The sequence below is a fragment of the Symplocastrum torsivum genome (assembly GCF_059505465.1).
Genome location: NZ_JCACKQ010000135.1, coordinates 57672 through 144623, shown reverse-complemented (window position 1 = coordinate 144623; position 86952 = coordinate 57672). Strand labels below are relative to the sequence as shown.

Below are 86952 nucleotides of genomic sequence, written 5' to 3'. Positions count from 1 at the left end.
GTGCATTTCTCTGTGATCTTAGCTTGTCCTCAAAGATCTCAAATGGGTTCTATAGAGGTGCAATACTCGTTTGATGGGGAACAGTACACGATGCTACGTCTTGGCTATCTCACCCCAGTTGAGACAGTAAGTGTGGGAGTAATGTGCGCTTGTCCAGAGGGAAATGGCTTCCCGATGACGTTTGAGGGATTCAAAATTCGCAGCTTGTGAGGAGCATCTATGAGTTACAGAATGGATCGTCGTGCTTATGCGGAAACCTTTGGTCCAACAGTAGGCGATCGCGTTCGTCTTGCGGATACAGAATTATTCATTGAAGTTGAACGCGATTACACCACGTATGGTGATGAGGTGAAGTTTGGTGGCGGGAAGGTAATTCGTGATGGTATGGGACAATCTCCCATCTCCAACGCTGATGGTGCAGTTGACATGGTGATTACCAACGCCTTAATCCTCGACTGGTGGGGCATCGTCAAAGCTGATATTGGGATACAAGACGGCAAAATTCGCAAAATTGGCAAAGCGGGAAATCCTTATATTCAGGACAACGTAGACATTATCATTGGACCTGGTACAGAAATTGTGGCTGGGGAAGGACATATTCTCACAGCAGGGGGGATCGATTGCCACATTCACTTTATCTGTCCCCAACAAATCGAAGTTGCGATCGCCTCTGGTATAACCACAATGATTGGTGGTGGAACAGGTCCCGCAACAGGAACAAATGCAACCACTTGCACACCTGGTCCTTGGAACATTTACCGGATGCTGCAAGCCGCTGAAGCCTTCCCAATCAATCTCGGCTTTTTAGGTAAAGGGAATAGTAGTCAGCCTCAAGCACTGGTAGAACAACTTGCGGCTGGGGCAATGGGCTTAAAGTTACACGAAGACTGGGGAACGACACCAGCAACGATTGATACCTGTTTGAGTGTTGCAGATAACTATGACGTTCAGGTAGCAATTCACACCGACACCCTGAACGAAGCCGGATTTGTGGAATCGACCATTGCTGCTTTCAAAAATCGCACGATCCACACCTACCACACCGAAGGGGCAGGTGGTGGACACGCCCCAGACATTATTAAAGTGTGCGCTGAAGCGAATGTGCTGCCTTCTTCCACTAACCCAACACGTCCCTACACTCTTAACACCCTGGAAGAACACCTAGATATGTTGATGGTGTGTCACCACTTGGATCGAGGGATTCCTGAAGATGTGGCGTTTGCGGAGTCCAGGATTCGGAGAGAAACGATTGCAGCAGAAGACATTCTGCACGATTTAGGTGCATTCAGTATGATTGCCTCGGACTCCCAAGCGATGGGACGAGTGGGAGAGGTGATTATTCGCACCTGGCAGACAGCCCACAAAATGAAAGTGCAGCGTGGTTTTCTCTCTTCTCCTGACTTAGGAGAAGGACAGGGAGTGCAGGCGGACAATTTCCGGGCAAAGCGCTACATTGCCAAGTACACGATTAATCCTGCGATCGCACATGGGATTGCTGAGTATGTTGGTTCTGTGGAAGAAGGCAAGCTAGCCGATTTGTGTCTTTGGAAACCTGCATTTTTTGGCGTGAAACCAGAGATGGTGATTAAAGGGGGTGCGATCGCCTGGGCGCAAATGGGTGATGCAAATGCTAGTATTCCCACACCCCAACCTGTTCATATGCGTCCGATGTTTGGCAGTTTTGGAAATGCGATCGCTGCAACATCCCTTACCTTTGTTTCCCAAGCTGCATTAGAAAACGAAATTCCCACTCAAATCGGCTTACAAAAACCTGCTATTGCTGTCTCAAACACTCGGCAACTCAGCAAGCGGGACATGAAGCTAAACGAAGCCCTACCCCACATGGAAGTAGACCCAGAAACCTACGAAGTCAGGGCTGACGGAGAATTATTAACCTGTGAACCCGCAACGGTTTTACCAATGGCACAGCGTTACTTTTTGTTTTAGTCATGTCAGAGGTTCAGATTCCCGACTTCTTAAAGAAGTCGGGAATCTCGCCTTCACGAATTATTTAGGACGGCTATATGTTAATAAATGTCTAAATTATCCGGATTTTAAAATAACCCAATCGGGTGAATCTCTTAAATAATATTTACCCAGTAAATCCAAACTTAACTAGAAATAAATTTAGCTGGAACAATTTTTTTTCCTATCTGTCGATTAAGTATCCGCATAGGTATTTACTAAGTAGAGAGGGTTTTCAATGTTTAACTTCCATTCATTTAAATCAGGAACTGCTGCGCTACTAGCACTAGCAATTAGTAGCAGTACTGTTGTCCCCCTCATCACATCAGCACCCGCTTTAGCTCAACGTCGTCCTGCCCAAAGGGAACAAATTAACATCGTTGTTCCTTCTGGTACGTCTATTCCTGTGCGATACGACAAAGACAAAGTTGTTGTCATGCCTGATGAAACAGTGCCTTTGACCTTAACCGTGGCAAGAGATGTCAAAGCAAGTGATGGCAAAGTTCTAATTCGCGAAGGTAGCGAAATCACAGGTGAGCTCAAACCTGTATCTGGAGGAACTCAGTTTGTTGCAAAGCAGCTAACTTTGTATCGTCCTCGCCTTGAAAGGCAGACAAGACCATTCACGATTAGTGGCACCTCTAATGTAGTGAGAAGAACAGAAGAAATTACTCAAGGAGCGAGTACAGGTTCAATTCTACAAGGTGCTGCAATTGGGGGTGCGGCGGCAGCAGCGATCGCAGCCCTTATTGGCGATCGCGCAATTGCGACTGAAGAAATTCTTGGTGGTGCTGGATTAGGTGCGATCGGTGGGTTCTTTTTGAACCGGAAAAAAGCGAATGTTCTTGTTGTCTATCCTGACCAGGACTTGGCTGTGAAATTATCGTCTCAATTTGCCTTCGTCTCATCATCTTATTAAAGAGAAAGATGAAGGTAGCTGGTAGGGGCAAAAACCTTACGCCCCTACCATTTTTACAATGGATTTATTGGCACTTACCTAACTGTTTAGGTAAATCGAACACCACTTTGAATTGGATGTTCGGAATACGCTGACGACACAACTGAAGATGCCCGTCCGCATCTGAGCGACTATGGTAGCGACCAATAATCACCCATTGCAGATTAGGCAGTAGACGAGCAACAGCCCAAGGCTTGAGGCAGTCTCTGTAAGTCATAATAAACTTGTCTCCTTTGTAATTTGGGAGCCAGAGCCAGCGCGGAAACTTGGTAGGTAGAGGCGCTGGCTTCTGACTTGCTATAAAAATAGCACATAAATTAACTTATTAACAAGTGCATTAACTTTCAGAGATTAACGGATTACTGTCAGAATGGACTAAAGTACCTTATCGTTAGTGAAACTGTGGCTGAAGACTCAATTAGGGTCTACCTATCAAAAGAAAAGAAAGTGCGCTTTAAGGCTGCCTGTGTCTTGCAAGACAGGGACATGAGCGATGTGGTTAATGAACTGATAGACCAGTGGCTAGAGCAAAATGAAACACCCCCACAGCAGCAAAAAAACAGGTGAGTAGGTAGTGAGGGCGTTTTGCCAGAAGAGAGCAAAGCTGAATGTGGAACCATCACTCGTTCTTTCCCTAGCTTGGGTGGTCGCCTAGTTAACCCATTGCCATCAGTACAAATTTTGTGGTTGAGGGTGATGGCGCTTTCTCTCCATAATGCGATCGCACCCTTACTTTGCCTTGGCAACTTGGTACTTGTGACTACATAAGCAAGTATTTAGGAAATTGGTATTACCTGTAGAGAAGTGACTTGTTAAGGAATTTCTACAGACGGCACAATGACTGAAAAAAACACCCTCTGGACATCTGCTTTCCAGAGGGCACCGGATGAAATTCGTATTTAAAGCTTACTGAGCAAGTGTGAATAATTTGTGAATAGAGCATTTGCTCATAATGCGATGCTCGTATCGGATATTTGCAAATCGCCCACAAACTAGAAGTCTGGCACTATACAAACTAAGTCCGCCTATACGGATTCAATTCAGCCTGTGGAGGCAGGCTTTGAATGCAATAGCTGCGATTTCCGTTTCTCCTGGTATTTTTGCAAAATTGAGATGCACCCTGATGTGATCGCTTTCTTAAAAAGCATTGCTTTAGTCGAGAGTTCAGAAGAATCTATTTTTTAGGCTCTCCCTTTACCTAAATTAATTCTCCTGTTCCTGAAAACGCAAAGTTTTCCGAAAATAAATTACTCACAGCTTAGCAAGCTTACTTATTAACTTTCTTAAGTATGATGAGCGCTCTCATCAGTCCTTTTTCTCTTTTTGTTGACGCTCTTTTACAGCCTGAGTCAACAGGTATGTTGCCAGACTACTCAATGAGCGACTTTCTTCTTCAGCCCATTTTTCTAAGGCTGTTTGAATTTCTTCTGGTAGATATGCCGTTACTCGCCCTTTTAGTTTCATCAGCTCTACAGTTTGATGATTTAAGATACTTCATTATATATCTGTTTAGAGCTGACTATCCATTACTTTTGTTAAACAGACTATTATATCACAATACAGGGTGTACAGTCTTATCCTCAAGCTGAATAAATGCACTCCTTATGAAGTCAAACCAAAACATCAATCAAACATTAACTTGCTCCACCTGTCTTGGCACCGCTTCAGGAGCATCTAGAATTGTGCGATCGCTTCAATTAGAAGAGATTAAATCTTCAATATTTTGCAGAAGTGTAGAACAAATCTCATCTAAAGGAAGGTCATTTTAATCCTGAGCAAATAAGTTTTCTATCTCAATCCGATCTCTTCGAGTCCTAACAACATCAGGACTTACGCAAAATCATTCATCAAACTCTAGATGTAGGGTGCGTCACGACGCACCCTACTAGTAAAGTTACTGCGTAAGTCCTAAAGGTAGAAACTTGCTAAAGCAACAGTTGGGGCTGTCCAACAATGCAAATCCATTGGACAGGTAGAAAATTGGCAGTGAGGAGATAAGGAAAATGTGGGAGACAAGGAGCATTTTTAGAAAGTTCCTCGATTTTCCATTCCCAATTCCCAATCCCCAATTCCCAATTCCCCCTTACAGATCCCGATGAGTGAAAGGTCTTGCATTCTCACCCACGTAGTTGGCAACAATGTGACCATTCCCTGCGACTTGGTACTTGTAAGTCACCAATCCTTCTAACCCCACTGGCCCACGAGGTGGCATTTTCTGCGTACTGATTCCTACTTCTGCCCCTAAACCATAACGGAAGCCATCAGCAAAGCGCGTGGAACAGTTGTGGAAGACACTAGCGGAATCGACTTGAGCAAGGAAGGTGTCAGCAACAGCTTGGTCTTCGGTGACAATTGCATCCGTATGCTGGGAACCGTAGGTATTAATGTGGTCAATAGCAGCGTCTAGGGAATCTACTACTTTGATTGAGAGAATTAAATCGCTGTATTCAGTAGACCAATCCTCCTCGGTTGCTGGGACAACGCTGTAACTAGTATTAAGAATGTTTTGGGTTGCCTCATCGCCTCGCAGTTCTACGTTGCGTTTATGCAAAGCGGCTGCGGCTAGAGGTAGGAACGTCGGTGCGATCGCAGAATTGACAAGTAGCGTTTCCATCGCACAGCAAGCGGCTGGATATTGAGTTTTTGCATCAACCGTGATGTCTACCGCCTTTTGCAAGTCAGCGACTTGATCGATATAGACATGACAAATGCCATCGGCATGACCTAGTACCGGAATGCGAGTATTCTCCTGCACAAACCGAACAAAGGAGTTGGAACCTCTCGGAATAATCAAATCAATGTACTCATCCAACTGCAACAGTGCGATCGTTTCCTCTCTCGTGGTTAACAGTTGGATAGCGGCTGGATCAACCGCCGTTGCTGATAAGGCTTGGTGAATGACCCTTACAAGGGTTTCACAAGAGCGAATCGCTTCCTTGCCGCCTTTGAGAATAACGCCGTTACCCGATTTGATGGCTAGTGTAGTGATTTGAATCAACGCATCGGGACGTGCTTCAAAGATGATGCCCAAAACGCCGACGGGACAAGTAACTTGCTTCAGAATTAAGCCTTCGTCCAGTTCGCGATGGATTGGCACGGCACCGACTGGATCACTCAGCTTACCAACATCTCTAACGCCATCAATCGCGGCTTTTAGCTTGGTTTCGTCTAATTTCAAGCGATTGTACAAGGGCTTAGGAATTCCATCGGTCTGTGCAGCGACGCAATCAGCCGCGTTTGCTGCCAGGATTTCAGGAGTTGCTGCTTCTAAGGCGATCGCGATCGCTTCGATTGCCTGATTCTTTGCTTCTGTTGGCAACACCGCCAGTTGTCGTGCCGCTTGACGACAAGCTTTGGCGATCGCACTCAAGGGTAGGGACGCAACTGGAGAAGCAGTCATGGATTTTGGGCAGGTACTGAAGACGTAATCTCCAATTTTAGCAAACGATGCCCAGATACAGTCTGCCTATCTCTAAAGTCTTCAATGATTGACGTTTCAAGCAACTTTTGCGAATTTTCTGCGATCACTGGTGTATCTAAGAGTCTTACTTGACCGAGTACCAATATTGCTTTTTAAGGGAGATGCCTTATGTCACTCCAAGCTGGATTAGAAGCCCTTAAACAAGGCAATCACCGAGAGGCAGTTCAACTCCTGAAAGAATTTTGCCAGTACTATACCCAGGAAGGTTCTAAAGATTATATTCAGGCTCAGATTGGGTTGGTCAGGGGATATCACCGATTGGGTGAAACAGAACAAGCGATCGCACTTTGCCAAAAGTTGGCGACGAACAGAAATTCCCAGGTAAGCCGTTGGGCAACTCAAGCTCTCCGGACTTTTACGAAGACCCAAACTCCCCCAATCCCCCAAATTACCCAAATCCCTCAAGCACTCGCAACAGTATCACCAACAGTTGATCAACCCAATCCCATACAAAAAGCGGGTCGTGCGGCTAAAGCGGGGGTCAAGTTAGCTCTAGCAGGTAAGGTCGGTAATCTGGCTTTGGCTTCTGGTGTCACCATCTCCTTGTTATTCGGCATGGTGTTGGCGTTGAGTTTAGGGGTTGTGTTTCTTCTTGATAGCGATAAGCCAACCTTGAGTTTTGCGATCGCAATTGGTTTTACCTTAGTTTTCAACATCGCTGCCTTTTTCCTCTCTCCCTTGCTCATGGACTTAACCCAAAAGTGGCTCTACCAAACGCGCTGGGTGAGTCTTGCCGAGGTTGAGCGTCATAGTCCTGAGGCAGCAAAGGTAATTCAGCGTGTCTGTCAAGCGAACAAACTGAAAACACCCCGACTGGGAATCATTGACGACAAAAATCCAACCGCTTTCACCTATGGTTCTCTCCCAAACAGCGCACGTCTGGTGGTTAGTGAGGGATTGTTTACCTATTTGGATGAGGAGGAAATTGCTACCGTCTATGCTCACGAACTCGGTCACATCGTGCATTGGGACTTTGCCGTGATGACCTTGGCATCGACGTTGGTACATATCACCTACCTGATTTACCTCTTTGCCAGACGCTTGGGACGTGGTAGTAACAGTAAACTCAAAGATGCGGCTGGGACGGCTGCGATCGCGGCTTATGTGTTTTACATCATTGGTACCTATTTGCTGCTGTACCTATCCCGGACACGGGAATACTTTGCTGACCACTTTGCCGCAGAGACAACTGGCAACCCTAACGCCCTCTCGCGGGCTTTGGTGAAAATTGCTTACGGCATTTTAGAAGAGAGCAAGCAAGCTTCAGAACCCAGCCGCTTAATCGAAGGCACTCGTGCCTTGGGTATCTATGACCACAAAGCCGCCGCGAGTACTGGCACTGCCTACCGCATTGTCCAAAAACCTCGACAGATGGGTCGAGTATTTTTGTGGGATTTGTTTAACCCTTGGGCAGGATTGATGGAATTAAATTCCACTCACCCTTTAACGGGTAAACGTATCCGCGCCCTCAGCAGTTATGCAGAACAACTGGGTTTGCCAACCGAGTTTGACATGGGTCAAGTTGTAGGTGAGAGCAGAAACCTCAGCAAAAAAAAGCTCTATCGCACCTTTGCCTTAGACCTCTTGCTCTTTTGTGCCATGCCAATCGGGTTGGTTATTGGCTTGCTGATAGGAGTTGCGGTTATGGGTAGCTTCTCAACTGCACCCTTCTCCTTCGCCTTCCTTGGCTTTGGATTAGGAACCCTCATCCGAACCTTTGTGATGTTCCCCAGCATCAAGCAAGCACCGGAATCAGATGTACTCAAGTTAATGTCCAATCCTTATGCCAGTCCGTTGCGTGGTCAACCCGTGAAACTTCAAGGTGAGTTAATTGGTCGTGGCGATGCTGGTTATCAGTTTGGGTCAGATCTGAAACTCCAAGACAGCACTGGCATGATTTATTTACGCTACGCTTCCCGCTTTGGTGCGATCGGGAATTTCCTATTCGGAATGAATCGTGTCAAGAATCTGCTTGGGGCACAGGTTAGCACGACTGGGTGGTTCAGACGCAGTGTTGTCGCTTGGGTTGACCTAACTCACCTAACTAGCGAAAGTGGTACCACGGTTAAGAGTTTTCACCGCCTCTGGGCTTTCATTTGGGGAGGAGTGGCAATTTTAGTTGGTTTGTTTTTACTAAACTTCGTTTAGGACTTTGAAGGGGCACAGTACGCTGTGTCCTTTCAGTAGCGATCTTAGTTAGGTTACCAAACTTTTGATTTGAAACGTATAAAGGTTTTCGTTATAGCTAGCGAGATAAACCCTTCTCTCTTTCAAGCATTTTGGAGGTGCATTTTGCTATAATTAAGAAGTGATAAGCGTTACTGAATAGCCGCTATTGGCACTTTTGATAAACCAAGCAAATCGCAAGTTTGCTTGTTGGCTTTGTTCACTATTCTTTGCTAAGACTAAATGATTCTCTCTACCTACAATAGCTCAGAAACTACAGTAAATGCAAGCCAATTGCCTGATACCTGTCAGGTCAATGAATCAGACTTATTTGCCAATTCCAAAACTGAGCAGCTAGTGTTTCAGCATCAACTCAATCATCAACTCATTGAGATTGAGCATTGTTGCCTTACTGAAAGGGCTGCTAGTCTTTTGGATGTCTCTTCTGAAACTCTCAACCGCACGAAGAGAGAGGGGAGAGACTTTTACGAAAGGGCAAATTGGATTGCCTATCCAATCCAAGACGTTGATGATACGCTTCAACAGCCAATCAGAAGAAAGCAAAACTTTTGGCGAGTTTTCTTTCGGGTTTTACCTAACGAGCAAAACTAGGGAGTCCTAAATAATTCGTGGAGTCAAGATTCCCGACTTCTCAAAGAAGTCGGGAATCTAAACCTCTTGCGATCACCTAAAAGCAAAAGAGTCTTTAGAGTTGGTAGAAGCATAATAATATTGTGTTCTACAAAATGGCTAAGTTGTGCTTAAAGGAAAGTTTAATCCTCCACTCAGCAGGTAGGTGTACATAATAAAAGAATGCTCGAACTTCACTGTCACACCACCTGCTCCGATGGCACCCTTACCCCAAGCGAACTTGTCCATGCGGCAGTTCAAGCGGGAGTATTGGCACTAGCGATTACCGACCACGATACGCTCTCTGGTTGGCAAGAAGCGATTACGACGGCTCAACCTCATAACCTGGAAATCGTCCCGGGTGTTGAATTGAGTACGGTACACAACGACCGTTCCCTACACATTTTGGGTTTTTACCCCAATGCCCAACAGCTAAGTGCCCCTTTATCGGAACGCTTGGAAGGACGTAAACGCCGTTCTCAGAAAATGATCGCCAAGTTGGAAGCACTAGGCTATCCAATCTCGCTACCGGAACTGGGAGAAGGAATGGCACCAGGGCGTCCTCATCTTGCTAAAGCACTTGTAGACGCGGGTCATGTCAAGTCGATGCGCGAAGCGTTTGACCGACTGTTGGGTGATGATAAACCCGCTTACGTGCATTACGAGAAATTCTCAATTTCTGAAGGCATTACGTTGTTACGCAACTGTGGTGCTGTGCCAGTTTGGGCCCATCCTTACTTGTTTAGAGGTGGTGAAGTTGAAGACGTGTTAAAGGAACTGGTTGATGCGGGGTTGATGGGAATTGAAGTTTACCATCCCAGCCACACGCCAAAAGAGAGAAAACATCTTGAGGCGCTGTGTTCTCAATACAGCTTACTGATGACAGGTGGCAGTGATTACCACGGACCCAGTCCTGATGGTAAAAGCCCCAGTAGTAGCACACTCAATATGATGCGTTTGTCATTAGCCTTACTTGACCCGCTTAAAGAGGCGGCGCACACTTTAAATTAATCATTGTTCTTGCCTATAGCAAGTTGCTTGATATGGGGAATGCATCAAGAAGTCCTGTCCTTGAGAACTTGCTTTCGGAGTTGTACGACAAGTACAAGTCACTCATGGATGGAAGATTGGCAAACTACATCCCGGAACTTGCGAAAGCCGACCCTAACTGGTTTGGTATTTGCGTAGTTACAGTGGATGGTCAAGTTTATGAAGTGGGTGATTACGAGCAATTATTCACAATTCAGTCAATTTCCAAAGCGTTTGTCTATGGACTCGCCCTTGAAGAACATGGGCGGGATTACGTCTTAACCAAAGTTGGGGTTGAGCCAACAGGAGATGCTTTTAACTCGATTATTCAGTTGGAAGAGTCCTCGAAGCGACCGTATAACCCGATGGTCAATGCAGGCGCGATCGCAACTACTAGTTTAATCAAAGGTTCAAGTCCAAGTGAGCGACTCAACTGTCTACTCAGTATGTTTGAGCGCTACGTCGGTCATAACCTGTTCATTGATATGCCTGTATTCTTGTCAGAGCGAACGACGGGGCATCGCAACCGAGCAATGGCACACTTGATGCTCAACTTTGGCATGATCGATGAAAAAATTGATGAAGCGCTCGACCTTTACTTCCAGCAATGTTCGGTGATGGTCAACTGCCGAGATTTGGCGACAATGGCAGCTACCCTTGCAAATTGTGGTATTAACCCCATCACTCAACAACGGGCTGTTGAAGCACGCTACATCCGAGATATTCTGACTGTGATGTACACCTGCGGGATGTATAACGTTGCCGGACAGTGGGCTTACAAAGTTGGCTTGCCGGCAAAGAGTGGCGTATCGGGTGGAATTATTGTCGTTGTTCCTCAGAAAATGGGTATAGCCGTTTTCTCGCCACTCCTTGACTCTCACGGTAGCAGTGTTAGGGGAATGAGAGTTTGTGAAGACCTCTCCGAACGAATTGGACTACACATGTTTGACTTACAGATGGATAACGCCCAGTTCCTTAACTCTTTGTATCATCAGACGTTGCCTGACACTACTCCTGAAACCGAAGACACATCCAAGATAAACTAAGTAGAACAACTCAGTTAAACACAACGTAATCTTACAAATCCATCCAACTAGTAGCCATTGAGAAAGTAAGAGAAGTATAGAATAGTCCCTACAGAAGATGTATGTTGAAGGTAGCTGTTGGTCACAGCAACGATCCGGATTCCCAGTCAGCAATCGATGAGGTTCTAGAGCAATGCATTCGCTCTTTAGCAGGAGTAACCCCACAGGCTGGTATCCTTTTTGCTGCGATCGACTTTGAGCATTCCTTAATTCTGAAACAAATTCATCAGGCTTTCCCTGGCATTGAGCTAATTGGTGGAACAACCGATGGAGAACTTTCTTCCGTTCTTGAGTTTCAGCAAGACTCCCTGACTTTAATAGTGTTCTGCTCAGAAGAAATTGAAATCAAAGCAGGAGTTGGACGCGAGGTTTCAAAAAACCCAGTTGAAGTAGTCAGGCAAGCCGTTGAGCAAGCACAAGGCAACAGCACGACCACACCTCAATTGTGTCTAACTGTTCCAGAAGGCTTTACAGCCAGTGGAGTCTCAATTTTGGATGGTTTGAAGCGAGTTCTTGGGCAGAATGTGCCTATCTTGGGTGGATTAGCCGCTGATCACTGGAGATTTCAAAAGACTTATCAATTCTTTCGCACAGAAGTTTTGAGTGATGCTGTGCCAATCCTGCTCTTTTCAGGAGCATTACTTTTCTCCCATAGCTTAGCCAGTGGTTGGCATCCCATCGGAAAAAAAAGCAGAGTCACTAAGGTCAATAAAAACATCATCTATGAAATTGATGACAAACCTGCGATAGAGTTCTATCGTCATTATTTTGGCGACCTTCCTCCTTCCGCTGAATATCCCCTAGCTGTCTTTGATCGAGAAGAGAAGCATTTTTTTCTAAGAGCTGCTAACGTTTTCGACGAGGAGTCAGGGAGCATCACCCTTTTTGCAGATATTCCTGAACAGGCAGTTGTTCAAATCGCAGAAGCAACTCGTGAAGATATCCTGGCTGCTTCCCAAACATCAATTAGAAATGCGATCGCAAGCTATCCAGGCAGTGAGCCAGAGGCGGCTCTATTTTTTTCCTGTGCCAGTCGCCGGAAAATTCTTGGTACACGAACCAAGGAAGAGTATGAGCTTGCGAAAAGCTGTCTTACCAAGGCTTTACCAATTTGTGGTTTCTATAGTAGTGGTGAGATTGCTCCCCTAGAGCAAAAAGGTCAGACTGAATTTCATAACAAAACTTTCGTGACGTTGCTTCTAGGGACGAAATGAGAGCTGATGGAACTTGCAGACTACGAAAAAAGACTCCAGGAACTCGAAAAAGCGAATCGAATTCTTCAAAAAAAACTAGAACGCTCTGAAGCCGATCGCGTTGACTTAGAGAAGACTAATGACAAAAACCAGGCTTTGCTCAAAAGTGTGATCCGTGAGTTGGAGGAATCAAAAACAACACTTGAGGAAAAAAGCTGGGATTTAGAGCAAGCCCTCAAAAATCTCCAAGCGATGCAAGCCAAACTGGTTGCCTCGGAAAAAATGTCGGCTTTGGGTGTTTTGGTGGCAGGTGTTGCTCATGAAATTAACAACCCCGTCAACTTTATTTATGGCAATCTGATTCACGCCCAGAAATATACCCACGACTTACTGGAATTGGTGCAACTGTATCAGCAGTATTACCCCAATCCCACTAGCGAAATCCAGGAGATGATCGAAGCAATTGAGCTTGATTTCTTGTGTGAAGATTTACCTAAACTCCTGAAGTCCATGAACGTAGGGACTGAGCGAATTCGTGAGATTGTCAAATCTCTACGCAACTTCTCTCGCCTGAATGAAGCTGAATTCAAGGTAGTAGATATCCACGAAGGTCTTGATAGTGCCTTAATGATTCTGCATAACCGATTGAAACCTAAAGCAGATCATCCCGGCATTGAGGTTATCAAAGAGTATGGACAACTACCCCCAGTTGAGTGCTGCCCTGGTCAGTTGAATCAGGTATTTATGAATCTCTTAACCAATGCTGTTGATGCATTAGATGAAGGGATTAGGGACTGGGAACTGGAGACTGGGCAAAAAGTTGAAGAGATGCAGGGAATGCAAGGGAAGAGTTTCTCCTCTATCTCTAATTCCCAATCCCAAGTTCCAATTATTCAGATTCGCACAGAGATTATTCAGGATAACTGGGTCACAATTCGGATTGGTGACAATGGGTTAGGGATGAGTGAGGACGTTCACTCGAAGCTTTTTGACCCCTTCTTCACCACCAAACCTGTAGGCAAAGGGACTGGGTTGGGTTTATCAATCAGTTACCAAATTGTGGTGGAAAAGCATGGTGGCAAAATGCAATGCTATTCAGCACCAGGGCAAGGTGCAGAGTTTGTGGTTCAGATTCCCCTACGGCAGTCAATTGGCGATCGCAATCCTTGCTAAACACAATTCAAGCGATGCTTTCGGTCTCACCTAAAATAGGTCAAGGCAAGATTGTCCTTTTCACGAAATGAAGGACAGTAGTATCTCTGCCTTATCCAAGTCTCAAGAACAGATTTGAAATATAGCAGTAGCCACTAAGGTTAGGACATCGGCGGAAGCCGAGTTCATTAACCGGAGGCTTTTTGACTGGAAGCTGACCGCTGAAAGCTGACTGCTGATTGCTATATGAGAGGCGATCACTTTCTTATGCAATAATTTCGTGACACTTGCAAAAGGGTGACCGAATGTCGGATATCTTCGTCATGATTCGTAACCAGGATAACAGTGCCCTGACTTCAATTGATGGTACTGCCTTTATTACGTTACTTCGACAAGATGGGCAAGTGCTGGCAGAAGAACTTGTTGAATTGATCTATGCGGATGCAGGCTTTGATGACCTTCGTACTGGTCAATACACTGTAGTTGTGAGGCATGAACAGGTTCAACCAATAGAAGCAACTTATGATGTAATCATCAATGCTGAGGATAAGGTAATCTTACTAACGTTTGTTTACCTGGAACCGGAACGAATCTTACTGCAAATTCAAGCTTCTGTAGAAAGCAGGTTGTAACTATGACAGTCAAGGTCATTCCATCACAGTCAATCAAGGCATACCGTTATCGGGTGTATTGCTTGGGGCAAGATCTCTGGAAGGAGAAAGACCCGACTAGTCGAGCAAATCTGGCTCTACAGTTAGCCGATGCCGCTACAACGCTGGCTAGGTTGGAAGCCCAAGAAGCGCAAAACATTTCACAACTGAGTTTGTAACAAGTTTTTCAACAAAAAGCGATCGCACTTTCATTCATGTAACCGCTTAAAGGCACAAAGCTGATCACAGACCAACTGGAGAACTTCTCACAATTCCTTCCTAGGGGGATGTATTTGTGTCCAGTTTTAGAGTTCATTTTGCCTTCAATTAGGGAACTATAAGGTCAACGGTATCTTTTGTCTAAACTCTAGGCACTTCAAAAAGCGTTGAGCAGGCATCAGTTAGCAAAGCGCTTTTAGGGTTGTCGCTCTTGAATGGGAGTATGTCTGGCTGTAGCCATAAAGGTTAGGACAGATTTAAGGGCTGAAACAACCACGTACTCGTGATAAACCTTCTGCCTTCTGCTATACCAGGATGATGACTAACAGCTTCAATATTAAGCTGATTCTATGTGGATTGTAAAAAGATAGTCTTATTAATAAAGTGACATTGACCAAACGAGATATTACTAAAAGTAAGGGATTTAAAGAAGCCCTGCAAATAAACAAGAGCAACTTTGTGAAATGACAGAACAGATTCAGGAAGCTTTCTGGTTGACATCAGCGGATTATCAACAGTTGCTCTACGTCAGTCCAGCTTTTGAGACAATTTGGGGTCGTCTGCGTGAGAGCTTGTACACCTATCCTGGTGGTCATCTAAACTTGATTGTGGATTCCATCCATCCAAGTGATCGAGAGCGAGTCGTTGCTGCTTTTGGCAATCTCCTTGAGGGGGAATACAGAGCGGAGTATCGGCTTGTGCGACCGGATGGCTCAATTCGCTGGGTGCGATCGCGTTCTTTTCCCGTTCAAAATCCATTTGGGGAAACGTGGGGGATTGCTGGACTCTCAGAAGACATTACTGAGCGCAAACAAAGTGAGGAGCGCTTCCGGACAATGTTTGAGTCTGCTCCGATTGGGATAGTACTTGTTGATTCAAACGGCAGGTTTCTTCAAACCAATCCGACTTTTCAGGAGCTATTCGGCTACACAGATACAGAACTCCAAAACCTATCTTGTATCGACTTGACGCATCCCGAACATCAGGTAGAGAACGCGAATTTGTTTCAGGAGCTATTTTTGGGCAAACGTACTCGCTTCAGCTTGGAAAAGCGCTGCTTCCGCAAAGACGGGTGTATTATCTGGGTCAATGTATCCGTTTCAGTTGTTTGTGATGCCAACGGCTTACCGCAGTATGCGATCGGCATGATCCAAGATATTAGCGATCGCAAACACGCAGAATTAGAACTTTTCCAAGCTCGTGATCAACTAGAACAACGAGTCGCTGAACGTACTGCCGAACTCGAACAAGCTAATATACGACTCCAGCAAGAGATTGCCGAGCGTTCTGCCGTACAGGAAGCCCTTAAAAGTCAACAAGAATTTCTCCGAGCTGTCCTTGATATTAATCCCAACCTCATTTTTGTCAAAAATCGGCAGGGAAAATATACACTTGCCAATCAAGCTTATGCTGATTTTTATGGTATAAGTCTTGAAAATGTGTTGGGCAAGACAGACGCTGAGGTGAATCCAAATCCAGAAGACGTAGAGCAGTGCGTAGCTCAAGATCGGGAAGTATTTACCACATTACAGCAGAAGTTTATCCCCGAACAATCTTGCTACACAGTAACTGGAGAAAGGCGTTGGTACCAAACAATCAAAAAGCCCTTATTTTCCAGTCATGGTCAAGTTAGTCAAATTCTTGGCATTGCCACTGACATTACTCGACGGAAGCAAGCCGAATTAGAACTACAGCAGGCAAAAGAGCAACTACGGGCAGTTTTGGATGCTGTGCCTGGGTATGTTTCTTGGATTAGTGCCCAAGGGCGATATCTTGGCGTTAACCGACAACTATCTGACAGCTTCAATTTATCTCCAGATGCCTTTGTCGGTAAAGAACTGGGCTTTCTAAAAAACAGTCCTGAATTCACTCAATTTATGACTCAGTTTCTCGCTAGTTCTGCTCAAACAGACCGCCAAGTTATTGAGGTACAAGTCAACGGCTCAACTCGAAGCTATCTGATTGCTGCTCAGAAGTACCAGCAAAGCACCATGGCTGTATTAGTGGGAATTGACATCACTGAACGCAAACAGGCAGAGGAAGCACTCAATGCTCAGAAGGAGTTTCTCCAAACTATTATTGATAGTAATCCGAATGCAATTTTTGTCATTAATACAGAGGGGAAGTATGTACTTGCCAATCAAGTCTATGCTGATTGCCACGGAACAACTGTTGAAGACGTAATCGGCAAGACGGCGGCGGATTTGCATCCCAATCAAGCCTCTGTAGAGGACTACATTGATCAAGACCAGGAAGTGATTGCTACGTTACGGCAAAAGTTCATGCCAGAAGAACTCCACACCTTAAGTGGGGAAGGACGCTGGTATCAAACTACTAAAAAGCCACTCTTTTCAAGTGATGGTCAAGTCTGTCAAATCTTGGGCGTTGCTACTGATATCACTGAACGCAAGCTAGCGCAGGAGGCACTCAAAGCCCAAAAAGAGTTTCTCCAAATAATTATTGATACCAATCCTAATAGAATTTTCGTTAAAGATCGGGAAGGTAAGTATATCCTTGCCAACAAAGCCTGTGCAGATTTTCATGGCATAGCCGTAGAAGATTTGTTAGGGCATACAGACGCTGAGGTGATGCTCGACCCAGCCGATGTAAAGCTGTTCGTTAAGGAAGACTTGGAAGTATTAACAACATTACAGACTAAATGTAGTCCAGAAGTGCCTTGCCACACGCCAACAGGGGCAGTGCGCTGGTGGAGTGTGATTAAAAAGCCACTGCTTTCAAAAGATGGTCAAGCCTTTCACGTTTTTGGTGTTTGCACTGATATCACAGAGCGTAAGCTTGCTGAGGAGCAAGTCCGGGAATCAGAAGCACAATTGCGCCTTGCCTTGGAGGCAGCGCGGATGGACAGTTGGAATTGGAATTTTCAAACTGGAAAAATCATTCGGTCAAATAATTTCCAGCAACTGTATGGCTTTACTCCCAATCCCTCTGGTGTTACCTACGAAGAATTTCTAGAACTTGTTCATCCAGAAGACCGCGATCACATCCGGCAAACCGACGAACGTGCGCTTGAGACAGGTGACGGCTATGATAGTGAATTCCGCATTATTCTACCTGATGGAAGCCTTCGTTGGGTTCAAAGCAAAGGTCAAGTTTTTTACGATGAGACGGGCAAGGCAGTACGGATGGCTGGGGTCAACTTAGATATTAGCGATCGCAAGTTTGCCGAAGAACAGCTACGCCAATCAGAAGAGCAACTGCGCCTTGCATTGGATGCTGCCAACATGGGCTTCTGGGATTGGAATCTTCAAACCGGAAAAGTTACCCGCTCAAGCAATCTGGAACGTCTGTATGGCTGGGTTCCTAATACGGCTGATGAGATTAAAGATCGGTTTTTTAAAACCCTTCACCCGGACGACTACAAGTTGCTCAAGGAAGCGGATCGACATGCCATTGAGACAGGTGAAGGTTACGACATCGAATTCCGTATCATCATGCCCGATGGGAGCATCCGTTGGCTTGCCAGCAAAGGCCAAGTTTTTTACGATGAATCTGGTTTACCAGTGCGGATGGCTGGAATCAATCTCGACATTAGCGATCGCAAGTTTGCCGAGGAGCAACTGCGCCAATCACAAGCCTTACTACACCTGGCATTAGATGCTGCCAACATGGGCTTTTGGGAGTGGAATCTTCAAACCGGAAAAGTCATTCGTTCACAAAGCCTTCAACGAATGTTGGGTTGGGTTCCCAACACAGCTGATGATACCAATGATGCCTTTCTCAAAATTCTTCACCCGGACGACCACGAGTTATTTAACAAAGCCGAACAACATGCCATTGAGACGGGAGAAGGTTACGACATAGAATTCCGCATTTTATTACCGGATGGGAGCATTCGTTGGCTAGAAGCTAAAGGGCGAGTCATTTACGACGAAACTGGTAATCCAGCCCGGATAGCTGGAATTGATGTAGATATTAGTGAGCGCAAACTTGCAGAGATAAAAATTAAAGAATCGCTACAGGAAAAAGAAGTCTTACTTCAGGAAATTCACCATCGAGTCAAAAATAATTTACAGGTAATCTCCAGCCTGCTTGATTTGCAATCTCAGCATATTCAAAATCAACCGATGTTGGAGATCTTCCGCGAAAGTCAAAGCCGTATTCGATCTATGGCACTTGTCCATGAGAAATTGTATCAATCTAAAGATTGTGCCAAAATTATTTTTGTTGATTATGTTGAAACCTTGACAAGCTACTTATTTCAAGTCTATGGAGTGAAGGCTGAAAATATTACTTTAAATCTAAATATAGACGATATATCCTTAAATATTGACACAGCAATACCTTGCGGATTAATTATTAATGAACTTATCTCAAACTCTCTTAAATATGCCTTTCCAAATCGCAAAGAAGGAGTCATTACTGTTATTTTTCAATCCAGCCTTAATGGTCAGAGAAAACTAATAGTAAAGGATAATGGAATCGGGCTATCCGCTAATTTCAACTTAGATCATGTGAAATCCTTAGGACTTAAATTAGTCAATGTTCTCACTAAACAACTTGAGGGAACAATTGCCGTGAACCGTAACGCCGGAACCGAATTTAGGATTAGCTTTTTAGAAATAAATCATTAGGAGATTTAAAGAAAAATGGGAAGAGCAAGAATTTTAATTGTTGAAGACGAAAGTATTGTAGCCCTTAATATTCAAAATCGGTTAGAAGGCATTGGGTATACAGTCGTGGCAAATCTTACCTCCGGAGAAGCCGCGATTCAATCGGTTGAAGAAACACACCCTGACTTAGTGCTGATGGATATTAAACTCAAGGGAAAAGTTGATGGTATTGAGGCAGCAGGACAAATCCGCAGTCGCTTCCACATTCCAGTTGTATATCTCACAGCTTACACGGATGAGGAAACTATCAATCGAGCGAAAGTCAGCCAATCATATGGTTATATTCTCAAGCCTTTTGAGGCAAGAGATTTATGCACAACTATTGAAGTCGCTCTCTACAATCACCAGATGGAGCAACAGCGTTATGAGAGAGAGAAGTGGCTAGCAACGACACTGAGAAGTATTGGTGATGCTGTGATTACCACCGACTCTCAAGGGCTAATCACCTTTATGAATCCGGTTGCCGAAGCGCTCACCTGTTGGAAACAAGAAGAGGTTTTAGGTAATGATTTAACCCAGGTTTTCCAAGCAATCAACGAAAGAACAAGAGAAACTATTAATAATCCAGTCACGTTAGCTCTCCAGAAGGGCGTTAGTGTAGACTTGGAAAACCACACTCTCCTGATTACAAAAGATGGTAGAGAAATCCCAATTGATGATAGTGCTGCACCGATTAAAAATGATGAAGGTAAAATTACTGGAGCTGTCTTAGTTTTCCATGATATTACTGAGCAACAGCAAGCTCATGCCACTCTACAACAAACCAATGAAGAACTAGGAAATCGAGTTGAGGAGAGTAATGCTCAATTGCGGCAGATAAATGAACAACTACGAGCAGAAATTGAGCGCCGTCAGCATTTAGAAAATGAACTAATCTTTGCTCTTGAGAAAGAACGAGAACTCAATGAATTAAAGTCACGAATTGTTGCTACCGTTTCACATGAATACCGTACCCCACTTACTACAATCCTGACCTCTACTGAGTTGCTTGAACACTATAGTTTAAAATGGACTGAGGAAAGAAAGAAGAAGCATTTCGAGCGAATTAAAATAGCTGTTCAATACTTAACAAAGCTAGTCAATGATGTGCTACTTGTTAACCAAGCTGAAGCTAGGACAATACAGTTCACTCCAGCACCAGTAGATGTAGAGTCCATTGTTCGTGAACTCGTTACAGAATTTCGGTCAAATACAGAGCATCAACACACAATTAATGTGGAGTACCAAGGCGCTGTTACTAACGTACTTCTAGACGAAAAACTTGTACGATCAATGCTAAGGAACTTGCTCTCCAATGCTATCAATTATTCTCCTGAGGGTAGCGAGATTCAGTTAGAGTTGATTTTTCAACACGATGAGCTGGTGTTTCGCATATCTGACCAAGGTATTGGTATTTCTCCTACTGACCAAGCTCATATATTTAATGCATTCTTTCGGGGTAATAATGTTGGTACGGCTCCGGGCGTTGGATTGGGATTAGTAATTATTAAAGAATGTGCGAACTTGCATAATGGTAGGGTTGTTGTAGATAGTGAATTAGGTCGAGGAACGACATTTACTATTAGCCTTCCCTTACATTCACAAGTCAACTCTAAAAGAGAGTAAATATTAGCTATCTTAGACACAAAATACTAATCAAAATTTTATTAGAAAATTCTAACTTTCATATATCTCCAAGGGTAAGCCGTCTGGGTCTTGGAAAAAGGTAAAACGCTTTCCTGTAATCTCGTCAGTTCTAATCTCTTCTACCTTCACATCTTTGGCTTGGAGATAGGCAACTGATTCAGCGATATCATCAACCTCAAAGGCTAAATGTCTTAGACCACAAGATTCGGGTCGGCTAACACGCTGGGGAGGGTTGGGAAAGGAAAAAAGCTCGATGCAATCACCGCTATTTAGTTGTAAATCTAATTTGTAAGAATTTCTGGATTCTCTAAAGGTTTCATTAATTACTGAAAACCCTAAAACATTTACATAAAAATGCTTCGATGTCTGATAATCAGAGCAAATAATAGCAACGTGATGAATTCTTTTTGTTTTCATAACTCAATAATCTACAATTAAGATGCACAACAGCTTATCAATACTCCTCCGTTCTGAACTTCTTTCAACCTCTAAATTTCTCTAGCCAAAACAGGAAGTTACTCGTACACCATAGTACCCTCAAGGGAATGGTACTAAATCATTAAGTGGGATGCCTACTCAAACTATTGAAATTCTCTCAGCCGAAGACCTACGCCGTACAATTACCCGTTTGGCTTCTCAAGTTATTGAAAAATCTGGAGAGTTGTCCAAACTTGTACTAGTGGGTATTTATACTAGAGGCGTTCCTTTAGCAAAGCTTTTGGGGCGTCAGATCGAAATACTAGAACAGGTACAGGTGCCTGTGGGGGCGCTAGATATTACGTTTTATCGGGATGACCTGGATCAGATTAGCGTTCGGACACCAGCGAAAAGTGAGATTCCTTTTGATCTTTCAGGCAAGACAATCGTGTTGGTGGATGATGTCATTTATAAAGGGCGCACGATTCGCGCTGCCCTGAATGCGGTAACGGAATATGGTAGACCGCAAGCGATTCGCTTATTGGTTCTAGTAGACCGAGGACATCGTGAGGTGCCGATTCGCCCAGACTTTACGGGCAAGCAGCTACCAACATCTGCCGAAGAACAGGTAAAAGTTTATCTCCAAGATGTAGATGGACGAGATGGTGTGGAGTTAATCAGAACCCTCTCTTGATGAGTGTTATGCGATCGCATATCTGCAAATCTAGAAAATAGGTATTAGGGGTTAGGTGGTAAGGGAGAGGGATTTTCATCGCAATGTTAGTTCGCTCTACTTGCATGGGTGGCTATCTTGAAAGTACGGACAAAGACCAGCAGGAAGTAACAGCGCTACTGGATGACATGGTTTTCTAAAGGAGCTTTCGCCATGATTCAAGCCATACCCAAGACTTTAACCTTTGATGAATTCATTGCCTGGTATCCAGATAACTCATCAACACGCTACGAACTGCACGACGGAGTAATTTTTGAGGTGCCTAAACCAACGGGCTCGCACTCGGAGGTAGCCGGGTTTACATCCGGCGAACTGTTCCTAGAAATTCGGCGCTCTCGACTGCCTTACTTCATTCCCAAGGAATGTGTCGTCAAACCTGCACGAGAGTCGAGTTATGAACCAGATGTCATCGTCCTAGATAAGATTGGCGTTACTGACAACGAACCTCACTGGGAAAGGGAATCCATTATCATGCTGGGAACTTCCGTTCGTTTGGTTATAGAAGTCGTTTCAACAAATTGGAGCGATGATTATGCCCTAAAACTAGAGGACTACGAAGCGATGGGCATTCCTGAGTATTGGATTGTAGACTATCTATGATTAGGCGGTAGGCGCTACATCGGCAACCCAAAACGACCTACGCTTAGTGTCTACCAATTAGTCAAGGGTGAATACCAACTTAAGCAGTTTACGGAAGGTTCGCGCATCGAATCCCCAATATTCCCAGAACTGAACTTGACGGCACAACAAATCTTTAACGCTGGGCAGTAACCCAATGTATTGCCTTGCGCCTTCAGCTTTTATGTAACCCTTCTGCCTTTTCGCCTTCTACCTTGTTCGCCTTCTGCCTTCGTCAACATTTTGAGATGGGGAAGTAGGGATATAGAGAGGTAGACAAGTGTTGAGTTTTGAGAGGTGAGGGCGAGTGAGGCACAATCTCGATGGGACAATCAAAATTGTCAATCAACCGGCATAGAGTAAAGTTTGAAGATATGAGAGAGACCCAGACCCGGAAAGCAGACCATATACGGATTTGTCTGGATGAAGATGTGCAATTTCATGGCGTAACCAATGGACTGGAGGGCTACCGCTTCACCCATTGTTGTCTGCCAGAACTAAACCGCAGTGAGATTGATATAAGAACGAAGTTTTTGGGGAAATGGCTGGGAGTCCCGTTGCTGATTTCTTCGATGACAGGTGGAACAGAACAGGCAAAAACGATTAATTTTCGTTTAGCTGAAGTTGCCCAACATTACAAGCTAGCAATGGGTGTCGGTTCCCAGCGAGTAGCGGTGGAGAATCCGCAGGTGGCTGATACATTTGCTGTGCGATCGCACGCCCCAGATATTCTCTTATTTGCCAATCTTGGCGCGGTTCAGCTGAACTACAGTTATGGGCTGGCTGAGTGTCTACGTGTGATAGACCTTTTAGAAGCTGACGCTTTAATTTTGCACCTCAATCCCTTGCAAGAGTGCATTCAACCGAAAGGGGATACTAACTTTAAGGGATTAATTGACAAAATCAATATTCTGTGCAACAAAATCCCTGTACCAGTGATTGTTAAAGAAGTGGGAAATGGCATCTCTGCTGCCATGGCACAGAAGCTACTCGATGCGGGTGTCACAGCGATTGATGTCGCAGGTGCGGGTGGAACCTCTTGGGCAAAGGTGGAAAGTGAACGAGCCTTAAATATCCAGCAGCGGCGGTTGGGATTGACATTTGCTAACTGGGGCTTGCCAACAGCGGAGTGTATTACGAGTATCCGAGCGATCGCACCAGAAATTCCCTTAATTGCATCTGGAGGACTGCGTGATGGCTTAGATGTTGCCAAAGCGATCGCACTGGGAGCGGACATTGCGGGTTTAGCCTTGCCCTTCCTTCAAGCCGCCGCCGAATCAACCGATGCCGTTGAGTCCCTAGTACAGCTATTGAGTGCAGAAATTACCACCGTTCTCTTCTGCACGGGTAATGCTAATCTATCTCAACTCAAACACTCGAACGCCTTGCAAAAGTTAGCATAAAGATATTGAAAATGAGTGATTAATAATTCAGAAGTATGGTAAAGGAATGCATGAATTACAAATTTTGAATCTATAATGCCTATCCAGCCCTCTCACATTGAGTTTAGGCTACGCTAACACTCGCTCACCTCCTCACCCTCTCATCCCCTCACACCAAATGCGTCAATTCCTTAAGCAAACCTTTGCCAGCATGGTTGGCAGCCTTGCAGGTCTCATTTTGTTCTTTAGTTTAGGAACTGGTGGACTGATCTTTTTATTAATCGCCGCTGCCTCTAGAGACACAGGCCCACAAGTTAAGGATAAGTCAGTGCTGGTTTTTGATCAGTCGCTAAGCATTACTGATACTGATCCAACCTCAAGCACCAGCGAGGCGATTGGAGAGGCGCTATCGGGCGATAGTACAACATCTATTACCCTACGCACAGTTCTGGATACCTTAGAAAAGGCGCGTAAAGACGAGCGAATTGTTGCCGTCTACTTGGATGGGAGTAAAACCTCAACAGGTAGCGGCACTGGCTTGGCAACACTCAAGGAAGTCCGTGAAGCCTTGGAACGTTTTCGCAAATCTGGGAAAAAAATAATTGCCTACGATGTCGATCTAGGAGAAAAGGAATACTATCTGAGTTCTGTGGCAGATACAGTTATTCTCAATCCGATGGGGGTTATGGAAATCAATGGCTTTAGCTCTCAGCCACTCTTCTACACCGGGGCACTACAAAAATACGGTGTTGGTGTTCAGGTGATTCGGGTAGGAAAGTATAAGTCAGCCGTTGAACCGTTCGTTCTCAAAAAATTAAGTCTGGAAAATCGACAGCAGACTCAAAGCTTGTTGAACGATCTTTGGAGTGAATTTATCACGACAGTTAGCAAGAGTCGTAAAACCACGCCTCAACAGTTACAAGCAATTGCTGATACTCAAGGGGAGTTGATGGCAACACAGGCACGTCAACGAGGTTTGGTGGATCAGGTTGCCTACCTTGACCAAGTTGTGGCTGACCTCAAGAAGCTAACTGGCAGTGACGAGGACGATAAATCGTTTGAGCAGATTAACTTGGCGACCTACAGCAACGTTGAAAGTAATGACTCCAAGAAGAGCAGCGACAATAAAGTGGCATTAGTGTATGCCGACGGTGAAATTGTTGATGGTCAAGGGGGTGCCCAGCAAGTCGGTGGTGATAGCTTTGCTCGACAGTTGCGCCAGTTGCGTTTGGATGAGGATGTCAAGGCAGTGGTGCTGCGGATTAATAGCCCTGGTGGTAGCGCTACAGCCTCTGAGGTGATTCAGCGGGAAGTCCGTCTCACTCGCGAGAAGAAGCCAGTGATTGTCTCAATGGGCGATTATGCGGCTTCTGGAGGCTATTGGATTGCCACAGGAGCCAATCATATTTTTGCAGAACCGAGTACGATTACGGGTTCCATCGGCGTGTTTGGACTACAGTTTAATGTTCAAAAGCTAGCAAACGACAACGGCATCACTTGGGATGTTGTGAAAACGGGTCGTTATGCGGATAGTTCTACGGTTTCTCGTCCCAAGACACCTCAAGAATTAGCGATCGCACAACGTTCAGTTAACCAAATTTACTACCAGTTCCTCAACAAAGTCGCTGAATCTCGAAAACTTCCGGCACAAAGAGTGGCACAAATTGCTCAGGGGCGGGTTTGGTCAGGTCAAGATGCTAAGCAACTGGGGTTAGTCGATGACCTGGGCGGGATCGAGGATGCGATCAACTATGCGGCTAAACAAGCCAAACTGGGAAATAACTGGGAACTGCAAGAGTATCCAGAAGTTCGCAGCTTAGAAGAACGGATTTTGAAGACATTTACCGATGAGGCAAGCACCCAAAAGGCAGAACAAGCGAATCCCTTGACTGCCGAGTTTATGAAGCTACAAGCCGATTTAGCACTTCTCAAAATGATGAATGACCCTAGAGGTGTCTATGCCCGTCTGCCGTTCAATTGGCGAATTGAATAAGCGAAGCCGCAAGGCGAAATTTTGGCTAATCTTAAAACAACGATAAAGTTGGGTAGAAATACGGTTACATTTTGCCCAGAGATAGGTAAAGTAGATGAGAAGACACAGCCATTATTAGCTTTTTTGCATCCATCCATGGGTAGAAAAAATAACCGCTTCTTAATTCTGATCGCAACCTGTAGTATCACTGGCGTCATTCTTGGCGGTACTACAAGCTGGGCATCGACTAATCAATGCTTGGAAGCCAATAATTTAACGAGTGAGTGCTTGACCCAAGACCCCATTCACAAAACAGTCCACGGAATGAGCGTTGGCTTGCTAGCAGGAGCGGGTGCAGCAGTTGGTGCTGCCTTTCAGTTGAAGCGTCAAGGGGATTAGGGGGATTCCAGGCTAGTACCGCTACACGGAATTGACAAAAATCTTGTGGGATGGGCATCTTGCCCGTCCCGACGGGAGCAAGTTAAATGTGGAATAGCTTATCCAGTTAAAAAAGGTTAAAAAGCTTACTGTGCAAGCAATATTCCTTCTGCCCTGGAGCCTCCTAGCTTCTGCCTTCTTGGACTAAGGACTGGGCGAAGTTCCCTAATCCCCAGCCCCCAATCCCTAATCCCCAATTCCTTCAACGTCTGCCACCATCAAGAGTGTCTTTAGGACAGAATCAGGATTAAGGCTCATGGAGTCGATTCCCTGTTCTACTAAGAATTTCGCAAACTCAGGATAGTCACTTGGGCCTTGACCACAGATACCGATTTTACGACCTTTTTCCTTTGCAGTTGCGATCGCCATTTTCACCATCCGCTTCACACCTTCATTGCGCTCATCAAAAATATGAGCCACTAAAGCCGAATCACGGTCTAAACCTAAAGTTAGTTGTGTCAAATCATTAGAGCCAATCGAGAACCCGTCAAACACTTCAGCGAATTCATCAGCCAGGATGACATTACTCGGTAACTCACACATCACATAGACTTGTAAGCCGTTGACACCCCGCTTTAAACCATTTTTAGCCATTTCAGCCAGCACTTGACGCCCCTCATCCGGAGTCCGACAGAAGGGAATCATCGGGATGATATTAGTCAAGCCCATCTCTTCCCGCACCCGCTTGAGTGCAAGACATTCCAAGGCAAAGGCATCACGGTACTCTTCATCGTAGTAACGCGATGCTCCACGCCAGCCCAGCATGGGATTTTCTTCCTTCGGCTCAAACTGCTTGCCGCCTAGGAGGTTGGCGTATTCATTGGTCTTGAAGTCGGACATCCGGACAATCACTGGCTTAGGATAAAAAGCAGCAGCAATCATGCCAACGCCACGAGCCAGTTTATCGACAAAGAACTGAGGCTTGTCTTCATAAAGCACTGTCAGCTTACCAATCTTCGCCTTAACCTGTTCATCCTCCAGTTGGTGATAGTGAATCAATGCCAATGGGTGTACCTGGATGTAATTGGCGATGATAAACTCCAATCGCGCTAATCCTACACCATCACAGGGAATCGCTGACAACCCGAAGGCTTGTACGGGGTTGCCTACATTCATCAAAATTTGGGTACGAGTGCGAGGTAGGTTGTCTAAGGGAATTTCTTTCACCTCAAAGGGTAGTAGCCCAGAGTAAACTTTTCCTTCTTCCCCATCAGCGCAGGAAATCGTCACTGCTTGACCTGTATTCAACACATCTGTCGCATCACCACAGCCGACAATTGCAGGAATCCCCATCTCCCGTGCAATAATCGCGGCATGGCAAGTGCGTCCACCTTGGTTAGTAATAATCGCACTTGCTTTTTTCATAATCGGTTCCCAATCTGGGTCAGTTCTGTTGGTGACTAATACTTCCCCAGGCTGGAACAAATTGATTTGACTAACATCCAGAATGACACGGGCTTTCCCTTGACCAATTGCAGCCCCAACTGCTCGACCTGTAACTAAGACATCACTATATTGTTTAATTTCGTAGCTACGCAGGACGTTCTTCGTCTTCTGAGACTGCACAGTTTCTGGACGCGCCTGCACAACAAATAGTTCTCCGGTTAGCCCGTCTTTTGCCCACTCAATATCCATCGGAGTATAAGTGTTACGGACAGCAGAATAATGCTCCTCAATCAGCACCGTCCAGCGAGCGAGTTGCAGGATTTCATCATCCGTTAAACAATATTTCTCCTGTTCAGACTGCTGAACAGGAACATTTTTTGTTAGCTTTGAACCACTAAGGTCGTAGACCATTCGCAGTTCTTTTGTGCCCAATGATTTTTTCAAAATTGGGCGATAGCCGTCTTTCAAGGTTGGTTTGAAAACAAAGTATTCGTCAGGATTAACTGACCCTTGGACAACGTTTTCTCCTAAACCATAGGCGGCTGTAATTAGTGCAGCATTCTTAAAGCCACTTTCGGTATCAATTGAGAACATGACTCCGGAGGAAGCTAAATCAGAACGCACCATCTTCTGAACGCCGACGGAAATTGCGATACTAAAGTGGTCGAAGCCTCTTGCTTGCCGATAGGAAATTGCGCGAGCAGTAAATAAGGAAGCGTAGCATTTCTGGCAGGATTCTAGAACACTCTTAATTCCGTGAATATTTAAATAAGTTTCCTGTTGACCTGCAAAGCTTGCATCTGGCAAGTCTTCTGCGGTTGCTGAAGAACGAACAGCACAGTCTGTATCTTCACTATAGCGAGAACACATCCTTTGATAAGCTTCTATAATTGCGGCTTGAAGTTCAGTGGGAAAGGGTGTGCTGAGGATTAATAAACGAGCTTGTTTACCGCGTTTTTGGAGATTGCTAACATTATCAACATCCAAATCAGCAAATAGTTCGCGTAGCTTTTCTTCTAAGCCTGCTGCCTTAATGAAGTAACGATAGGCATAAGCTGTAGTTGCAAACCCTGTGGGAACTTTTACGCCCTTGGATGTTAGTTCTTGGATCATTTCACCAAGGGAGGCATTCTTACCACCTACCAGGGAAATATCGGAAATTCCTACTTCTTCAAACCAGAGAACCAGAGATTCCTCTTTGGTGACTTGGGAAGATTGCACCTGAATTGCTAGTACCATGAGTATTTCCTCTTACTCTTAATTTCAGTCTAGCCTTGCAAAATTTTTGAGAGTAGGAAAATGACTTATTTCTTCACGCACCCCTATTTTTAGGAAATAAATGGAAACAAAGCGCTCAATCTAGCGGCGTTCTTTCGCCAGTTGATTCATGTTGATACAATTCCTGTGTTTTTTCTCCTAATAAGAAAGCCCAGCGGGTGACGGCTGGGCTTCTTTCGTATGCTTCTTTCACAGGAACTGTTATGCAATCCTCACACTTTAAATTACTCGTCTCCAGAAGGACGGAGGTTTCCCTCTCTTCTTAGACATTCTTCTTTTAAGATAACGCAAATAGTTTTTTGCGTCTGTAATGATTCATTGGTCAGTGTTGCTCTTAGTAGACTTGTCCGAAAATTAACCTGAAACCCTTGTTCCTAGGCTAGATTTTAATTTCCGGACAGGTCTAGTGCAAATCCGCTTCCCAAACAGCAACGTAGATGCGATCGCTTTTATTACGTTCAATTACACCTTTTAAGCGATTGGTTCCACCCGTCTCAAACCGATAGCGATTGGATTGGCGTTCATAAACAGATTCGAGTCCTTGCTCAATGTCTCCTGTGACATTGCCACTAAGCATCTGATCCAGCGTTCCTGATATTGTCTGAAGCTGAACCTCTGGAGAAAAAGATGCCTCTGTTTGGCGAAGACGCCTGGAATCACGGTCAAACAAATATCCCAAGCTGACCTGACCAGGCACATACTCCTCATAAAGTACGGCACGGGTATTCGGCCACACACCTTTGGAGTTTTTGGTTGGACTACCTAACTCTTCTATCACAGCCCTCGATTGCGTGCCTGGGGCAAAACCAGGAACGTTCTTGGGTGGAGTTGAATTTGAGTTGTTGTTCTCTGTTTCGGGTGGAGGAACAGGAATAACTTGTGTCGGGAAGGATGCAGTAGGTGTCTGTGTTGGTGAAGGTGCTTGCGCTGATGGTTCAGAGGAGGATTCAGGCGGAATTGGCGACGGTGTGTTTTCAGGTGGTGGCGGGGGCGGTGTTGGGGATGGAGGTTGCTGTGCGGTGGGTTGTTCGGTTGTTGGATCAGAGGATGATGAGACTGGACTGGAGTTATTTGGCGATCGCGTTAATCCTACAGCTAATGCGATCGCACCCGCCAGCACTGCCCCAGCAATGGCCGCACCAAAAATTACACGCTTTTGCCCCCTGTTTTGTTGTATGACCGGACTTGTCCCTACAGGCAGCGTTTGTTGAGGGGCAGGATTTGTGATTGGTGGGGTTGAACGTGGCGCTTGGGGTAAACCTCCTGGTGCAACGGCTACTGTTGCCATCTCTGACGCGGCACCGTCTGAGTGTAAGGCATTGAGCATTTCTCTTGCTGTGGAAAAGCGATCGCGTGGCGTGAATCGAATCGCTCGATCAATTACCGTTGCCAGGTTAGAGTGGAGATTTGGAGCTAACGGGCGCCACAACAACTCACCTGTGCGATCGTCCGTCTGTAACTCTTGAGGCAATTTGCCCGTGAGCAAATAAACTGCCGTTAACCCTAAACTATATAAATCACTCGCATAAGTTGGGCGTCCTGCGGCTTGCTCACCAGACATAAATCCAGGCGTTCCAATCACCATTGATTCAGCCGAGTTAGCCGGATTATTCACCACTGTATTCATCGCTTCTTTGACTGCGCCAAAATCAATCAGCACTGGCAATCCGTCACGTTTGCGAATAATAATGTTATCCGGCTTGATATCGCGGTGAACCATCCGGCGGCTGTGAACAAAATCCAGCACGGGCAATAAACTCGCTAGTATCGCCTTCACCTCATTCTCATTCAGCCTTCCTGCCTGTTCTACCTTCTTCGTTAGGGTGTCGCCTTCGATCCATTCCTGCACTAAGTAGAACTGACCCGCTTCTGAGAAATACGCAAATAAGCGAGGAATCTGAGGATGTCCTTCTCCGAGTTCCTCCAAAACTGCCGCTTCCCGCTGAAATCGCTCTTTTACTACCTCGTAAGTTTTGGGATCATGCGTCACTGGCTTAAGCTGTTTAATCACACACCTCCGTCCCGAAGGCATATGAGTATCTTCGGCAAGAAAGGTGTTGCCAAACCCACCAGCCCCCAGTGTCTGGAGTACCCGATAGCGATTATTTAGTATATTTAATGGCGTTGGTGTCATAAGAGATAAAAGAAACGCTTTTTCTATAAATAAAAAGGGTGTTGCTGAACACCCAGTTATTGCCTGAATTTTACTCGTGTTGAAGGACTCTCAAATCTCCTAAAGGAAATAGGCTTCTACTTTAAGTCAAGCAATCCATTCTCCTTAAGCTTTGGGTTGAAGCGAATTTCGGTTTGCACGCCACGAGATTTCAAGGCTTCTAAAATTTGGGCTTCAACTCGTCGTGAAACTTGTTTTAGCAGCTTGATTTGCATCAATTCATCGCTTTTTTCATAGCCTACCTGCTCTTCATCGGTCATCGATAGCTTGGCATCAATAGGCTGATTCCACGCCGCTTCATCTGAGCTATTCCCCGGTGGTATTACTCGATTTTCTGTAATCCACGCCTCTCTAATAGTTTCTAATTGAGTGCGGTTAGGTTTATCAATCGTTTGGGCTTTTACCCAGTAGCAGGATTTTGGCTGACGTACTAGGTGTTGTTTGAGACTAAGGTAAATGTCACGCGAGTAGTTGACAAGTTGTAGTGTTTTATCTTGGTCAAAAATGGCATATATCCCAATTTTTCCTTGCAGCTCTTCAGGTAAATTTCCTGTATCATCAATATAGGAAATATAGTCAAGTTCGTTGAGAGAAAGAATTTGTGTTTCAGAAGTCATTGGTAATAAAGACAAACTTTATATAACTTTTCGGTAAATCGCACAGAGGCGACTTGGATTAAAGATTTTGGCTTTAAACATAAAGTTAGGAGGCACGTTAATGATGACGTAGTCCTCAGATTCGTGATATTGCTCAAATTCAGCGGGCATTCCCTTTGGCGTTGTTGTTGTGTAGGGAACTGGCTGAAACAGCAAATCGGTAAATTCAACCTTTTCGCACTGGGCTTGCTCGGCAACTTGAGTCAAAAAGGTTTCATTACTCAACAAACTCAATACATTATCTCTAGCTTCTGGATCAAGGACAAAACTACTATCAAAGTTATTAACAATTTTTAATCGAGCCATTTTTAGGGTAAGTGCTTAACAATATTGGCAACTTCGGAGATTATACCTGAGGCACTTACCGAGTTAAACGTAGAACCTATAATTAGTAACAGTTTGTATCCTAAATCGGGTTGGTAAGTAGTGAGCTAGCAAGTTCATTTGGTGACTGCCCTAAATGCAAACCTTCGTAGGGGCACACAGCTAGCTATGCACCCCTATCCAAAATTTAAGGCAGTATCAATGTCGGCAGCAGCTATTTATTTAGTGCCATCTCGAATTGCATCCCGCTCTGCGTCGCAATTGCGATTGGTATTGTTGATGCTAGTTTCGGCAACACACTGCTCGTAGGTAATTTGTGCTGTATAACGCCTTGGTAATTGAGCTTGTTTTTCCAGTGCTTTTTTGAAAAATTCTATAGCTTCTGGTTTCTTACCCTGCTTTACCAAAATTTGCGCCTTCAGGTACGACAACTCTGGGTTGTTTGGTGTCAACGCGATCGCACGATCTACATATTCCATTGCCTTGGGATACTGTTTCAAATCCCGATAGCCAATCGCAATCCCACGATAAGCCAAGTACGAAGGAGAACCATGCTTTTCTAACCGCTCAATTGCCTCAGCCGGGTCAGAAAATGGTAAATTCACAGCTAGCATCAAATCCATGTAGCCTGTAAGCAAGTTTAGCTCTGGGTCATTAGGGTCAATTTTTTTTGCTTCATCCAGATACTGAAAGACTTTTTGCAACTTGCCCAATGCTCCCACAGGACCATCCTTGTGGAAATTGTAAGCCCCTTCTAAAAAATGACCTGCTGCTGTGTAAAGGTTACCGCGCAGGGGGTCAGTCCCAATCAATTTCTCGCCAGTTTGTAGCGTTTTGGTTGCGTAGCGATTCAAGGTTTCCCAATCTTGACTGGTATAAGCCAGAGAGGCAAGCATGGCATAAGCCAGCGGTTCATTCGATTCAGTGGATTCCGCTTGACTCAGGTAACGCTGAGCTTGTGAGTAGTTTCCGTCCTTAAAGATGGCGTTAAAAGCGGCTTCTGTGTTATCACCGATATCACGACCATCATTGGGGCGAAAGGGGTCTCCGGCAAATGTGGGTGTGACCCACAAACCGAGTACCACAACCGCTGCACCAGCAAGGGCTTTGATTGTCCTGTTTGGGTTGGGAAACCAAGTCGTCATCGTTATCCTCACTAAAAATGATGCTTAATTAAAGGGTGACGTTGTGGTTGATTCGAGGTTCCAATTGACAAGAGTTTGAAGAATTCACGTTAAGTTTGTCAAAATTGAGAAGACCTAAGCAAGCTATGTTGACAGCCATCGAGTGAAATTGACCTTGGTCTGACAAGCGTGTTAAGCAACCTTGACATCAATAATTCTAGCGATGAGTCTTACAGCATTCTCTAACTTGCCGTTGTCGCCCTTTAGCGCGTTTCGTAACCGCTCTCCTGAAGGTTTGCGGCACAAGCTCTCAGCCGTGAGAACTCTCTGTGAGCCTGAACAAGCAAGGGCAACGCACGATGTGCCGCTCTACGCTAAATCCGCTTTGATTCCCAAAAATCCTTTCTTGTACCAATCTTGATGCTGTATCTCAAAGACCTAACTTACCATCCTCCTGCTAGCCCGATCGCAATTTTAAAATCTCTCAATCTAGAACTCGCACCGCAACAACTAGGACTAGTGATTGGTCCTAGCGGCTCTGGCAAAAGCACGTTATTAGAAATTTTGGCAGGATTAGCGGAGCAAACTAAAGGTGCTGTCTATTGGCGAGATCAGGAACTGACACCGGAACACCTGCAACAGTTAGGAGGATTGGTATTTCAATTCCCAGAGCGACATTTCTGTGGCAGCACGATTTTGGAAGAATTGCGGATGGGTCATCCGGAGTTGGGTTCCGAGAAGGTTCATGAAGCCTTGAGCGAAGTTGGACTTGCTGATATCTCACTATCCACTGCCCCCCATGCTTTAAGTGGTGGTCAACAACGCCGTCTTGCTCTGGCCGTCCAGTTGATTCGGCAACCGAATATGCTGATGTTGGATGAACCCACGGCTGGCTTAGATTGGTCAATGCGACGACAGCTAGTTAATCTGCTGGCGAAGCTCAAAACTCACTGGACACTCTTTGTCGTTACCCACGATGCTGGTGATCTCTTAAAAATTGCTGACCGTTGCTGGATGCTGAACCACGGAGAATTGCAAGCTGTTGACCCAGCGACGCTTGCGGCTAAAGAAGTTGTTAGTTGTTAGTTGTTAGTAGGGCGACTTTAAAAAGCTGACGGCTGATTGCTGACAGCTTGTATCTAGTGCGTCTGGGCTAGTTCACAATTTCAGATATGGACTTGCCAATCATTTACCATCCCGATTATGTTGCACCTCTCCCAGAGGGGCATCGCTTTCCCATGCCTAAATTTGGGAAACTCTACGAAATGCTTCTAAGCGATCGCGTTGCTACTCCAGAGCAATTCCATACGCCTAATCCTCCCCCTCAAGACTGGATTGAGCTGGTTCACACCCCAGACTATATCCAAGCCTACTGTGAAGGCACCCTGGACTCCAAAGCCCAACGACGCATCGGTTTACCCTGGAGTCCTGCTCTTGTCAATCGCACCTGTACTGCTGTAGGTGGTACTGTCCTCACTGCCCAACTCGCGCTGAAACACGGCTTAGCCTGCAATACAGCAGGTGGTACCCATCATGCTTTTCCTAGTTATGGGTCGGGTTTTTGTGTCTTTAATGATTTAGCGATCGCATCGCGTGTCCTCCAACACCTAGGGCTTGCTCAGAAAATCTTGATTCTTGACCTCGATGTTCATCAAGGAGACGGTACGGCTTTTATCTTCCAAGATGACAACAGTGTTTTTACTTTCTCAATGCACTGCGAAGTCAACTTCCCTAGTACTAAACAAAAAAGTGACTTAGATGTTCCCCTACCAATGGGAATGGATGATGAGGCATACCTGCAAACCCTGGCAAAGTATCTCCCTGATTTACTCTCTGACTTCCAGCCTGATTTAGTATTCTACGATGCTGGCGTTGACCCTCACGTTGGCGATCGCTTAGGTAAGCTAGCCCTCACAGATACAGGCATTTACTGCCGTGAGATGCAGGTATTGAGTACTTGTGTCGCCGCAGGCTATCCTGTAGCGGCTGTAATTGGTGGCGGCTATGCAGACGACCTTGATGGCTTGGTCTATCGGCACTCCATACTGCACCGCGCTGCCAGTGAGGTCTATCGCCAATACCATCTTTAGTGCCAAACTATTGAAAGAAGAATTAATTCGTCTTCCTTGATACATTAAATATCGAGAAGGTCGCTCTACCAAGCTCTAGGAGACACCGTGCTGCTATCCAAAGGTTTTGAAATTGAAATGTACACTGGCACCCCTCAAGGGGATGTTGTCGGTCTCTCCGATCAGATTGTCGCGTCCCTAGATGGTTTTGTGCGCGAACCTGATAACCGCAATGTGGAATATACCACAGCCCCGTTGTATGGCTATGACCGCTTATTGTGTGCCTTAGTACGCCCTCGGCAGCAACTGCGAGAGTATTTAAAACGCCTGGGAGACTATACCCTGATTCCTGGTAGCACGTTGTCATTAGGTGGAAGCGATCGCTTCCAACGTTCTGACCCCAACAATCCTTACCACACTTACATCGAGCAAACCTACGGCACCAAAGTCGTCACCGCTAGCGTCCACATCAATGTTGGAATTAGTGACCCAGAAATGTTGATGCGGGCTTGCCGTTTGGTCAGAGTAGAAGCACCTCTCTACCTTGCCCTAAGTGCGTCTTCCCCATTTCTAGATGGACAGCCGACAGGCTATCACTCCACCCGTTGGGGACTCTTTCCCAAAACACCAACCAATGTTCCCTTGTTTGAAAGCCACACGCACTTTATCAAGTGGACTGAGGAGCAACTTGCTGCCGGGACTATGCGAAATGTCCGTCACCTCTGGTCATCAGTTCGACCAAATGGCAATCACCGACCTTACGACCTCAATCGAGTGGAATTGAGAATTTGTGATTTAGTCGTAGACCCGATCGCGCTGTTGTCGATTATGGCGCTGCTAGAAGCCCGTCTTACTCAACTGCTTGATGATCCAAGCATTGATCCCTTGGAGTCTAGCACCTTACCTGCCTCCCAACGTGCGGCTGACTTGGTTGCTCTCACGGATGCTAATGAGTCTGCTGTTGCTCAACTGAGCCTAGATGCTGAACTACGTCATTGGCAAGATGGACGGAAAATCTTGGCGCGGGATTGGATTGAGGAAATTTATCCGGAGGCTTGGGCGGCTGCCAAGAAACACGGCTTCAGTTGCTTCCTCTCTCCTGTCAAAAAAATTCTTCGGCAAGGTAACACGGCTCAGCAGTGGCTAAAACTCTACGAGGAAGACCTTAGCGGTCGGAGTGTGATCGTACAAGCGATACAAGCTATGGCAGAGCAAGAACGGGAATTAGAAGATAAGTTGTGCCAACAGTTAGCGGCTTAGTTTTTAGCACAGCACCGTAAGTTCACAAATCAAAATATCTAATCAATTTTTTCTGACACCCTCATATTAATAAAATCTATATATCACCTCTGTATTTAGGTAGATATTCACATCGGCGGAGTGGAAGCTCAGGGAAGAGGGGAAGGCTTAAAGGGGAAAGGAGCGATTTACTTCTTGTCCCTTCTCGTTTCCCTTGGCGCTGCTGCCATTGCTCTGGTACAACAGAATGCAACTGAGTATTAACTATCTTAAGTCTGTCATGTTGAGGGTTGTCCTAGTTCATCCACAAATTCCGCCAAATACCGGGAATATTGCCCGAACCTGCGCGGCAACGGGTACTGAGTTGCATTTGGTGGGACCGCTGGGCTTTGAAATTAGCGATCGCTACCTAAAGCGAGCGGGGTTGGATTATTGGCCCTTTGTTAACCTTCACTCCCATGACTCACTGGATACGTTTAAAGCAGTTCACCAGCAGCAGGGCGGACGCTGGATTGCTTTCAGCACTGCGGGAGCATCTAGTTATGTTAAGTTCCAGTTCCAAACAAATGACTGGTTATTATTTGGCAGTGAAACCACGGGTTTAGCACCGAATGTCATAGAAGCTTGTGATGCTAGTGTTTACATCCCCATGTCTCAGCCAGGGGTTCGTAGTCTAAATCTGTCTGTAAGTGTTGCGGCTGGCTTATTTGAAGCACGGCGTCAGCTTGGCTATTTGGAATAATCTGGGTTCAAGAATGTGAGGAGGCAAATACTATAACGGTTTCCTGGAGAGATGAGGGGCAGCGGGAGGTGTGTGAAACAAAAGACAGAGCAAGGAAAACAAGACAGCTGATAGCTAATCGCTGACGGCTTTGGAGCTATATATCTCCACGTCCTAAAGTCTTCTTTTGCAGACGATGAATAATCAGTGTTTAATTCCTTAGCGATCACTTTCTCCTCATTCATTTGATGGAGTCTCGATCATCACTTTCAAGTGTTGTTCCGTAACGTTTGATGTTGCTTTACCTGCTGTTGATTCAACCCAGTTCATCCAACAGGATTCCTCACCTACATGACTTAATACTGTATCTACCTATACATACTAAGTGTATTTACTCTCAGCGTAGTTTATTGCAACTAATTAACTTTCAACATTTTGCTTTACCGCTTTGGTGCATTTACCTCTATGTGCAGAATTTTATGACACCTAATTCGGCTATGTACAATACGAAAATTATCAGGTAGTTATAAGAAATTTCTATAAAAAAGTCGAGAGGTTGCTGGGAGCTGATTGATAGATTTTTATCATCCCAACTCGGCAAGAGAAAATTGGGCGAAATAGGCTCCCCACAAGGAAAATCAGGATTTCAATAGTTTTCTGAGATTCGGACTAGCGGGCACTACGGGGGTTATATTGGTAAGCTTCTACGGTTGTTGTCTGGCATGGAAGTAGCGTAAAGTTCCGTCTGTGTTCACTTCTATTGCTAAACTAATCGGTTGCAGGATGTTTTGGATGGATTACGATTTGGCAAAGCGGTTGAGTTTTGTTTTGATCTCTAGTTGTCTTCCGGAGAAAAGCCTGCTCAGTCAGTATGTTCTATGCAGTAAGCCTTGGCAACAGCCGTGCCAATATCTACGGTGTCTCTTGTCAAAATATCTTTTTCCTGAGGTGCTTATAGATTGCTTCTTTAAGGGTGAATCGAGCGGTTGCGGTCAAGTACAGAATTTTATTGGTTCATGTCAACTTGATTTATTTCAAAAAGCAACTTGTCTAAATCAAAAAAGCAGGGTACTCTTGCCTAAGTATGCTTGTTGTCTGTGATTCAAATCACAACTTGAGGTGAGTTACCTCATTGACTGTAAAAAAAATCAGGAACTGTTAAGCGCTCGTCACACACCAGGAGGTCGTTTTTGAAACGAACATTTACGCAGAAGGTTAAACAAGTTCCTTCGTGTGCAGCAGACTCCTTTGATGCATTATTAAAGTTCTATTTAGGGAAGCAGACGGTTGGTGGAGCAATTCCAACCGATGCCAACCGTAGAACTCGCACATCTGCTGCCATGATCGGATTGGCAATTTCTATGAGTGCGACTGGCTTACTCTTGCCTCAGCAAGGCGATGAAGCCATGGCAGTTGAGCCAGTTGCTGGAGAACCCAATTTATCAACCAGTCCCGTTGAGCCAAGTACGAGTATTTCGGCTGCACCAGTAGAGAAGGCAGAAGTCGTCGCTACCTCGATGACAACGCCTGTAGAAACCAAAGTGGTAAATGAGGGTAAGGCAACCCCATCACCAGTGGTTAAACATGCGGTGCAGGAAGGACAAACCCTATGGGGACTGGCACAAACTTATGATGTACAGCCAGAGGCAATCGCGGCTTCCAATGCCATCAAACCTAGTGCCGTTCTCCCAGTCGGACAGGAGCTAAAGATTCCAACCGTGAACGGCATCGTTCATGAAGTGAAAGCAGGCGAGACTGCCGAAACATTATCTAAGTCTTATGGTGTGAAACCGACACAGTTGCACGCATCTGTGCCCGTGTCGGAGGTGAATCAACTAAAAGCGGGTGAATCTGTCACGGTTCCTGGCAATGTCAATGACTTGTTAAAGGCAAGACAAGACGTTGCTCTAAACAACTTGAAAGAGCGAGGGAACCGCTTAAATGACAGTCTGGCGGAGTTGAGGTCTGAGGAGTCTACCAAGTTATCGGAATCGGCAGAAGCATCACAGTCAGCCATAGCGGCTGAACCCATGACATCTGTGACTCTGCCACAAGAGGTTCTCAATCGTAAGGAGTCAGTTGCTGTCGCACCACAGCCTGTGGCAACGGCAGCAGCAAGTCCCATCGTTATCCCGGTGCCAACGCCAGAAATGGCAGCTACACCAAGCATTGAACTGAAGACGCTCAAGTCTTCCACTGCTCCCATCGTTATCCCGGTGCCGACACCAGAAATCGCGGCGACTCCGGTGATTGAACCGACGAAAGCCAGCAGCCGTACCAACGCGCCTCTGGTTCTGCCGGTGCCGACACCAGAAATTGCGGCAACTCCGGTAATTGAACCAACGAAAGCTAGCAGCCGCACCAATGCCCCTCTGGTTCTCCCTGTGCCGACACCAGAAATCGCGGCGACTCCGGTAATTGAACCAACGAAAGCTAGCAGTCGCACCAATGCCCCTGTGGTCATACCCGTACCGACCCCAGAAATTGCGGCAACTCCGGTGATTGAACCGAAAGCAGCACCTGTCCCTAACCTAGCTGTTGAGCCGCTCAGAACCCCAGAAATTCTGGCAAGGCCCCAAGCGCCACAACCAGTGGTTATGGAAACCTTGGTGGCAACCAATACCTCCAATGTCTATCAGGTTAAGCCCGGAGATACCCTAGATTCAATCGCCCGACGCAGTGGTATATCTCGCACAGAACTAATCCAAGCCAATCGGCTAAATAACCCAAACCTGATTCGCATCAACCAAGAGCTAAGAATTCCACAAACTAAGCCAACTGGTTCTGCTAATCAGCCTGTTACACTTCTCCCTGGTATCAACCCCAGAACCGATAGTTCTGCCCCTAGACAAGTGCAGCAAGGGGTCACCGTACCGACTCTTGCTGTTACAGCACGGCGCAACCAGGTTACACCTGTAGTACCCAGCGAACAGCTATCACAACCTCAATCCGCGCCCCGCACAATTTTGGCGCAATCTACCACTGATGAGGCACAAGCCCAAACTTCAGTAGTCGTCAACACTCAGGCAAGTCAAGCTGCTGACTCTCAATCCAATCCCTACATTGAGAAACTCAGAGCTGATGTTCTCAAGCTTCGGGAAGAACTGCGGCAACAAAGAGAAGGTACTCAAGCCGCAACACCGAGAGATATCCCAGTTCCTACTGTCACAGTGCCAGCGGCTTCAAGCCCAAACACCGCCTCTACACCTGTCCGGGTTAATCCAGAGTTTAATCCTGAGCGGTACAATGAAACCGCAGAGGCAAATCTTCAAAGACAGCAACAATGGCTCGCTAGCAAAGGACCGATTCAAATCGAAGTTCCTCCACCAGAGGTGGCTGACTCAGCCTCTGGTCGGGATCTGTTGGCAACAGCGCCACCGCCAGCAGGTGACTACAATCCGATGCTTCGACCACGGGTAGGGGAAACAGTTTCGCCTGAACTGCCTTCCCTCTCGGAACCGGGTAACTATCTGCCAGAAGACCCAACCCAGTTTAATGGCTTCATTTGGCCGGCAAAAGGGGTCTTAACCTCAGGGTATGGTCGGCGCTGGGGACGGATGCACAAGGGAATTGATATTGCTGCTTCTGTGGGTACACCTATTTTTGCGGCAGGCCCTGGTGTCATTGTCTCTGCGGGTTGGAACTCTGGCGGTTACGGCAACTTGGTAGAAATCCAGCATCCCGATGGCAGTCTGACCCTTTATGCCCACAACAACCGAATTTTGGTTCGTCGTGGTCAAGAGGTTGCACAGGGTCAACAAATCTCAGAAATGGGCAGCACGGGTCGCAGCACGGGACCTCACCTTCACTTTGAGCTACATCCCAATGGACGTGGAGCGGTGAACCCGATGGCTTTTCTGCCAGGACGGTAGTTGATGATTCGATCTCTGTAAAAGGTGTGTTGTGGGGAGTCGATTGGCTCCCTACTTTATTACCTTGAGGGATAGAATTTTTCGGGGCAATGTGTTAAATTAATAGAGTTGTCAAAAAGCTTGGCTCAGTAGCTCAGTGGTTAGAGCAGGGGACTCATAAGCCCAAGGTCGCAGGTTCAAATCCCGCTTGAGCCATTTCTCACAACCTTTACATATTAAGATTTTTAGGGGAATGACCACTCTCGAAGTGTCGTTGCCAATTGATCTAATTCCCTTGTTGGAGAGCAACAGCCCAACAGCGATTCTTCTTGCGATCGCAATTCTGCATTGGGTCTTGCGTCCGGTAATGTTATTACAACAATCCGGTTCTTCTAATTGGAAGAAGTAGGAGTTATAAGTTTGTAAAGTTATCCGCATTTCCCTTATTGGGAGGTGCGATTTTTTGAGCCGGAATAAAAACACGCTCACAACTCAATCCCAACAATAAGCTGACTTATCACCGATTTGGGCACAATACCTTCTACGTTACATTGATGCAAAACAGAACACCTTGACAAGGAAGCAAGGTGTTAGGGAAGGGTGTACTAAATTGCAATGTTCGCCCTATTCAGTAGTTATCTGGCAGTGGCTCTGTAAGGGCAAGTGCGATCGCGTTGAACTTGTCAGGTCTTACCAAACTGCACACTTGTTTTTTTTGAATAGGTAAAGATGAGTTGCGCCTTCCACCTTTTTTGTCGTGTGGTAAAGATTTAAAAAGTCAATGGCACAATGAAGTGGATACGCTACTCCTCGCCTAGAGCTATTTATCTGGAGGACTCACGCCACTTTCCTCATTCCCAGAACCTACGACTTGGGTGAGTGCAGACAGGATTTCTAGAGCGTTATTTTCTAAGAAACTACAAGAATGAGGTATTGATAGTGATTCAAGCAGCGGCTCTTGGTGGTGTTTTTTGGTTTTTTACTTGGTGTGTAATGCTTTGCTACATCCTTGAGTTGAATAAGAAGCCTGCACAAAATCAGAAGACTGAGCCATTAACAAGAGTAAAATTGATTAACAATGTAACGAAAATAGTAGTCGCACTTTTTGCCCTTTTACCTATGCCGATTTTTGCCCAAATCTTTGATTTGTGGGTAAAGACCTATGGGAATATAGAGCAATCCCTAGACCTGCTTAGAACGGTTTCAAACATAGCTGTGACGTTAGCCATAGGTGGGACAACCACTTATATTACCTATCGGCAATATCAAGCAAACAGAGCTTTATGGCAAATACAACTTCGCAAAGACACAGAAGAAATGATAGAAAAACATATGTAAGGGAGATGGCGTTAATAATTAAACCATTCTCTTGAATTAACTGAGGTTTGGCTCAAGGTTAGCAAGTTTCTATCCTTTCTGCTTTATGGTTGCTGCCTATACTCAGGCAATTGTCTAAGGTCATCCAAAGGCGATTCTGGTTCAGTAGGTTCATCAGGACAGAACTCAATACAAATATCAACTTTATTTGACTCATGTTTATGGTTTAAAAGGATTTTTGTATCTATTTGAATTCTAAGTTTTCCTTTTTGCCATCCTTGGGAACCAACCTTAAGAAGCTGGCAATCTATGGGTGAGTTATACCATTGAAGGTTATTGAATAGTATTTGTACTTCACCAGCAATAGGTAAAGTGCAGAAACTAGTAGTAAATAGATTTGCACGACCATCATTAATTTTGAAATTAAGCTTGCTATGAATTGCTATCCACAGTAATTCTTTAAATCTGCTTACAGTGAATGTATCTTTATTGAGTAATAAAACATCGTTGCCTGTTTCTAATGGGCTAAATGTGTTGTTCATGTTGCTTTAAGCTCCTCTATTAGGTGCATCTCGTACTTGTTACTTTGGCTAATCAACTCATCAGATCATCCGCACCAGAAAGAAACGCAGTCTTATTTTGTCTGAAGCAGTCGAACACTCACTGTGTAGATGACGTTACCAGAGTAAAGCCCTCAGCCGTACCAAGCACTACAGGATTTGGTAACGACATCGCTGACAACGTTGGCTGATCTAATAACAGATAAGGTTTAGTTGACCACAACTGTTGCAAAGTGGCCGTGTCTATGGGAATCACTCTGCGATCGCTATAAAAATCTAAACTAGGACGCCCATAACCAAAAGAGATATAAACAACCGCCCCAGCTTTCGTATGTTCTTGAATCAAAGCCGCCACTGGCTTCACTGAAAACGTTTCATTTAACTCCCATACCCAGGATTGAGAAGTCATCAATAGCCCTAGCGCCAAGTACATTCCGACAAATAAAATCAGGATAAAAGTCGGGTTATTCTGCTTGACGCGCCAAGCGGCAAAGCCCATAGTCAGCACTACAACCACGCCCATCACGATTAAAACAGGTTGCGGATCTGCCAAAACAAAGTAAACACAGCCTCCCACCCCCGCAACAGCCAGAAAGCTCAGGATACCAACAAGAATTCGAGGATAGCATTTGCGATTTTGCCACAACTGAGCCAGTTGAGCCGCAACAGCCAGAGAAAAGAAGGGGTAGACAGGCATGATGTACCAAGGAAGCTTTGTATTCATTACAGAAACTACTCCCAGATAGCCAACGGTGCCAATCAGAACAAGACAACCCCAACTGGTAGTGCGTTTTTGCCAAGCGAGATACAATCCTCCAGGCCAGAACAACAGCCAAGGAAAAGTGTATTTCAGTAACTCCAGTAAGTAATACCAAGGGGGGCCACCGTGTCCCTCAACAGCTTGTGAGACGCGCTGTAAACCTTGAGACTGAAAATGAACCTGTAAAAAGCTGGCTCCATAATGCTGCCACTGGGCGGCATACCAAGCAAAGGCAGGCAGATTGCCCAAGAGGATACCAAGCCAAAAATAAGGACTACTCAGTAATACCAGTTGTCGTTCTGCCAAGAGAAATGCAAATGCGATCGCACCCAAAGGCACCACCAATATCCCCTTTGTAAAGCTGATCAGTCCCAGACACAAGCCCGCACCCAGCGCCCAACGTCGTTCCTGACGACACCTGAGTAAGCACAGCAGCAACAGCAGGAAAAAAGAAACAGCCATGCCATCCAACATCGCCAAACGCCCATGACGCACAACAGGTAAAAGCGTCAAGTAAACACCAGCAGCAAAAACGGCTGGTAGACGTTGGAGAAAGACTTCTCGCGCCACAAGATAAAGCAAAGGCACTCCGCAAGCGCTAAAGAACGCACCTGGCAACCGTGTGGTGAATTCTTTCACGCCCCCAAAGCGGTAACTCAGGGCAATTAGCCAATCCATTAAAGGTGGTTTCAGAAGATACGGTTCCCCCTGAAGCGTAGGATGTAGCCAGTTACCAGTACGGTAAATTTCTCTGGCTACTAAAGCACGAGTTCCTTCATCCCAGTCTCGTAAAGGTACGTTACCTAAACCAATGCTCCAAAGGGTAAGGGCTGCCACAAAAAAGCCGAATAGCCACTGCGCCTCTGTGAACGTGTGATCTGAGGTGACAGCAAATTTCCTCATATACGTTAAAATTACAACTTTCCTGTTTGTACCTGATCAAGCTACCTACTAAGCGAAAGTATCAGGCTTTTTCCAGTCCTCTTTAATTAACTAGCAATCAAGTCAATACCTATTAACAATCTTATCTCCTGCTAAAGGTATATCTAGAGGGATTGGCTCAAGGAAAATCTCAAGTCACGGGTGCATAGCTACTAATTTTAAGGAAATTAATCTACTCAGGAGATTGATAGCAGTGTTAGTAACTAGAGCAAAACCTATAAATATTATTGCCTTTGCCGTAATCATTAGCATCGGTTTAATCCTTACTCTGCCAGCGATTGCTTATGGCATCTTTGGGGCACACGACATTCTAGTTCATTTAAATTGGTATAAATATTTTTCAGAGCAGCTTTGGGACGGTGAGCTTTATCCTCGCTGGTTACTCGGAATGAATTCTGGCTTAGGTAGCCCAACTTTTTTTTACTATGCTCCGATTCCCTATTACTTTACAAGTTTATTTTATTTCTTTAAGTTTGGTGAAGTTTCGATTTGGTCACAGCTAGTTTTTTCAGTTGCGTTAGCTCTGATTGCTTCTGGCTTTACAGCTTATCTATGGCTAAAAGATCTGACTAACCACAAAACTGCCTTAATTAGCGCTGTTATCTATATGACATTGCCTTACCATTGGGCGATTGATATTTATTATCGTTTTGCCTTCACTGAGTATTGGACATTTGTCTGGATGCCTTTAATTTTATATTTCAGCAGAAAGATAATTAAGGGTAGTCGATTGGCAGTACCGGGATTTGCTGTTAGTTATGCTCTCCTAGTGATGACGCATCTGCCAACTACACTAATGTTTTCGGCTTTCCCAATTTTCTATATAGCCTTTATGACATCGAAACGGCAGCGGCTCATTGTATTTACAAAAATGATTATTGCCGTCTTGCTAGGAGTTGGGTTAGCAGCAATCTATCTATTACCAGCAATGACGATGCAGGAGTATGCATCTCTTAAGGAAATTGCAACGCGACCTTTCTTTTATTATGAGAACAATTTTCTCTTAGAGTTTAATCGACTACTTGATAGAAGTAGAAACTTTGTTGTCTTTAGAGTCTATTTAAGTATTCTACTTGTACTTATGGCAGGAGTTTTTTATTGCGCTTTCCAAATTGCTCGTAAAAGTATAAAAAAAGCAGTTAGGCGCGAGAGTACTTACTGGCTGATCGTTGCGATCGCTTCCAGTTTTATGACAATCCCCTTGAGTACTCCAGCCTGGAAACTATTACCGCTACTTCAAAAAGTACAATTTGCTTGGCGTTTTCATGTTGTGTTAACTGTGGCAACAACGGCTTTAATCGCAACAGCAATTTACTCAGTTAACCAGATAGGGAGAAGGTTTCCTAAAAAAACATCAACAATGGGTGGATTACTACTCATCACGACCTTATTCAGCGGCTTTATTATTACTTATATAAATATTGGTATACCGAATTTTCAAGTTGAACAAGAGTTTTTGCTGAGGGTAGATGCCCCAGAATATCGACCAGCATGGGTGTCAAAAGAGGTATTTGAGCAGTATGTTATTAGTCAAGTTTGGAAAGATTCTCCAAAGGCAGAAGTGACTACCGGACAAGGCAGCTTATCCATTCAGCAATGGCTGCCAAGAAAGATTCTTTTACAAACTAATGCCACAACAGATGTAGAACTAACGCTTAAGCAGTTTTACTATCCAGGTTGGACAGCGAGAATTGATGGAACCAATCAGCTACCACTCACACCTTCCCAGCCAGAAGGGTTAGTGCGCCTCAAGGTGCCTCGTGGTCAACATCAGGTAAGGGTAACACTAGAGGCAGGTGTGGAGGAACGTCTTGGTCAAGTAATTAGTGCAGTTTGTGTAGTGCTTGTGCTGCTGCTGATTTCTGGATTTTGTCAGGTTAATCGGTCTGTTGGCAGCTAAACTCAACTTGAGGCTTTTATAGCAGAAAGCTGTCAGCTATCAGGCATCAGCTTTTTTTCTGACTCCAATGTTGTTTCACAGCTTTTAGCTGTACCTCATTTAACCGAGAACTACTATAAGTGTAAAGCTTCAGAAACTCAGCCAACTCCTGTGTTCTAACGGATGAAGCAACTCCTCTAAAATCCGCCTCCCTATCCCAATCCTTCGTTAAATTAAATGCATAATCATTCAAAACAAAGTTGGCAGTTAACCTCTGCCATCTACATCTTTGTAGTAGTTGCTTCTCTACTTGCCTATGGCTATCAGTTTCCCTCAGAAAATAATTATGTTGAATTTCCTCCTATCCTCTCTCTCTTGAATCCTGAATTATATAAAAATGACTTTTATGTTCAAGAGATGATTAAGTTTAATCCTAGGTACTACTATAATCACCTAATATATTTCAGCATAAAATTAGGTTTAAATACGCCTACCAGTTATTTCTTATATTATAGTTTAGCTTTTTCTTCTGTTGTTCTCGGTTTATATACTCTTGGTAAACGTTTTGGTCAGTCCAAGTTAGCATCTGCTGTACTGGCTTTCTTAGGTTTATGTGCTGCTAATGGAACAATCGGCTTCGTCGATCTTTTTAGACCCGAACCTATCCCTGCTATTTTTGCAATGGGTTTTTCGATTTGGGGGATTTACTTTTGCATTTGTCAAAGATGGATTTTCGGATATTTATTTTTCGGGTTTGCTTGTCTGCTTCAGTTTTTGGTAGGTGTTCTGCCAGGGGGACTGATGGCTTCCTTGCTGATTCTTGATGCTAAAAAAAAGAATAATTTATCGATTCTTGTGTTACCGTTTCTCCTTTTAGGAATCCTGGCAAGTCTAGTCTACGTGCCAATGATGCTTACTGGTGATTCTAGTACTGGAACAATTACTAATGCTGAGTTTGTCTACATTTATGGAGAAATCCGCCATCCTCATCACATTATTTTCTCTACATTTGGTTTAAGGTCTTGGCTAAATTTCATTCTGTTCATGGTTGGTGGCTTACTGTGTATCCAAAATGCAGAGTCGCTACGATCAGAGGACAAAACTAGGCTTTCCCTTGTCATTGCTACATCAGCTTTTGCCCTCTTGTTGGGTTACATTTTTGTAGAAGTATATCCTTTGGCATTCATTGCAAAATTACAGCTAGCGAGAACAACTCCCTTTGCTCAATTGATGGTTCTCATTGCTATTAGTGTTCTGGTAGATGAACAGTACAGACGTGGAAATATTGCTTTAAGTTTACTATTACTAATCACACCGCTTACAAAAGATGGAGGTATAGTTTTATTTATCTTAGCTGGCAGTTTATGCGCTTTCAAAGCTACTCATAATTTACAGATATTGCGCTCTCGATTTGTAACCTTGGCTACAGTAGTAGTCTTACCATTATTATTGATAAACCACTCAGTTTCAGAGTCAGGGGTAGCTATAGCTGATGATGTAAACGAACAGTTTCTTCTCTTTTTGATTCTGGCTTTTCCTTTTTTTGTAGAAAAGATTTCCCAAGCTGCTCCTAAAAGTAAGGTAATCATCATCCATACACTGGCTTTCTGCTCTTGCCTAATCTTGTCTTTAGGATTGTTGAATGTTCTGCCAGAAAAGCTCTCAAATGTGTTTAACAAAAGATTAGCTACCTACCAGATTTCAACAGATGAGGTGACAACATTAGCTTTACGATTCAAACAGTTAAGTAGTAAAGATGCCCTGATCTTAGTTCCGCCATCAAGCGATCAGTTTAGGTTTTATTCTGAAAGAGCCGTTGTCTTTGACTTTAGGAGCTTTCCCTATACAGTGCAGGGAATTCAAGAGTGGACAAACCGTTTGCAAGCTATCTTAGGTTCAGTCAATGCTTCTGTAAGTAACTCAGATTTACTATTTCGCCAACGTAGTAGTTCAGAATTAGTAGATGTCGCTCACCGATTTGAGGCAAACTATATTCTCACTCAAATTGACTGGCACCCAGATATTAAAGGGTTAGTAATAGATAAAGAGGGCAAGTGGTTCCTTTACAAGCTCAGCAAGGATAAGGGCTAAAATGCTTTGTTTTTATGTACGCTTCAGCCTCTAGATTTTAAATGAATACGTTTTTGTTAATCTTTCCAACCTACGGCTTCAGAAATTTTAGTCAATCCCTTCTCTTCCAGCTTATGCACTAACCCTTCTAAGATTCGCCTTACCATCCACGGCCCCTCGTAAATCCAACCCGTGTAAACCTGAATCAGACTTGCCCCGGACGTAATCTTCTCCCAGGCATCCTCAGCGGTGAAGATACCTCCTACCCCGATAATCGGTAGTTGACCTTGAGTTTGTTGGTGGATGAAGCGAATCACTTCTGTAGAACGTTGACGTAGTGGTGCGCCACTAATGCCGCCAGCTTCTTCCGTTACGGATTTACCTGTTGCCTCGATTCGCTGAGTTTTGAGCATATCGCGGCGGATTGTTGTGTTAGTCGCAATAATTCCTGAGAGTTGGTAGTTTTTAGCGAGGTTAAGGACATCCGCGATCGCATCCTCTTCTAAATCTGGGGCAATCTTTACCAGAATTGGCTTGAGTCCTTGATTTTCCTGTTGCAGAGCATCGACAATCTGACTTAGTTGAGTAGCATCCTGAAGCGATCGCAATCCCGGTGTATTCGGAGAACTCACATTAACCACAAAGTAATCGCCTAAATCCTTCAACAAGCGAAAACTTCCCAGATAGTCAGCCGCCGCATCTTCGAGTGGTGTTACTTTAGATTTACCAAGATTGATGCCAAGCGGCACCGATCGCGGATATCCTAAGCGTTGCCCTAACCGGGTTGCCAGAGCCTCAGCACCTTGATTATTAAATCCCATCCGGTTCAATGCCGCGTTGTCGGCACTCAAGCGAAAGAGACGGGGACGGGGATTTCCTAGCTGCGCCTGAAACGTTACTGTACCAAGTTCCGCAAAGCCAAAGCCGAAAGCGCCCCAAACCCCAGCCGCTACCCCATCCTTATCAAATCCAGCCGCTAAGCCGAGAGGATTGGGAAATTTTAGCCCCCAAAGCGTTTGCTCCATTTCTGGAGAACGAAGGGAATAATTATGCTGTAACTGAGCTTGAACCCACTGAGTTAGAGGACGCTCACTCGTGCGTTCTAGCCAACCTAACGCCTGTAAAGTCCGTTGATGCAACCACTCTGGATCAGCTTTTAGGGCAGAAAATAAAATCGGACGAATACCAGCTTGATAAATATCCATGTAAACAAAGTTATGAGTATAAGTAGGGAGCAGCGTTTAAACAGACTTGCTATCCCACTCATAACTCATAATTCTCCCGCGTGAAGGGTTTTGATAATCATGGGGCAGCAACACCTACAACCGGACAACGAAAATCAACTCGTTGCCCTTGGACGAATCCTTCAAACATTAAGGGAAGAGGAGAATGCTGAAGTTCTCATTGAAACCACCCTCGATTACCTCACCAACGAGTTCGACTACCGCTTGATTTGGATTGGTCTTTATGACCGCTTGGATCATCGATTAGTTGGTAAAGGGGGCATCACCCCAACAGGTGACATAACGTTTCTCAAGCAACGGTTTAACCTCAGTTCCGGCGACTTATTAGAGCAGGTAGTGATCGAGCAACGAGCTGTGGGGGTTCCAGATTTGCAGCAAGAACTCCGTGCTGGAGACTGGCGGCGGGCAGCTCAAGAATTTGGGATTCAAGGCACAATAGTCTTCCCATTGCGCTACAAAGACCGCTGTTTTGGTGTAGTGTTGTTGGGTTCTGATCAGTGGGGTTTCTCGCCTCGTCCTGCTGAAAAAGCCCAGCTATCGCTGGTACTGGGAGGATTAGCTGCTGCTCTATACCAGATCGAAGCCGATTGGCAGCGTACCGCCACTAAGCGTCCTGACCAGCACCTCTTCCAGGTACTCGACGAACTCCTGGAACTTCCCTCACTAACACTGCGCCTAGAGGCAGTGGTGAGGATGACCCAGGAATTTGTTGCACCGACACGCACCAATCTTTACTGGTATTCTCCAGAACGGCGGTACTTCTGGCACCGGATGGGTAATCGGCAGTCACTCGCTCGTTTGGCAGAATCCAGAACAACAACGGCAGGTTTAAAGGTAGCCGAAGCGAACGACTTCTATCAAGCGCTGGCTGCGGGTCAAATGGTTGCTATTGGCGCAGGGAGAAGCCTGCTAAAACCTGAAAGTATAGAACGTTTATTGGCACGGCTGCGAACTCGCTCCCTGCTAGCGGCACCCATTCAAGCGAATGGAGAATTACTAGGCTTTCTCGCCGTGGAAGATAGTGAACCCCGCATCTGGGAGCAGGGGGAAACAAGCTATGTTCGTGCTACGGCTCAGTTAATCGCACTAGTACAAGGAAATGAGGAACTCGAAGCCACACTTGAGCAAGCTCAAAAGGATACTCACTTTACAGCAGAGATTGCTCAAGCGATCGCTAGTAGCCACGATACCCCAACAGCGCTCAAAGAGTATGCTGATTTACTTTGCGATCGCCTTGATGCCGAACGTTTTTTAGTGCTACAAGAAAACGCCTTGGGCGAGTTTACCCTCGTTTTCGGCACACAACCCCCGAACCGCCGTTCCCTTACTACTTCCCTCGCACCTCTCTCAGCAGAAGACCGTCAGCTTTTCAAAGGTAGTGACGCGATCGCACTTGAAGACCTAGATTTAGAGTGGCGGCTAACTCCCTGGCGTAAAGTCTTAATCCAATTAGGTGTACGCTCAGCCTTGTTGATCTCTTTTGGACAATCAAACCTGAGTTCTCAACCCTTAAAAATAGACAACTCTAACCAAGAAGGACAAACAGAAGGTTTACTTCTACTTCTCCTCGGTCATAGTACCCCCCGTACCTGGAACCACACCCAACGGGAATTGTTAAGCATTGCCGTGCAACAAATGAGTTTACTGTTCACGGTAGATCAGCTACAGGAAAACGCCAGATTGTCGCTGCTTGCTCACCAAACCCTACAAGCTGGACTTTCTACTCTCCAAGAAGCGCCCCTAGACCTACCTCTCTTTGACCACACTTGGGTACAGTCTTTGGCGACACTGATGGAATGTCCTCTGGCAGTGCTACTCTCTTGGACACCTGAAAGTACTTCAGCAAGTGTTGCTGCTGTTGTTGCTGAGCCACGCTTTGCCTTCCCACCCGATTTAGCTATCCCGGTTGCCAGCAACAGCTTGATTCAAGAAGTCTTAGCAACTAATGGCTTCCTCTGCCGTCCACTCACTGCCTTGGATGCTTCTACTCGTAAGTGGTTGAGTAGTCCTGGTATTGGTCAGGTACTAGCGATCGCGCTCCATACAGGAGTAAAACCAACTACAGGAATTTTGCTCCTTGCCGATCACGAGAAACGTCAGTGGCCCTGGCATCTGCTGCCGCCTCTCGAAACTCTGACGACTCAGTTTACCTGGTTGCGCCGCTACCGACACCGCCTCAGCCTCCATGCTCAAGATAGCGGAAACCTGCAAATCCTCAATTGGTATAAACATCGTTGCTTAGAAGCGCTTTATCACTCAGTCGTACAAAGTGTTAGAACCCTATTGGTGGAACCAGGGACATCACTACCTAATACGCAAGATTTTAATCAAGACACTTTGGGAGATTTCGGTGAAATAAATGCCACACCTACCCTAGATAGTGGTCAACCACTGCGATCAATCAGCCGCCAGCCTCTACTGCATCAGTTGGAACAGACGCTTACCCTACTGACACCAGTACTGAAGAAGGAACAGTGGCAACTACAAGTAAATCTACGTCCAGTGCCTCTAAGCCATTTGTTGAAGCGATCGCTTCGTTGTGTTGAACCCCTATATCATCAACGCCAGATTATGCGAAAAATCCATAACCTGGGCAACCAGAGCATTTATTGCGACCCTCTAAAACTTGAATGTATCCTTTTTGAACTTCTAATCACAGCCTGCTTCCATGCCCCACCTGGTAGTTGGATTAACCTCTGGTGCAACCCAACACCTCCCAACTCATCTCCAGCTTTACTGGAATTGTTGATTACCGAAAGCGGCTTGCTTGAGGACTGTTTAAAGACTCTCGCGGCTTCACCTTTAGCGCCATCGACGCTGAACCTGAAGATTTGCCGCGATATCCTTAGTGCTTGGGGAGGCGACCTTCAGTTCTATCCACTAAAAGGCGATCGCTTTTCTAGCCGCTTGCTTCTACCTCTCCCAAAGTAAGAATTCTACCAACGTTACTCCTTTACCTGTAATCGAATGGCACTCTCGTTAAGGGAGATGAGGGAGTAATTTCTGCTCTACCTTCCCCACCTTCCAGCCTTTATGAAAATAGTGTAAACTTCTGTTAAGACAGTAAAGGAGTACGCAACAGTGGCAACCCAAATCGGATTTGGTAAGGTTCAACCGCAGAAGCAGACAGCCAAGAAAAATAAGGCAAAACGAACAGCGGCAGCCTCACAGTACAACGAGATGAAAAAGTCGGGGTTGCCAGAATTCAATATTTATGTACGCATCAAGGGACAAAAAAACTGGTTTCCTGCCGGTTCAATGACCGTGAATCGTAGCAGTCAAATTGACCAAGCTGTGTTTCAGCAAGAGGAAGAGTTACTCAAAGGTATTTTCCGCCTCTTCCCCAAGCTGCGTAAGCACCAAGCTGAATTGGAGTATGGTCATCGCCTCAAGGACTTCAACGATGAGCCAATTGTCGTAGCCACTCGTCCGCAAGCGACAGTTGGGAACTTGATTCAAACCACAGTGGCTAGTGTAAAAGACCGCTTTTCTTCTGTATTCAAGCGTGCTTAGAGCGTCAAACCGAATACTTCAATGGGGTTAGCGTAACTGCATAGTTACGGTTAACCCCTTAGCAACTTATAGAAAACTTCCCGATAATAAATAGCAGTGGTCTACTTGTATTGCCAGTAACGCTAATGCAAAGGAAGCTGTGCAAGCCTAAAGCTTTACTAACGCGATTGGTTACACAACTTAAGTGTTCCTAACGATGATTCCGAAGTACAGGGATCACTGCCAAGTGGCAAAATAGACCATTTAATTAAAGAAAAGCCTTTAATCTGAGCCTCGGCAACAAACGACTGATTATGATTGCAAACGCGACTGCTACTGATAACCCTTTGTTAATCAGCAAGGGGCTACCTCCATTTGAAGCCATTAAGCCAGAGCACGTAGTGCCTGCGATGACGCAACTACTGGCTGAACTGGATGAAGAACTTGCCAAATTAGAAGCGAAAGTAACGCCGACTTGGGACGGTTTAGTTGAACCTCTCGATCGCTTAGGAGAGCGTCTAACTTGGACTTGGGGAGTGATAAGCCATTTAATGGGTGTAAAAAATAGCCCAGAACTCCGCGAGGCTTACGAAACGGTGCAGCCCAAAGTCGTACAGTTTTCTAACAAACTCAACCAAAGCCAACCTCTTTACAAAGCGTTCAAAGCCTTGCGTGAAGGCGATGACTGGAGCAGTTTGGAGCCAGCGCAAAAGCGAATTGTCGAAGCGGCAATTCGAGATGCTGAGCTTTCCGGTGTTGGGTTAGAGGGGGAGAAACGCGATAGCGAAGCGATTTCGGAGAAAGATCGCTTTAATGCGATTCAACTCGAACTTGCAGAGCTTTCTACCAAATTCTCCAACAATGTGCTTGATGCCACTAAAGCATTTAGCATGACCCTAACTAGCAAAGATGAGGTGGATGGTTTACCACCTAGCTTAACGAGTCTGGCAGCTCAAGCCGCTCGTGAGGCTGGCGAGGAAAATGCGACGGCGGAAAATGGGCCTTGGCGGATTACCCTGGACTACCCCAGCTATGTTCCCTTCATGCAGCACAGCACTCGTCGTGACTTGCGAGAAAAGCTCTACAAAGCCTTTGTCAGCCGTGCTTCTACAGGTGAATTAGATAACACTTCACTAATTGAGCGGATTTTAGAACTGCGTAAAGAAAAAGCAGCGCTATTGGGTTATGAGAGTTTTGCCGAATTGAGCCTAGCCAGTAAAATGGCTCCTAACGTTGAGGCAGTGGAGGGACTGCTGGAGGAACTGCGTCGTGCGAGTTATGAGGCTGCTGTTAAAGATTTAGAAGAGTTAAAAGCTTTTGCGGCTGCTAAAGGGGCTGAGGAAGCCAACGACTTAAAACACTGGGATATCAGCTTTTGGGCAGAACGCCAACAGGAAGAAAAGTTTGCCTTTAGTGCAGAGGAATTGCGTCCCTACTTCCCCTTGCCTCAGGTGCTGGATGGGTTATTTAGCCTGGTGAAGCGGCTCTTTGGTGTTACCGTTACAGCAGCAGATGGTACTGCCCCTGTGTGGCACGAAGATGTCCGTTATTTTCAAATTGCCGATGAGACAGGCACCCCAATTGCTAACTTCTACTTAGATCCCTATAGCCGTCCTGCTGAAAAGCGCGGTGGTGCTTGGATGGATGATTGTATTGGTCGTGCCAAAATTTATGAAAATGGCACATCCACTACACGCTTACCTGTAGCGTACTTGGTGTGCAACCAAACTCCTCCCGTTGATGATAAGCCTAGCCTGATGACCTTTAATGAAGTGGAGACGCTGTTCCACGAATTTGGTCATGGCTTACAGCACATGCTGACGAAGGTGGATTATGCAGGGGCATCCGGCATCAACAATGTGGAGTGGGATGCGGTGGAACTGCCTAGCCAGTTTATGGAAAACTGGTGCTATGACCGTCCTACACTTATGGGGATGGCGAAGCATTATGAAACAGGTGAGCCTTTGCCAGAGCATTATTACCAAAAGCTGTTGGCAGCACGTCATTACATGAGTGGTAGCGCAATGTTGCGGCAGTTGCACTTTAGCCGTATTGATTTGGAATTGCACCATCGTTATCTGCCAGGTGGCAATGAAACGGCGGTTGATGTGCGTAAGCGCATTGCTAAAACTACAACGATTTTGCCACCCCTGCCAGAAGACAACTTCCTGTGCGCGTTTGGGCATATCTTTGCAGGAGGCTATGCAGCGGGTTATTACAGCTATAAATGGGCGGAAGTCCTCAGCGCTGATGCCTTTGCTGCCTTTGAAGATGCTGGCTTAGACAACGAAGAAGCGATCGCCACTACAGGCAAGCGCTATCGTGATACAGTCCTTGCTCTTGGTGGAAGCTTGCCTCCAATGGAAGTCTTCAAGGCATTCCGGGGACGGGAACCGAGTACTGAGCCTTTACTCAAACACAGTGGACTTGTCACTGCGTCTTAGCATCTCACCTCGCCTATTTAACTAATCGGTTTTAGGAGAAGGGGAAGGGTGAAAGGTAAAAAGGAAAAACCTTTCCCCTTTCCCTAAAACCTTTTTCTCATCAGGGTATATTGCTTTCTTCCCGAATTATCTAGCTGCTGTTTTGCCATTAGTGGCTACACCCACCAGTTCTGGGCTTTCTGCACTTGTTGCTGTTGAAGAGTTCTGACGCCGATCTTCGAGTGCATTGCCAATTAACTTCAAGAGTATCCAAGAAACTGAGCGTTCTTCTTCCTCCGCCCACTCTTCAAGCTCTTTTTTCCACTCTGGGGGAATGTAGGTTGTCACACCAGCCAGTGAAGTTTTACCGCCCATGCGAGTTTCTATAGTGTATTTCCTTCACATATAGTAACGCCTTGCCTTATGGTTTTGCACGAGATGCTAAGCCATGCTACCTTAGCATAACCTAGCAATGGTAAAATCAATGAATCTTCTCAGCGAACTCCTTTCCCAGTCCCCTCAACCTGCCCCTGCCAAAAAGCAACGCCGTGGCATCGAAATCAAGTCAGAACGAGAAATTGCAATTATGCGTCAGGCAGGACAGATTGTTGCAACAGTCCTGAAAGAAATTTCCGAGCAAGTCTTGCCAGGGATGACGACAGGTGAGTTGGATGCTTATGCCGAGAAGCGTATTCGGGAGATGGGTGGAGTTCCTAGCCTCAAGGGATATCAAGGATTTCCTGCTACTCTCTGTACCAGTATTAATAACGAGGCTGTACATGGCATTCCCAGTCCCACGCGAGTCATTGAGTCGGGTGATGTTCTGAAGGTGGATACCTGTGCTTACTATCAAGGGTTTCACGGTGACTCTTGCATTGCGATCGCAGTTGGTGAGGTTTCTCCGGAAGCCGCAAAATTAATTCGTGTAACTGAGGAAGCGCTTTATATTGGTATCGAGCAAGTCAAAGCCGGAAATTATCTCATGGATATTGCTGGTGCAGTGCAAGACCATGTAGAAGCGAATGGCTTTAGCATCATAGAAGATTTAACAGGTCACGGTGTGGGACGGAACATACACGAAGACCCTTCTGTATTCTTTTTCCGTACCCGCCAGATGCCAAATGTGAAGCTTCGAGCGGGAATGACAATAACAATTGAACCGATTGTGAGTGCAGGTTCCAAGCACACGGAATTGTTACCCGATGGCTGGACGATAGTAACTGTCGATAATTCCCTAGCGGCTCAGTTTGAGCATACGGTACTCGTGACTCAAGAGGGTTGCGAAATTTTGAGCGATCGCATGAAGGTCTAGTTTAGTGCATCCCATTTTTTTGCTCCAGCAAGGGTGATTGTAATACCGGAGTTAGGGGTTCTCCTGGGGAGTACGAGACACTACTCGCGTTCGCGCAGTGCCGGAGGTGATTGAAGAGAAAGCCTATAGAATCTGTTAGTTACTCCCATTCCGGCATAAGACTCTGTAATTAAAACCTAGCACTGATAGGCATTTCAGCTATTATCGATACCTAATCTTATAGTGGGAAGGGAGTAATAGGGTAGGCATCATTCACCCAAACCCTATTGTGTAAGAGGTAAGAGGTCAATATGGTAAAGACACCCGCCAGTCCAGAAACCGACACCCTATCGATTGAGTTGCCTAAGACAATTGGGCTGTACGTTACCCAGGAACAGTTTGCCGCTTTGGCAGCAGCAAACCGAGACTTAGAACTGGAAAGAACCGCACAAGGAGAGTTAATAGTGAACCCACCAACAGGCTGGGAAACTGGAGAGCGCAATTGCAGTGTTACTGGAGAGTTGTATTTGTGGTGGCGTAATGCGGGTGAACCGGGTAAAGTCTTTGACTCCTCGACGGGCTTCATTTTACCCAATGGTGCGACTCGCGCCCCTGATGCCTCTTGGGTGAGTGGAGAACGTTGGCAGGCGCTTACTCCAGAACAAAAAGGAACGTTTGCTAATATCTGCCCGGATTTTGTGGTTGAGTTACGCTCTAGCTCAGATAGCCTTAAGTCCCTGCAAGATAAAATGAGGGAGTATATCGACAATGGCGCGAAACTTGGCTGGTTAATCGCTCCGCAGCAGCGACGGGTGGAAATTTATCGACCGGGTAAGGATGTGAACGTGTTGGAGAATCCTGCTGAATTGTCCGCAGAGGAGGTGTTACCGGGTTTTGTGTTAAATTTGCGTCGGGTGTGGAATTGAAAATGGGGTTGTGTCGTGATGAGAACCCTACTCCTGGCTTCAGCCAAATGGAAATGGTACGTTACACTTTTTTGCAGTTGAGGGATGTTGATGTTAAGTGGAATGTCACTGACTTAATGAATGAATTCAACCTCTGCTACCTCTCGATCAACCCTTGTGCAGGGGGTTTGGGGGAGGCACTCCGTCCCCCAATGGGGGGTTTGGGGGGAAGCCCCCCAAGCAGGGTTTTTCTACGAACGATTACTTTTCGCTTAAGTCAGTGACATTCATGTTAAGTGCGATCGCTTTTGACATCAAGCTCTTGTTGTATCTTCGACTTGGTTTCCACTTGCAACAACTTCTCAAGTTTTTGTTTAACCATGCCAACCGAATCCTTGAGTTCCTCTTTAAGCCTTTGACTAAAGCTCTTAAACGTTCTTCCTGAGTCTCTAATTTCTTGTTGAACGGTTACGCTCAAGATTTCTATTTCTTTTTGAATGACTTCAACAGAAGAACTCACTCGCTGCTGAAGCAACTCAGCCGCACTTTTACGGTCAGTGTTGGTAAGTAATTCCTGACGAATTGCTTGCGTGATGTTGTTAAATTCTTGCTGAACGGCTTGGATAGAAACATCAAACTGTTGTCGAATCGCTAGACTAGACTTGTTTGTACTGGCTTCATAGTCCTCATCATCTTGTTGAGCGATTTGATTTAACTCTTCCACTTCCTTTTGCACCGTTCTTCGGTAACTTCTGATAGATTGGTAAAGTTCCCGTACCCAATAAAATGATTCAATTTTGACTTGTTTAATCACAGTATCAGGTTTCTCTAAGACTAAATTGTTATGCTGACCTAAGAAGTCCGGGGTTTTAATCGTTGGATTGTAAACTTGAAAAATAGTGCCTGGTAAAAACTTATCTCCCAGTACATAAGGAACAAAGTCAACTGGATTTATATAGTGAAAAATTGCTACTTCTCCCTGATACTTTTCAAATTCTTGGGATGAGATACCTATAGAATTGAAAGTAATGAGCGAATCAACATACTCTGGAACTTCTACAGCCAGTTGTTGTGCGACTTTTCCACCTAAACTCTGACCTACTACATCAGGCTTTGTTCCTTTACTTACCTGATTCCGCAACCATTCGATTACTCCAATTTTTATAGCCGATTGGAAATGACTGTCCGACTGAGTCATTACCACATCTGAAATATCCTGATAGGGAAAAAATTCTCTAGGAAAGTCTTCCAGCCTTCCCCAGTTACCAAATCCTCGAATTACCAAAACGGGAGGACTTTTTCCGCTTGCTGATACTAAACCAAGCGCATAAAAGCCTGAATCCTTATCCTGAAAAATCTCTTCAACTTGGTACTCTCCTAAGAGAATTTCACCTGGATAATGTTTATTACTGTAGACGGAATAATTCTTGCCAGGTTTGGCGAGCTTTTCATAAAGCTTATCACGCTGATATCTGGCTGTTTGCTGATTTAGACTAGACAGTGACATCCTCCCAGACCAATAAAGAATTAGGACTCGCTAGAAGGCGTACCCCCATTGGGATGCACCCAAAGGTCTTGCATTATAGCAAGTGGGGTACAAGCCTCACTTGAGAAAGTCTCAATCCTCAGTTCCTAGTTCTCAATTGACTTAAGGACTTTATTGTCTACTTAAGGCAATTTCCACCTAAGAACTTTATTGTTGGTGTACACCCCAACTGCTATACCCCTCACCGTAAACGCCCCGATCGCAAAATACTAACAATCAACCAAAGGCCCAAAAAACTAGCGGCGGCGAATAGAACATTACTAATAAGAGACAGTTGACTTGTCTGCGCGTTCGTGGAAATAATTGCCGCTCCAATAATCAACGAGCCAACTACAACACTAAAGGAGAGTCGGTTAGCCGAATCATCCATACTGCGTCGTAAGGGATCGAGGTCTGGTATTGTTAGATTCCACCTTAACGTTTCTGAAGTCACCCGGTCTAACAGCAACTCTAACTGACGTGGAGTTTGCAAAGAGAGGCTCTTGATGTCAAGGGCGGTTCTTAGAGCAGTTTGCAAAGGATTATCTCCCAGTAGCTGACGCCGAAACAAATCGGTCATCAGCGGCTTAATTTGGTCTAAGAGGTTAATCTCTGGGTCAAAACTCCGGGCGACACCTTCCAAGTTGGCTAGCGTTTTTGCATATAAACCCATGTTGCTGGGCAAGCGGATTTTATTGTTACGGGCGATTTGTAGCACCTCATAAAATACCTGGCTAAAGTTGATTTGCGACAGGCTGATGTTGTAATACTTTCGTAACATGCGATCGTAGTCATTTGTCAGCCCTGACAAACTTACAGGCTGACCCGACTCTGCCAACTCTACAGTTAGCTGAGCGCATCGCTGGGCATCTAAATCTACAATCGCCAGTAACATCTCCGTCAAAATCTGCTGCGTGCGCGGGTCCAAGCGACCGACCATCCCACAGTCTAAAAGTGCAAGACGACCATCACTCAGATAAAACAAATTGCCCGGATGGGGGTCAGCATGGAAAAAGCCGTCGATGTACAACTGCTGCAAGAAAGCACGAAATAAAAGCTTAGTGATTTCTTTGCGCTGAGTATCAGCATCCTTCCCATCCCGCATCGCAGGTAAACTCGCCAAGAGGAGTGGCACACCGTCTAGCCACTCCATCACCATGAGCTTTTTGGTGGTCAAATCCCAATAAATCTCTGGCACCACCAACTGCTTTGGGTCAAACCAACGGCTGGTTGATAAGTTGCGGCGTAGCTGGTCGGTGAAGCTAGCTTCTTGATTGAAATCTAGTTCTGCTTGTAGGGCAGTGACAAACTCCTCCGCTAGCCCCACGGTGTCATAATCTTGCCCAAAAGTAGTGCGAGAGACCAACTCCGCCAGACTCCGAATCAGAGCAATATCCTGAGCAACTATCGCCTCAATGCCGGGACGCTGCACCTTTAGAGCGACTTCCTGACCACTCTTTAAGGTTGCCCGGTGAGTTTGGGCAATCGAACCCGCAGCAACCGCTTGAGGATTGATGGCGGCAAACGCTTCTTCCAAGGGCTGTTTTAGCTGTTGCCGAATCAGGATTTCTACTTGACTCCACGGCACTGGTGGCACATTGGCTTGCAAGTCGGTTAGGGCTTCAACATATTCCCCTGGTAATAAGTCAGGACGGGTACTGAGCAACTGTCCTAGTTTGACGTAGACTGGCCCTAGATCGACCAGGATGTTACGGAGGACAGCAGGAGGTGGCAGATTTGGTTCGTCAGTCTTGCTCCCCGTCAGAAGTCCTCGCATATAATCCCAGCCGTTGCGGAAGACGACTTCAAGAATTTCGCGTTGCCGGGAACTGGTTTGAGTTAAAGCAAACATACTTCGGAGATAAGAAGGTAAAACGTAAGACGTAAAAAGTAAAGGCAAAAAGCAGAAATATTTTCGCCTTTAGACCGTTGCGAGGAGCCAGCTAATTGGCGCTGTCACTGAATGTTCTAACGCTAAACCGTAGTACCTGCCAATGTACCTGGGGTAGAAGATTATGCGGCTGAGTTTCTCTTTAATAGGCGGCTAAGCAAGTCCAAAGTGAAAAAGAGAAAAGAAAAAACAAGAGTGCAGCGTTTCTACATACCACACTCTTTAGCAACCTGATATTGTTGGGTTGACCTTCTACAACAAGTCTTTTAGCGTTGAGTCTTCTTGGAGCATTTTGACGACTTGTTTAATCTCTTGGGTTCGGTCTTTTTTCACAATCAAGGTGACGTTGCGATCGCGTACCACCACAACATCCTCTAACCCAATCGTGACAATCACCTCATCCTCACCTGTGGCGTAAAGAATCGCGCCTTGAGTATCTAGCCCGACATGACGAGCTAGTTCCACATTTTTTGCATCCCCTTTGAGTAAACGTTCAATCGCATTCCAGTCACCCAAATCATCCCAACCAAATGACGCAGGAAGAACATAAGCAAGTTGCGTCTTCTCCATCAAGGCGTAGTCGATACTCTTTTTCGCGAGTTCAGGATAAGCCGCTACACCCTTTTCTTCTAAAGCACCCATGATTTCTGGTGCGTGAGTGCGGAGTTCGTCTAAAACCACCCCAGCCCGGAAAATGAACATCCCACTATTCCAACTGAATCGCCCTGTTGCCAAAAATGATTCAGCCGTCTCACGGTCAGGCTTTTCGGTAAATCGACTGACTTTGTAAACTGGCAACCCACCAAATGTCCCTGTCTGTTCGCCTTGTTCAATGTAGCCGTAACCTGTGGAAGGATAGCCTGGAGTAATCCCCAACGTTACAATCGCTGCCTCAGAGGACGCTAGTTGAGCCGCCGCATTGATCGTTTGTTGAAAAGCGACTTGGTCTTCAATCCAGTGGTCAGCCGGAAAAAAGCCCACCACAGCATCTTCGCCATACGTCCGGGCAATCTCAAGCGTTGCCCAGGCAACGGCTGGTGCTGTATCACGTCCCTCCGGTTCCGCCAGTAAATTTTGCGACTTTAGCTGAGGTAGCTGTTCTTGCACCCCTTGAGCGAGTAGAGCAGACGTTACGACCCACAACTTCTCTGGACTTCCAGCCAATTCACTCAATCGATCAGCCGTTGCCTGTAACAGGCTCTTGCCACTTCCATCCAAACTTAAGAATTGCTTCGGTCTGTGTTTACGGCTCAACGGCCAAAAACGCTCCCCTTTTCCACCAGCAAGAATCACGGGTATGAGGGATTTGTCCATAGCTTGCTTCTGCCTACTTATTTTTCTGCTATATCCTAGCTTTTGGTTGTTGGTTGATTGTTGGTTGTTGTTTGTAATCCACTATGGACATATTGCAAGACATCAAACTGTCCTTCAAGTGACTAATAACCAACAATCTTTTTTCCAGCCACCTTACACTTTTTCCTTCGGTGGTGGCGTGATCCGGAGCTTGCTCAGACCTTGATCGATTTCTCTTAGAAGTTCAAAATCCTCCTCAGGTAGGGAGTTACTTTTACTCTCATCTGCAATAGGTTTCTTCTCAAGAAAGGCAAACGCTTGCCGAAACTGATGTGGGTTTGCCTCAATCGGTGAGTCAAAGTGGCAGGGAACAATTCGTTGAAAATCCCAACTTGCTACCTTGTCAGCCCAGTTGATGGTTTCCTTCGGCGCTCGGTTGAGAATGAGTGTTTGCAGAATTGGTGCAACGAACAGACGCCCACCGCCTCGCAGTGCGTCAAACGATCGCTTCCAATCTTCCTTCCATTTGAAGGGAAACCAGCCGAAATACGCTTTCCTTGTCCGATTTGGAGCTTTGAGGGCATCACGAATCGACTGACCTAGTTCGATCGCCCCGATCGCACTCGGTTGGAAGTAAAACGCAAATAGTGAGATACGCTGCCATCCCTTACGGCGGCTTGCCTCACTATCCTCTACGACATCGAATGCATTGTCCTTTGCGTGGAACAGTAAGGGGTATGGGTCAAGTTGAACAATTGCGGGTGGCTCCTCTGGCACACAAAGCACAGAGTCTGTGACGAGTAGTGTACGCGATCGCTTGTGGAAGAATGCCACTTCCTCAAACCGTCCTGGCCCAAGTTCGATGGGGCCAAGTATCGCATAGTCAAATTCATTAGCAAAAGGGGCTTTTGTACTGTCTTCCGGAAGTACGTGAGTGCGTTTCTTCGGGAAGCCAAGCCAGCTCAAGGGAAGGTTTAGTGGGAAACTCCACTGGTTCGGGGCTACAAAAACCTGTGCATTCGGAAATCGTCTTGCAAAAGGGCCAACGAAGACTTTGTGTTCTATTCCAGAGATTGTTGGCAGGATGATGTACTTGACATCACCGTGCTGTGCTACTAACTCATTGACAAGCCGTATGCACTCTTGCGTTGGTGCAACAGGCGCATAGATGAGAAGCCCCCCCGATTCGAGCTTAATAACCGTCATGCGAATTGGCACGACGACGTAGAGGATGCCCTGAATTTGGTCAAACGTCCAGACTGTATCCTTAACCACTTCTTTGCGAAGTGTCCGCCGGATACCGTAGGGATAGAGCGGTACAGCAAGCCAGAAAGACCATGATAAGTCCCTTGGATGGATGCTCTGTTGTCCCTGTATTTCCTGCGTATTTATCGTGGTTTTCTCCACGCCACGATGCCCTCCCTAATTCCCAACGCTCACACTATTTTGCTCTAATTTCCAAAAGTTGGGGTTTATTTAATAGTTGAAATTTACCTCGTGGAAAGAGGAAACCCAAGGAGTGATCTTTGGAATCCCCGCACCTTTAGGTCGGGGAGGATGTCAAAGACAGCCGCTTCGCAACATATAGAAAAATACCATAGAGTGTAATACTCTCACCCAGCAGTTCTGAAAACTCCTCAACAGCTACCCTCAACTTCTCCACCAAGACAGGAATTAACTCATCCTGCCGAGAAATTTGACTAACTACTGTCTGGACTAACTCATGCTTTAAAAGCTCTGCGCCGAATCCACCCAAAATAAATATTCCCATACCGAGAGCGATAAATGCGATCGCCTTTTGGTGAAAGCGCCAGATTGCAATAAAATCGCGGTAAAACATCACGATTGTTGTTACACCGATGCCGAAATAAAACGGTAGCCAATCTCGATTAGTGGGTGTGTGAAACAGACGATGAAGCTGAAGATGGATTTTAAATACTTCATCAATCGCCCCGTAGATAAATAAGACAGCGACAGTCAACAAAAATAATCGAGACAGACGTGGAGATGAGGGAGGCTGAATTATTAGTAAGCTCAATGCAATCAAGCCAACTAGAAGTAGTTGAAAGGCTTGCAACAAGGATGGAATGGTCATTAATCCATCCATATCAAATAGCGGATAGGCTTTCCCTGTGAAGAATACCCCAGCAAGATAAACCAGTGTGAGTAATACTTCTAGCAAAACCAAAACCAAGAGCAGTGAAGTACCAACCGTTTGAACCGCTCTTGGTTTGAATTTCATGGGTGGAAATAATCGTAAATTTCTTGAGCTAAACGCGAACCGATTCCTGCAACTTCAGCCAACTGTTTTGGAGAGGCTTCTCGAATATAGTCAATCGAGCGAAAATGTGCCAACAGTTGTTTTTGTCGGTGGAAACCTAAGCCAGCAATTTCATCTAAACGAGAACGACGTAGTTTGTCACTTCGTTGTTGACGGTGGAACGTCACGGCAAAACGGTGTGCCTCATCCCGTAGACGCCTTAACAACTGCACTCCCGGTTGCTCGGCTTCAGTTGGTAATGGTAGGGATTCCCCAGGAAGGAAGATTTCCTCACGCTGCTTGGCTAAACTCACAACGCGCAAGTCTTCCATCAAGTTCATATCTTGCAAGACTTCCACAACTGATGATAACTGACCTTTCCCACCGTCAATCATCACTAAATCAGGCCAATCAGAATTTCCGACTCGCTGCAATTGTGGGTCTTCTGCGTACTTACGGAAGCGGCGGCGGATGACTTCGGCAAGACTGGCAAAGTCATCGGAGTGACCCGATCGCACCTCTGGGTTTTTAATCTTGTAGTGGCGATAGTGCTGTTTTGCGGGTGTGCCGTCAACGAAGACGACTTGAGAGGCAACAGCATTAGACCCTTGGATATGAGAAATATCGTAGCCTTCAATCCGGTGCGGTAAGTCGGGTAAGTCCACAATATCGGCTAAATCTTGCATTGCCTGGGTATTGCGATCGGCAAAGCGTTGGGTGCGTTCTAGTTCATAGTTAGCATTGCGCTCGACCATTTCAATGAGTTCGGCTTTGGTTTGCCGTTGGGGAGCAAGTAGGGTAACTTTACGACCTTTGCGATCGCTTAAATATTCCGCCAACATATCCATTTCTGGCAACTCATGCTGTACCAACACCTCAGCCGGAATTTCCACTGAGTCAGCCGCTTGGTAATGCTCCTCTAATACCCGTTGTAAAATTGCGCCGGGAGTCCCTGATTGAGCATCGGCGAAAAATCCCAAACGTCCAACCAAACGACCTGCACGAATCTGGAATAGCTGAATGCAAGCATGTTGGTTATCAGCCGCAAGCGCGATCGCATCTCGCGAGACGGTATCATCGGGTAAAGAAACTTTTTGATCAGCCCCTAAAGACTTAATCCCGGCAATTTGGTCACGAATTCGTGCCGCCGCTTCAAAGTTCAAGGATTCAGCCGCCTGATTCATGTTCTCTGTCAGAACATCAATCAATTCTCCGGTTCGACCTTGGAAGACCATGGCAATCTTTTGGATGGTCTTACGGTATTCTTCTGTTGAAACCAGCTTTTGACACACACCAGGGCAACGTCCCATATCATAGTTCAGGCAAGGACGGTCTTTAAATAACGGTTGTGGACGCTGGCGCATCGGGAAGAGGCGTTTGGCGAGGCGCAGGGTTGTTCGGAGTAAACCTGCATCAACAAAGGGGCCGTAGTATTTGTCTTTCTCCTTTGCGATACGCCGATTGCGGGTGATGAATATTCTGGGATATTCTTCTGACCAGGTAACGAGGACGTAGGGATACTTTTTATCATCCTTGAGCAAGACGTTGAAGTAAGGCTGATGCTGTTTGACCAGATTTGCTTCTAGTGCCAAGGCTTCGGCTTCGGTGTCGGTGACGATGAATTCGATCTCAACGACTTGTCGCACCATCATCGCAATGCGATCGCTTAATTTCTGCGACTCTCGGAAATAGGAACGAACCCTTGAGCGAAGTTTCTTGGACTTGCCGATATAGAGAATGCGATCGCTTGAATCCCGCATTAGATAAACCCCCGGTTCTTGGGGAATCTCTTTGAGGCGTTTTTCTAAGCGGTCTGAATTTTTGACGAGCGTCAGTGTCTTTGCAGAGGTCGTCACGAGGTACTACTTAGATTTTTGGGTCTATCTCTAATGATAGAAAAGGCAGCCTTATTTTGTGGTTGAGCTTCCCAACCGTTCAAGAGGCGGTAAACCGTCACAAGGAGACAGCAGTTGACGCTCTACTACAACTGATTACAAACTCCAAGCTCACAGTAATACATGCTCGTAGTTCAGCATACTATTTGCCTGAAACCGGTCAGTGAAAATATAGCAATCTTAAATGAGATGCAAATCCCTCTCCCTTGTCAGTCTTGTTTAGAAATCAAATAGGACTGCTATACTTGTTATTCCTTAATGAAATAATTCTGCTGTTTTACAGGAAGCTAGGAAGGATTGCGGCTGGATTTGGTGAGGCAATATCTTAATATTTACTTTACAAATCATCTATCAGGACAGGGTAAAGAAATGGAAAAAGCTGAGGAAAGTCATGATCCCTAAATGTTAATGAAGTTTAACTCTGCCTAAGAGCTTAATCCATTTGAATAAGCTAGAAGAATTTATTCTTCCTTCAGATGGTTCTGAAAGTGACAAAATCAGTTAAAAATAAATAGTGAGGAAAGAATTTTCTAACTTCGATAAGGACTTTTCTCTAATTGTCGTTGAATAGGAGTGAGAAGAGTAGCCTCCAGTTTGGGTTTATTCAGTCTTTGCAAAAAGGGTAAACCCTTTGTTACTCCTTCAAATCGAGTTAGTGGATTAAGAGCCACTAGTCAGGGTGTGTTCGTACTACTGCGCTTCTAAGCGCTGGGTCAGCATTTACAATTCTTCTACACAAAAAAGGAGCGGTGCCTTGACTCAATTATCCGTTCGTACCAGACTAGATGTTCCTCAGGAATGGAACCTTTCAGACCTCTACAGAGGCTTTGACGACCCACAACTCAAGCAGGATTTACAAACACTTCAGCAGAAAACCGCAGAATTTCGCCAAAATTACCGAGGTAAAGTCAGCCAACTGGCACCAGAAGCCTTTGCTCGGTGCCTACAACAGCTAGAGGCGATATCCACGAAAGCAGACCATCTCATTGCCTTCCCTAGCCTTGTCTTCTGTAAAGATAGCCGTAACAGTGAGGCGAAGCAATTCCTCAACGACATGAAGGTAGCGCTTACCCGCATTGATAACCAACTGCTGTTCTTTGAGTTGGAATTGCAGAACTTAGGCAGTGTTGAGTTTGACAAATTACTCGCGTCACCGAGTTTAAGCAAATACAATCGCTACCTCAACCGCATTGCTCAGTCTCGCCCTCACATGCTTTCTGAAGAGGTAGAGCAAACCCGGAAGCGTGACAACCTGACAGGACGGCAGGCGTTGATTCAACTGCATTCAGTTCATCTGTGTGAACAGGACTATGAACCTGTCAAAACATCTGATGGCAAGATTGTGAAGACTGAGGCTGAACTGGATGCGCTGCTTTATCACCCAGAAGCCGATGTTCGTTACAACGCTTATCGCTCAGTGCGGCAGGTAATGCAGCAGCACAACACCCTGTATGGCTTTATTCTCAATACAATTGCCCAAGACCACCATTTTGAGAACCAGATGCGGGGTTACCCCTCAACGTTGCAGAAGTATCTCGTGGTGGATGAAGTATCAGAGGGACTATTCCGTGCCATCATGCAAGGCACAAGCGATCGCTTTGGCTTATTCCAACGCTATTACCAGTTGAAGGGAGAAGCAATTGGACAAAACGTTCGGACTTGTGATCTCTACGCACCTTGGACAACGAGTAATGAGCGACTACCGTCGATAGACTATAGAACTGCTGTCGAGACACTACTAGAAACACTCAGACAGTTCGATGTCTTCTATGCCAACCGTGCAGAGGAATTTTTTGCCCACGGTTGGGTTGATGCCAAGGTGCGTGCTGGGAAGCGCCGTGGTGAGTCTGAGTTTCCTACCTACGGGAAGCACAATTACCTATCGCTTTCTTATACAGAAGATTACAAGTCGATGTTTGCTCTGGCGCATGGTGTTGGGCATGGATTACACTTTGCCTTAACAAGCGATCGCCAAACGTATTTCAACAGCAAACCACCAGCGATGTTGGCAGAAGTTGCCTCAAGCTTCAATGAACTGTTGTTGCTGGACTATCTTCTCAAAAAAGCTGGTGATGACAAGCACCTCCGCCAAGTCTTGCTGACACAACAACTAGAACAACAACTCAACCGACTGTTTTGTCAAAGTACGATTAGTCGCTTGGAACTTGCCATCCACGAACACGCCTCCCAAGGCAGTTTTGACCACAACTTTGTTAATGAACAGTGGATGGAGTTTTATCGAGAACTCTGTGGTGGTGTTGTAGAAGTGCTACCAGAACACCAATACGACTGGGCACGGATTAATTCTATTTTCTTCAAGCCGTTCTCTAGCTATCAGCACACAGCTTCCAATATTGTCAGTCTGGCTTGTTACCAAAAATACCAACAAACTGGCAAAGACTTCATTCGCGGCTATCTGGATTTACTTTCATCTGGGGGAAGCCTGGATCAGGTGGATGCGCTGTCTCAGTATGTTGGTGTAGACATTGACGATTACTCCATTATTCATAGTGCGCTGGATTATGTTGAAGGTCTGATCGAGCAGTTACAGGAAACGCTTTAAGGGTGAGAAACAAGGGAGTCACTGGCTCCCTTGCTGCAATTATCTAGCTGAGTTTGACGGTATTGAGACTCCGCGTTGAGCGAAGGGGCTTGGTACGCTCACGAGTCGTAATGTTTTACAATCGCGTACTCACTGATTGAGTTCATCAGACGAAATCATGCCTGTATTCGGCAATACTACTGAAAGGTATTGTTTGAGCGATCGCTTTAGCTCTCAGGGTCAATAGGCAGAACTCGCGCACAGGCGCCACATTTTGGACATACAACTAGAAACTCGTTTGTGAGTGAGTAAATCGTATCGCCAGGGTCATTAAATCTAGTATTAAAATCTATTAGTGCAGTCACATAAAGAATTATATCAAGTTTAATCTTTGCGCCTACTTACCCTGGTTTCCTGTCCATGTTGATGTTAGTTTTCTATATCGGTGATGACCGCTATGCCCTTGCTGCTAGACAGGTTGTAGAAGTCATTTCTTTAGTAGAGTTAAAAAAATTAGCACGATCGCCTAAATATCTTGCTGGCTTACTGAACTATCGGGGCAAAATTATACCAGTAATTGATTTATGTCAATTACTTTCAGGAAGTTCATATCAACCTTATTTAAGTACCCGAATCATCATAGTTAACTACGCATTTCATGAAGAGAAATTATTCCTGTTAGGAGTGATTGCTGAACGGGTGACGGAAACCTTAGATCTGCAAGAAACGGATTTAATTGAGCCAGATATTAAAACTAGTACAGGCGCTTATCTTGCAGGAATTCTCACAGATGAGCAAGGAATGATTCAATGTATTCAAGTCGAATCGCTGCTATCAGAATCCCAACAAAGATATTTACTGCCACAATTAGAGTAGTTATAGCAGAAAGCCGTCAGCCGTCAGCTATCAGCTTTTTTGTTTTCCTTGTTTTGTCTAGGTAACCAACAACCAACAACCAACTACTAACAACTCAGTGTCACAGGCAGCGATTGAAGCGTTACTCAAACAGAAAATCGGCTTGGAGGCTGGAGCAATTGGCTCTAACACAATCTCTAGAGCCGTGAATCAACGCATGGTAGATTGTGGTTTGTCTAATCCAACAACTTATCTAGCTCGATTGCAGACCTCAACCCAGGAATTAGAGGCTCTCATTGAAAGCATCGTCGTACCGGAAACCTGGTTTTTCCGCGATCGCGAAAGCTTTGCATTTTTGCGTCAATATGTCAAGACCCAGTGGCAACCAACCCACCCAAACAGCATACTACGGGTATTGAGTGTCCCTTGCTCAACGGGAGAGGAACCTTATTCAATTGCGATCGCCCTTTTAGAAGCTGGGTTATCTTCAAAACATTTCAGCATCGATGCTGTTGACATTAGTCAAAAATCATTACGCCGTGCCAAACGTGGCATTTACACCCAGAATTCTTTCCGAGGCGACACCCTTTCCCTACGCAAGAGCTATTTTACTCAAACTGGAAATAGCTATGAACTATCTGAGGCAATTCGCTGTGCCGTTCACTTCTTTCACGGCAACCTACTAGAACCTCAGTTTTTTTTTGAAAGAGCACCGTATCAAATCATTTTTTGCCGTAATGTTCTGATTTACTTAGCTCAACCAGCAAGGGAACGAACAATTCAGGTTTTGTACCAGCTATTAACTGAAAACGGGTTATTGTTTGTTGGGCATTCAGAAACCCAACAAGTCTCACTATCCCACTTTATTCGAGTTCGTCATCCCTTAGCCTTTGCCTTCCGGAAAGCTGTCACACCATTACCTCAGTCCTCGACAAAAGATTCCTCTAATACGTCCTCTCGATTAACCTCTTCCCCAACCCCTCTCGCGAATAAAAGGCTTCGTCCTCTGTCCTCTCCCCTCTTAGGGGAGAATGAGAGGGATGGAGAGGAAAGTCCAGTTCCCCTGTTTCCTGGTAGGGAATGCCGCTTAGATCTACCCCATCCCAATAGGATTAAGGTTGGGGGTAATCAAGATGTCGCACTTGAACCGAAAAACCCTACGAATTCTCAGACATCTGTAACCACAGGTAACCAACAACCAACACTAGAAAGAGCAAAGATTTTAGCCGATCAAGGGCAGTTGAATGAAGCTGCCGCGCTATGCGAAACTTACCTGAGTCAAAACCGTACCAGTGCCGAGGCTTATCTACTCTTAGGACAGGTACGTCAGGCAGCAGGTAATCAGACGCAAGCGCTTGAGTGTTTGCAAAAAGCGATTTACCTAAAACCTAATTGCTATGAAGCACTCATCCTTCTAGCCTTACTCAAAGAACACCAAGGAGATACCAAAGGTGCTGCAATCCTACGACAAAGAATTCGACGACTGAAATAATTGGATGATTATTAAAGTTAATCATTAGCGTCAAAGAAGATAACAGGCAGTAGACAAAATGTTTCAAGGAATGACCTTACAAAGGCAAATGTTCAGTGCCTTCCTATTTATGGGTCTGATTGTATTAATTGTTGCTTTAATCGGTTGGAGTGGGACTTCTCGGCTGACTAGGCACATCCAGGCAATTGGAGACAATGCAATGCCAAGCGCGATCACCTTATTGCGTATTGATAGCGGACAAACAGAAATCCAATCAGCTGAACGAGGATTGCTCAATACTCGCTTAGAGCGAGAGCAAAGAGACGCTTTAACTGCTGCAATTGAGAAAGCTCAACAGGAAGTTAACACAAATTTTGAATCCTACGAAGTGCTTCCCCGCAGTTCCGAAGAAGATCGACTCTACAAAAGCTTTCTGCGAAATTGGGAGCGTTGGCAGCAAACCTCGGAAGAGTTTCGGCAACTAAATACTGAATTTGAGCGCTCTAGAACCGTTAACCCTTTTAAAACACAAATTGATTTGCTAACTCAAGAGCAAGAAAATTCTCCAGAATTTGCAGCGGCAGCAGCAGCAAGCCAACTTGCTGAACGGATGGTCGATCAAACCATTATTCAGAAAGAGCCGGCATATAACGCTGTCAAAGCCTCACTTGATGAATTAATTAACCTTAATCAAAACCTAGGAATAAGAGCAAGGAAATTAGCGTTTCAAGATGTTAGTCAAATTACATTCTGGGTAATCCTTGGTATATTGATTGGTCCTCTGACAGCTATACTTTTTGGAATTTACTTTAGCAATACCATTGCTAGACCATTAGGTAAAAAAATTACAGGAGTAGTGGAAGTTGCTGAAAGAATCTCAGAAGGTGACCTGACAAGCCAAGTCGAGTTGGCTAGCGAACGAGATGAGATCGGAAAATTGCTAGCTGCCTTTCATGTCATGACGCAAAACTTGAATTCATTAATTCGCCAAGTGCAGCAGTCTGGTATTCAAATCACCACGTCTACTACCCAAATTGCAGCTAGTGGTAAGGAACTAGAAGCAGCAATCACGGAACAGCTTGCTTCAACCAATGAAGTTGTTGCCACAGCGCGTGAGATTGCAATAAATTCCGATGAACTTGTGAAAACGATGGATGAGGTAACTGACCTCTCACAATCTACTGCTAATGCAGCTAGTCAAGGACAAAAAGACTTAATCCGGATGCAATCAACAATGCGTAGACTTGCAGAAGCGACTACATCTATCTCTGCAAGATTGGGTGTAATTAGTGAGAAAGCCAATAATATCAACAGCATTGTTATAACTATCACCAAAGTAGCCGATCAAACCAACTTGCTCTCACTGAATGCAGCGATTGAAGCGGAAAAAGCTAGAGAATATGGCTTAGGATTTGCTGTTGTTGCTAGAGAAATTCGCCGACTTGCTGACCAGACAGCAGTGGCTACTCTAGATATCGAGAGCATGGTTAAGGAAATGCAATCAGCCGTTTCCACAGGGGTGATGGAAATGGATAAATTCACGAAAGAAGTTCAACGAGGCGTTGAGGATGTAGGAAATATTGGTTCACAGCTTGGACAGATTATCGAGCAAGTACAGTCCTTAACTCCACGTTTTGAACTCGTTGGTCAGGGTATGAATACACAGTCTCAAAGCGCACAACAAATAAGTGAAGCAATGATTCAACTAAGAGAAGCTTCATTACAAACAGCTGATGCCTTACGTGAGACAAATAACGCCCTTGAGCAACTCGATGATGCTGCCCAAAACTTACGCCAAGAAACATCAAGCTTTAAAGTTAGTAATCAGATAATAGATAGTCGTTTTTAGCGGCTAAGTAGGTAGACTTTCATTCAACAAAAAATAACTAACAACTAACAACTAACAACCAACAACCAACAACCAATGAACCCTGATTGCTGGAATCAAATTGGGGTTTGGGGCGATCGCAATTGTCCAGAACTCCTAGCCCATTCTCATTGTCACAACTGTCCAGTCTATGCCACTGCCGGACGTGGACTACTTGAACGTGAAGCGCCAGCAGGCTATCGGGATGAGTTAACTCACTCACTCGCCCAGGAAAAGGACGAACAGGCAGTGAATACAATCTCTATAGGCATCTTTCGCCTAAAAGGAGAATGGTTAGCTCTCCCCACCTATACGATCACAGAAATCACAGAACCCTCACCGATCCATACCCTACCGCACCGTAGCAACAACGTTCTTCTCGGTGTTGTCAGCATCCGGGGCGAAATTCATATTTGCATTTCCCTAACTGAATTTCTGGGACTAGAAGCGACTGCCTCTAGTCAGACGATTAGCCCCATTATCTATCAACGGATGGTTGTAGTCGAAAAAGAAGGCGATCGCTGGGTGTTTCCAGTTGATGAGATGTATGGAGTTCACCGCATTCACTTAGATGAATTACAAAATGTCCCTGCAACTGTTTCTAAAACCACAGGTACTTACACCACTGCCATCATCAACTGGCAGAACACAAGTGTGAGTTACCTAGACGATGAGTTATTGTTTTACACTCTCAACAAGAAACTCTTGTGAGCATGACAAATCAGGATTTAAGCAATTTCTCCATGCTGGATTTATTCCGCATGGAGGTGGAAACACAAGCGGCGACACTAAATGACAACCTTTTGGCACTAGAAACCCAGCCCGATCCGACGGAAGCCCTTAGCGCTCTGATGCGTGCGGCTCATTCAATCAAGGGTGCAGCTCGAATTGTTCAAGTTGAACCAGCGGTGAAAGTCGCTCATGTCATGGAAGACTGCTTTGTCGCCGCTCAACAAGGAAGCATTGCTCTTTCATCAGATCAAATTGATAGTTTGTTGCAAGGGGTTGATTTACTTCTTCGCATCGCTCAAGTTCCCGATACCGATTCGGAGAATTGGTTATCCGCACAGCAAGCCGAAGTTGAAATTGTAGTCGCTGTGATTCAGGCGATGCTTGTCCAGGCAAGCAAAGTTGTAGAGACGGATGAAAATCAGCGTTCAGGACAAGGGATAACTGTTCAACAAAAGCCAGCTTCGATAGAAGAGAAGTCCTCCGCACTCAGTACTCAACACTCAGCACCAGAGGAACAATCCCCAGTCCAACGTCCTGGACGTTACTTAAGGTTGGAGGAAACTGCCGATCCTCACGTCCCAAACTCTAAATCCTCTCATAGCACAGATCGAGGAGTACGAGTCAGTGGAGAAAACTTAAACCGCCTCATGGGTTTGGCGGGTGAATCTTTAGTCGAGGCCAACTGGTTGCTACCTTTTAGAGATTCCTTGCAGAAACTCAGGCGGCATCAAAACTCACTATCGAAGGACGTGGAAAAGCTTCAGGTGATGTTGGCAGATTTACCACTTAATCAACGCCTTGATTCACAGCTTAATGCAACTCACCAAAAGGCTAATGAATGCTATCAGCTTCTGACAGAACGCCTGAATGAATTAGAACTTTTTGCACGTCGTTCTGCCAATCTTTCAGATCGACTGTATCGTGAAGTCATCGCTACCCAAATGCGGCCGTTTGCCGATGGGGTTGAGGGATTTCCTCGGATGGTTCGGGATTTAGCGAGACAACTCGGCAAGCAAATTAATTTTGAAATCTTGGGTAAATCGACGCAGATAGACCGGGATATTTTAGAAAAATTAGAGGCTCCACTGACTCATATCTTGCGTAATGCGATCGATCATGGTGTTGAGTCACCTGAAGAGCGATCGCGTCTAGGAAAACCTGAAACGGGAACCATCCGCCTTGAAGCAAGGCATCAAGCTGGGATGTTATTAATCACAGCTTCTGATGATGGTCGAGGGGCGAACTTAGAACAGCTACGCCAAAAAGTTGTAAGTAAGGGAATGGTGAGTGCCAAGATAGCTGAACAGCTCACAGAAGCCGAACTCATAGATTTTTTGTTTCTACCAGGATTCTCAACAGCTAACACAATCACAGAAATTTCTGGGCGTGGTGTGGGTTTAGATATCGTTCAAAGTATGGTGCAACAGGTAGGTGGTGTCCTGCGAGCGACATCGGGTGCCTCAATGGGCATGAGCTTTTACTTACAATTACCACTGACGTTATCTGTTATCCGTACCTTAGTTGTGGAAATATCAGGAGAAGCTTATGCTTTCCCACTGACACGAATTGATCGCCTTTTAATGGTTCCTCAAACGGATATCTTTACGGTTGAGAATTGTCAGTTTACAAGAATTGATGAGCAAAATATTGGCTTAATTACTGCTCATCAGGTTTTAGATTTAACTATAAATTCAGAGCAAGCAAAACTAGAGGTTTTTCCGGTTGTTGTAATTAGCGATAGTGTACAACCTTACTCAGTGGCAACCTCTGCCGGAAACAACCACGATAGTGACAACGAAGTGCTAGCCATATCGCGATCGCCTCGGTCAAACCGTTATGGTGTAGTTGTCGATCGATTTTTAGGTGCCCAAGATTTAGTTGTTAGACCTTTAGACTCCCGTCTAGGAAAAGTACAGGATATTAATGCAGCAGCTTTAATGGAAGACGGTTCTATTGTCTTAATTGTGGATATTGATGATTTAGTACGTTCCATTGATAAACTGCTAGCAGCTAAAGAGCTTAGTAAGATTGCACAAACTTCTACGACTCAACCCAAACAACCCCTTCGTATTCTAGTTGTTGATGACTCAATTACGGTACGAGAGGTTGAACGCAAGCTCTTAGAAAATCAAGGATATAAAGTTGAAGTAGCCGTTAACGGCATGGATGCCTGGAATGCCATTCGCATAAATCATTATGACTTAGTAATTACGGATATTGATATGCCACGGATGAATGGCATTGAACTAGTCAGTCAGATTAAACAAAATTCTAGTCTTAATTCATTACCTGTAATTATTGTTTCCTATAAAGACCGTGAAGAAGACTTTATTAGAGGACTAGATGTCGGAGCAAATTATTATTTGGCAAAGAGCAGTTTTCACGATGATACACTGTTGGAAGCTGTAATTGATTTAATTGGTAAGGTTAGTGATTAGTTGTTTGTTGTTTGTTGTTAGCAAGGGTTATTGATATAGCGGTTATCCTAAAGGATGATGTACAAGATTCTGGGTTTTCGGGAATTGGGAATTGGGAATTGGGAATAAGCAAGAAAGTAAGATGTACCTCACTGATACGAGAATCGCTACTAATGAACAAGTAAACACACCCAAACAAACTATTGATAATCTGTCACCCAAACTAAACGCTTATCTAGAATCTCTTGACAAAGCTTCCAACCAACAACAAACAACCAATAACAAAGAACCAACAACTAATAATGCGAATTGCTATTGTTAACGATACATTAATCGCCACAGAAGCCCTGCGGCGCATCATAAGGACTGTTCCAAACTATGTAATTGCTTGGAGTGCCCGTGATGGGGCGCAAGCTGTCATGAAATGCGCCAAAGATACCCCAGACTTAATTTTGATGGATTTGATTATGCCAGTGATGGATGGGGTTGAGGCGACACGCCGGATTATGAGTCATTCTCCCTGCGCGATTTTAATTGTGACTTCTACAGTGATGGGTCATTCGTCTAAAGTGTTTGAAGCGATGGGGTATGGGGCGCTAGATGTAGTCAATACTCCTATTTTGGGGACTAGCGGCTACCCTGAAGGTGGGGCGAGTTTGCTAGCGAAAATTGCCACAATCAGCAAATTGATTGGCAAATCACCAGCAAGGTCGTCTCAAAGGCGATCGATGTTGGAATACAGTTCTCAACCCAAACGAAGCCCTCCTCTAGTAGTGATTGGCGCTTCTACAGGTGGCCCCCAAGCGATCGCAGCTATCCTTACTCGCCTTAGCAAAGATTTTCCTGCGGCTGTTGTCATTATTCAGCACGTTGATGAGCAATTTGCGCCGGGATTAGCGGAATGGTTAAATGCTCAATCTGCCTTACCTGTTCAAGTGGCTATGGCGCTTTGTCAGCCGGAGGTCGGTAAAGTGTTGGTAGCTAGAACCAACGACCACCTAGTTTTGCAGCCCGATCTAACGCTCAACTACATTAAAGAACCCCGTAATTATGCTTACCGTCCCTCAGTGGATGTCTTTTTCAAAAGCGCGGCTAAGCACTGGCGAGGAAAGGGAGTCGGGGTACTGCTGACGGGTATGGGACGAGATGGTGCTATGGGTTTAGGCTTGTTGCGCTCTGCGGGTTGGCATACGATTGCCCAAAATCAGAGTAGTTGTGTCGTTTATGGAATGCCAAAAGCAGCGGTGGAGTTGGGGGCAGTCACGGAGGTTTTGCCAGTTGAGGCGATCGCTTCTGCTCTTGTCAAAAAAACTTCAGATATTAAAGTCTAAATCCTGGATGGAAGAAAATTGATCAAAATTAATAGACTAATTAATAGTATCATCCAGCTATTTATTTTCAACGTTTAATCCTTAATATTTGTGTTGATATGGCGACCCTACCCCATTCATTTTTAAAGGAACACCCAATTACGGTCTTACTCATTGATGATCAGCCTCTAATTGGGGAGGCGGTGCGCCGGATGTTAGCCACTGAAGAGGATATTATTTTCCACTACTGTAGTGATCCAATTCAAGCTGTTCAACAGGCAACAGAGATTGCACCAACAGTAATCCTACAAGATTTAGTCATGCCTGAAATTGATGGATTACTATTACTGCGTTTCTTTCGAGCGAATGCAGCAACCCGCGAGATTCCAATGATTGTCCTATCAGCCAAGGAAGAGGCAAATTTAAAAGCCGAAGCCTTTGCTGCGGGGGCTAATGATTACTTAGTGAAATTGCCTGAGCAAGTTGAACTTGTTGCCCGTATTCGCTACCATTCCAAAGCTTATATTAACCAGTTGCAAAGAGATGAAGCCTCTAATGTTATCCAAGAAAGTGAACAACGTCTCCGCACCGTACTAGAGAATATGCCAGTGATGATGGCAGCGTTTGACACAAACGGCAACATCATCGTCTGGAATCGTGAATGTGAAAGAGTTACAGGATATACCAAAGAGGAAATTACTGCACTTCCCCAAGCTAGAGAATTGTTTTATGGAGGGGTGGGGGAGAAAGGACGAAGGGGATATCGTTTAGAGAGTCGTGATCCAACAGGAGAAAGTAGTGCCGCAATTGTAGAAGTAGAATCTCAAGAAAATAACTACCGCGATCGCGAATGGGAAATCCCTTGTAAAGACGGTAGCCTCAAAACAGTAGTCTGGTCAAATATTAGCGATCACTTTCCAATTCCAGGTTGGGCAGGATGGGGTATGGGGGTAGACATTACCGAACGTAAGCAAGCCGAACTTACTGTAGAACGAGAACGCGAACAACTGCGACAAGTGATTAAAAATGCACCGATAGCCATAGCGATGTTTGATACGCACATGTGCTATCTCGCCTACAGTCACAAGTGGCTAACTGATTTAGGAGTAGAAAATCAATCCGTCTTAGGGCAGTGTCATTATGATATTTTCCCAGACCTAAAAGAAGAGTGGAAAGTTGCCCATCGCCAAGGTTTACAAGGACAATTTGTATCTCGTTCTGAAGATAAATGGGAACGAAAAGATGGCTCAGTTTTCTACTCTCGTTGGGCTGTTCAACCTTGGTATACCTCGGATAATCAAATTGGTGGCATTATTATCGTTGATGACCGCATAGATGACTTGGTAAAAGCAAGAGAAGCTGCCCTAGAAGCAGCGCAGATCAAGTCGCAATTTTTGGCAAATATGAGCCATGAAATTCGTACTCCCATGAATGGGGTACTAGGGATGGCTGGCTTACTCCTGCAAACAGACCTCAGCACCCAACAACTCGAATACGCCCAAACCATCCGCACAAGTGCTAAGCATTTGCTCAGTATCATTAATGACATTCTCGACTTCTCGAAACTTGAAGCCGGAGAAATGCACTTAGAAATACTAGAGTTTGACCTTTATAAATGTATTGAAGAAGTCGTGGATTTACTCACGCCTCAAGCCGATGCTAAAGAGATAGAACTAATTATAGAGTTTGATGATCAATTACCAAAAAAACTACAAGGTGACTCAGGGCGATTGCGCCAAATATTGTTAAATCTTCTGAGTAATGCTATTAAGTTTACCCTTACAGGAAACGTTAAGATAAAAACTACATTACAAGCAGAAACCGATAAAACATCTATTATTCATTTCGCTATTATTGATACTGGTATTGGCATTCCTGAGGAGGGAATGCAAAAACTCTTTCAATCTTTTTCCCAAGTCGATGCTTCAACTAGCCGGGAGTATGGAGGTACTGGTTTAGGATTAGCCATTTGTCAACAGCTTGTGTCACTCATGGAAGGGCAGATTGGAGCTGAAAGTGTGGTTGACAAAGGTTCAACCTTTTGGTTCCAAATCGAGTTTGATAAACAGGTAGCTGCTACGCCTATATCCGAATTCCAGAGAGCCAAAATTTTAGAGTGTAAGCCCCAGGAATTAGCCGTCGTTAACCATAAATCTACTGGCAAAGAGAATCTAAAAATTTTGGTGGCAGAAGACAATTCAATTAATCAAGCGGTAATTTTGAACCAATTGCAAATGCTAGGTTATGAGGCTGATTGTGTAACTAATGGTGTGGAAGCCTTAGAGTTGCTCAAGAAGCAAGATTATGATCTGGTGCTAATGGACTGCCAAATGCCTGTTATGGACGGCTACACAACAACCCAAGAACTACGTCACCAAGAAGGAAATAAACGACATACAGTTGTGATTGCCCTAACAGCTAATGCAATGTTGGCTGATCGTGATAAATGTTTGGAGGTAGGCATGGATGACTATCTCAGTAAGCCGCTTGAACAGGAAGATTTAGCTAAGGTAATTCAGCGTTGGCTACCGTCGCCAGTGGAAGGCGGAACTAGTAATGAGGAACAGGCGACTCATCCGAGTGAACTCTTAGATGCAAGCCAAGATGTAATTGACCGACAAGATTCTTCTCCTCCCATTGATTTAGCGCGTTTAGAGAGAATATCTCGCGGCAAAGTTGCCATCCAACAGCGACTTCTACAGATTTTTCTAGAGACAACACCTAAAGATTTAGAGGCACTAGAACGTGCAATTTTAGAGATCGATTCTCCTCTCGTTGAACATTACGCTCATCGTCTCAAAGGTTCCGCTGCTAATATCGGTGTTCCGGCAATGTCTGCGATCGCAAAAGAACTAGAGGGAATGGCACGACAACAGTCATTGGATGGGGCAAAAGAGATGGTAGCGTCCTTGTGGCAGGTTATGGAACGAGTACAAGCGTTTGTTAAAAATTAGCTACTCTTGCATTTAATTGAACAGGACTGACGCACTTCAATACCCTGTAGGGCTTGGCATTGCCAAGCCTACGGCAAAATCAGGCTTTCACTGATTAACTGCGTAACTCCTGGTCATTTATGCATAAGATGAGTAAGTAGTAAAGAAATGTAAAATAAAATGCCGGATAAAGTCGTTAAGAGAGAATCAGGCTTTTACGATTAACTGCGTAACTCCTGTTATTTTTCTCATGTGACGATAGCGTTTGTGTAGCATGTCCTCACTCAAGCTTTGGGTAGTGCGTAGGGGGAACAAAGTTCCTTCTTTCTTGGGAATGACCTGTAAATCTTCAAAAAACGGCAAAATTGACAAGCAGGCAAGCCCTTGGATGGAATAAGGCATGAAAATTGATCACATTCACTTCTATGTAGAAGATGCCAGCGCCTCCCGCGACTGGTTTATGCAGCACATGGGCTTTCAAGCCTTGGCATCTAGTGTAAGCCGCCATACTCTCACAACAGCAGTAAAAAGTAATGTAGTTTACATCGTTCTATCTTCCCCTCTTACCTCAGAAAGTCCCGTTGCCCAGTTTTTACGTCTCCATCCTCCCGGTGTTGCTGATATTGCCTTTGCTGTTTCAGATTTGGAAGGTTTGATGGAGAAGGCTGTTGCTAACGGGGCAAAAGTCTTAGAACCTGTTCAACAGCAGTTGCTTGCTCAAGGCGGCTGGAAATGGGCGAAAATTGCGGCTTGGGGTTCCTTGAGTCATACGCTAACTGAGCGTATTGGCAATACTCCTTTGTTACCAGCATTTCTCGCCTCAGAATTTACCACTAAATCTTTCCCCTCTACTGAGCCAAAGGCAACTCCAGAAAGATTACCCTCACAGTTGATCAGGAACTCTGAACTATTTGCTGGTATCGATCACGTTGTGTTAAATGTTGGTGCTGGTGACCTAGAACTTGCTCTTGATTGGTATGAAAATGTTTTGGGATTCCGACGGCAGCAGCGGTTTACAATTCAAACGGATAATTCAGGACTTCGCTCTCAGGTGATGGTTCACCCCAAAAGTGGTTTGCAACTTCCTATCAATGAACCAGCATCAGCGAATTCTCAAATTCAGGAGTTTCTGGATGTCAACCAGGGGCCAGGTATCCAACACATTGCTTTAGAAACCCCTCAGATTGTACAAGCGATCGCACAACTCCGTAATCTAGGCTTATCTTTTCTCTCTATTCCTCCTACCTACTACACCCAGCTACGGCTGAACTATCCTGGACTTCCCTTATCGGCAGCAGAATTCGAGGAAATTGCTGCCCAAGAAATTCTGGTAGATTGGCAGGATAAATCAAGACGTGCCTTGCTACTTCAGACCTTCACTCAACCGATTTTTGAGCAGCCTACCTTTTTCTTTGAACTGATAGAACGCCGCCAGGAAGCCGAAGGATTTGGAGAAGGGAATTTTCGGGCTTTGTTTGAAGCGATTGAACGAGAGCAGATGAAGCGAGGTAGCTTCCCCTTGGGTGAAGCCAAATAAAAATTAATATTTATTGCTCAATGTTAAAAGTGCTTACGGACTTTGATGAGACGAGCCGGATTACCTCCAAGTCATAGCAACGTTTTGTCAGTCGTCAGTTGCAACAGCCGACAAACAATAGGCAACACTTGCCAGTGTTCAGTCTAGGAACACACTTAACGGGTGAAGACGTATTTCAGCTTTTGCTCATTCATCATCTATCTCGATTGATGAAGCTAGGAACACACTTAACGGGTGAAGACGTATTTCAGCGGAGGAAGCTACTAATCAGCCAGAGAACGAAAAATGATACCAACGTAGCAAATTTCTCTGTTGCCAAACCGAAGCTAGCAATTTGTGACTCAATTAGACCACCCAGCAACGTTCCCAACCCGACCCCTATAAGCAAACCTGCCAGTGTCAACAACACTGCACGACCAAATTGCTGTTCCTTGCGATTGAGAAAGTAAATATTACAGCCGAAGCCCAACGCTAGAGCTAACGGTAGGATTGATTCATCCGGAGCCGGATAAAAAATAGTTAAAGCACCCAACACCGAAAACGCAATAGCGGGTCCGAGCAGTTCTCCCGGAGACGGGGTATCTAGCAGTCTTTGCAGCCATGCAGGAGAGCGATTGGCTGGCGCTTGGGGAAAAGTCGGTGGTGCTGGAGACAGCTTTTCCGGAAAGCGAATACGTTCAGGAACCTTGATTTTCCCTTCTTGGCGCATTCTGAGACGATCCATGATGATTGCATCATAGGCAGCCTCGACAGACTCTACAAGCTTTTGATCACCACGATGCTGCTGTATCAAGCGCCCTTTAGCATCCTGAATTTCATCAAAAGAAGCGTCTTCCGTAACCCCAAGCTTTTCGTAGGGATTTTGATCACTCATTCAAAACCTCCGAGACATCCCTTCTTTTCACTCGTATAACAGCAACTCTACACTGGATTAATATATAAGGCACCGATAACGCTCAATAATTCTTTTCCTACCAACAGGGTAACAGTTAGACCTTATCGAGTGTCATGCCCCCCCCTGCAAGCTAGTTTAGCCTGATCCCCAAATACAAGCGCACTCTATCCCGACACACACATTCAATCAGTGAAAAACAATTCATCAACTGCCTTCATTGCTCATGCTCTTGCTAAGTTTCTTTACTATGCAACTTCGGTATGATGTCAAAAGCTATTGGCATCCCTTAATTCTACGACGATAATTGTCTAAAATGCTCATTACACCATTGGTGTAAAAAGTCCTGCGTGTTGATCCCTGAACCCTGTTCTCCGTGGAAAGTTATGACCATGTCCTCCGCCAAGATTCTTGTCGTGGATGACGACCCGGCAATCCGAAATTTAATTCTTCGCTTTTTAAGCCAGAAGAACTACCAAATGCAGTCTGCTCATGATGGGAAGACGGCTCTTGCACTGTTTGGGCAATTCAATCCCGATCTAGTAATTCTAGATGTGAATTTGCCTGATGCTCTTGGCTATACCCTATGTCAAGAGATGCAAAGTCGTACCGATGTCTTTGTTCTGTTTCTTACCAGTAGGGCAGATGCTGCTGACAAAGACAAAGGCTTTAAACTCGGTGGTGATGACTACCTTACGAAGCCTTTCGATTTACAAGAACTGGAAAACCGAGTCGGGGCAATTTTAAAACGCAAGCGGGAAGTTACGGCGACTGAACAACAACGTCTCGTCTTCAACCAGTTAGTTATCGATCCCGGACGCCGAGAGGTGACTCTCAACGACGAAATTGTCCCTTTAACCGCTCTAGAATTTGACCTACTGCATTTTCTAGCTTGTCATCCCGGTCGGGTACTGCGTCGCTCTGAGCTAATCCAGGAAGTCTGGGAGTATGACTATGTCGGAGACCAACGAGTCGTTGACGTGCATATCGGTCAAATTCGCAAAAAAATTGAACTTGACTCTAGTCAGCCGTCACTTATTCAAACTGTTCGGGGTGTTGGTTACAAGTTTGAGGCTCCTTCCGGTCAAAAGAATGGAAAGCCAGAGTCTTAAAACGACTTGAAGCAACGGTTAGCTTGGTTTCGATAAGGGACTTACTGCCAACCACAAGGTGTTTGGTCAGTTTTCAAATTCTTCCAGTGTGTCACAACAGCAAATTGAACAGGGTGCCCCTATTGATATGTTCCTCAATACATTTGAAAAGTAGATAGAGGCGGTTGAAAATCAACACTTGCTGGTGACCTAATCTGGAAAATAGCTAAAGCCACCCTGGAGAAAGAAAACCTTGTCTCCAAACTAGAAAACGTTTAAAGCCCGCCTGAGCGGGCTAAAAAAGCAATCATAGCAGATTTGAATTTTCGTTGAGATCAAGTAGCTGCGTGATTATTCGATTCAGCAGCGGCAGTTTCTTGAGTGACAGTTTTCTTAGATTCAGGTAGTGCTGGTGTCTTTACCGCTTGCTCTATCTGCTGAGCCTCATGCTTGAACTCAGCTTCAAACTCTTTGGAGGCATCTTGAAAGCCTCGAATAGCTTTGCCCATACTCCGACCAATTTCTGGCAACTTTTTGGGACCAAATACCAATAAGGCAATAACCATAATTAGTGCCATCTCCGGCAAACCAATACCAAAAACATTCATGTGATGACCTCCTGTGCTGTCTCAAGGGAAGAGTCTTAGTCTTCCGTATTATGACCTACAAAAAACCCGGACAAGCCGGGATGTTAAATCTTGATTGTGATTGAAGGCGTGAAGCTAGTAGACTACTGACCTAAGCTTCTCCAGTCAACATTGATGCCCTCAAGCAGCAGAGAGGAATTGTAGAGCTGCAAAATAATCAACAAAAAGACGAAGAATAACAGCATGAAGACTGCCATCAATGGCGTAGTCCCCCAACCTGGAGCCACCTTACCATACTCCGAGTTTAGAGGTTTGAGGATTTCTCCTAGCCGCGTCCGTTGTGCCATGGGTCACCTATGATTAATCTCAATAGATTTTTTGTAACGTTCCGTAATATTATAGAGGAATAGGACTCATAATTTATCTAAATCATGGAACCCGCAACAGTTCTTAGTATATCTATCGCTGCTTTTGTTATCGCTATCACTGGCTTCTCAATTTACACGGCTTTTGGGCCACCTTCTGCCCAATTGGATGATCCTTTTGAAGATCACGAAGACTAAGCTTTTTCTAGTGCCTTATTTAGGTTATCTGAAAAATGAGTTCAGCTAAAAGTTGCTGGGCACGAGCATGGTTCAGCCATCTCCAAAAGCACTTTATGGCGATGCTATCTGGTTCGCTAGAACCCTGTTAGCATCGTCTATTTAGCTTCGCTTGATGTTCCTTAGCTTGCTGAACTGGTCACTAAAAGCTTTGACCACAACTTGAACCACCGCTCAATAGCATACTTGACCAAACCCTGAGGGTAGTACCGTAACAGGAAACCCATGACTTGTGCAGCAGAGGCGAATTTCTGTGCTTTGAGATTGGCAGCAACTTCATACGCCATGCCGGAACCAAAAAGACTTATCCAATGCTGTTTTCCACTCCTAAAAGCGGCTTCGTACTCCTGATTTCCCTTAACAGACTTCCACTGTTTACCAAGAGACTTTAGCGTATAGTACAGCATCCGTGAAGGTTTACCTTTAATTGATACGTTACTGCTGTGCTGACGATAATCAACAACAACCTGATTGTGGCAGTAGCCTGGAAATGCTCTTGCCACTCGTAGAAACACGTCATAGTCATTTGAGACAACAAGCGTCCGGTCAAAATTACCAACAGCTTCAAAAACAATATGGCGGAAGAGGACTGTCGAAGGTGGTACAAAGCATCTACCACGCAGCAGCACTTGATAGATGTCTAAAGACGTGTCCTGGGGTTCTAAACTTGAATCAAACGCTAATCCATCGTTTCTAACGCACTTGCACAGACCAAAAGCAAAGCCACAATTAGGATGAGCTTTCAGGCTGTTCACACCAATTTCCAGTGCATTTGACCTCATGATGTCATCTGGGTTGTGAAAAACCACATACTCACCACAACTCTCAACCAGTCCCGTGTTGCGTGCAGCAGCAATGCCTTGGTTCTTCTGATAAATGTATCTCACCTCTGGGTAACGGGTCGCTACCTCCTCGGTATTGTCGGTTGAACCGTCATTGACCAGAATGATCTCGAACTGTCGGTAGGTCTGCGCCAGAACACTCTCGATCGCTTCTTCCAAGAACTTTGCTGCGTTGTAGCAAGGAATAATAACAGAAACTGTATTTGCACTCATAGTTTGCTCAATCTAACTGCCTTATGAAGACGTTGACGTTGTTAACAGGTCATTGTTGTAGGTTAAAAGTTTTGCCAGGTTAGAGACGTATATCAGAACTGGCGATTTTAACTAATGACGCTCTGCCTATTGAGGTTTATCTTAAATT

70 protein-coding genes, 1 tRNA gene and 2 pseudogenes are annotated in these 86952 nt (G+C 45.2%); 49 read left to right on the top strand and 24 right to left on the bottom strand.

The window, feature by feature from the left end:
• From AC5JL3_RS35790 to AC5JL3_RS35780, 3 genes are all read left to right on the top strand, one after another.
• Positions 1 to 210 (top strand): DUF1349 domain-containing protein (locus tag AC5JL3_RS35790; protein ID WP_496078975.1); only part of this gene is annotated, 210 nt, incomplete at its 5' end.
• 9 nt (positions 211 to 219) lie between these two features.
• Positions 220 to 1947: an urease subunit alpha gene (gene ureC, locus AC5JL3_RS35785; RefSeq protein ID WP_496078974.1), complete on the top strand. Its 1728-nt coding sequence runs from the start codon at positions 220 to 222 to the stop codon at positions 1945 to 1947.
• 256 nt (positions 1948 to 2203) lie between these two features.
• Entirely contained in the window at positions 2204 to 2884 is a 681-nt protein-coding gene (locus AC5JL3_RS35780; protein WP_496078973.1) for a hypothetical protein, read from the top strand.
• Positions 2885 to 2948: 64 nt separating this feature from the next.
• Here the strand turns inward: AC5JL3_RS35780 and AC5JL3_RS35775 are convergent, their stop codons facing one another.
• Positions 2949 to 3140 carry a hypothetical protein gene (locus AC5JL3_RS35775; protein WP_192221840.1) on the bottom strand — a complete coding sequence of 64 codons (192 nt, stop codon included), beginning with the start codon at positions 3138 to 3140 and terminating at the stop codon, positions 2949 to 2951.
• A 185-nt stretch (positions 3141 to 3325) separates the two neighbouring features.
• On the opposite strand from AC5JL3_RS35775, the gene AC5JL3_RS35770 reads away from it, so the two are divergent.
• Both AC5JL3_RS35770 and AC5JL3_RS35765 read left to right on the top strand, forming a co-directional pair.
• Positions 3326 to 3490, top strand: a complete 165-nt coding sequence (locus AC5JL3_RS35770; RefSeq protein WP_313929952.1) for a plasmid partition protein ParG — start codon at positions 3326 to 3328, stop codon at positions 3488 to 3490.
• Between the two features lie 18 nt (positions 3491 to 3508).
• Positions 3509 to 3691, top strand: coding sequence for a hypothetical protein (locus tag AC5JL3_RS35765; protein ID WP_496078972.1), 183 nt, complete (start codon positions 3509 to 3511; stop codon positions 3689 to 3691).
• Between the two features lie 537 nt (positions 3692 to 4228).
• Here the strand turns inward: AC5JL3_RS35765 and AC5JL3_RS35760 are convergent.
• Together AC5JL3_RS35760 and AC5JL3_RS35755 are read right to left on the bottom strand one after the other, a co-directional pair.
• A complete protein-coding gene (locus AC5JL3_RS35760; RefSeq protein WP_192221842.1) occupies positions 4229 to 4387 on the bottom strand; it encodes a ribbon-helix-helix domain-containing protein in 159 nt (52 codons plus the stop codon).
• Positions 4388 to 5006: 619 nt separating this feature from the next.
• The gene (locus AC5JL3_RS35755) at positions 5007 to 6323 is read right to left on the bottom strand and encodes a glutamate-5-semialdehyde dehydrogenase (protein WP_496078971.1); all 1317 of its coding nucleotides are present in this window, start codon (positions 6321 to 6323) and stop codon (positions 5007 to 5009) included.
• A gap of 189 nt (positions 6324 to 6512) precedes the next feature.
• On the opposite strand from AC5JL3_RS35755, the gene AC5JL3_RS35750 reads away from it, so the two are divergent.
• The 11 genes and pseudogenes from AC5JL3_RS35750 to AC5JL3_RS35700 all read left to right on the top strand — a co-directional run bounded on the left by AC5JL3_RS35750 (position 6513) and on the right by AC5JL3_RS35700 (position 20764).
• The gene (locus AC5JL3_RS35750; RefSeq protein ID WP_496078970.1) at positions 6513 to 8552 is read left to right on the top strand and encodes a M48 family metalloprotease; all 2040 of its coding nucleotides are present in this window, start codon (positions 6513 to 6515) and stop codon (positions 8550 to 8552) included.
• Between the two features lie 261 nt (positions 8553 to 8813).
• Entirely contained in the window at positions 8814 to 9182 is a 369-nt protein-coding gene (locus AC5JL3_RS35745) for a hypothetical protein (RefSeq protein ID WP_496078969.1), read from the top strand.
• A 201-nt stretch (positions 9183 to 9383) separates the two neighbouring features.
• Positions 9384 to 10211 carry a PHP domain-containing protein gene (locus AC5JL3_RS35740; RefSeq protein WP_496078968.1) on the top strand — a complete coding sequence of 276 codons (828 nt, stop codon included), beginning with the start codon at positions 9384 to 9386 and terminating at the stop codon, positions 10209 to 10211.
• A gap of 32 nt (positions 10212 to 10243) precedes the next feature.
• Positions 10244 to 11275 (top strand): glutaminase A, encoded by a 1032-nt coding sequence (glsA, locus tag AC5JL3_RS35735; RefSeq protein WP_496078967.1) that lies wholly within the window; start codon positions 10244 to 10246, stop codon positions 11273 to 11275.
• A 101-nt stretch (positions 11276 to 11376) separates the two neighbouring features.
• Positions 11377 to 12528, top strand: coding sequence for an FIST signal transduction protein (locus tag AC5JL3_RS35730; RefSeq protein WP_496078966.1), 1152 nt, complete (start codon positions 11377 to 11379; stop codon positions 12526 to 12528).
• A 6-nt stretch (positions 12529 to 12534) separates the two neighbouring features.
• Positions 12535 to 13680 (top strand): sensor histidine kinase, encoded by a 1146-nt coding sequence (locus AC5JL3_RS35725; RefSeq protein ID WP_496078965.1) that lies wholly within the window; start codon positions 12535 to 12537, stop codon positions 13678 to 13680.
• A 284-nt stretch (positions 13681 to 13964) separates the two neighbouring features.
• A complete protein-coding gene (locus tag AC5JL3_RS35720; protein WP_496078964.1) occupies positions 13965 to 14291 on the top strand; it encodes a hypothetical protein in 327 nt (108 codons plus the stop codon).
• Between the two features lie 2 nt (positions 14292 to 14293).
• Entirely contained in the window at positions 14294 to 14488 is a 195-nt protein-coding gene (locus AC5JL3_RS35715) for a hypothetical protein (protein WP_496078963.1), read from the top strand.
• A gap of 495 nt (positions 14489 to 14983) precedes the next feature.
• A pseudogene (locus AC5JL3_RS35710) lies at positions 14984 to 18745 on the top strand (PAS domain S-box protein); the annotation flags it as partial.
• 15 nt (positions 18746 to 18760) lie between these two features.
• Entirely contained in the window at positions 18761 to 19120 is a 360-nt protein-coding gene (locus AC5JL3_RS35705) for a sensor histidine kinase (protein WP_496078978.1), read from the top strand.
• A 15-nt stretch (positions 19121 to 19135) separates the two neighbouring features.
• Positions 19136 to 20764, top strand: a complete 1629-nt coding sequence (locus AC5JL3_RS35700) for a hybrid sensor histidine kinase/response regulator (RefSeq protein ID WP_496078962.1) — start codon at positions 19136 to 19138, stop codon at positions 20762 to 20764.
• Between the two features lie 51 nt (positions 20765 to 20815).
• On the opposite strand, the gene gloA2 is transcribed toward AC5JL3_RS35700, so the two are convergent.
• Complete coding sequence (gene gloA2, locus AC5JL3_RS35695) at positions 20816 to 21202, bottom strand: SMU1112c/YaeR family gloxylase I-like metalloprotein (protein ID WP_496078961.1); 387 nt, start codon at positions 21200 to 21202, stop codon at positions 20816 to 20818.
• A 151-nt stretch (positions 21203 to 21353) separates the two neighbouring features.
• Between gloA2 and pyrR the strand changes: the two genes are divergently transcribed.
• From pyrR to AC5JL3_RS35670, 5 genes and pseudogenes are all read left to right on the top strand, one after another.
• Positions 21354 to 21896 (top strand): bifunctional pyr operon transcriptional regulator/uracil phosphoribosyltransferase PyrR, encoded by a 543-nt coding sequence (pyrR, locus tag AC5JL3_RS35690; RefSeq protein WP_496078960.1) that lies wholly within the window; start codon positions 21354 to 21356, stop codon positions 21894 to 21896.
• A 192-nt stretch (positions 21897 to 22088) separates the two neighbouring features.
• Positions 22089 to 22706: pseudogene (locus tag AC5JL3_RS35685) on the top strand (Uma2 family endonuclease).
• Positions 22707 to 22927: 221 nt separating this feature from the next.
• Entirely contained in the window at positions 22928 to 23956 is a 1029-nt protein-coding gene (gene fni / locus AC5JL3_RS35680; RefSeq protein WP_496078959.1) for a type 2 isopentenyl-diphosphate Delta-isomerase, read from the top strand.
• A gap of 157 nt (positions 23957 to 24113) precedes the next feature.
• Entirely contained in the window at positions 24114 to 25928 is a 1815-nt protein-coding gene (sppA, locus tag AC5JL3_RS35675; RefSeq protein WP_496078958.1) for a signal peptide peptidase SppA, read from the top strand.
• 135 nt (positions 25929 to 26063) lie between these two features.
• A complete protein-coding gene (locus AC5JL3_RS35670) occupies positions 26064 to 26306 on the top strand; it encodes a hypothetical protein (protein WP_192220899.1) in 243 nt (80 codons plus the stop codon).
• 225 nt (positions 26307 to 26531) lie between these two features.
• On the opposite strand, the gene ppsA is transcribed toward AC5JL3_RS35670, so the two are convergent.
• The 5 genes from ppsA to AC5JL3_RS35645 all read right to left on the bottom strand — a co-directional run bounded on the left by ppsA (position 26532) and on the right by AC5JL3_RS35645 (position 33307).
• Positions 26532 to 28970 carry a phosphoenolpyruvate synthase gene (ppsA, locus tag AC5JL3_RS35665; protein ID WP_496078957.1) on the bottom strand — a complete coding sequence of 813 codons (2439 nt, stop codon included), beginning with the start codon at positions 28968 to 28970 and terminating at the stop codon, positions 26532 to 26534.
• Positions 28971 to 29412: 442 nt separating this feature from the next.
• A complete protein-coding gene (locus tag AC5JL3_RS35660; RefSeq protein ID WP_496078956.1) occupies positions 29413 to 31143 on the bottom strand; it encodes a protein kinase domain-containing protein in 1731 nt (576 codons plus the stop codon).
• 116 nt (positions 31144 to 31259) lie between these two features.
• On the bottom strand, positions 31260 to 31799 hold the full coding sequence (locus AC5JL3_RS35655) for a GIY-YIG nuclease family protein (protein WP_496078955.1): 540 nt from the start codon (positions 31797 to 31799) through the stop codon (positions 31260 to 31262).
• A gap of 18 nt (positions 31800 to 31817) precedes the next feature.
• On the bottom strand, positions 31818 to 32144 hold the full coding sequence (locus AC5JL3_RS35650; RefSeq protein WP_496078954.1) for a hypothetical protein: 327 nt from the start codon (positions 32142 to 32144) through the stop codon (positions 31818 to 31820).
• A gap of 236 nt (positions 32145 to 32380) precedes the next feature.
• Entirely contained in the window at positions 32381 to 33307 is a 927-nt protein-coding gene (locus AC5JL3_RS35645) for a Sll0314/Alr1548 family TPR repeat-containing protein (protein ID WP_496078953.1), read from the bottom strand.
• 202 nt (positions 33308 to 33509) lie between these two features.
• On the opposite strand from AC5JL3_RS35645, the gene AC5JL3_RS35640 reads away from it, so the two are divergent.
• The 9 genes from AC5JL3_RS35640 (at position 33510) to AC5JL3_RS35600 (ending at position 42504) form a co-directional block, all read left to right on the top strand.
• Entirely contained in the window at positions 33510 to 33707 is a 198-nt protein-coding gene (locus AC5JL3_RS35640; RefSeq protein WP_496078952.1) for a hypothetical protein, read from the top strand.
• Positions 33707 to 34372 carry an ABC transporter ATP-binding protein gene (locus AC5JL3_RS35635; RefSeq protein WP_496078951.1) on the top strand — a complete coding sequence of 222 codons (666 nt, stop codon included), beginning with the start codon at positions 33707 to 33709 and terminating at the stop codon, positions 34370 to 34372. The genes AC5JL3_RS35640 and AC5JL3_RS35635 overlap by 1 nt, the downstream gene beginning before the upstream one ends.
• Positions 34373 to 34458: 86 nt before the next feature.
• The gene (locus tag AC5JL3_RS35630; protein WP_496078950.1) at positions 34459 to 35376 is read left to right on the top strand and encodes a histone deacetylase family protein; all 918 of its coding nucleotides are present in this window, start codon (positions 34459 to 34461) and stop codon (positions 35374 to 35376) included.
• 87 nt (positions 35377 to 35463) lie between these two features.
• Positions 35464 to 36615 carry a glutamate--cysteine ligase gene (gshA, locus tag AC5JL3_RS35625; protein ID WP_496078949.1) on the top strand — a complete coding sequence of 384 codons (1152 nt, stop codon included), beginning with the start codon at positions 35464 to 35466 and terminating at the stop codon, positions 36613 to 36615.
• A gap of 259 nt (positions 36616 to 36874) precedes the next feature.
• A complete protein-coding gene (locus AC5JL3_RS35620) occupies positions 36875 to 37336 on the top strand; it encodes a tRNA (cytidine(34)-2'-O)-methyltransferase (RefSeq protein WP_496078977.1) in 462 nt (153 codons plus the stop codon).
• Positions 37337 to 38505: 1169 nt separating this feature from the next.
• Positions 38506 to 41187, top strand: coding sequence for a peptidoglycan DD-metalloendopeptidase family protein (locus tag AC5JL3_RS35615; RefSeq protein WP_496078948.1), 2682 nt, complete (start codon positions 38506 to 38508; stop codon positions 41185 to 41187).
• 122 nt (positions 41188 to 41309) lie between these two features.
• Positions 41310 to 41382 (top strand) — tRNA-Met (locus tag AC5JL3_RS35610).
• 37 nt (positions 41383 to 41419) lie between these two features.
• Positions 41420 to 41575, top strand: a complete 156-nt coding sequence (locus AC5JL3_RS35605) for a hypothetical protein (RefSeq protein WP_496078947.1) — start codon at positions 41420 to 41422, stop codon at positions 41573 to 41575.
• 530 nt (positions 41576 to 42105) lie between these two features.
• Positions 42106 to 42504, top strand: a complete 399-nt coding sequence (locus tag AC5JL3_RS35600; protein WP_496078946.1) for a hypothetical protein — start codon at positions 42106 to 42108, stop codon at positions 42502 to 42504.
• A gap of 83 nt (positions 42505 to 42587) precedes the next feature.
• On the opposite strand, the gene AC5JL3_RS35595 is transcribed toward AC5JL3_RS35600, so the two are convergent.
• Together AC5JL3_RS35595 and AC5JL3_RS35590 are read right to left on the bottom strand one after the other, a co-directional pair.
• The gene (locus AC5JL3_RS35595) at positions 42588 to 43025 is read right to left on the bottom strand and encodes a KGK domain-containing protein (protein ID WP_496078945.1); all 438 of its coding nucleotides are present in this window, start codon (positions 43023 to 43025) and stop codon (positions 42588 to 42590) included.
• Positions 43026 to 43143: 118 nt separating this feature from the next.
• Positions 43144 to 44706, bottom strand: a complete 1563-nt coding sequence (locus tag AC5JL3_RS35590) for an ArnT family glycosyltransferase (protein ID WP_496078944.1) — start codon at positions 44704 to 44706, stop codon at positions 43144 to 43146.
• A gap of 232 nt (positions 44707 to 44938) precedes the next feature.
• Here AC5JL3_RS35590 and AC5JL3_RS35585 point away from each other — a divergent pair, with 232 nt between their 5' ends.
• Positions 44939 to 46645, top strand: coding sequence for a YfhO family protein (locus AC5JL3_RS35585; RefSeq protein WP_496078943.1), 1707 nt, complete (start codon positions 44939 to 44941; stop codon positions 46643 to 46645).
• Between the two features lie 216 nt (positions 46646 to 46861).
• Positions 46862 to 48715, top strand: coding sequence for a DUF6798 domain-containing protein (locus tag AC5JL3_RS35580; protein ID WP_496078942.1), 1854 nt, complete (start codon positions 46862 to 46864; stop codon positions 48713 to 48715).
• Positions 48716 to 48771: 56 nt separating this feature from the next.
• Here the strand turns inward: AC5JL3_RS35580 and AC5JL3_RS35575 are convergent, their stop codons facing one another.
• A complete protein-coding gene (locus AC5JL3_RS35575) occupies positions 48772 to 49899 on the bottom strand; it encodes a quinone-dependent dihydroorotate dehydrogenase (RefSeq protein ID WP_496078941.1) in 1128 nt (375 codons plus the stop codon).
• Between the two features lie 99 nt (positions 49900 to 49998).
• Here AC5JL3_RS35575 and AC5JL3_RS35570 point away from each other — a divergent pair, with 99 nt between their 5' ends.
• From AC5JL3_RS35570 to AC5JL3_RS35560, 3 genes are all read left to right on the top strand, one after another.
• On the top strand, positions 49999 to 52869 hold the full coding sequence (locus AC5JL3_RS35570; RefSeq protein ID WP_496078940.1) for a sensor histidine kinase: 2871 nt from the start codon (positions 49999 to 50001) through the stop codon (positions 52867 to 52869).
• 150 nt (positions 52870 to 53019) lie between these two features.
• Complete coding sequence (locus AC5JL3_RS35565; RefSeq protein ID WP_496078939.1) at positions 53020 to 53451, top strand: HHL1-like protein; 432 nt, start codon at positions 53020 to 53022, stop codon at positions 53449 to 53451.
• A 293-nt stretch (positions 53452 to 53744) separates the two neighbouring features.
• Positions 53745 to 55874, top strand: a complete 2130-nt coding sequence (locus AC5JL3_RS35560) for a M3 family metallopeptidase (protein ID WP_496078938.1) — start codon at positions 53745 to 53747, stop codon at positions 55872 to 55874.
• A 126-nt stretch (positions 55875 to 56000) separates the two neighbouring features.
• On the opposite strand, the gene AC5JL3_RS35555 is transcribed toward AC5JL3_RS35560, so the two are convergent.
• Positions 56001 to 56228, bottom strand: a complete 228-nt coding sequence (locus tag AC5JL3_RS35555) for a ribbon-helix-helix domain-containing protein (RefSeq protein WP_496078937.1) — start codon at positions 56226 to 56228, stop codon at positions 56001 to 56003.
• 109 nt (positions 56229 to 56337) lie between these two features.
• On the opposite strand from AC5JL3_RS35555, the gene map reads away from it, so the two are divergent.
• From map to AC5JL3_RS35540, 3 genes are all read left to right on the top strand, one after another.
• On the top strand, positions 56338 to 57165 hold the full coding sequence (gene map, locus AC5JL3_RS35550; RefSeq protein ID WP_496078936.1) for a type I methionyl aminopeptidase: 828 nt from the start codon (positions 56338 to 56340) through the stop codon (positions 57163 to 57165).
• Positions 57166 to 57455: 290 nt separating this feature from the next.
• Entirely contained in the window at positions 57456 to 58070 is a 615-nt protein-coding gene (locus AC5JL3_RS35545) for a Uma2 family endonuclease (protein WP_496078935.1), read from the top strand.
• 2 nt (positions 58071 to 58072) lie between these two features.
• Complete coding sequence (locus tag AC5JL3_RS35540) at positions 58073 to 58333, top strand: hypothetical protein (protein WP_496078934.1); 261 nt, start codon at positions 58073 to 58075, stop codon at positions 58331 to 58333.
• A gap of 8 nt (positions 58334 to 58341) precedes the next feature.
• On the opposite strand, the gene AC5JL3_RS35535 is transcribed toward AC5JL3_RS35540, so the two are convergent.
• The 6 genes from AC5JL3_RS35535 to uvrC all read right to left on the bottom strand — a co-directional run bounded on the left by AC5JL3_RS35535 (position 58342) and on the right by uvrC (position 66874).
• A complete protein-coding gene (locus AC5JL3_RS35535; RefSeq protein WP_496078933.1) occupies positions 58342 to 59556 on the bottom strand; it encodes an alpha/beta hydrolase family protein in 1215 nt (404 codons plus the stop codon).
• A gap of 220 nt (positions 59557 to 59776) precedes the next feature.
• Positions 59777 to 61426, bottom strand: coding sequence for an ABC1 kinase family protein (locus tag AC5JL3_RS35530; protein ID WP_496078932.1), 1650 nt, complete (start codon positions 61424 to 61426; stop codon positions 59777 to 59779).
• Positions 61427 to 61717: 291 nt separating this feature from the next.
• Positions 61718 to 62779: a mannose-1-phosphate guanylyltransferase gene (locus AC5JL3_RS35525; protein ID WP_496078931.1), complete on the bottom strand. Its 1062-nt coding sequence runs from the start codon at positions 62777 to 62779 to the stop codon at positions 61718 to 61720.
• Positions 62780 to 62932: 153 nt separating this feature from the next.
• On the bottom strand, positions 62933 to 64165 hold the full coding sequence (locus tag AC5JL3_RS35520; RefSeq protein ID WP_496078930.1) for a DUF4336 domain-containing protein: 1233 nt from the start codon (positions 64163 to 64165) through the stop codon (positions 62933 to 62935).
• Positions 64166 to 64301: 136 nt separating this feature from the next.
• Entirely contained in the window at positions 64302 to 65000 is a 699-nt protein-coding gene (locus tag AC5JL3_RS35515; RefSeq protein WP_496078929.1) for a DUF8692 domain-containing protein, read from the bottom strand.
• A complete protein-coding gene (gene uvrC, locus AC5JL3_RS35510; protein ID WP_496078928.1) occupies positions 64997 to 66874 on the bottom strand; it encodes an excinuclease ABC subunit UvrC in 1878 nt (625 codons plus the stop codon). Before uvrC ends, AC5JL3_RS35515 begins: the two co-directional genes overlap by 4 nt.
• Before the next feature lie 793 nt (positions 66875 to 67667).
• Here uvrC and AC5JL3_RS35505 point away from each other — a divergent pair.
• The 8 genes from AC5JL3_RS35505 (at position 67668) to AC5JL3_RS35470 (ending at position 81061) form a co-directional block, all read left to right on the top strand.
• Positions 67668 to 69476 (top strand): M3 family oligoendopeptidase, encoded by a 1809-nt coding sequence (locus AC5JL3_RS35505; RefSeq protein ID WP_496078927.1) that lies wholly within the window; start codon positions 67668 to 67670, stop codon positions 69474 to 69476.
• 399 nt (positions 69477 to 69875) lie between these two features.
• Positions 69876 to 70331 (top strand): chemotaxis protein CheW, encoded by a 456-nt coding sequence (locus AC5JL3_RS35500; RefSeq protein WP_496078926.1) that lies wholly within the window; start codon positions 69876 to 69878, stop codon positions 70329 to 70331.
• Positions 70332 to 70428: 97 nt separating this feature from the next.
• Complete coding sequence (locus tag AC5JL3_RS35495; RefSeq protein ID WP_496078925.1) at positions 70429 to 71802, top strand: CheR family methyltransferase; 1374 nt, start codon at positions 70429 to 70431, stop codon at positions 71800 to 71802.
• Between the two features lie 58 nt (positions 71803 to 71860).
• Positions 71861 to 73630, top strand: coding sequence for a methyl-accepting chemotaxis protein (locus AC5JL3_RS35490; RefSeq protein WP_496078924.1), 1770 nt, complete (start codon positions 71861 to 71863; stop codon positions 73628 to 73630).
• A gap of 75 nt (positions 73631 to 73705) precedes the next feature.
• Complete coding sequence (locus tag AC5JL3_RS35485; protein ID WP_496078923.1) at positions 73706 to 74359, top strand: chemotaxis protein CheW; 654 nt, start codon at positions 73706 to 73708, stop codon at positions 74357 to 74359.
• A gap of 2 nt (positions 74360 to 74361) precedes the next feature.
• Positions 74362 to 76818, top strand: a complete 2457-nt coding sequence (locus tag AC5JL3_RS35480) for a hybrid sensor histidine kinase/response regulator (RefSeq protein WP_496078976.1) — start codon at positions 74362 to 74364, stop codon at positions 76816 to 76818.
• Positions 76819 to 77099: 281 nt separating this feature from the next.
• Positions 77100 to 78128, top strand: a complete 1029-nt coding sequence (locus tag AC5JL3_RS35475; RefSeq protein WP_496078922.1) for a chemotaxis response regulator protein-glutamate methylesterase — start codon at positions 77100 to 77102, stop codon at positions 78126 to 78128.
• A 98-nt stretch (positions 78129 to 78226) separates the two neighbouring features.
• Positions 78227 to 81061, top strand: coding sequence for a response regulator (locus AC5JL3_RS35470; protein WP_496078921.1), 2835 nt, complete (start codon positions 78227 to 78229; stop codon positions 81059 to 81061).
• A 186-nt stretch (positions 81062 to 81247) separates the two neighbouring features.
• Here AC5JL3_RS35470 and AC5JL3_RS35465 read toward each other — a convergent pair whose 3' ends face one another.
• Positions 81248 to 81442: a hypothetical protein gene (locus AC5JL3_RS35465; protein ID WP_496078920.1), complete on the bottom strand. Its 195-nt coding sequence runs from the start codon at positions 81440 to 81442 to the stop codon at positions 81248 to 81250.
• Here AC5JL3_RS35465 and hppD point away from each other — a divergent pair.
• Complete coding sequence (hppD, locus tag AC5JL3_RS35460; RefSeq protein WP_496078919.1) at positions 81441 to 82577, top strand: 4-hydroxyphenylpyruvate dioxygenase; 1137 nt, start codon at positions 81441 to 81443, stop codon at positions 82575 to 82577. The genes AC5JL3_RS35465 and hppD overlap by 2 nt on opposite strands.
• A gap of 247 nt (positions 82578 to 82824) precedes the next feature.
• On the opposite strand, the gene AC5JL3_RS35455 is transcribed toward hppD, so the two are convergent.
• Entirely contained in the window at positions 82825 to 83451 is a 627-nt protein-coding gene (locus AC5JL3_RS35455; RefSeq protein WP_496078918.1) for a CPP1-like family protein, read from the bottom strand.
• Between the two features lie 410 nt (positions 83452 to 83861).
• On the opposite strand from AC5JL3_RS35455, the gene AC5JL3_RS35450 reads away from it, so the two are divergent.
• Positions 83862 to 84581: a response regulator transcription factor gene (locus tag AC5JL3_RS35450; RefSeq protein ID WP_199348810.1), complete on the top strand. Its 720-nt coding sequence runs from the start codon at positions 83862 to 83864 to the stop codon at positions 84579 to 84581.
• Positions 84582 to 84895: 314 nt separating this feature from the next.
• Here the strand turns inward: AC5JL3_RS35450 and AC5JL3_RS35445 are convergent, their stop codons facing one another.
• Both AC5JL3_RS35445 and psbH read right to left on the bottom strand, forming a co-directional pair.
• A complete protein-coding gene (locus AC5JL3_RS35445; protein WP_192220836.1) occupies positions 84896 to 85168 on the bottom strand; it encodes a TatA/E family twin arginine-targeting protein translocase in 273 nt (90 codons plus the stop codon).
• A gap of 122 nt (positions 85169 to 85290) precedes the next feature.
• The gene (gene psbH, locus AC5JL3_RS35440; RefSeq protein ID WP_192220835.1) at positions 85291 to 85494 is read right to left on the bottom strand and encodes a photosystem II reaction center phosphoprotein PsbH; all 204 of its coding nucleotides are present in this window, start codon (positions 85492 to 85494) and stop codon (positions 85291 to 85293) included.
• 84 nt (positions 85495 to 85578) lie between these two features.
• Here psbH and psbN point away from each other — a divergent pair, with 84 nt between their 5' ends.
• Positions 85579 to 85710: a photosystem II reaction center protein PsbN gene (psbN, locus tag AC5JL3_RS35435; RefSeq protein ID WP_192220834.1), complete on the top strand. Its 132-nt coding sequence runs from the start codon at positions 85579 to 85581 to the stop codon at positions 85708 to 85710.
• 161 nt (positions 85711 to 85871) lie between these two features.
• Here psbN and AC5JL3_RS35430 read toward each other — a convergent pair whose 3' ends face one another.
• Positions 85872 to 86804: a glycosyltransferase family 2 protein gene (locus AC5JL3_RS35430; protein WP_496078917.1), complete on the bottom strand. Its 933-nt coding sequence runs from the start codon at positions 86802 to 86804 to the stop codon at positions 85872 to 85874.
• Positions 86805 to 86952: the final 148 nt, after the last annotated feature.

Excerpts from the sequence above, each read along its gene's own strand:
- ureC (WP_496078974.1), top strand. The coding sequence starts at position 220 with ATGAGTTACAGAATGGATCGTCGTGCTTATGCGGAAACCTTTGGTCCA.
- AC5JL3_RS35780 (WP_496078973.1), top strand. The coding sequence starts at position 2,204 with ATGTTTAACTTCCATTCATTTAAATCAGGAACTGCTGCGCTACTAGCA.
- AC5JL3_RS35775 (WP_192221840.1), bottom strand. The coding sequence starts at position 3,140 with ATGACTTACAGAGACTGCCTCAAGCCTTGGGCTGTTGCTCGTCTACTG.
- AC5JL3_RS35760 (WP_192221842.1), bottom strand. The coding sequence starts at position 4,387 with ATGAAACTAAAAGGGCGAGTAACGGCATATCTACCAGAAGAAATTCAA.
- AC5JL3_RS35755 (WP_496078971.1), bottom strand. The coding sequence starts at position 6,323 with ATGACTGCTTCTCCAGTTGCGTCCCTACCCTTGAGTGCGATCGCCAAA.
- AC5JL3_RS35750 (WP_496078970.1), top strand. The coding sequence starts at position 6,513 with ATGTCACTCCAAGCTGGATTAGAAGCCCTTAAACAAGGCAATCACCGA.
- AC5JL3_RS35745 (WP_496078969.1), top strand. The coding sequence starts at position 8,814 with ATGATTCTCTCTACCTACAATAGCTCAGAAACTACAGTAAATGCAAGC.
- AC5JL3_RS35740 (WP_496078968.1), top strand. The coding sequence starts at position 9,384 with ATGCTCGAACTTCACTGTCACACCACCTGCTCCGATGGCACCCTTACC.
- glsA (WP_496078967.1), top strand. The coding sequence starts at position 10,244 with ATGGGGAATGCATCAAGAAGTCCTGTCCTTGAGAACTTGCTTTCGGAG.
- AC5JL3_RS35730 (WP_496078966.1), top strand. The coding sequence starts at position 11,377 with ATGTTGAAGGTAGCTGTTGGTCACAGCAACGATCCGGATTCCCAGTCA.
- AC5JL3_RS35725 (WP_496078965.1), top strand. The coding sequence starts at position 12,535 with ATGGAACTTGCAGACTACGAAAAAAGACTCCAGGAACTCGAAAAAGCG.
- AC5JL3_RS35720 (WP_496078964.1), top strand. The coding sequence starts at position 13,965 with ATGTCGGATATCTTCGTCATGATTCGTAACCAGGATAACAGTGCCCTG.
- AC5JL3_RS35715 (WP_496078963.1), top strand. The coding sequence starts at position 14,294 with ATGACAGTCAAGGTCATTCCATCACAGTCAATCAAGGCATACCGTTAT.
- AC5JL3_RS35700 (WP_496078962.1), top strand. The coding sequence starts at position 19,136 with ATGGGAAGAGCAAGAATTTTAATTGTTGAAGACGAAAGTATTGTAGCC.
- gloA2 (WP_496078961.1), bottom strand. The coding sequence starts at position 21,202 with ATGAAAACAAAAAGAATTCATCACGTTGCTATTATTTGCTCTGATTAT.
- pyrR (WP_496078960.1), top strand. The coding sequence starts at position 21,354 with ATGCCTACTCAAACTATTGAAATTCTCTCAGCCGAAGACCTACGCCGT.
- fni (WP_496078959.1), top strand. The coding sequence starts at position 22,928 with ATGAGAGAGACCCAGACCCGGAAAGCAGACCATATACGGATTTGTCTG.
- sppA (WP_496078958.1), top strand. The coding sequence starts at position 24,114 with ATGCGTCAATTCCTTAAGCAAACCTTTGCCAGCATGGTTGGCAGCCTT.
- AC5JL3_RS35670 (WP_192220899.1), top strand. The coding sequence starts at position 26,064 with ATGGGTAGAAAAAATAACCGCTTCTTAATTCTGATCGCAACCTGTAGT.
- ppsA (WP_496078957.1), bottom strand. The coding sequence starts at position 28,970 with ATGGTACTAGCAATTCAGGTGCAATCTTCCCAAGTCACCAAAGAGGAA.
- AC5JL3_RS35660 (WP_496078956.1), bottom strand. The coding sequence starts at position 31,143 with ATGACACCAACGCCATTAAATATACTAAATAATCGCTATCGGGTACTC.
- AC5JL3_RS35655 (WP_496078955.1), bottom strand. The coding sequence starts at position 31,799 with ATGACTTCTGAAACACAAATTCTTTCTCTCAACGAACTTGACTATATT.
- AC5JL3_RS35650 (WP_496078954.1), bottom strand. The coding sequence starts at position 32,144 with ATGGCTCGATTAAAAATTGTTAATAACTTTGATAGTAGTTTTGTCCTT.
- AC5JL3_RS35645 (WP_496078953.1), bottom strand. The coding sequence starts at position 33,307 with ATGACGACTTGGTTTCCCAACCCAAACAGGACAATCAAAGCCCTTGCT.
- AC5JL3_RS35640 (WP_496078952.1), top strand. The coding sequence starts at position 33,510 with ATGAGTCTTACAGCATTCTCTAACTTGCCGTTGTCGCCCTTTAGCGCG.
- AC5JL3_RS35635 (WP_496078951.1), top strand. The coding sequence starts at position 33,707 with ATGCTGTATCTCAAAGACCTAACTTACCATCCTCCTGCTAGCCCGATC.
- AC5JL3_RS35630 (WP_496078950.1), top strand. The coding sequence starts at position 34,459 with ATGGACTTGCCAATCATTTACCATCCCGATTATGTTGCACCTCTCCCA.
- AC5JL3_RS35620 (WP_496078977.1), top strand. The coding sequence starts at position 36,875 with ATGTTGAGGGTTGTCCTAGTTCATCCACAAATTCCGCCAAATACCGGG.
- AC5JL3_RS35605 (WP_496078947.1), top strand. The coding sequence starts at position 41,420 with ATGACCACTCTCGAAGTGTCGTTGCCAATTGATCTAATTCCCTTGTTG.
- AC5JL3_RS35595 (WP_496078945.1), bottom strand. The coding sequence starts at position 43,025 with ATGAACAACACATTTAGCCCATTAGAAACAGGCAACGATGTTTTATTA.
- AC5JL3_RS35590 (WP_496078944.1), bottom strand. The coding sequence starts at position 44,706 with ATGAGGAAATTTGCTGTCACCTCAGATCACACGTTCACAGAGGCGCAG.
- AC5JL3_RS35580 (WP_496078942.1), top strand. The coding sequence starts at position 46,862 with ATGCATAATCATTCAAAACAAAGTTGGCAGTTAACCTCTGCCATCTAC.
- AC5JL3_RS35575 (WP_496078941.1), bottom strand. The coding sequence starts at position 49,899 with ATGGATATTTATCAAGCTGGTATTCGTCCGATTTTATTTTCTGCCCTA.
- AC5JL3_RS35570 (WP_496078940.1), top strand. The coding sequence starts at position 49,999 with ATGGGGCAGCAACACCTACAACCGGACAACGAAAATCAACTCGTTGCC.
- AC5JL3_RS35560 (WP_496078938.1), top strand. The coding sequence starts at position 53,745 with ATGATTGCAAACGCGACTGCTACTGATAACCCTTTGTTAATCAGCAAG.
- AC5JL3_RS35555 (WP_496078937.1), bottom strand. The coding sequence starts at position 56,228 with ATGGGCGGTAAAACTTCACTGGCTGGTGTGACAACCTACATTCCCCCA.
- map (WP_496078936.1), top strand. The coding sequence starts at position 56,338 with ATGAATCTTCTCAGCGAACTCCTTTCCCAGTCCCCTCAACCTGCCCCT.
- AC5JL3_RS35545 (WP_496078935.1), top strand. The coding sequence starts at position 57,456 with ATGGTAAAGACACCCGCCAGTCCAGAAACCGACACCCTATCGATTGAG.
- AC5JL3_RS35540 (WP_496078934.1), top strand. The coding sequence starts at position 58,073 with ATGGGGTTGTGTCGTGATGAGAACCCTACTCCTGGCTTCAGCCAAATG.
- AC5JL3_RS35535 (WP_496078933.1), bottom strand. The coding sequence starts at position 59,556 with ATGTCACTGTCTAGTCTAAATCAGCAAACAGCCAGATATCAGCGTGAT.
- AC5JL3_RS35530 (WP_496078932.1), bottom strand. The coding sequence starts at position 61,426 with ATGTTTGCTTTAACTCAAACCAGTTCCCGGCAACGCGAAATTCTTGAA.
- AC5JL3_RS35525 (WP_496078931.1), bottom strand. The coding sequence starts at position 62,779 with ATGGACAAATCCCTCATACCCGTGATTCTTGCTGGTGGAAAAGGGGAG.
- AC5JL3_RS35515 (WP_496078929.1), bottom strand. The coding sequence starts at position 65,000 with ATGAAATTCAAACCAAGAGCGGTTCAAACGGTTGGTACTTCACTGCTC.
- AC5JL3_RS35500 (WP_496078926.1), top strand. The coding sequence starts at position 69,876 with ATGTTGATGTTAGTTTTCTATATCGGTGATGACCGCTATGCCCTTGCT.
- AC5JL3_RS35490 (WP_496078924.1), top strand. The coding sequence starts at position 71,861 with ATGTTTCAAGGAATGACCTTACAAAGGCAAATGTTCAGTGCCTTCCTA.
- AC5JL3_RS35485 (WP_496078923.1), top strand. The coding sequence starts at position 73,706 with ATGAACCCTGATTGCTGGAATCAAATTGGGGTTTGGGGCGATCGCAAT.
- AC5JL3_RS35480 (WP_496078976.1), top strand. The coding sequence starts at position 74,362 with ATGACAAATCAGGATTTAAGCAATTTCTCCATGCTGGATTTATTCCGC.
- AC5JL3_RS35475 (WP_496078922.1), top strand. The coding sequence starts at position 77,100 with ATGCGAATTGCTATTGTTAACGATACATTAATCGCCACAGAAGCCCTG.
- AC5JL3_RS35470 (WP_496078921.1), top strand. The coding sequence starts at position 78,227 with ATGGCGACCCTACCCCATTCATTTTTAAAGGAACACCCAATTACGGTC.
- hppD (WP_496078919.1), top strand. The coding sequence starts at position 81,441 with ATGAAAATTGATCACATTCACTTCTATGTAGAAGATGCCAGCGCCTCC.
- AC5JL3_RS35465 (WP_496078920.1), bottom strand. The coding sequence starts at position 81,442 with ATGCCTTATTCCATCCAAGGGCTTGCCTGCTTGTCAATTTTGCCGTTT.
- AC5JL3_RS35455 (WP_496078918.1), bottom strand. The coding sequence starts at position 83,451 with ATGAGTGATCAAAATCCCTACGAAAAGCTTGGGGTTACGGAAGACGCT.
- AC5JL3_RS35450 (WP_199348810.1), top strand. The coding sequence starts at position 83,862 with ATGTCCTCCGCCAAGATTCTTGTCGTGGATGACGACCCGGCAATCCGA.
- AC5JL3_RS35445 (WP_192220836.1), bottom strand. The coding sequence starts at position 85,168 with ATGAATGTTTTTGGTATTGGTTTGCCGGAGATGGCACTAATTATGGTT.
- psbH (WP_192220835.1), bottom strand. The coding sequence starts at position 85,494 with ATGGCACAACGGACGCGGCTAGGAGAAATCCTCAAACCTCTAAACTCG.
- psbN (WP_192220834.1), top strand. The coding sequence starts at position 85,579 with ATGGAACCCGCAACAGTTCTTAGTATATCTATCGCTGCTTTTGTTATC.
- AC5JL3_RS35430 (WP_496078917.1), bottom strand. The coding sequence starts at position 86,804 with ATGAGTGCAAATACAGTTTCTGTTATTATTCCTTGCTACAACGCAGCA.